Here is a 113,406-nt window from a genome sequence, read left to right as displayed (position 1 = left end):
ACCCGGAGCTGCTGCTGCTCGACGAGCCCGCCGCCGGGCTCGACCTGGGCGGTCGGGAGGACCTGGTGGCCCGGCTCGCCGAGCTGGCGTACGACCCGGACGCCCCGGCCATGGTGCTGGTCACCCACCACGTCGAGGAGATCCCGCCCGGTTTCACCCACGCGCTGCTGCTGCGCGAGGGCGGCGTGATGGCACAGGGCCTGCTCGCCGACGTGCTCACCGCCGACAACCTGTCCAAGACCTTCGGCCTGCCGCTGGTCGTCTCGCGGGCCGGCGACCGCTGGACCGCCCGGGCCGCCTGAGCCTGTCATGCCGCAGACCCGGATCGCCGTCGTCGGCAGCGCCAACATGGACCTGGTGGGCACCGCCGCCGCGCTGCCCCGGCCCGGCGAGACCGTGCTCGGCAGCGACTTCGTCATGCTGCCCGGCGGCAAGGGCGCCAACCAGGCGGTCGCCGCGGTCCGCGCCGGCGCGTCCTGCGTCTTCCTCGGCGCGATCGGCTCGGACGCGTTCGGCGTCACCCTCCGGGCCCGGATCACCGCGGCCGGCGTCGACACCGGTCACCTCCGGGTGACGTACGGCCCGTCCGGTGTCGCCCTGGTCATGGTGGGCGGCGCGGGCGAGAACGCCATCCTGGTCACCCCGGGCGCGAACGAGGCGTTCACCGGGCTCACCGCTGACGAGCTGGCCGCCGTACGCGAGGCGGACGTACTGGTCGCGCAGCTCGAGGTGCCGGTCGAGACGGTGACCGAGGCGGCGCTGGCGGCCCGGGCCGCCGGCACCCGGGTGGTGCTCAACGCGGCGCCGGCCCGGTCGCTGCCGGCCGAGCTGCTCGCCGCGACCGACCTGCTGGTGGTCAACGAGCCCGAGGCGCAGGCGTTGACCGGTCGGGGCCGGGACGAGCCGGCGGCGCTGCTCGACCTGGTGCCCCGCGCGGTGCTCACGCTCGGCGGCGACGGCGCCTGGTACGTCGACCGGGACCGCCCGGCGGTGCACGTGCCGGCCGTACCGGTGGACGTGGTCGACTCCACCGCCGCCGGTGACGCCTTCACCGCCGCGCTCGCGGTGGCCTGGGGCGAGGGCCGCGACCTGGCCGAGGCGGTGCGCTGGGCGGCGGCCGCCGGGGCGGCCTGCGTCCGCAAGCTCGGCGCCTCCGTGGCCCTGCCCCACCGCCCGGAGATCGACGCGCTGTTCGCGAGTTGTTAAGGAGGGGCCCCCGCTTAACGCCTCCGGTATAGGCGGGGCCCCTTCTTAACTCTCGGCGCGCTCGCCGCGCCGGCGGAGCATGGCGAGGCCGGGGATGCCGGCCACCGCGAGCTTCAGGTCCCGGGTGACGTCCAGCAGGTCGTGCAGGTCCGGGCCGACCCGGTCGAGGGTGGCCAGGATCGGCAGCACGTCCGAGGTCAGGTGCTCCTTCAACTTCGGCAGCTCGTCGACGAGCCGGATCGCGGCGGTCACCTCCTCCGGGCTGAGCTGCTCGACGAAGCGGGCCGCCATCGGCGCGGCCCGGCGCAGCGTCGCCTCGTACGCGGTCAGCAGCTCGGCCGCGGTGCCGGCGGCCTGCTCGGCGGTGGCCACCGTGCCGGCGGCCCGGGTCGCCACGGTGTCCGCCTCGGCCACCACGCCGGCCGCCGCCCGCGCCACCCGGTCCGCCTCGCCGACCACCGTGGCCGCGGCGGCGGAGACCCGTTCCGCCTCGCCGACCACCACGGCTGCTGCGGCGGCCACCTCGGTCGCGGTGTCGATCGCGGTGGTGGCGGCGGCGCTGATCACGGCCACCTCACGCACCGCCCCCTCGGCGTCGGTGAGCACCCGGTCGGTGCGGTCGAGCGTGCCCTCGATCCGGTCGACCACCCCGTTGATCCGTCGCACCAGCGCCTCCACCTCGTCGAGCACGGCGAAGGCACGGGCTGGCACGGCGGCGAACGCGGCGGCGGAACCGAGCGCCTGGTCCAGGGCGGAGCGGGTGAGGCCGACGACGGCGCCGGGCCGGGGAAGTGGGATCGCCATGCCGACAAGTGTGCGTCGCGCCGGCCAGCCGCGCCCGGTGGCGCCTGAGCCAGACGGTGAACCCTCGCCGCCGGTGCGGTTGCCGAAGAGGTGTCGAGCCTCACCAACCGCTGCCCACCACCCCCGGCGGACCTACTCTGCCGGGGGATTGACGTAGACGCCTCGGCCCGGCTGCCCGTACACGAGGTTCCGTGCCTTGAGCTGGATCATGACGAAGCGGATCACCGTCTCGCTGACCTCGTAGATGTCGCATAGCTGCCGCGTGCTGGGCAGGCGGTCACCTGGCTTCAGAACGCCGGACTCAATCTGCCGCGTGATGTCGTCGGCGATCTGTTGATACAGCGGCTCGGCCATCCGTCACCCTCCCTGCATTCAGGGAACACGCGGGGGGATCAAGGAGGCGACACGGGGTATTGCGGGTGTACCCAGCGTACCTAGTAACGTAGGTTGAAGTGGTGGCGACGGTGAGTTTCGACGAATACCTCCGGGCGGCAGCCCTGACCCTGGCGCGCAGGCACCGGCCCACCTGGGACTACCTGCTCAAACGGGTGACCTGTCGGTGCGGTCGGGATCTCCCCTGTCACGCGAAGCACCGCGTCCCGATCAACCGGGGGCACTGGCCGGAGGCGTCATGACGATCCCGGTTCGCCGCGATGTGCCTTTCCTGGTGCAGCTCGCCTGGTCATGCCTGGACCACCACCGCCACAAGCGCTGCCATCGGTGCTCGGAGGACGATCCCTGCCCGGCGGTTGGGGAGGCGCGTGCCCGGATCAAGGAGTGGCGTAAGGCATGCGTCCTGCTTGGGCGGTCCCGATGAGCGCAGCTCGCGCCGGGGACCTCATCCACGTCACCCGAGCGGCCAGCCCGCAGTTCGTCAACCCGATCATGTTCCGCGTCATCCGCCAGCTCGAATGGACGACCTACGACGGGTGGGTGTGGCTCGACGGCTACCAGCTTGACCAGCGTGGGGATGCGATCGCTCGACGGTCCCTCTTCGTGCGATCCGCTGGCCTGGTCACCCAACGACGGACCGCCCCCACTCCTGGCCGTGGGGGGCCATCCATCCCGCCATGAGCAGGCCGCGCGCGTTGATCCGGCTTGGCCGTCCCGGACGGAGCAACGCTGGCTCTCCCGCAGCGCGGACGGGCCGCGTAGGGTGCCGGCATGCCCGCCCCCGGCCCGGCCCCGCGGCGACTCCTCGTGCTCGGCGCGCTCGCCCTGCTCGCCGTCGTGCTCGGCACGCTGCTGCTGGTCCGCGCGGACGCCGGCCTGAGCACGCGGCGGGCCACCGTCGCCGGGGTGCCGCTCACCGAGGTACGCCAGTCCGGGGCGGGCGGCGACCGTCGACCGGGGGTGGTGATCGCCCACGGGTTCGCCGGCTCCGCCCGGCTGATGCGCCCGCTGGCCGACTCGGTGGCCCGGCACGGCGCGGTCGCGGTGCTTCTCGACTTCGCCGGGCACGGCGCCAACCCGGCCGGGCTGCCCGGTGCGGGGCGGGACGACGAGCGGGCCAGGGCGGTCCTGCGGCACGACCTGGACGTCGCGCTGGCCTGGCTGCGGAGCCGGCCGGACGTCGACCCGGACCGGATCGTCCTGGTCGGCCACTCGATGGGCGCCGGGGCGGTCACCCGCTACGCGGTCGCCCACCCGGAGATCACCCGGACCGTGGCGATCTCGCTGCCCGACGCGGACGACGTGCCGCCCGGCTGGGCGGGCCGCCTCACGGTGGTGGTGGGCGGGCTGGAGTTTCCTGACTTCCGCCGGGCGGCCGAGGCGGCGACGGCCGGCGGGCCACCGGGGGCTCGGGAGCGGGTGGTGGCACCCGGCACCGAGCACATCTCGGTGCTCTTCGCGCCGCGTACCCACGCCGCGACGCTGGCCGCGATCCCGGGTCGCCCCGGCGGTCCGCCGCCGGCCCCGCTGACCCGCCTGGCCGGCGGCGGGCTGCTCCTGCTCGGCTTGGGGCTCGGCTTCGTACCACTGGCCTCGCTGCTGCTGCGCGGCCCGCCGCCGCCCGCCGCGTCGGCCGGCGGACCACGCTCCTGGCCGGGTCGGTGGCTCGCGGTGGCGGTGCCGGCGGCCGGGCTCGGCGCGGTCCTCGCCGCGCCGTTGCCGACCGACCGGCTGCCGCTCGCGGTCGGCGGGCACGTGGCCGTGTTCCTGCTGCTCACCGGTGTGCTGCTGGTCGCGGCGCACCGGAGGTTCCGGCCCCGCCGAACGCCGGCCGGCCATTCCGGACGGCCAACGCGCGCCGCCGGGGTGGCGGCGGTGCTTCTCGGGTACGCGGTGCTCGCCGTCGCGTTGCCGCTGCACCTGGGGTTCACGTCGACGGCACCGGTCGGCGCCCGCTGGTGGCTGCTGCCCCTGGTGGCGCTCTGTTGCCTGGTCTTCCTGCTCGGCGCCGAGTTGGTCACCGAGGGCCGGGGCGGGGCCTACGCGGCGGTCGGCGGGCTCGCGGTGGTGGTCCTGGCCGGAGCGGCGGTGACCGGCCTGGCACCCGGGTTCGTGCTGCTGGTGGTGCCGCTCTTCGCGGCGCTGGTGGCCTGGCAGGCGGCGTGGGCCGGGGTGCTGCGCCGGCGCGACGCGCCGTGGTGGCTGCCGGCAGCGGTCGGTGCGGTGCTGCTCGCCTGGCCGATCGCCACCACGCTGCCGCTGGCCTGAGCCGGGGTGGGGATCAGCGGCTCGGCCGCGCCACCCGCAGCGCCCACCAGATCAGCGGCGCCTGCATCGGCACCCGGCCGTAGGCGACCGCCCGCTTCACCGGCCGTCGCCGTCGCCAGTCCCAGGCCATCTGCGCGTTCGCCGGCAGCACCGCGACGAACAACGCCGCCGCGGCGAGGCCACCCCGTCGTCGGGTCGCCGGATGCGCCACCGCCGCCGCCACGGCCAGCTCCGCGACCCCCGAGGCGTACGTCCAGAAGCGGGCTGGACCGGGCAGCGCGCGCGGCACGATCGGGTCGTAGAAGCCGGGGCGGGCGAAGTGGGTGACGCCTGCGGCGGCGAGTAGCCCGGCGAGCGCGACGGCCTCGCCGCGACGGTGGGTCATCGTCGGTCTCCCTGCTGTTCGACGGCGCGCTGCACGGCCCGGTAGATCTGCCCGAACCGTAGCGCGTCGGGCGTGCGGACCAGCATCGTCTCCCGCCCGTGGACCTGCACCCACAGCTCGTGCACCCGGTTGCCCCGTTCGTAGGAGCGGTCCAGCCAGCCCAGCGGCACCTCCAGGAACGGGGTGAGCGCGAGCCCGACCACCACGAACGCGGCCACGATGATCAGGGCGAGCTTCCAGTCGCCCCGGTCCTGGGCCGCCCAGGCCAGCGACAGCACGCAGACCAGCGCCGCCAGCGGTGGCAGCGACAGCAGCAGGACCAGCACGCCCCGGCCCAGGACCCGGCCCCGGACCGCCATCGTGGTCGTGCCCCGGGCATGCCAGACGTACGTGATGTCGGCGAGCCGGACGACGTGCCCGCCGGCGTGGATGGCCGTCGAGGTGACCTGTACCGCGTCGTCCCGGTAATAGAGGGTCATAAATCAGCGTAACCACCGGTGGGAGAACACGCCCCGCCTGCCCGCGTCGCCGGCGAGCCGGATCCTCGACGGGTCGCCGTGCCGGATCCGTTGCCCGGGGCCGATGCTCGGGGCGGCCCGGAGCCGGTGGTCGGGCGAGATGCCGTTTGCGCTGTGGCCCCTCGTCTTTCCCGCGAGGTCGTCGTCGCCTCGCCTGGTCACCGCCCGATTCGGTGACTAGGCGCTGCACTCCGTTCCCGATCGTGGCCGTTTCGGCAAGGTGGGGGTATCGACCGTCTTGATCAACGCCAGTTCGGAGAACTGGTGGGGTCAGAGCGCCTTCGTTAGCGCCACCTCGGCGAAGTGGAGTGGATCAAGGAAGAGGGCGGGGTGCCGAAGGTGGTGAGTCGTTCGTGACCTCAACGTGAAAGGCCGCGCGCGGGCATCCACGTCGCACAGCGCTCCGCCGGAGGGCCCTCCGAACAGCGCTCCGCTGAGCACGCCCCCGCCGGACGGCCCGGCTCAGATGAGCCCCCGCGTCGGACGGGCCGGCGTGGACCGGGCCGCTGGACCGGAAGACCGGCGCGGGCCGCCAGAGCGGGCCGGCGGACCGAAACACCGCGGGCCGGCGGGCCGGAAGACCGCGGGCCGGCGGGCCGGAAGACCGGCGCGGGCCGCTGGGTCGGAACCCCGGAGCGGGCGCGCGGAGAAGGGCGAGGATCGCTAGCGTGCCGGGCATGACGGATCGGATCGGGACAGGAGCAGTCGGGGCCGGACCGGACGGGGACGAGCGGGCGCGCAACGTCGAGGTGGTCCGGCGTTACCTGCGCACCTTCGTCACCAAGGACCTGGCCGAGCTGGCCGAGGTGGTGGACGAGGACGTGGAGATCTACGGTTCCGGCACGGCGGTACGCGGCCGGCGGTGGCCCGAGGCGGCCGTCTCCTCGCCCGGCCTGACCGTGCTCGACCAGGACATCCGGGAGATCTTCGCGGCCGAGGACCGGGTGGTGGTGTCGATGGCGCAGACCTACCGGCGGGACGCGACCGGGGCGACCACGGTGCAGAGCGCCTGCAAGATGTATCGGCTGGCCGGCGGCCGGATCGTCCAGTTCTGGGGCGAGCAGGACACCTACGGCCTGCTGCGCGGGCTGGGCCTGCTGCCGGACGACCCGATCACGTTCTGAGCGGGCACCCGTTCCATGGCCCGCTGCACCGCCCGGTAGATCTGGCCGAAGCGCAGCGCGTCGCCGGTGTGCAGCAGCCGCACCGGCTGGCCCCGCCAGGTGGCCCACATCTCCAGCTCCCGGCTGCCCCGCACGTACGAGCGGTCCAGGTGTTCGAAGAGCACGTCGGCGAGCGGCCCGACGGCGAGGCCGATCAGCACGGAGGCCCCGACGATGGCGATGGTGACGGTGAGCGAGCGGTGCAGCCAGACCGCCAGCGCGATGCCCAGCAGCGCGGCCACCAGCGGCCCGGCGAGCGCCGCGCCGATCGCGCCGCGCCCGGCCAGCACCCGCCAGGAGCGGCTGCCCCGGCGGTGCCACACCAGGGTCAGCTCGGCCAGCGGGTAGCTCTGGTCGTCGACCCGCAGCGCGGTGGCGGTGACCCGGACCGACCGGTCGTCGTAGTAGGTGGTCATGACCTCACTCCCGGTGTCCGGCGTCTACCGCACTGTCTACCCCAACGACGTGGGTCGTAAGGTTGGCACGCTACTTCGACGAGGAAGTGAGGGCGGCGTGGGCGAGTTCGTCAGGCTGGAAGTGAAGGACGGCATCGGGACCATCCGGCTGGAGCGGCCGCCGATGAACGCGCTCAACACGCAGGTCCAGGAGGAGTTGCGCGCCGCCGCCACGGCGGCCACCGCCGACCCCGAGGTCCGCGCCGTCATCGTGTACGGCGGCGAGAAGGTCTTCGCGGCCGGCGCGGACATCAAGGAGATGGCCGACATGTCCTACGTGGACATGGCGGAGCGGGCGGCCGACCTGTCCAGCGCGTTGGGCGCGATCGCGCGCATCCCCAAGCCGGTCGTCGCCGCGATCACCGGGTACGCGCTCGGCGGCGGCTGCGAGCTGGCGCTGGCCTGCGACTGGCGGATCGTGGCCGAGGACGCCAAGCTCGGCCAGCCGGAGATCAAGCTCGGCATCATCCCGGGCGCCGGTGGCACCCAGCGGCTGGCCCGGCTGGTCGGCCCGGCCCGCGCCAAGGATCTGATCATGACGGGCCGGATGGTCGACGCCGAGGAGGCGCTGCGCATCGGCCTGGCCGACCGGGTGGTGCCGGCCGCCGAGGTCTACGACGCCGCGGTCGCGTACGTGAAGCCGTTCCTGACCGGGCCGGTGCAGGCGCTGCGGGCGGCGAAGGCGGCTGTCGACGGCGGTCTGGACATGGATCTCACCTCCGGCCTGGCCTGGGAGAGTCAGCTCTTCGCGGCGCTGTTCGCCACCGACGACCGGCGCGAGGGCATGGCCGCGTTCGTGGAGAAGCGCAAGCCGGGCTTCACCGGCCGCTGACGCGAGGGTTGTTCACATCCGGTCTACCGGCCAGTAGCGTGTGACTCCGGTCGCGCGACGAAGGGGAGTGGCATGTCGGAACGGGTCGAGGGGCACGGCGGCGAGCTGGCGCTGGCGGCGCTGCGGGCGCACGGCGTACGGGAGATGTTCACGCTCTCCGGCGGGCACGTCTTCCCGCTCTACGACGCGGCGCACAAGTCCGGCTTCCCGCTCTACGACGTGCGGCACGAGCAGTCCGCCGTCTTCGCCGCCGAGGCGGTGGCCAAGCTCCAGCGCCGCCCCGGCCTGGCCGTGCTCACCGCCGGCCCCGGCGTCACCAACGGCGTCTCCGGCCTGACCAGCGCGTTCTTCAACGCCTCGCCGGTGCTGGTGATGGGCGGGCGGGCCCCGCAGTTCCGCTGGGGCTCCGGCAGCCTCCAGGAGATGGACCACCTCCCGCTGGTCGCGCCGGTGACCAAGCACGCCGAGACGGTGTTCAGCGCCGACGACATCCCGCGGGCCGTGTCCGCGGCGCTGACCACCGCGCTCACCCCGCACCGGGGCCCGGTCTTCCTGGACTTCCCGCTGGAGGCCGTCTTCTCGGTCGGCGACGCCGACCTGCCGGCGGTCACCCCGCCCGCGCCGATCGAGCCCGACCCGGACGAGGTGACGAAGGCGGCCGGCCTGATCGCCGGCGCGTCCCGGCCGGTGTTCATCGCCGGCTCCGACGTGTACGCCGGTGACGCGGTCGACGCGCTGCGCGCCGCCGCCGAGGCCCTCCAGGTGCCGGTGTTCACCAACGGGATGGGCCGGGGCGCGCTGCCGCCGACCCACCCGCTCGCGTTCGCCAAGGCCCGCCGGGTCGCGCTCAAGGGCGCCGACGTGGTCGTGGTCATCGGCACGCCGCTGGACTTCCGGCTCTCCTTCGGCGACTTCGGCGACGCCACTGTGGTGCACGTGGTGGACGCGCCCAGCCAGCGCGCCGGGCACGTGCAGCCGGCCGCCGCGCCCGCCGGTGACCTGCGGCTGATCCTCACCCGCTTCGCCGAGCACAGCGGCGACCGGGCCGACCACGCCGACTGGATCGCCGAGCTGCGCACCGCCGAGGACGCGGCGAAGGCCCGCGACGCCGAGGAGATGGGCGCCGAGACCGACCCGATCCGGCCGGCCCGGGTCTACGGCGAGCTGCGCAAGGTGCTCGCCCCGGACGCCATCACCATCGGCGACGGCGGCGACTTCGTCTCGTACGCCGGGAAGTACCTGGAACCCGCGCAGCCCGGCACCTGGCTCGACCCCGGCCCGTACGGCTGCCTCGGCACCGGCCTGGGCTACGCGATGGGCGCCCGGGTCAGCCACCCGGACCGGCAGATCTGCGTGCTGATGGGCGACGGCGCGGCCGGCTTCTCGCTGATGGACGTGGAGTCGCTCGCCCGGCAGAAGCTGCCGGTGGTGATCGTGGTCGGCAACAACGGCATCTGGGGGCTGGAGAAGCACCCGATGCGCGCCATGTACGGCTACGACGTCGCCGCCGACCTCCAGCCCGGGCTGCGCTACGACAGGGTGGTCGAGGCGCTCGGCGGCGCGGGCGAGACGGTGGAGAAGGCCGCCGACCTCGGCCCGGCGCTGGGTCGGGCGTTCGACGCCGGCGTGCCGTACCTGGTCAACGTGCTGACCGACCCGGCCGACGCGTACCCCCGCTCGTCGAACCTGGCCTGACCACGACCACGACCGCCGCCGCCGGGTGACCGGCGGCGGCGCGTGGCGTTTCAGACCTCCGGGCGGTCCCGGTCGTCGGGGCGGTCGCGCAGCTCCGCCTCGCGGCGACGCAGGTCCTCCTCCCAGCGGCGGAGGCGTTCCTGGTCCTCGTCGCGGGAGCGCTTGTCGAGCGAGGCGAGGAAGTCGGGGTCGTCGTCCGGGGCGAGCGGCCCGCGGGCCCGGGCGGCGGGTCCCGGAGATCCGGTGACGCCGGCCGGCCCGGTCGGGCGTTCGCGGCCGGCCACGAACCAGGCGATCGAGCCCACCACCGGGAAGAACAGGATGATCAGCACCCAGATCATCCGGGGCAGCGCCTTGACCTGCCCGTCCTCGGCGGAGAGGCAGCTGATCAGCGCGCACACGGCGAGCACGACCTGGACCAGGAAGAGCAGTACGTAGAGGCGGGCCATGCCCCATGATGGCGCACCCGGCGTGGTCAGTGCACCCTGCCGAGCACGTGCGCCACGCCGAGCAGGGCCAGCCCGGCCGCGCCGAGCGCGGTCAGCGGCATCGACAGGCGGCCGAGCCGGTGCGGGCCGGTGCCGGTGGCCCGCCGCCAGGCGGCGGCGAGCACGACCAGCCAGACCAGGATCGCCACCCCGGCCAGCACCGCGTCCACGACCCGGCCGGTGAACGCCGGCCGGAGTTGGAGCAGCAGCACCACGGTCAGCGTGAGCAGCGTCCGCCGCCAGGCCAGCCGGGTGCGTTCGGCGGGGAGGCCGGCGTCGGCGCTCACCGTGCGCCCCGCAGCAGTGCGGTCACCGGGCGCCCCGGAGCAGGACGGCGGCCACCAGCAGCAGCGCGCCGACCGCGACGATCAGGGCCAGCACGGCGGGGAAGCGGGACGCCGGCAGCTCCTCGCCCAGCCGGATCGCGCGTTCGGTGCGGGCCCAGTGGTCCACCGCGCGGATCGACACGGTGGCGCCGAGCAGCAGCAGCCCGACGGCGAGCGCCTCACGCAGGTGGGCCAGCGGGAGCGGCGGGAGGAACTGCGCGGCGGCCAGCCCGCCCGCGACCAGCGCCAGCCCGGTCCGCAGCCAGGCCAGGAACGTCCGTTCGTTGGCCAGCGAGAAGCGGTAGTCCGGTGTGCTGCCGACCGAACGCAGCTCCCGCGGGTCGAACCAGCGCTTGATCGACTCCCACACGGCACCGATTATCCGCTTTGCCAGCGGCCTAGCCTGAGGGGATGACCGATCTTGACGCGCGCGCCCTGCGCGACGCCTACGACACTCAGGTTCGTCCCGAGCTGCCGGACCCGGTGCCCGCCGGGGTGACCATCGAGCGGGACGGCCCGCTGTTCCGCGTGCTCGGCCTGGACCAGCGCGGCTTCCTCACCTACCGGACGCTGGACGGCCTGGCCGGCGCCGAGCTGGACGCGCTGATCGCCCGGCAGGTCGAGCTCTTCCGGGCCCGGGGGGAGGCGGTCGAGTGGAAGCTCGCCGGCCACGACGAGCCGGCCGACCTGGGCGACCGGTTGCGCGCCGCCGGCTTCGTCCCGGAGGACGAGGAGACCGTCGTGGTCGGCCCGGTGGCACCGCTGGCCGCCGCCGTCCCGGTCCTCCCCGAGGGGGTACGCCTACGCGAGGTCACCGGTCACGCCGACCTGGAGCGGATCGCCGCCATGGAGGAGGAGGTCTGGCACGACGACCGCGGTCACCTGGTGCACGGGCTGGCCCGGGAGATCGAGGCGGACCCGCAGTCGATCACGATCGTGGTGGCGGAGGCCGGGGAGACGATGGTGAGCGCCGGCTGGATCCGCTACCAGCGGGGCACCGGCTTCGCCAGTCTGTGGGGCGGCTCGACGCTGCCGCAGTGGCGGAAGAAGGGGATCTACCGGGCGCTGGTGGCCTACCGGGCGCGGCTGGCGCAGCAGCGTGGCCGGACGCTGGTGCAGGTGGACTGCTCGCCGGACAGCCGGCCCATCCTGGAGCGGCTCGGGCTCGTTGCGGTCACCACCACCACGCCGTACGTCTACACTCCGTGATCATGGACCGGTTGACGGCGGACGAGCAGCTCACCCTGAAGACCGGCGCGTTCGGGGCGGTGTTCCTGGTCTCCAACGCGGTGCCCGGGGTGCTGGCCATGGTGCGGGAGAGCATCGCCGCCTCCGGCGCGCTCGCCGACGCCGGTGGCGTGGTCAAGGAGGCGCTCACCACCGGTCCACTGCCGCAGCTGCCCCGCGACTCCGCGCTGGAGATCGAGTCGGTGGTGCTGCCCGCGCTGGGCCGGGCGGTGGAGATCCTGCGCGCCAAGTCGCCGGGGGACGTCGAGGCGTACCGGTCGGTGGTGCTGGCGGCGGCGGACCGGGTGGCGGCGGCGCACCGGGGCGTGGCGCCGGCCGAGGCGGCGACCATCGACAAGATCCGGGCGGCACTGACCGAAGCGGCGTGACGGCCACCGGCTACGGTGATTTGCGTCACTCCGGGCCTTCCGGGAGTCGATGCTACTTGCGGGTAACATTGCCCCGTGGGCAAGTGCACAGCAGCCTGTGGTTGACCGAGCGTTAAGTCACGCGGCAGGCTGCGCCCGTGACCGGGCGAGTGATCGCTACACCAAACAGGAGGGTCGTCGAAGCGCGATGAACATCGTCGTACTCGTCAAGCAGGTGCCCGATTCGGGCGCGGACCGCAACCTGCGTCCTGACGACAACACCGTCGACCGCGGCTCGGCGAACAACGTCATCAACGAGATGGACGAGTACGCCATCGAAGAGGCGTTGAAGATCAAGGAAGCGCACGGCGGTGAGGTCACCATCCTGACCATGGGTCCGGACCGGGCGACCGAGTCGATCCGCAAGGCGCTCTCCATGGGGCCGGACAAGGCCGTCCACGTCGTCGACGACGCGCTGCACGGCTCCTGTGCCGTGGCCACCTCGAAGGTGCTCGCCGCCGCCCTCGGTCAGCTCAACGCCGACCTGGTCATCTGCGGCGCCGAGTCCACCGACGGCCGGGTGCAGGTCATGCCGCACATGATCGCCGAGCGGCTGGGCGTGGCCGCCCTGACCGGCGCGCGCAAGCTCACCGTCGACGGCTCGACGCTGACCGCCGAGCGGCAGACCGAGGAGGGCTACGAGGTGGTCACCGCCTCGACGCCGGCCGTGGTCTCCGTCTGGGACACCATCAACGAGCCGCGCTACCCGTCCTTCAAGGGCATCATGGCCGCCAAGAAGAAGCCGGTGCAGACGCTCTCCCTGGGCGACCTGGGCGTGGCCCCGGCCGAGGTGGGCTTCGACGGCGCCACCAGCGCCGTGGTGGAGCACACCAAGCGTCCGCCGCGCTCCGGCGGCGAGAAGATCACCGACGAGGGCGAGGGCGGCGTCAAGCTGGTCGAGTTCCTCGCCACCGAGAAGTTCGTGTGAGAGGTCTGGACATGTCTGAGGTTCTCGTCGTCGTCGAAGCCACCAAGGAATTCGGCGTCAAGAAGGTCACCCTGGAGATGCTCACCCTCGCCCGCGAGCTGGGCACCCCGAGCGCGGTAGTGCTCGGCGGCGCCGGCGCCGCCGAGGCGCTGAGCGCCAAGCTGGGCGAGTACGGCGCGGAGAAGATCTACGCCGCCGAGGGCGAGGAGATCGACGGCTTCCTGGTCGCCCCGAAGGCCACCGTGATCGCCGAGCTGGTCAAGCGGGTGCAGCCGGCCGCCGTGCTGCTCGCCTCGTCGCAGGAGGGCAAGGAGATCGCCGCCCGCCTGGCGGTCAAGCTGGACAACGGCATCCTGACCGACGTGGTCGCCCTGGACGCCGACGGCACCGCCACCCAGGTCGCGTTCGCCGGTTCCACCATCGTCAAGTCCAAGGTCACCAGGGGCCTGCCGCTGGTCACCGTCCGGCCGAACTCGCTCAACCCGACAGCGGCCGCGGCCAGCCCGGCCGTCGAGCAGCTCACCGTGTCGGTCACCGACGCGGACAAGCTGGCCAAGGTCGTCGAGCGGGTCGCCGAGCAGAAGGGCTCCCGCCCCGAGCTGACCGAGGCGTCGATCGTCGTCTCCGGCGGTCGCGGCGTCGGCAACGCCGACAACTTCAAGCTGGTGGAGGAGCTGGCCGACCTGCTCGGCGGCGCGGTCGGCGCGTCCCGCGCGGCGGTCGACTCCGGGTTCTACCCGCACCAGTTCCAGGTCGGCCAGACCGGCAAGACGGTCTCCCCGCAGCTCTACGTCGCGCTGGGCATCTCCGGCGCGATCCAGCACCGGGCCGGCATGCAGACCTCGAAGACCATCGTCGCGGTGAACAAGGACGGCGAGGCGCCGATCTTCGAGCTGGCCGACTACGGCGTGGTCGGCGACCTGTTCAAGATCGTCCCGCAGGCCGCCGAGGAGATCCGCAAGCGCAAGTGACCCGGCGTTCCCCGGGGGCGCCTCGTGGCACCCCCGGGCTCGCAAGGCGCAGATACACGGAAAGAGTGGCCATCCTTCGCGGAATGGCCACTCTTTCCGTGTATCTGCGCGTCATTCGCTCGCTCGGGCGGAGCGTGCGTCGCGCCGCAGGGAGCTGATCGGCGGGCCGGGGAGCTGAGCCGGCCCGCCGATCAGCCCGTCAGGGTGCCCCTCAACAGGCTGTCGCCGGAGTGGCGGGTGTTGTTGTCGTACTGCTCGGCGCTGATGTCGACCACGGAGAAGGTGCTCAGGTCGACGTTGCGGGGGATCGGCAGCAACGCGTCTCCCGATCCGTTGCTCAACGTGCCCACCGAGAACATCTCCATCGTCTTGGGATCGATCAGCCAGACCTCGTAGTACCCCGGAACGTTCGGGAGATTCGCCACGTGCAGATGCAATTGGTTGTCCCCGAGCACCCGGGCGTCGCCCGAGGCGTCCTTCGGTGTCGAGCCGAACGCGGCCAGTGGCGCGCTGGCCAGCACCGTCGGCTGCGGCGTCGGCTCGTCCCCGCCGGTGCCGAGCACCGCGACGGTGCCCGCCACACCGATCACCGCGGCGGCGGTGGCGGTGACCGCGGTGCTCGCCCACCGGGGGAAGCGGCGGCCGCGGCGCGGCCGGGTCGCGACAGCCGGCCGGCCGGCCGGGTCACCGGTCGCCTCGCCGGTACGCGGTGGCCGGCGGCCGTTCAACGTGGGCAGTTCCTCGGCGGCCCGGATCTCGGCGACGATGCCCTGCCAGAGATGCTCCGGCGGATCGGGCAGGTCGGCCAGGCCCTGGGTGCCGGCGCCGAGCCCGGCGACGTGCTGGAGCGTCTCCAGCTCGCCCCGGCAGTGACCGCAGGAGCCGAGGTGGGTGGATTCCGCGTCGGCCGCCTCGCTCTCACCGAGCGCCAGAAAGACCAGCCGGTCGTGGTCCAGGTGCTGCACCGTCCACCTCCCATCTGCGTTTCAGGCTCTGCATGCCGCGCCGGATGTGACTCTTGACCGTGCCGAGCGGCACGCCTGTCACGGCCGAGATCTGCTGGTGTGTCAGGTCGTCGTAGAACGCCAGCTCCAGCATCCGTCGTTGCTCGTCGGGGAGCCGGGCCAGCTCGTCGGCGACCACCAGCCGGTCGACCACCGTGTCCGGGTCGGGGCCGGTGTCCACCGGCTCGGGTAGTTGCTTCACGGTCTCGACCACCCGGGTCTCCCGGGCCGCGGCCCGGATCCGGTCGATCGCCTTGCGCCGCCCGATGCCGAGCAGCCAGCCGATCAGTGATCCCTTCGCCGGGTCGAACGTCTCCCGGCCGAGCCAGGCGGCGACGAACGTCGCCTGGGTCACGTCCTCGGCGTCACTCCGGTTGGCCAGTGTCGTGGTGGCCAGGTGCAGCACCGCTCGGCCGTATCTGTCGTACGCCTCGCGCAGGGCAGCCTCGTCGCCGTCGCGGAACCGCGTCGCGAGGTCGTCCTCGCCCGGCGGCTCGGGGCCCTGCCTGGCCGCCGTCACCGGGCGGCTCGCCATCCGTGGGGCATGCCGAACTGTAACTCCCACCGCCCCCGCCCCACTCTCCCGGTGTGTCCGGCACGACGCCCGTCACCTCTTCCTTCGTCGCCGGGGACCCCGGCGGATGCGGTCGCGGCCGGAAAAAGAAAACGGATCCGGAGCGCATCCGAGGGCGGCGGGGCCGGCGTAACCCGTTCTGCAAGCCAGGCCTGACGAATCAGCACCAACCAGCAGGAGGCACACAAATGCAGCACGCCATGTTCCGTCGGGTCGCCGCGGGCGGCGCGGTGGCCGCCCTCACCTTCGCCGGCGTCGGCGCCGCCACCATGAGCCCGGCCTACGCCGCCTCGTCGAAGGTCTCCGTGGTCCACGGCATCCCGGACACCCCGGTCGACGTCTACGTCAACGGCAAGAAGACGCTGGACAACTTCAAGCCCGGCGACGTGGCCGGCCCGCTCACCCTGCCCGAGGGCGAGTACGACATCGCCCTGACCAAGCCCGGTGAGGCGGTCGACAAGGCCATCCTGAAGGTCGACGACGCCGAGGTGCCGGGCGGGGCGAACATCAGCCTCGCCGCCCACCTGAGCGCCGACGGCAAGCCGCAGATCACGCCGTTCGTCAACGACGTGTCCAAGGTGGGCGCCGGCAAGGCCCGGCTGATCGTCCGGCACACCGCGGCCGCGCCGGCCGTCGACGTGCGGGCCGGCGGCAAGCCGGTCTTCGAGGGGCTGACCAACCCGAAGGAGGCCAAGGCCGACGTGGCCGCCGGCACCGTGAAGGCGGACGTGGTGCTCGCCGGCACCGACACCGTCGCCATCGGCCCGGCCGACCTGAACCTCAAGGAGGGCACCGCCACCATCGTCTACGCCATCGGCTCGGCCGACGCCAAGAACCTGGACCTGGTGGCGCAGACCATCACCGGCCTGCACTCCGCGCCGGGCGGCGTGCCCAGCGGCACCGGCGGCCAGGCCGGCACCGGCGTGGACACCTGGTGGTACGTGCTGGCCGGCGCCGGCGTGCTGCTCCTGGTCGGCGGCGGCGCGCGGGTGGCCACCGCCCGGGCCGGTCGCCGGTGACGGTGCGCAACCGCGGGGCGCTGGCGGCGATGGCCGCCGGCGCCGCCGCGCTCACCGTCTCGGCCCTGGTGGCCTGCGGCTCGCAGCCCGCCGAGGACGTCGGCGCCGACGAGGCGGCGGCGCTGGCCAGCGCCACACCGGCCGCGACGCCGACGACGGCGGCGACCGGTGACCCGTCGGTGCCGGTGAACGCCGGCACCCTGCCGGCCGACGGCACGACCGTGCCACCGGTACGGCTGAGCATCCCCCCGATCAAGGTCACCGCCTCGGTCAACCCGGTCGGCATCAACAGCCGCACCGACGAGTTCGAGGTGCCGCCGAGCGTGGACCAGGTCGGCTGGTACCGCTACGGCCCGGGCCTGGAGGCCGACGCCGGCTCGGTGGTGATCGCCGGGCACGTGGACAGCGCCGAGCAGGGCAAGGGGGCGTTCTTCCGGCTCCGCGAGCTGGACCGGGGGGACACCCTGACCGCCACCGGCTCGGACGGCAAGGAGCGCCGCTACCGGGTGGTGGCCCGCGAGGAGTACACCAAGACGAAGATCCCGCTGGAGCGGTACTTCGCCCGGGACGGCAAGCCGCGCCTGACGCTGATCACCTGCGGCGGCCCGTTCGACCCGAAGACCCGGCACTACCGCGACAACATCGTGGTCACCGCGGTTCCCTCATGAAGCGCTGGACCGCCCGTCCCACCCCGGCGCGGGACGGGCGGTCCGGCCACCGGTGGCCCGCCCGCCGGCCGTTAGGCTGAACGGTGATGGCATACCTGGATCACGCGGCGACGACCCCGATGCTCGACGAGGCACTCGAGGCGTACGTCGCCACCGCCCGCGAGGTGGGCAACGCGTCGTCGCTGCACGCGGCCGGCCGCCGTGCCCGGCGACGGGTGGAGGAGTCCCGCGAGCGGGTGGCCGCCGCGCTGGGTGCCCGCCCCTCCGAGGTGATCTTCACCGGTGGTGGCACGGAGAGCGACAACCTCGCCGTGAAGGGCATCTTCTGGGCCCGTCGCGACGCCCGGCCGGAGCGGGTCCGGGTGGTCTCCAGCGCGGTCGAGCACCACGCCGTGCTGGACGCGGTGGACTGGCTCGTCGCGCACGAGGGCGCGGAGGCCGGCTGGCTGCCGGTCGACGCGACCGGTCGGCTCGACCCGGAGCGGCTCCGCGCCGAGCTGGCCGAGCACGGCGACCGGGTGGCGGTGGTCACGTCGATGTGGGCCAACAACGAGGTCGGCACCCTCCAGCCGGTGACCGGGCTGGCCGCGGTCGCCGCCGAGCACGGGGTGCCGTTCCACACCGACGCGATCCAGGCGGTCGGTCAGGTGCCCGTCGACTTCGCCGCGAGCGGGGTGTCCGCGCTCACCGTCACCGGGCACAAGCTCGGCGGCCCGGCCGGCGTCGGCGCGCTGCTGCTGGCCCGCGACGTCGCGGCCGTCCCGCTGCTGCACGGCGGCGGCCAAGAGCGCGACGTCCGCTCCGGGACGCTGGACACCGCCGGCATCGTCGCGTTCGCGGTCGCCGTCGAGGCCGCGGTGAAGGGCCAGCAGGAGTACGCGGCCCGCGTCGCCGCGCTCCGCGACGAGCTGGTCGGGCGGGTCCGGCGGGCGGTGCCCGAGGTGGTCTTCAACGGCGACCCGGCCGACCGTCTCCCCGGCAACGCGCACTTCTCCTTCCCCGGCTGCGAGGGGGACGCGCTGCTGCTGCTCCTCGACGCTCAGGGCATCGCCTGCTCGACCGGGTCGGCCTGCTCGGCGGGTGTGGCACAGCCCTCGCACGTGCTGCTGGCCATGGGCGCCGACGACGACCGGGCCCGCTCCTCGTTGCGCTTCACGCTCGGGCACACCAGCACCGGCGCGGACGTGGACGCGCTCATCGCCGCGTTGCCGGCCGCCGTCGAGCGGGCCCGCCGCGCGGCCGCCCTCCGTTCGCCCCGCTGACCCGGATACCCTCGGTGCGGACGAGGGGAGTGGGCCGGTGAGGGTTCTGGCGGCGATGTCGGGCGGGGTGGACTCCGCCGTGGCGGCGGCGCGGGCGGTCGAGGCGGGACACGACGTGACCGGCGTGCACCTGGCGCTGGCCCGCAACCCGCAGACCTATCGCACCGGCGCCCGGGGCTGCTGCACGCTGGAGGACTCCCGGGACGCCCGGCGTGCCGCCGACGTGCTCGGCATCCCGTTCTACGTGTGGGACATGGCGGACCGGTTCCACGACGACGTGGTCGACGACTTCGTCGCCGAGTACGCGGCCGGCCGTACCCCGAACCCGTGCCTGCGCTGCAACGAGAAGATCAAGTTCGCCGCGGTGCTGGACCGGGCCGTGGCCCTGGGCTTCGACGCCGTGGTGACCGGCCACCACGCCCGGCTCGGCCCGGACGGCCTGCTGCGGCGCAGCGTCGACGCGGCCAAGGACCAGTCGTACGTCCTCGCGGTGCTGACCCGCGCGCAGCTCGACCGGTCGATCTTCCCGCTCGGCGACTCGACCAAGGCCGAGGTGCGCGCGGAGGCCGCCCGGCGCGGCCTCGCCGTGGCCGACAAGCCGGACTCGCACGACATCTGCTTCATCGCCGACGGCGACACCCGCGGCTTCCTGGCCGAGCGGCTCGGCGAGGCCCCGGGCCAGGTGGTGGACGCGCTCACCGGCGCGGTCGTCGGCAACCACAGCGGCGCCTACCAGTACACCGTCGGGCAGCGACGCGGCCTGCACCTGGACCGCCCCGCGCCGGACGGCCGGCCCCGCTACGTGCTCTCCATCACGCCGACTACCAACACGGTGACGGTCGGCCCGGCCGAGGCGCTGGAGGTCTCCTCGGTGCACGCCACCCGCCCGGTCTGGACCGGCGGGCCGCGCCCGGACGGGGAGTTCGAGTGCGAGGTGCAGCTACGGGCGCACGGCGACGTGGTGCCGGCCGCCGTCTCGGTCGACGCCGACGGCCTGCACGCCACGCTGCGCCGTCCGCTCCGCGGTGTCGCCGCCGGCCAGGCGATCGTGGCCTACCGGCCGGATCCGGCCGGTGACGTGGTCCTCGGCTCCGCCACCATCGCCGGCTGACGGCTCAGGGCGTGCCGGGCCCGCCGGGCGTGCCGGGCCCGCCGGGCGTGCCGGGCCTGCTGGGGTCACCCCCCGCGGTGGCTCCGCCGGGCTGCCGTGGCGCATCCGGCTCGCGCCGTTACCGGGTTCTGGCCGGGCCAGGTGCCTCGGGTAGTTCTCTGCGGTGCCCCTTTCGAGCTGAGAGCACGAACGACTCACCGACCGGCACCCCGCTGCCGCGCCGGGGCGACCCCGTCGGCGCGACCCGTGCGGGCGGGGGACGGGAGGGTAAACGCGGAGCAGCGGTCTCCGGAACGGGCCCGATTGCACCCGGCCTGGGGCATGCCCGGCCTGGGGCATGCGCGGCCTGGGGCATGCGCGGCCTGGGGCATGCGCGGCCTGGGGCATGCGCGGCCTGGGGCATGCTCGGCCTGAGGCACGCTCAGCGCAGGGCATGCCCGGCCAAGCAGGGTGCCGGTCGGGGTCGGCGGCGGGCGGGTGAGTCGTTCCTGCTCTCAGCTCGAAAGGGCCGCTGAAGCGCTCTGGTCCGCCGGCCCACGTCCCGCCCGCCCCCGGCGGGCAGCGGCTAGGCTTCGGCGGTGACTGATCAGCAGTGGCCCTGGCCGGCCGGGGCGGCGACCGGAATCGGTTCGCTGCCCGGCACCGACATCGCCGAGGCGCAGCGGATCGTGCTCGGTGAGCTGCCCGCCCTGCCGCACCTGCCGGAGCTGCCCGGCCGGGGTCCGGGCGCGGATCTCGTGGGCCGCACCGCCGGGCTGCTCGTCGAGCTGCCGGTCGAGCTGTACGCGGCCCGCTGGCGGATCGCCCCGCGCCCCGGCCGGGACCTGCGCCGCGCCCGTGACCTGATGGAACGCGACCTCGACCAGCTCGCCGAGCAGGCCGAGGAGTACACCGGCCCGGTCAAGGTCCAGGCCGCCGGCCCGTTCACCCTGGCCGCCGCGCTGGAGCTGCCGATCGGTGGCCGGCTGCTGCGCGACCCCGGCGCGGTACGCGACCTCGCCGGCTCGCTCGCCGAGGGGCTGCGCGGGCACGTGGCGGCGGTGGCCCGACGGCTGCCCCACGCCTCGGTGCTGCTCCAGCTCGACGAGCCGTCCCTGCCGGCGGTGCTGGCCGGCCGGGTGCCCACCGAGAGCGGCTTCGGCACCCATCGGCCGGTGGAGCCGGAGGTGGCCCGGGCGCTGCTGCACGGCGTGCTCGACGCGGCCGGCGTACCCACGCTGGTGCACTGCTGCGCGCCGGACGTGCCGCTGGAGCTGCTCCGCTCCGCCGGCGCGGTCGGCGTCGCCCTCGACCTGTCCCTGGTCACCGCCCTGGACCCGCTCGGCGAGGCGCTCGACGCCGGGTTCGGGCTGTTGGCCGGCGCCGCGCCGACGCTGCCGCCGTCGTCCGGCCGTCCGCCGACGTCCGCCGAGGTCGCCGCCCGGGTCCGCCGGGTCTGGGACCAGCTCGGCTTCCCCCGCCGGCGGCTGGCCGAACAGGTGGTGGTGACGCCCGCGTGCGGCCTGGCCGGTGCCACCCCGGCGTACGCCCGGGCGGTGCTGACCGCCTGTCGCGACGCCGGCCGGCGACTGGCCGAGGAGTGACGTTTTCCTGTCGTACCCCGGGGGCAGCATGGCCGGCATGATCGGACGACTGCGTTCCACCGTGATCGACTGCCCCGACCCGCGTGCGCTGGCCGGCTTCTACGCGGAGCTGCTCGGTCTCCCGCTGATCGAGGACAATTCCGACGGCGACGACTGGGTGGTCCTCGGCGGTCCGCCCGGGCACCAGCCGCGTCTTGCGTTCCAGAAGGCGCTCGACCTGCGTGCCCCCGACTGGCCCGACCCGGAGCGGCCGCAGCAGTTCCACCTCGACGTGACGGTGGACGACATCGAGGCGGCCGAGAAGGCGGCGCTGGCCCTGGGCGCGCGGCGGCTGCCCGGTGAGGGGGAGGGCTTCCGGGTCTACGCCGACCCGGCCGGCCACCCGTTCTGCCTCTGCTGGGACTGACCCCGCCGGCCTTGCACGGCCGGTGCATGATCACCACCGTGACCGCCTCCACCGTCCGACGCGCCGCCGGCTCGCTCTTCGGCCTGGCCTACGGCGACGCCCTGGGCAAGCCGACCGAGTTCCTCACCGTCACCGAGATCGTCCGGCGCTACGGCCCGGCCGGTCCCCGCGAGCTGGTCGGTGACCCCGCGCTGGTCACCGACGACACCCAGATGGCGCTGGCCGTGGCGTGGGCGTTGCACGACGCGCCCGCATACACGGCGGCGGCGGTGGAGCCGCTGCTGCGCCAGCGCTTCCTCGACTGGGCGGCCAGCCCGGAGAACAACCGCGCGCCGGGCATGACCTGCCTGCGGGCGTGCGCCGAGCTGAGCCGGGGCACCCGGTGGCAGGCGGCCACCGTCGCCGGCTCGAAGGGCTGCGGCGCGAACATGCGGGTCACCCCGGTCGGGCTGCTCGACGTCGACCTCGACACGCTGGCCGGGCTGGCGCAGCTCCAGGCCGGCCTCACCCACGGTCACCCGACCGGGCTGGCGGCCAGCGAGCTGACCGCGTACGCGGTGCGGCTGTTGCGCGACGGCGCGGCGCTCCCGGCGCTGCCCGCCCTGCTCACCGAGCGGGCCCGCGAGCAGCGCACGGTCTACCGGGGCGAGTGGCTCGGCGACCTGTGGCAGCGTCCGGGCGTCAGTGATCCGACCGAGTTCATCGCCCGGGGTTGGGACGACTGCCTGCGGGTGCTCGGCCGGCTGGAGGCGGCGTTGGCCCGCCCCGACGACGGCGGCGACCCGTGCCGGCTCACCGGCGAGGGGTGGATCGCGGAGGAGGCGCTCGCGACCGCGCTGCTCTGCGCGCTGCGGCACCCGGACGAACCGGTCGCCGCGCTGGCCCGGGGCGCCACCACCGCCGGCGACTCCGACTCGATCGCCGCGCTGGCCGGGGCGTTCCTCGGGGCCGCGCACGGCATGGCCGCCTGGCCGGCCGGCTGGTCCGCCCGCATCGAGTACGCCGAGCAGCTCACCGCCCTGGCCGACGCGCTGGACTGAGCGGCGTCCGCGGCTACGCGGTGAGGTGGGGCAGGCGGCGCACGCCCCGCCACACCTCGGGGTCGCAGTCGCCGGCTCGGTCCGCGAACGCGTCGAGCGGCACCGGGATCGGCTCGCTGACGTCGAGGAAACTGTCGTGGTCCGCGTCCGGGTCCCAGGTGCGGGTCGGGATGCGCACGTGGTCGTCCCGGTCCGACTTGTCCTGGCTGGTGATCTTCAGTACCTCGGCCGCCCGGCCGTCGACGCGCAGCACCAGGCAGGGGCGCACCTTCGAACCGGTGCCGTCGGCGTACGGCACGTCGGCCCACCAGATCTCCCCGGGCCGTGGCCGGTCCCCGGCCGGCCGGTCGGCGCCGCGCGGCCTCGGCGGGGCGGCGACCCGCCCGCCACCAGGCCGGCCGCCCCGGCCGCTGTCCGGCCGGCTGCCCCGTCCGCCGCCCGGCCGCCGGTTCCCGGCCCGCCCGCGTACCCCCGGACGGGTGGACCGGTCGGCGGCCCGGCGGCGCCACTCTCCCCACAGCCAGCCCGCCGCCACGCAGGCCACGATCACCAGTGCCCAGATCAGCCCGTCGCGCATCCGTACCCCGCCTTCCGTCCGCTTCGGCCCAGCGATCGTCGCACGGTCGCGGCCCGTCCGCTCTGCGGCGCGGCACGCGTCGCCGGGGCGACGGGTCGCCCTGCTCAGCGCGGGTGGGCGGACGGTTGTCACAGCCGACCGTTACGGTTCGGGGGTAGCACGAGCACGGGAGGTCGACAGCGGTGTCAGATGGTGGCGGCGTGTCCGAAGAAGCGGTTCCCCCGACGCCCGACGCCGCCCAGCAGGCGGCGGCCGGCGCCGAGCCCACCCCGGCGGCCCGGGAGCGGCACGCCACGCTGAGCCAGGAGCTCACCGAGCATCAATACCGCTACTACGTGCTGGACGCGCCGACGATCACCGACGCGGAGTTCGACCGGCAACTGCGCGAGCTTGAAGCACTGGAGGCGCAATATCCGGCGTTGCGCACGCCCGACTCGCCCACCCAGCGGGTCGGTGGCACGTTCTCCACCGACTTCACGCCGGTCACGCACGCCGAGCGGATGATGTCGCTCGACAACGCGTTCGCCGACGAGGAGCTGGCCGCCTGGGCCGAGCGGGTCGAGCGCGACGCCGGCGGCCCGGTGCCCTACCTCTGCGAGCTGAAGGTCGACGGCCTGGCCATCAACCTGACCTACGAGAAGGGCCGGCTGGTGCGGGCGGCCACCCGCGGCGACGGCCGCACCGGTGAGGACGTCACCGCCAACGTCCGCAGCATCCGGGGCGTGCCGGCCCGGCTGACCCCGGCCGACGACTTCCCCGACGTGCCCGAGCTGATCGAGGTGCGCGGCGAGATCTACTTCCCGGTGGCCGGGTTCGCCGACCTCAACGCGAGCCTGGTCGAGCAGGGCAAGGCGCCGTTCGCCAACCCGCGCAACGCCGCCGCCGGCAGCCTCCGGCAGAAGGACCCGCGGGTCACCGCCTCCCGGCCGCTGCGCCTGGTCGTGCACGGCATCGGCGCCCGCAAGGGCTACCGGCCGGCCGCGCAGTCCGAGTCGTACGCCGCGCTCAAGGCGTGGGGGCTGCCCACCAGCGACCGCTGGAAGGTGGTGGACGACCTGGCCGGCGTGGCGGAATACATCGCCTGGTACGGCAAGCACCGGCACGACGTCGAGCACGAGATCGACGGCGTGGTGGTCAAGGTCGACCCGGTCTCCATCCAGGGCCGACTCGGCTCGACCAGCCGTGCGCCGCGCTGGGCGATCGCCTTCAAATATCCGCCGGAGGAGGTCAACACCACGCTGCTCGACATCGACGTCAACGTCGGGCGCACCGGCCGGGTCACCCCGTTCGCCGTGCTCCAGCCGGTGCTGGTGGCCGGCTCCACGGTCGCGCTGGCCACCCTGCACAACGCCCGCGAGGTCGAGCGCAAGGGCGTGCTCATCGGCGACACGGTGGTGCTGCGCAAGGCCGGCGACGTCATCCCCGAGATCCTCGGCCCGGTGGTCGAGCTGCGGCCGGCCGACGCCCGCCCGTTCGTCATGCCGACCACCTGCCCGGCCTGCGGCACGCCGCTCGCGCCGGCCAAGGAGAGCGACGTCGACATCCGCTGCCCCAACGGCCGGGCCTGTCCGGGGCAGATCCGCGAGCGCGTCTTCTACCTGGCCAGCCGCAAGGTGCTCGACATCGAGGTGCTCGGCGAGAAGGGCGCGGCGGCCCTGCTGGACGCGCAGATCATCACCAACGAGGGCGACCTGTTCCAGCTCGACGCCGAGCAGCTCGCCCGCTCGCCGTTCTTCGTCAACAAGGACGGCAGCCTCGGCAGCAACGCCACCAAGCTGCTGGAGAACCTGGCCGAGGCCAAGGAGCGCGACCTGTGGCGCGTGCTGGTGGCGTTCTCCATCCGGCATGTCGGCCCGACCGCGGCCCAGGCGCTCGCCCGGCACTTCCGCTCGGTCGCCGCGGTCGAGGCGGCGTCCGAGGAGGAGCTGTCCTCGGTGGACGGCGTCGGCCCGACCATCGCCGCGAGTCTCAAGGAGTGGTTCGCCGTCGACTGGCACCGCGACGTGGTGCGCAAGTGGGCCGAGGCCGGCGTACGCATGGTGGAGGAGTCCGGTGACGAGGGGCCGCGCCCGCTCGACGGGGTCACCGTGGTGGTCACCGGCACGCTGGCCGGGTTCAGCCGCGACGAGGCCGCCGAGGCGATCCAGAGCCGGGGCGGGAAGGTGACCGGCTCGGTCTCCAAGAAGACCGGCTTCGTGGTGGTCGGCGACAACCCGGGCAGCAAGGCCGACAAGGCGGCCACGCTGAAGCTGCCGATCCTCGACGAGGACGGGTTCCGCGTGCTGCTGGAGTCCGGCCCGGAGGCGGCCCGGGCGGTGGCCCGGGTGGAGGGCTGACCGGGGAGGCACTGCCGGGCCTGCGGCGTATACCAACTTAATTACGACTACTACCGATTCGTGACTGTCGTGTCGGGAAAATCGGCCCGGAGGGCGTTTCATTGGCGTACGGCGCGTGACGGCGCGCGCCAGGACCGTGCCCGGGAGGTGCGATGGCGACCGGCGACCCGCGCAACTCCGTCCCGCCGGGGCGGACCGGGCCGTTCTTCGGCTTCGTCGGTGCGGTCGGCGTGGTCGCCCTGCTCGTCTCGGTCGGGCCGCTGGCCGCGCTCCCCGAGCGGCTGACCGAGCTGCCGGTCGCGTTCTGGACCATGGCGGCGCTCGCCGTCGCCTGCGACGCCCGCCCGTTCGTCCCGCCCGGCCGGCGGCAGACCTCGGCGGTCTTCCCGTCGACCTGTTTCACGTTCGCCATCCTGCTCGGCTGGGGGCTCGGCCCGGCCGTGGCGGTGCAGGCGGTGGCGGTGGCCGTCTCCGGCTGGCGTCTCGGGTACGCCGCCTGGCGCACCGGCTTCAACGCGGCCCAGTACGCCTGCGCGCTGGCCGCCGCGTACGCGATCACCCGGCTCGGTCCGGGCGAGCTGTTCGACGGCGGCCGGCTGCACTGGACCGACGTGGCGGCGGTGGGCGGCGCCACGGTGGCCTGGTTCGTGGTCAACTACGGCCTGGTCAACTCCGCCATCCGGCTGCGCTTCGGGGACCGGTGGTGGCCCAGTGTCCGGCTCGGGCTGGCCTACGAGCTGCTCTCCACCGGGTCGCTGCTGCTGCTCGCGCCGGTGCTGGTGGCCGCCGCGCGGGCCAGCGCGGCGCTGATCCCGCTGGTGCTGGTGCCGCTCTTCGCGGTCTACCGGATGGCCCGGCTCTCCGCCGAGCGGGAACAGCTCGCCGACGTCGACCCGCTGACCGGGCTGCCCAACCGCAAGGCGTTGCTCACCGAGGTGGCCGAGCAGGTGCACCTGCACGCCGAGCGGGCCGCCCGGGGCGAGCCGGGCACCCACCTGGCCCTGCTGCTGCTCGACCTCGACCGGTTCAAGCACGTCAACGACGCGCTCGGGCACGCGGTGGGCGACCGGCTGCTGGTCGAGGTGAGTGCCCGGCTGATCGACGTGGTCGGCGCGGACGAGATGGTGGCCCGGCTCGGCGGCGACGAGTTCGCCATCGTCGTGCCGGGGCTGGCCGGCGTCGAGGAGGCCCGGGAGCGGGCCGACCGGGTGGTCGCCGCGCTCGCCGAGCCGGTGCCGCTGGACGGGCTGCCGCTCGACGTGGGGGGCTCGATCGGCGTCGCGCTCTTCCCCGAGCACGGCGAGGACTTCGCCACCCTGATGCGGCACGCCGACGTGGCCATGTACGACGCCAAGCACCGCACCGACACGGTAGCGGTCTACGCGCCCGAGTCCGACCACAACTCGGCCGAGCGGCTGAGCCTCCTGGCGGACCTGCGCCGGGTGTTGGAGGCCCCGCCGCACCCGCCGTCGCCGTCCGGTGAGCCGGTGGGCGTGCGCGGCGGGGACGGAGCGGCGCTGACGCCGGATCCGTCCGTCGCCGGGCCGGCGCACCAGGCCCGACCGGTCTCCGAGGGGGACCCGGTCCATGACGCGCGGTCGGTCCACGACGCGCGGCCGGTCCACGACGACGGCCGGGACGCGGACCGGGCCGGTGCCGCGCCGGCCCGTCGGCGGCTCCGCTGGCGGCGGGAACGCGTCGAGGCGCGCTCCGACGACGACCTGATCGAGCGGATCCTCACCGGTGCCGACCCGATCCGCCGCCGGGCCGGCCGGGTCCCCGATCCGGTCCGCTCCGGCAGTGGTGACACGCCGCGGACCGCGCCGGCGGCGCCGGCTGCGACGACCGCGCCGGCTGCGACGACCGCGCCGGCCCTGGAGGTCGTAGCCGCGGGGGAGGGCGTACCCCCGGTGGAGGCCGCGCCCGCCGCGGGGTTGGCGTCGGGCGCGGAGGCCGGCGAGATCACCATGTACTACCAACCGCAGATCGCCATCGCCACCGGTGAGGTGGTCGGCGTCGAGGCGTTGCTGCGCTGGCGGCACCCGCGCCGGGGCATGGTCGACCCGGGGGAGCTGATCCAGGTCGCCGAGCAGAGCGCGGTCATGCGGCTGCTCACCCGCCGGGTGGTGGACGACGTGGTGGAGCAGCTCGCCAAGTGGCTCGCGGCCGGGCTCACGTTGCGGGCCGCGCTCAACGTCAGCGTGCGGGACCTGCACACCGGCGAGATCGCCGAGCAGATCGCCGACCGGCTGACCCGGTACGGCGTCCCGCCCGAGCGGCTCCAGGTGGAGATCACCGAGGGCGCGCTGATGGCCGACCCCCGGCGGGTGCTGGCCAGCATCACCCAACTGCACCGGATCGGCGTCGGCATCGCGCTCGACGACTTCGGCACCGGCTACTCCTCCCTCCAGCACCTGCGCCGGCTGCCGCTGTCCGAGGTGAAGGTGGACCGGTCGTTCGTGCTGGGGATGGCGGACGACCCGGACGACGCGGCGATCGTCCGCTCGATGATCGAGCTGGCCGGCGCGCTCGGGCTGCGGGTGGTCGCCGAGGGCGTGGAGGACGAGCGCACCTGGCGGCTGCTGCACGCCGCCGGCTGCGACGTGGCGCAGGGCTGGTTCCACGCCCGGCCGATGCCGGCCGAGGAGCTGATCACCTGGCTGTCGCGCTACCGCCCGGTCCGCCCGACCGCGGCGGACGGCGACGGGCGGGGCGGGCCGGCGGCGGAGGGGGAGTCGAAGGCGTCGTCGTGACAGCGGGACAATAGACTCGCTGCGGTCACCGCGCGTCATCGTTCTCCGTCGTACGCGCGGCCGGCACCGCAGACGTCTCAGGACAGCCACGAAGGGGGCACCCGATGGCCGCCATCTCCCGCGAGGAGGTCGCGCACCTCGCGCGACTGTCGCGGCTCGCCGTCACCGAGGAGGAGCTGGACACGTTCGCCGGCCAGCTGGACGTGATCCTCCAGTCGGTCGCGCAGGTCGGTGAGGTCGCCGCGGCGGACATCCCGCCGACCTCCCACTCGGTGCCGCTGACCAACGTGCTCCGCGAGGACGTGGTGACGCCGAGCCTGACCCCGCAGGAGGCGCTGTCGGGTGCGCCCGACGCCGAGGAGCAGCGGTTCCGCGTCCCGCGGATCCTGGACGAGGATGTGGCTTCATGACCGACCTGACCAAGCTCAGCGCCGTCGAGATCGCCGGTCTCGTCGCCAACGGTGACGCCTCCGCGGTCGAGGTCACCCGGGCCCACCTGGACCGCATCGGCGCCGTCGACGACCGGGTGCACGCGTTCCTGCACGTCGACACCGAGGGTGCGCTGGCCGCCGCCCGGTCCGTGGACGAGCGCCGCGCCGCCGGCGAGGAGCTGGGCCCGCTGGCCGGTGTGCCGGTCGCGGTCAAGGACGTGCTCACCACCAAGGGCGTGCCGACCACAGTCGGTTCGAAGATCCTGGAGGGCTGGCGCCCGCCGTACGACTCGACGATCGTCGAGCGGTTGCGCGCCGCCGGCACGGTGATGCTCGGCAAGACGAACATGGACGAGTTCGCCATGGGCTCGTCCACCGAATACTCGGCGTACGGGCCGACCCGCAACCCGTGGGACACCGACCGGATCCCGGGCGGCTCCGGCGGCGGCAGCGCGGCGGCGCTGGCCGCGTACGAGGCGCCGCTGGCGATCGGCTCGGACACCGGCGGCTCGATCCGCCAGCCGGGCGCGGTCACCGGCACCGTCGGCGCGAAGCCCACCTACGGCGGCACCTCCCGGTACGGCCTGGTGGCGTTCTCCTCGTCGCTGGACACGCCCGGCCCGTGCGCGCGTACCGTGCTCGACGCCGCGCTGCTGCACCAGGTGATCGGCGGTCACGACCCGCGCGACTCCACCTCGATCCCGGCCCCGGTGCCGGACGTGGTGGGCGCGGCGAAGCGCGGCGCGAGCGGTGACCTGACCGGCGTGAAGCTCGGCGTGGTCACCGAGTTCACCGGCGAGGGCGCCGAGCCGGGCGTGGTGGCGGCGTTCCGCGAGTCGGCCGAGGCGCTGGCCAAGCTGGGCGCCGAGATCGTCGAGGTGTCCTGCCCGCACTTCTCGTACGCGCTGCCGGCCTACTACCTGATCGCGCCGAGCGAGTGCTCCTCCAACCTGGCCCGGTTCGACGGCGTCCGGTTCGGCCTGCGGGTCGGCGACGACGGCAACCGGTCGCTGGAGGAGGTCATGTCGCTGACCCGCGAGGCCGGCTTCGGGCCCGAGGTGAAGCGCCGCATCATGCTCGGCACGTACGCGCTCTCGTCGGGCTACTACGACGCCTACTACGGTCAGGCGCAGAAGGTCCGTACGCTGATCACCCGGGACTTCACCGCCGCGTTCGAGCAGGTGGACGCGCTGATCTCGCCGACCACCCCGTTCGTGGCGTTCCCGATCGGCGCGCGCACCTCGGACCCCTACCAGATGTACCTGGCGGACCTGTTCACCATCCCGACGAACCTGTACGGCGGCCCGGCCATCTCGGTGCCGTGCGGGCTGTCCGACGGGCTGCCGGTCGGCCTCCAGATCATGGCGCCGACGATGGCCGACGACCGGATGTACCGGGTGGCCGCCGCGCTGGAGTCCTCGGTCGGCACGTTCACTCCGCCGGCTCTCTGACGTCACCACCGATCGGCGTCGACGGACCTCCGTCGGCGCCGATCGGCGTTTCGGGGCGGTCCGCCGGCGTGCCGAGGTAGCGGCGGGCCTCCCGGATGCCGCGCCACCGCGACCACGCCATGCCCGACCAGAGCACGACGAGCGCGGCGGCGACCAGCCGACTGGACCACCGGGTGGCGCCGGCGAGCACCAACGCCTGGAACGCCGCCAGCACCACGCAGAACCACATGTACCAGCGCTGGCCGAGCCGGCGGCGGGCCTCCCGGCGGGCGGCGGCGTCGACGGCCGGATCGGTGGCCCGGCCCGCGCGCAGCGCGTCCCGCGCCGCGGCGGTCGGGCTCCCGGCGGGGGTACGCATCCGCGGCACCAGCCGCCGGCCGAGCAGCAGCGCCGCACCGGCGCCGACGCCGGCGGCCACGAACACGATCGCGACCAGGCCCACCACGTCCTGGAAGTCGTGCTCTCCGTCGGTCGCCCAGATCCCGGTCAGCAGCGCGGGCAGACCGAGCGCCACCGCCCCGGCGACCAGCAGCACGCCGGGCTGCACCGGACCGTCTCTCACCGGGGCCACCCCACCCGGTCCGTCCCGGTCACCGCCGCTGCCGGCGGCGGGTGAGACGGTCCAGCACCAGGACGATGGCGATCGCCACCAGCCCGGGGATCACGGTGCCGGCCACCATCGCGGCCGGGCTTTCGGGATTGCCGTCGTCGCTGGCCAGCCACAGCGCCCAACTGGTCAGGGCGGCCACCAACCAGGCCGCCGTGACCGCCAGCAACAGCACCTTGGTCCGTGAGCGCCGTGTCGTCGCGTCGTTCCCCGTATTCGTCATGGTCGACCCGTACCCCGGTGTCGGTTTTCCCATGCCGGCGCGGCGGGCCCCCGCGCGGCGATCTCGAAGCCCGGCAGCGGGGTGGCCGGGGCACCCGATTAGGCTGGAACGGTTCTGTCCGGATCGCGCCTGGAGCTCAGATGACGACGACACTGCCCGCGTACGACGAGGTCGTCGCGCGCTACGAACCGGTGATCGGCCTGGAGACCCACGTCGAGCTGGGCACGAACACCAAGATGTGGTGCGGGTGCCCGACCGACTTCGGCGGCGAGCCGAACACCCGGGTCTGCCCGGTCTGCCTGGGCCTGCCCGGTTCGCTGCCGGTGGCCAACAAGGCGGCGATCGAGGCGACGATCCGGATCGGGCTGGCGCTGAACTGCTCCATCGCCGAGTGGTGCCGGTTCGCCCGGAAGAACTACTTCTACCCGGACATGCCGAAGAACTTCCAGATCAGCCAGTACGACGAGCCGCTCTGCTTCGACGGGCACCTGGACGTCGAGGTCAACGGCGAGCTGGTGCGCATCGGCATCGAGCGGGTGCACCTGGAGGAGGACACCGGCAAGACGCTGCACGTCGGCGGCGCCACCGGTCGCATCCACGGCGCCACCGAGTCGCTCGTCGACTACAACCGGGCCGGCATCCCGCTGGTCGAGATCGTCACCAAGCCGATCCCCGGCACCGGCGCGCTCGCCCCGGAGATCGCCCGCGCGTACGTCGCCGAGCTGCGTGACGTGATCCGTTCGCTGGGCGTCTCCGACGTCCGGATGGAGGAGGGCTCGCTGCGTTGTGACGTCAACACCTCGCTGAACCTGCCGGGCGAGGAGTGGGGCACGCGGACCGAGACCAAGAACGTCAACTCGCTGCGCTCGGTCGAGCGGGCGGTGCGCTCGGAGATGCTGCGTCAGGCGTCGGTGCTGGACGCGGGCGGCCGGATCGTCCAGGAGACGCGGCACTTCCACGAGGACACCGGCGACACCACGTCGGGCCGGTCCAAGGAGACCGCCACCGACTACCGCTACTTCCCGGAGCCGGACCTGGTGCCGCTCGCGCCGGACACCGCCTGGGTGGCCGAGCTGAAGGCCGCCCTGCCGGAGCTGCCTCGGCTGCGCCGCAAGCGGATCCAGCAGGACTGGGGCCTGTCCGACCTGGACATGGAGTCGGTGGTCAACGCCGGCGCGGTCGAGCTGATCGAGGCCACGGTGGCCGCCGGCGCCACGCCGGCCGCGGCCCGCAAGTGGTGGCTGGGTGAGCTGTCCCGCCGGGCCAACGAGACCGGCGTGGAACTGGCCGACGTGGGCGCCACCCCGACGCAGGTCGCCGAGCTTCAGGGCCTGGTGGACGCCGGCAAGCTCAACGACAAGCTGGCCCGCGCCGTGCTGGAGGGCGTGGTGGCCGGCGAGGGCTCGCCGACCGAGATCATGACCAACCGCAACCTGGAGGTGGTCTCCGACACCGGCGCGCTCACCGCCGCCGTGGACGAGGCGATCGCCGCCAACCCCGCCATCGCCGAGAAGATCCGCAGCGGCAAGGTCGCGGCGGCCGGCGCGCTGGTCGGCGCCGTCATGAAGACCACCCGGGGCCAGGCGGACGCGAAGACCGTCCGCGAGCTGATCCTGGAGCGTCTCGGCGCCGCCTGACACGTGTTAAGAGGGGCCCCCGCCTATGCAGAATGCGTTAAGCGGGGGCCCCGCCTTACCCCCACCCCGCAGAGGGCGTCAACGGCGACGCCCGGATGGAGTCACCTATGAACGATGACGTCCTCGACGAGATCCAGCGCCGGGTGCTCTGGCTCGCCACCCGCATCGTCGACGCGGCCAACCACGATCGGGACACCGGCGACGGCGTGAAGGTCGGTGGCCACCAGGCGTCGAGCGCGTCGCTGGTGACCGCGATGACCGCGCTCTGGTTCCAGCACCTCGACGCCGAGGACCGGGTCGCGGTGAAGCCGCACGCCTCCCCGGTGTTCCACGCCATCCAGTACCTGCTCGGCAATCTCGACAAGTCCTACCTGCCGAAGCTGCGCGCCCGGGGCGGGCTCCAGTCGTACCCGTCGCGGACCAAGGACCCGGACGAGGTCGACTTCTCCACCGGCTCGGTCGGCCTGGGCGCCGCCGCGCCGCTGTTCGCCGCCGTCACCCGCCGCTACGTCGACGCGCACTTCGGCGCGCGCCCGCACTCCCGCTTCATCGCGCTGATCGGCGACGCGGAGCTGGACGAGGGGAACATCTGGGAGGCGGTCGCCGACCCGGCCACCACCGGCCTGGGTAACGTGATGTGGCTGGTCGACTTCAACCGGCAGTCGCTGGACCGGGTCGTCCCCGGCATCCGGATCAACCAGTGGCGTGGTCAGTTCGAGGCCGCCGGCTGGCACGTCGTCGAGGTCAAGTACGGCCGCAAGCTCGCCGAGGCGTACGCCCGGCCGGGCGGGGCGGCGCTGCGTGACTGGATCGACCTGATGCCGAACGAGCAGTACCAGTCGCTGTTCGGGCTGGCCGGGCCGGCCCTGCGCAAGCAGTTCCTGGACGGTGCGCCGGCCGAGGTGGCCGCGTTCGTCGCCGACATCGCCGACGCCGAGCTGGGCCCGCTCGTCACCGACCTGGGTGGGCACGACGCGCAGGCGATGCTCGACGCGTACGCCCAGTGCGACGCGGTCACCGACCGGCCCAGCGTGGTGTTCGCGTACACGGTGAAGGGCTGGGGGCTGCCGATCGCCGGCAACCCGCGCAACCACTCGGCGCTGCTCAGCACCGAGCAGGTGGACGCGCTGCGGGCCGCGCAGGGCCTGACCGCGGAGACCGAGTGGGACCGCCTCGACCCGTCGTCCCCGGCCGGCATCCGGGCCGGCGAGCGCCGGGAGGCGCTGTCCCGCGCGCCACGCGAGCGGGCGCTCGGCGTCACCGTGCCGGAAACCACCCGGGTACGCGCGAACAAGCCGGTCTCCACCCAGGAGGTCTTCGGTCGGGTGCTGGTCGACCTGGCCCGTGACCCGCAGGTGGCGCCCTACCTGGTGACCACCGCGCCGGACGTGGCCACCTCGACGAACCTGGCCGGGTTCATCAACAAGACCGGCGTGTTCGCCCCGACCGAGCAGCGTTCCTGGACCGAGGACCGGATGCTGCGCTGGACGGAGAGCCCCGCCGGGCAGCACATCGAGCTGGGCATCTCCGAGATGAACCTGTTCCTGCTGCTGGGCCAGCTCGGCCTGTCGTGGGACCTGTCCGGCCAGCCGCTGCTGCCGGTCGGCACGGTCTACGACCCGTTCGTGCTGCGCGGGTTGGACGCGTTCCTCTACGGCACCTACTCGGGTTCCCGGTTCGTGGTGGCCGGCACCCCGTCCGGCATCACGCTGGCGCCCGAGGGTGGCGCGCACCAGTCCACCATCACCGCCTCGGTCGGCCTGGAGCTGCCCGGGGTGACGTTCCTGGAGCCCGCGTACGCCGGCAGCCTCGACTGGCTGCTCTGCGACGCGCTCGGGCAGATCGCCGGTGGCGCCGTGCCGGCCGCGACCGCCGCGCCGGCCGAGGACGGGGCGTACTACTTCCGGCTCAGCACCCGGCCGGTCGACCAGGCGCCGTTCGAGGCGGCCCGGGCCCGGCTCGGCGACGCGGTGCTGCGCCGGCAGGTGGTGGCCGGCGCGTACCGGCTGGTCGACGCGCACCAGGCGTACCCGGAGCTGGCGGACGCCCCGGTCGTGCAGCTCGCCGCGTCCGGCGCGGTGTTGCCCGAGGTCCTGGCCGCCGCCGCGGAGCTGGCGGAGGAGGGCGTCGCGGCGCACGTGGTGGACGTGACCAGCCTGGACCGGCTCTACCGTGCGTGGCAGCGGACGCTGCGCCAGGGCGTGCGGACCGCCACCGTGCCGAGCGTGCCCGGCGCGCTGCGGTCGGCGTTCGCGGACCGGGTGCCGGTGGTGACCGTGCACGACGCGGCCTCGCACGCGATGGCCTGGCTCGGCTCGGCGGTGGGTGCCCCGGCGGTGCCGCTCGGGGTGGACGAGTTCGGTCAGTCCGGCAGCGTCCGGGAGCTGTACGAGCTGCACGACCTGCTGCCGGGCAGCATCGTCAACGCCGCGCTGGCGGCGCTCGCGCTGCGCTGACCCGGCGCCCGACGACGCCTCGGCGGCCGGGCGGTCCGGTGGCCGGGCAGTCCGGTGGCCGGGCGGTCCGGTGGCCGGTGGCGTCACGGACCGTGACACACCGCCGGTCGCTCCGAGTGACGATGCACCGAGGGTGGGGGGATGCCCGCCCGCCGCCTTTGCTCTGCAGCCATCTCCGCACCACCGCTACGACCTGGGATTGGACGGAAGTCCGCCGCGCGGGCTGCCGAGCCGGATGGTGACTCTCGGTGCCTGCTGCGGTGGTGGCTGCAGAGCAAAGGCAGCGACCGCCCATCGGCCGCCTGACCCTGGTCGTCGCGCTCCGTGACCGGCGGGCGACGCCGGTCGGCCGGCGTCGGGACGGCCGGTGGCGCGGCCGGGTGGCGCGGCGCCGGCCGCTGGGAGGACCGGTCAGCCGGTGGTGGTCGGGCTCGGCGAGGTGGCGCTCGAGGACGGCGCGGGGGACTCCGACGGGCCACGGGTGGGCGTCGGGGTGACCGGCACCTCGTCGCCCTTGGCCGGGTCCCGGATCACGTGCCGCTCCAGGTTGACCTGCGACTGACCGGTGCCGCCCACGGTGATCTCGTCGTACGCCTGGAGCAGCTTCTGCTGGTCGAAGTAGAGCACCGTCATGGTCAGCGGGGTGGGCTTCTCGCCCTCCAGGCCGCGCAGCCCGGCCCCGCCGGTGGAGCCCTCCACCATCAACGTGGTCGGCTGCTCGCCCGGCGCCTGCGGCAGCTTCGACACCTGGCGGGCGTGGGTGTGCCCGGCGAGCACCAGCGGGCAGGTGCCGGAGAGCGGCCCGGCCGACGCCGGGTCGTGCACCAGCGCGATGTCCACCTTCCGGGGCGACTTCTCGACCGTGGTGGCGAGCTGCTCGCCGGCGCCGATCACCTGGTTGGCCACCGCCGACGTGAGCCCGCTGCCGGCCGGCGAGGTCTCCTTGTCCGGGGTGAACCGGGGATCTCCGATGCCGGCGATGGTCAGCCCGGCGACCGTCGTGGTCGAGTTGTTCAACACGACGGCGTTCGGCTGCTGGTCCACCACCGCGGCGGTCCGCGGCGAGTCGTGGTTGCCCCGGATGTAGACGTACGGCTTCTTGAGCAGGCCGATCGAGCCGACGTAGGACGCCTCCGGCTCGCTGCCCCAGTCGGTGAGGTCGCCGGTGTCGATCACCACGTCGATGCCGAACTGCTCGACCACCGTGCGGATCAACTGCCATCCGGTCGGGTTGAGGTGCATGTCCGAGACGTGCAGCACCCGGGTGGTGCCCGGGGACGGCTGCACCACCGGCAGCGCGGAGACCGTCGTGTAGAGCTTGCTGACGTTGCCGACCAGCCGTTGGAGCTGCTCGGCGTACTTGGTGTAGTCGTTGGCGATCCGCCGCGCGTCACCCACGATCGCGGGCGCGTTGACCAGCAGGCCTTCGTACCGCGGTTCCTCGATCGCCTGTGGGCGCACGGTGGCCGCGCCGAGGCCGAGGCTGCCGGCGGTGACGACCAGCGCCAGGCCGCCGGCCCAGGCGGTACGGCGCACGTCGCGGAAGACCAGCCCGGCCAGGAGCAGGGTGGCCAGCACCGCCGAGGCGAGGGTCCGCAGGCCGAGCCGCATCACGCCGTCACGGACGTCCTGCACCGCCGACTGGCTGGCCCGGCTGATGCTCGCCGGGTCGTCGATCAGCGCCTCGGTGCGCCGCTGGTCCAGGGAGCCCACCTCGACGGTCAGGTAGGCCGGCCCGTCGTGACTGTCCAGCAGCAGTGCGCCCAGCGGCGGGATGTCGACAGTGGTGCCGCCGCTCACCGACGGGCTGAGCTTGAGCTCCGCCCGGAACGGGCCGATGTCGGTGCCGACGTGGCCGCCGGCGTACGTGCCGACCACGATGCCGCCGAGCGTGACCGCGAACAGCGCCAGCACCACGCCCACCCGGCGCAGCCGGTGCCCCGGTCGCCAGGCCGCCCAGCGGCGGGCGCGCCCGGTCACCGGGGACGTCCCGTCCCCGGCGCGCTGCTCTTCGTTCTGCTGGCCGTCCATGCTGAGATTCTGACCTGCCCAGTGAGTGATCTTGGCAAACCCGCCGGAAGCCGCTCAGCTCCGGCCGGCGCCGCCGTCCGCGAAGACCAGCCGCAGGATCCGGTCGTCCTCGGCGGCCGGCTTGCCCCGGCCGTCCCGGTTCGACGTGCTCACCCAGATCGAGCCGTCCGGCGCCACGGCGGCGGCGCGCAACCGACCGTACCGGCCGGTGAGCAGCTCGCGCGGCTGGCCCAGGACCGTACCGTTGCCGGCCAGCTCGACCAGCCACAGCCGCTGCCCACGCAGGCAGGCGGCGACCAGCAGCCGCTCCACCGCCGCGAGCCCCGAGCAGGACGCGTCGGCGGTGCGCCACTGCACGATCGGGTTCACGTAGCGCGTGTCGTCGCCGCGCCCCTCGACCTGCGGCCAGCCGTAGTTGCCGCCCTGGTTGATCTGGTTGATCTCGTCCCAGGTGTTCTGGCCGAACTCCGAGGCGTACATCCGCTTGTCCGGCATCCAGGCGAAGCCCTGCACGTTGCGGTGCCCCGACGACCACACCGGCGAACCGGTGGTCGGGTTGCCCGGTGCCGGCTTGCCGTCCGGCGTGATCCGGAGGATCTTGCCGCCGAGGCTCTTCGGGTCCTGGGCGTTCGCGGTGCGCCCGGCGTCCCCGGTGCTCACGTAGAGGAAGCCGTCCGGGCCGAAACCCAACCCGCCGCCGTCGTGGTTGCCGGCCTTCGGGATGCCGGTGAGGATCGGCGTCGGCGTCTGACCCAGCCGCAGCTTCGCGACCCGGTTGTCGGCCTCGGCCGTGTAGAAGACGAAGATCATCCGGTCCTGCGCGTACGTCGGGGAGACGGCGATGCCGAGCAGGCCGCCCTCACCGCCGGACGCCACGCCCGGCACCGTCTGCACCGGCCGGACGGTCAGCCCGTCCGGCCCGGACTCCGGACCGACCTGGAGGATCCGCCCGCTGTCCCGCTCGGTGACCAGCGCCGCGCCATCGGGCAGGAACGCGATGGCCCACGGCACCGCCAGCCCCTTCGCCAGCACCGTGGCCACCACCTGCTGCCCGGCCCCGCCGGGACTGGCCGTGCTCGACGGCGTCGGCAGGTTGGGCGGCTCGCCGGCCGGGTCCGGCTCGGGCTCGCCGAGCGCGCAGCCGGCGGTGCCCAGCAGCAGCGCCGCGCAGGACGCCGCCAGCACCGTCCGGAGGCGGCGGGCGCGGGGGTACGGGAGTCGCGGGCTCACCCGGCCCAGCCTAGCCGGACCCGGCGGCGAACCGGCCCGGTCGAGCGCTGCCGGTGACCGCGCCGCCCGGGTGCCGGTCGGTCAGCCGGCGCGCAGGGCGAGCACGGCGACGTCGTCCTCGCGGCGGTGCGCGGCGGCGAGCAGCCGGTCGCAGAGCACGGCCAGCGGCACCGCCGGACCGTCGGCGGCGAGCTGTTCGAGCAGCTCCGCCTGCCCCTCGTCGATCGGCTGGTCCCGGCGCTCGATCAGGCCGTCGGTGTGCAGCAGCAGCGTGTCGCCCGGGGCGAGGGTCAGCGTCCGGCCGGTGCGCCGGGGCGGGCGGGTCAGACCGAGCAGCGGGCCGCGTCCCTCCGCCACCGACACCGTGCCGTCGGCGCGGATCAGCAGCGGCGGCGGGTGCCCGGCGTTGCACCAGCAGACCCGGAGCCCACCGTCGGCCGGCCGGACCCGCGCCAGCACGGCGGTGGCGACCGTCGGCACCCGCAACCCGCCGATGGCCCGGTCGAGGTTGGCCACCAGCTCCTCCACCGGGTCGTCCCGCCCGTAGGCGTTGCCCCGGACCAGGTTCCGCAGCTGGCCCATGGTGGCCGCCGCCTCGATGTCGTGCCCGGCGACGTCGCCGATCGCGGCGATCAGCTCGCCGTCGGGCTGGACGAACGCGTCGTACCAGTCACCGCCCACCTCGACCCGGTCCGCCGCCGGCAGGTAGCGGGCGGCCAGCTCCATCCCGGACACGGTCGGCAGCACCGGCAGCATGCTGTGCTGGAGCACCTCCGCCACGTGCCGCTGCTCGCCGTACAGCCGGCTGTTGCCGACCGCCTGGCCGGCCCGTACCCCGATGTCCTGCGCGGTCCGCAGGTCGCTCGCGTCGAACCCGCGCCGGCCCGGGCGGTTGACGAGCGTGACGGCGCCGATCACCCGGTCCCCGACGGCGGTGATGGGCACTGTCACGTGCGAGCCGACGCCGAGCCGCTCGGCCAGCGGCACCAGCTCCGGACGGGTGGTGCCGCGCGCCACGTCCTCGATGCCGGCGCTGCCGCGCATCACCGGCCGGCCGGACCGCAGCACCGAGCGGATCAGCGACTCCTGGCCCAGCCCGGTGGTCAGCAGCGTGGCGAAACGGGCCAGATCGCCGCGGCGTTCCCCGTCCCGGTGCACGCCGGAGATGCTGCGCGGCCGGCCCGCCGGGTCGACCAGCGTGATCAGGCACCAGTCGGCCAGCAACGGCACCATGGCGTGCGCCAGGCGGTCGACAGCGGTGGTCACGTCGAGCGTGCCGCCGAGCATCTCGCTCATCCCGGCCAGCATGGCCAGCCGGTCGTGGGCCTCCTCCGCGCGGCGGCGGGCCTGCTCGGCGCTGCGGACCGCGATCCGCAGCCGCAACTCCGACGAGCAGGCGGCGGCCAGGTCGGCGAGCGTACGCAGCTGCTCCTTGGTCCAGGCCCGGGGCTTGCTGTCAATGGCGCAGAGCGAGCCGAGCACCCGCCCCTCCAGGTCGGTCAGCGGCATGCCGGCGTACGCCACCACGCCGAGGTCCTCGATGGCGAGGTTCAGCCGCACCCGCGGGTAGAGCCGGGCGTCGGGCAGCACCATCGGCACCTCGATGTCGACGACGTGCTGGCAGAACGAGTGGCTGAGCGGGGTCTCCCGGCGGGCCGCCCAGGGTTGCGGCAGCCCGGTCGCGCCGGGGAAGAACTGGCGGTCCGCGTCCACCAGGGAGACCAGCGCGACCGGCACGTCGAGCAGGTCGCCGACCAGCCGCGCGAACCGGTCGAACGCCTCGTCCGGCACCGCGTCGAGGCGGGTCTCGTCGAGGGACCGCAGCCGGTCGGGATCGGTCAGCGCCGGAATCGGCGTCGCCTTCCGCTCCGGGTCGTCCTCGCTCATCGCCCCCCTGTCCTGCGTCACGCGACACCGGCCGGCGTCCCGCCCTCGATTAAACCCTGTCGCACGTGTGTCCGACCGTCGGCGGGGCGTTCGTCACGGTCGCCGCGGCGTCGACCTGCGGCTACGGATATCGTCGACGGTCGTGAAGGCATGGATTCCGCACCCCGACGGTCGTCGACTGCTCGGCGAACTGCCGCCCGACGTCACCGTGGAGGTGCTGGCGGATCCGACCCGGCTCCCGTCGTCCCCGGCCGGGGTGCGGTTCTGGGTGCCGCCGTTCCTGGCCGGCCCGGACGCCGGCACGCTCCTGGCCGACCTGCCGGACGTCGAGGTGGTGCAGCTGCTCTCCGCCGGCGCGGACGCGTGGGCGGGACGGATGCCGGACGGCGTGACGCTCTGTGACGCCCGCGGTGTGCACGACTCCGCCACCGCGGAGTGGGTGGTGGCGGCGATCCTGTCCGCGCTGCGCGGGTTCGCGCCGCTGGCCCGCGCCCAGGCCCGCCGGGAATGGGCGTACGACGAGGTCGCCCCGACCGACGAGCTGGCCGGCAAGCGGGTGCTGATCGTCGGCGCCGGCTCGATCGGCGCGGCGGTGCGCGCCCGGCTCGCCCCGTTCGAGGTGAGCTTCACGCTGGTCGCCCGCACCGCCCGCCCGGACGAGGACGTGCACGGCGTGGCCGAGCTGCCCACCCTGCTGCCCGCCGCGGACGTGGTGGTGCTGCTGGTGCCGCTGACCGAGCAGACCCGGGGCCTGGTCGACGAGCGGTTCCTCGCCGCGATGCCCGACGGCGCGTTGCTGGTGAACGCCGCGCGGGGGCCGGTGGCCCGCACGCCGGCGCTGGTCGCCGAGCTGACGTCGGGACGGCTACGGGCCGCGCTGGACGTCACCGACCCGGAGCCGCTGCCCGCCGACCACCCGCTGTGGCAACTGCCGAACGTGCTGCTCACCCCGCATGTCGCCGGCTCGGTACGCGGTCTGCTGCCGCGCGCGTACCGGCTGGTGGGGGCGCAGTTGCGCCGCTTCGTGGCCGGGGAGGAGCTGACGAACCGGGTGGTGGACGGCTACTGACCGGCGTCGTCGTCGGGCTGCTCCCGACCGGTGCCGTCGTCGGGCCGTCCCCGACCGGTGTCGTCGTCGGGCCGTCCCCGACCGGTGTCGTCGTCGGGCCGTCCCCGACCGGTGTCGTCGTCGGGAAGGCGCTGGCCGGTGGCGGCGATCAGCCGGGGCAGGTCGGAGGCGCGTACCGCGGGCAGCGTCAGCACCTGACCGTCGTCGAGCCGGACGACCGCCCGGCCGCGGGCGTCGCCGGCCAACTCGGCGACCCGGCCCCAGGACACCCGTCGCTGCCCGACGAGCGCGCGCAGCCGTAGCTCCCGGGCGTCCGCCTCGGTGCCGGACCGCCACGCCCACAGCCCGATCCCGAGCGGCACCAGCAGCACCCAGAGCAGCCACCACCGCGCGGTGGCCAGTGGCAGCGCGCCGATGAAGGCGACGATCGCGGCCACCAGGATGGCCTGGTTGGGACGAAAACGGACGGTGTCGGCGCGGCTCACGCTCCCGATGATCGCATCCGACCAGCTCACACCCCCGCCCCGCCCCTGCCCCCCTGCCCCCTGCCCCCTGCCCCCTGCCCCGCCCCTCCCTGCCCCGCCCTCCTGCCCCCGCCTCCGTGATCATGAAGTTGGCGGCACCCTCCGTCCGGTTTGTCGCCGTCAACTTCATGATCACCCGAGCTGGCTGCCCACCGTCCCGTCGGCTGGGCGGCGGCGTCCGTAGGGCGGAACGTTGCGGGATCTTGGTAGGAAAAGGCCCCCAGAGGGGCCTTTTCCTACCAAGATCTGGTGGGCTGCGGTGGATGTGACGCGCGTCACTAAGAACGTGCCGTCACCGGCCGCTTCCGGGATCGTTCTTAGGCATGGCCGCAGCGGTCCCCGCCGATGCGACCGCCCGCCCGACCCCGCACGCCGCACCGCAACAGCACCGCCCCGTGCCCCCTCACGAAGGCGACCGCCGTGCCCGTCATCCCCTCCGCCGGACCCCACCGGCGGCCACCGCTGCCCGACCTCGCCGTGTCGCTCATCGGCATGGCCTTCCTGCTGGCGGGCGTCGCCGGGCTCGTGCCCGGTCCGGCCGCCGCGGCGCTCGCCGTTGCCGGCGCCTCCGCCCTCGCCTGCGTCCGGCTCGCCTGGCTGGCGGGCGTCCCACCCACGCCGACGCCGACTCGTCACGCCGTCCCGGCGCGCAGCCCGCTGCCCTCGGCCCGGACGCGTCGCGGTGCCGAGGGCGCCGACCCCGTGCCGCCGGCGCAGCACGCCCTCCCGCGCGTCGACGGTCCAGCATCGGGGCAGCACGCCGTTCCGCGCGTCGACGGTCCGGCGTCGGGACAACACGCCCTCCCGCGCGTTGACGGCCCGGCGTCGGGGCAGCACGCCGTCCCGGGCTCCGCCGATCCGGCGGCGGCGCAGTACGCCGTTCCGCAGGTGGCCGATCCGGCGTCGGCCTGGCTGATCCGTGGGGTGTCGGGCGCCAACCCGTTGGCGCCGGCACCGCACGCCGTGGCGGGCACCGGCCATCCGGCGTCGGACGCCGTTCCGGGCCGGCCGGCGACCCGCCTGGGCGTCCCGGGTCCGGGCGGCTCCGGGCCGGCGGAACGGGCCGCTGCCGCGGGCCGGACCGAGGTGGCCGGCCGGGTGGACGGATCCACGCCGGGTGCGACGACCGGGCGGCAGGCCCGCCGGGTGGCGCTGTCCCGTCGGGTCGCCGCGATCCTCGACGCGGCCGTCCTGGTCGCCGGGCTCACCGTCGCGGTGCTGCCGCTGAGCGATCCGGCGCACCGGCTGCCGGTAGCGCTGGTCGGGCTCGGCCTCACCGCGCCGCTCCACGCCGCCGCGTTGCTCCGCCTGCCGGGCCGGTCCCGGCTCCCCGGGCGGGAACGTCTGCGCCGCACCGTCGACGTGCTCGCGCTCGGGGTCAGCCTGGTCTTCGCCGGCTGGATGCTGCTGCCCGCCGGCCCGGTGCCACCGGCCGCGTGGGTGGCCAGCGTGGGCGGGGCGGTGGCGCTGGCGGTGCTGGCGATGGCGGCGGTCTCCGAGCGCCGGCGTCGGCCGGGCGCCGCGCTGTGCCACGCCGGTGCCGGTCTCTCGCTGGGCGGGCTGGCGCTGCTCGTGGTGCTGCTCGCGTACGACGCCCCGGACCGGGCCCTGTCGGCCGTCGCGCCGCCGATGCTGGCCGGTGCGTTGCTCACCGCTGCCGGCGCCCGGCGTACGTCGGCGGGGGAGCGACCGCACCGCGGCGCCGCGCCGGCCGCGTGGCCGCGGCTCACCGCGCCGGCCGGCATCGCCGCGCTGGCCGCCGGCGTGCACCTGGGCACGGCGGGGGAGTTCACCCCGGCGGCGATGGCCCTGGGGCTGTCGGTCATCCCCCCGATCATGGTGGGTGAGCTGCTCGCCGCCGCCGACCAGCGCCGCCGGGTGGAGCGGCTCGCGGCCAGCGAGGCGTGGCTGCGCCGGCTGGTCGGCGCGGACGCCGGCGGGGAGCCGGCGCCGTTGACCCGGGCCGACCTGGTGCGGGCGCTGCCCCTGCGCAGCGGCGGCGCGCTGCTCCTGGTGGACCTGCACGGCGACGAGGCGGCGCCGCCGGACGGGCCGGTGCTGGCCGAGGTCGGGCGCCGGCTGCGCGCCGGCTGCGGTCCGCACGACCTGGTCGCCCGCGTGGGCGACACCGGGTTCGCCGTGCTCACCGACCTCGGGCCGGTGCCCGCGTACGCGCTGGGCACGCGGCTGCTGACGGCGCTCGCCGAGCCGTATCCCCGGCCGGAGGGCGTCACCCGGGTCCGGTTCAGCATCGGGCTTGCCGAGACCACCGGCGGTGACCCGGAGGACGTGCTGCGTCAGGCCGACCTGGCCCGGCGGCGGGCGGCGCAGCTCGGCCGGGACCGGATCGAGTGGTACGACGCCTACCTGGAGGAGCAACTGGTCCGCCGGCTCGACCTGGAGCGGGAGCTGCCCGGCGCGGTGGCCCGGGGCGAGCTGGACCTGGTCTACCAGCCGGTGGTGGCGCTGGCCGACCGGATGCCGGTCGGCACCGAGGCGTTGCTGCGCTGGCGCAGCCCGGCGTTGGGCACGGTGCTGCCGGCGGAGCTGCTGCCGGTGGCGGCCGACCTGGACCTGCTCGGCGAGGTCGGGTGGTGGGTGGTGGACCGGGCGTGCCGGCAGCTCGCCGCCTGGTCGGAGGGGGGCCGCGAGCTGTGGATGGCGGTCAACGTCACGCCGCGGGAGTTGGCCGCGACGGACTTCGTGGCGCGTACCGCGACCGCGTTGGCGGCGTACGACGTGCCGCCGGAGCGGTTGGTGGTGGAGGTGGCCGAGCCGGCGGTGGGGGCGGAGTTGTCCACCGTGACGGCGCGGCTGGCCGGCCTGCGGTCGCTCGGGGTCCGCACCGCGCTCGACGACTTCCGCGCCGAGCACGCCTCGCTGGCCCAACTCCGCCGGTTGCCGATCGACCTGCTCAAGGTCGGCCCGCACCTGGTGGCGCCGGGCGGGGACGGGCAGCGTCCGCTGATCGACGTGGTGGCGAACCTGGGCGACCGGCTCGGCGTGGAGGTGGTGGTGGAGGGGTTGGAGTCGGACGGTCAGGTGGCCGGCGCCCGGCGGGCCGGCTGCCGGTACGGCCAGGGCTTCGCGTTGGCCCGGCCGGCGACCGCGGAGCGGGTCGAGGCGTGGTTCGAGGAGTTCCCGTCGGCGTCCCGGTGAGGAGCTGACTTAACCGGTTCAGCGATGGCGCGGCGGGGCGGTGCTGCCGCGCGGGGTCAGGTGGGCGGTCTCGTCCTGCAACTCGGTCACCGGCTCGCCGGCGATCACGGCGAGGAGCTGCCGGGCGGCGTGCGACCCGTACGCCGGGATGTCCCGGCCCAGCGCGGTCAGCGGCGGGTGCACGAGCTGGCAGAGCGGCGAGTCGTCCCAGGCGACGATGGAGAGGTCGCCGGGGACGGCCAGCCCCATCTCCTGCGCCACGGACAGCCCGGCGATGGCCATCACGTCGTTGTCGTAGATCACCGCGGTCGGGCGGTTGGCGGAACTGAGCAGCCGGCGGGTGGCCCGCGCGCCCTCCTCGCCGGTGTAGTCGGACCAGACCGTGCTCGCCTCGTCCAGCCCGAGCCGCCGACACACGTCGGTGAACGCGTCGGTGCGGATCTCGGTGTGCAGCAGCGAGGGGAGGCCGCCGACCCGGGCGATCCGCCGGTGCCCGAGCGCGACCAGGTATTCGACGGTCTCGACCAGGGCCGCCGCGTCGTCGGACCAGACGCTGGCCAGGCTGCCGGTGTGCCCGGGGCCGCCGATGATCACGGCGGGCAGTTGCAGCTCCTCCAGCGCGGGCACGCGCCGGTCGTCGGTGCGCAGGTCGCAGACGAAGACGCCGTCGACCCGGCGCTCGGCCCACCACCGGCGGTAGACCGCGATCTCCGCCTCCTGGTCGGTGACCACCTGGAGCGTGAGCGCGTACGAGCGGGCGGAGAGTTCCGCCTCGACGCCGCTGATCAGCTCCATGAAGAACGGTTCGATGCCCAGTATCCGGGCGGGCCGGCACAGCGCCAGCCCGACCGCCTTGGCGGTGGCGCCGGAGAGCGCCCGGGCGGCGCTGCTCGGACTGAACCCGATCTCGGCGGCGATGGCCAGGATGCGCTGGCGGGTCGCCTCGGAGACGCCGGGCTGCCCGTTCAGCGCGTACGACACCGCGCCCTTGGAGACCCCGGCGCGCCGGGCGACGTCGGCGATGGTCGGCCGCTTCACCGAAGCGTTCCTCCACTGTGTCCGGCCCTCGCGGGCGCTTCCGGCCGCCGGGTGGCGACGGGGAGTGACGCTACTGCACCGGGCCCGTCGTCCGGTCGGCGCGGCGGCACGCCGGCGACTGAACCGCACAGTTCGGCACTTGTGCGGTTCAGCGTACGGGCATCCGGCCCCGTGTCCACCATCCCGGCGTTGCCGAAACTGCTCCGGAAAGCGCTCCACCACGCATGGTCGCGCTCCCAGAGGGCCCCGAAGGTTACGGGACGGCCTCGCTGTTAACCGGCCGTTGACAGTGCAAAGAGCGAACCGTACGGTGGCCTCACTTATCCGGTTCAGTCAACGTCTCTCGATCTCGGGAGCGTTCCCATTCAGCGCGGAGGATGACATGAAACGGTCCTGGACGCACTGGGCGCGCACGGCCGCCGTCGGTGCCGTCAGCCTGGTCATGGTCGCCGCCTGCAGCGGCAAGAGCACCACCGGCGGCTCGGACGCGGCCGACGGTCAGGTCACGTTGAAGATCAATTTCTGGGGCGACTTCGGCCTTCAGGACCTCAAGACCAAGTACGAGGCCGACCACCCGAACGTCAAGATCCAGCTCAACTCGGGCGAGTACAACGCCCAGCACGAGGACCTGCAGAAGAAGCTCGTCGCCGGCAACGGCGCGCCGGACATCGCGGCGATCGACGAGGGCTTCATGGTCCAGTTCCGCAGCCAGTCCGACAAGTTCGTCAACCTGCTGGACAAGGGCGCCGGGTCGTACGAGAGCAAGTACCTGCCCTGGAAGTGGAAGCAGTCGCTGTCCGCCGACGGCAAGACGCAGATCGGTCTCGGCACCGACGTCGGCGGCCTGGCCATGTGCTACCGCACCGACCTGTTCAAGGCCGCCGGCCTGCCCACCGACCGCGACCAGGTCTCCGCGCTGTGGCCCACCTGGGACAAGTTCCTCGAGGTCGGCCAGCAGTACACCGGCAAGACCAAGAAGAAGTTCATCGACGCCGGCACCAACCTGTTCAACCCGATCCTCGGGCAGCAGCAGGTCGGCTTCTACAACGACCAGGACCAGCTCCAGATGGAGCAGGGCCCGAAGGTCGCGTTCGACTACACGGTCAAGGCCGTCGACAAGGGGCTCTCCGCCAACCTGGTCAGCTTCCAGGCCGACTGGGACAAGGGCTTCACCAGCGGCGCGTTCGCGGTGCTCGCCTGCCCGGCGTGGATGCTCGGCCACATCAAGGACACCGCGCCCGGCACCCAGGGCAAGTGGGACATCGCCGCGGTGCCCGGCGGTGGCGGCAACTGGGGCGGCTCGTTCCTGACCATCCCCAAGCAGGGCAAGCACGTCGACGAGGCGTACAAGCTGCTGGAGTGGCTGGTCGCGCCGGAGCAGCAGATCGAGATCTTCAAGAAGGTCGGCAACCTGCCGTCGCAGCCGGCGCTCTACGCCGACCCGGCCATCGCCGACTTCAAGAACCCGTTCTTCAACAACGCCCCGGTCGGCCAGATCTTCCCGAAGATGGCGCAGGGCCTCACCCCGCAGTACCTGGGCAAGAAGAACGGTCCGACCCGGGTCGCCGTGGAGAACGTCATCCGGCGGGTGGAGAACAAGTCGCTGAAGCCTGATGCCGCCTGGAACGAGGCGGTCAAGGAGGCCGACAAGGCCGCCAAGTCCTGACGCACCACCGGTGCCGGAGCGGAACCGACCCGCTCCGGCACCGCCGTACCCCGTCCACCCTCCTCGGCTCTGGAGTGATCCGATGTCCAGCACCCGTGCCGCGCCCGCGCCGCCGCGCCACCGACCCGCGCCGGAGCGCGGCCGTCGCGGGGCCGACGACCGGCGGCTGACCTGGCGCAACCGGCTGTACCGCTTCGACATGCGCTACATGCCGTACCTGATGATCGCGCCGTTCTTCCTGCTCTTCATCGTGTTCGGGCTGTTCCCGCTGCTGTTCAACGCGGTGGTCTCGCTGCGCAACTACCGCCTGGACGACCCGACGCTGCCCTACTGGGCCGGCGTCGAGAACTTCAGCCGGCTGGTCGCCGACGAGGACTTCTGGAACGCGCTCTACAACACGTTCGGCATCTTCCTGCTCTCCACCGTGCCGCAGCTACTGCTCGCGCTGCTGGTCGCCTCGCTGCTCAACCGGCAACTGCGGGCGCAGACCTGGTGGCGGGTCGGCGTGCTGCTGCCGTACGTGACGCCGATCGTGGCCTCGACCATGGTGTTCAGCGTCTTCTTCTCCCGCGACTTCGGCATGGCCAACTGGGTCCTCGGCCTGCTCGGCATCGGCGGCGGCGACGACCCGATCGACTGGCGGGCCGACAAGCTGCACGCCTGGATCGCCATCGCCACCATGGTCAACTGGAAGTGGATCGGCTACAACGCGCTGCTCTACCTGGCCGCCATGCAGTCCATCCCGCGTGACGTCTACGAGGCCGCCGCGATCGACGGCGCCGGCCAGTGGAAGCAGCTCTGGCGCATCACCGTGCCGATGATCCAGCCGGTGGTCGTGTTCACCGTCATCCTGTCCACCATCGGCGGGCTCCAGCTCTTCACCGAGCCGATGCTGTTCGACCCGAACGCCCAGGCCGCCACCGGCGGACCGAACGGCGAGTGGCAGACGATCGCCCAGCTCATCTACAAGGTCGGCTGGAAGGACCTCAACCTCGGCTACGCCGCGGCCATGTCCTGGGCCCTGTTCCTGATCATCCTGGTCGTCGCCGGGTTGAACTACGTGCTGACGAACCGACTCTCCGGAGGGCGCAAATGACCGCCGTCGCCTCCCCGCCCAGCGCTCCGCCGGCCGCGCGCAAGCGACGCGCCATGGCCCGGGCCCCGCAGGAGACCCCGGCCGGCCTCTGGACCTACCTGTTGCTCGCGGTCAGCATGCTGTTCGCCGCGTTCCCGCTCTACTGGATGTTCGTCATCGCCACCAGCAACGACGAGGCGCTGGCGAAGCTGCCACCGGCGATCATCCCCGGCGACCGGTTCCTGACCAACGTCGACGAGGTCTTCTCCCTCCAGGACGTCTACTTCGCCGCCTCGCTCGTCAACAGCGTCATCGTGTCGACAGTGGTGACCGCCTCGGTGCTGTTCTTCTGCTCGCTGGCCGGGTTCGCGTTCGCCAAGCTGCGCTTCAAGGGCAGCAACGCGCTGATGCTGTTCGTGGTGCTGACGCTGACCGTGCCGAACCAGCTCGGCATCGTCGCGCTCTACATCGTGATGGGCAAGCTCGGCTGGAACGGCACGCTGCTCGCGGTCATCGCGCCCGGCCTGGTCACCGCGTTCGGCGTGTTCTACATGCGGCAGTTCATCGTGAACACCGTCCCGGACGAGCTGGTCGAGTCGGCCCGGGTCGACGGCGCCACGACCATGCGGGTGTACGCGACCATCGTGCTCCCCGCGATCCGCCCGGCCCTCGCCGTGCTCGGCCTGCTCACGTTCGTGGCCACCTGGAACGACTTCCAGTGGCCGCTGATCACGTTGAGCGGCACCGACTTCCCGACCTCGATGGTGGCGGTCTCCGACCTGGCCAGCGGCAACTACGTGATCTACCGGCGGGTGCTGGCCGGCGCGTTCATCGCCACCATCCCCCTGCTGCTGATGCTGTTCATCGGTGGACGCCAGATCGTCCGCGGAATCATGGAAGGCGCGGTGAAGTCGTGAGCCGTTCCACGCTGCTGCACGAGGGTTGGACGCTGCGGGCCGAGCCCGGCCCGCAGGTGCCGCCGCAGATCGCCGGGACCGAGGTGCCGGCCACCGTGCCCGGATGTGTGCACACCGACCTGCTGGCCGCCGGCCTCATCCCCGACCCGTACCTGGACGACAACGAGAACCGGCTCACCTGGATCGGGCGCACCGACTGGGTCTACCAGACCACCTTCGCGTGGCAGCCGGGCGAGGACGACCGGGTCGACCTGGCCTGCGCCGGCCTGGACACGGTAGCCACCGTGACGTTGAACGGCGTCGAGGTGGGCCGCACCGAGAACCAGCACCGGTCCTACCGGTTCGACGTCCGCGCGCTGCTGCGTCCCGGCGACAACACCCTCGCCGTACGCTTCGAGTCGCCCTACCGCTACGCGGAGGCGCACCGGGACCGGCTCGGCGACCGGCCCAACGCGTACCCGGAGCCGTTCCACTTCATCCGCAAGATCGCCTGCAACTTCGGCTGGGACTGGGGACCGACAGTGGTCACCGCCGGCATCTGGCAGGAGATCGGCCTGCACGCCTGGTCCACCGCCCGGCTGGCCGGCGTCCGGCCGCTGGTCACGGTCGTCGACGGCGACGGCCGGGTGGAGCTGCACGTCGACCTGGAGCGGGCCGGCGACGAGCCGCTGACCGTCCGTGCCACCGTCGCCGGGGTCGCCGCCGACGTCACCGTGCCGGCGGGGGAGCGGGCCGCCGTGCTCACCCTCATCGTCCCCGACCCGGCGCTGTGGTGGCCGGTCGGCCACGGCGAGCAGCCGCTGCACGACCTCGACGTCACGCTGCACGCCGCCGACGGCCGGGAGTTGGACGCCGCGTCCCGCCGGATCGGCTTCCGCTCGGTCCGCCTCGACACCACGCCGGACGCCCACGGCACCCCGTTCACGCTGCACGTCAACGACGTGCCGATCTTCGTCAAGGGCGTCAACTGGATCCCCGACGACGCGTTCCCCAACCGGGTCACCCGGGCCCGGCTGACGCAGCGGTTCGGCCAGGCGGTCGACGCGAACGTCAACCTGCTGCGCATCTGGGGCGGCGGCCGGTACGAGTCGGACGACTTCTACGAGCTGGCTGACGAGCTGGGGCTCCTGGTGCAGCAGGACTTCCTGTTCGCCTGCGCGGCGTACCCGGAGGAGGAGCCGTTCCGCACCGAGGTCGAGGCGGAGGCGCGGGAACAGGTGGCCCGACTCGCCGGCCACCCGTCGCTGGTGCTCTGGACCGGCAACAACGAGAACATCTGGGGCTGGCACGACTGGGACTGGCAGGAGCCGCTCGCCGGCCGCACCTGGGGCCGCGGCTACTACCTGGAGCTGCTGCCCACCGTCGTCGGCGAGCTGGACCCGACCGTCCCGTACTGGCCGGGCAGCCCCTGGTCCGGCACCGAGGACCGGCACCCCAACGACCCGGCGCACGGCACCATGCACATCTGGGACGTGTGGAACGACGACGACTACACCAAATATCGCGAGTACGTGCCGCGGTTCGTCGCCGAGTTCGGCTACCAGGCGCCCCCCGCGTACGCGACGCTGCGCCGGTCCCTCTCCGACGAGCCACTCGCGCACGACTCACCGGGCATGACCCACCACCAGAAGGCCATCGACGGGGACCGGAAACTCCAACGTGGGCTGGACGCCCACCTGCCCGCGCCGGCCGACTTCGACGAGTGGCACTACTACACCCAGCTCAACCAGGCCCGCGCCATCCAACTCGGCGTCGAGCACTTCCGCTCGCACCGGCCGGTCTGCATGGGCACCATCGTCTGGCAGCTCAACGACTGCTGGCCGGTCACCTCCTGGGCCGCCGTCGACGGCGACGGCCGACGCAAACCCCTGTGGTACGCGCTGCGCCGCGCGTACGCCGCCCGGCTGCTCACCGTGCAGCCGCGCGACGGCGGGCTGGCGTTGGTCGCGGTGAACGAGACCGGGCAGGCGTGGACCGGGCCGACCACTGTCACCCGGCTCACCGTCACCGGGGAGCCGAGGGCGAAGACCTCGGTCGACCTCGACGTCCCGGCGTACTCCTCGGTGGTGCTGGCGCTGCCGGCGGAGCTGGCGCGGCCGGACGAGGCCCGCCGTGAGCTGCTGGTCGCGGACGCCGGCGACACCGCGGAGCGCGCGCTGTGGTTCTTCGCCGAGGACCGCGACGTCGACTGGCCGGCGGCGGAGTGGGACGCGACTGTCGAGCCGGCGGACGGCGGCCAGCGGGTCCGGGTGACCGCCCGGACCGTGCTGCGCGACCTGACGCTCTTCCCGGACCGGCTGGACCCGTCCGCGCAGGTCGACGCGGCGTTGGTGACGCTGCTGCCGGGCGAGACGGCCGTCTTCACGGTGCACGCCGCGCGCCCGCTCGACGCGGCGGCGCTGACGCGCCGCCCGGTGCTGCGCTGCGTGAACAGGTAAGGAGGGGCCCCCGCTTAACGCATTCTGCATAGGCGGGGGCCCCTATTAACAGCTGGTGCCGCCGTGAACCGAACGCGGGCGCGACCGCGATAGTTCTTGTGTGCAGCGGAAGAGCCAAGGCGGGGACGGGCCCGTCACGGAACGCAGCAGCGACGTCGAGCTGCTGCGCGCGGTGGCCCGGTCGCAGGTCGACGCGCTGCAACTCCTGCACCGGCGGCACGCCCCGTGGCTGCGCGCCCGGCTGACCCGGCGCTGCGCCGACCCCGACGTCGTCGACGCCGCTGTCCAGGACACGTTCGTGGCGGTGTGGCGCGACGCCCACCGGTACGCGGACACCGGCGCGGACGCCGCCGGGTGGATCTGGACCATCGCCATCCGACGTCTGATCTCCACCATGCGCGGGCCGGCCCATCGATGGCTGGGCGGCTCCGGGGAGAGCCTGCCCGACGGGGCCGCGACGACGCCGTCCGCCGAGGAACTGGTGCTGCTCGGCGTCGAGCACGGCGACCTGGGCACCGCGCTGTCCCGCCTCCCGCCCGAGCTGAGGGCGGTCATCCAGAGCACCGCGATCGACGGGCTGACGGTGCGCGAGGCGGCCCGACTGCTCGGCGTTCCGGAGGGCACCGCCAAGACCCGCCTGATGCGGGCCCGGGCACGACTGCGGGAGTTGCTGGCATGAACGCGGAGGAGGGACGGATGAGCTGGCACGTGCACCCGGAGCTGATCGACGAATATCAGCGGGGTGGGCTCGACACGCCCCGGGTGATGGCGGTGGAGGCCCACCTGACCGGCTGCCCGCCCTGCCGGAGCACCGTCACGGTCGATGTCCGCTGGCTCGACGACAACTTCCAGGCCGTGCTCGACGTGGTGCAGGCGCCGCGCCGCAGTCTCGCCGAACGGGCGCTGTGCCGGCTGGGCGTGCCCGAGCACCGGGCGCTCGTCCTGGCGGCCACCCCGGCGTTGCGCCGCTCCTGGCTGGCGGCCACGGCGGTGGTGCTCGCCTTTGCCGTCTCGGCCGCCTACCTGGGCCGGGAGGGGCAGCCCACCCTGCTGTGGTTCCTCGTGGCGGCGCCGGTGCTGCCGGTGCTCGCCGTGGCGACCGCGTACGGCGCGGTGGTCGACCGCCTGCACGAGATCACCTCGACGACGCCGACGGCCGGCCCGGGTCTGGTGCTGTGGCGGGCCCTGGCCGTGGTGGGCGTGTCGATGAGCATGGGCGTCGTGGCCGCCATGCTGCTGCCCGACCGCGGTTGGTACGCGGTGGCCTGGCTGCTGCCGGCGTTCCTGCTCTGCCTCGGCTCCCTGGCCCTGGCCACGGTGATGCCGCTGCCGCTGGCCGCCGGCCTGCTCGGCGGCGGCTGGCTGACCACGGTGACCGTGTTGACGAACGTCCTGGCCACCCCCGGCGTCCCGGTCGACGCGGCGGTGCGGCGGCAGCTCTTCGGGCCGGCGGCGCAGGCGGCATATCTGGTCGCCGGGCTGGTGGCCGCCCTGATCCTGATCATGCGGCGACGCCGCCTCGAACCGGGAGGGTCCCGTTGACCACCGTTCGCATCGCCGGGCTCGGCAAGCGGTTCGGCTCCACCGTCGCCCTGGACGACGTCGACCTGGAGATCGGGACCGGGCTGACCGGTTTCCTCGGCCCCAACGGCGCGGGCAAGACGACCCTGTTGCGCTGCCTGGCCACGGCGCTGGCCCCCGACCGCGGCCGGCTCGAGATCCTCGGGCGCGACCCGACCGTGGTCGAGCAGCGGACCGACCTGCGCCGCCGCCTCGGCTACCTGCCGCAGAATCCGGGGCTCTACCCGAACTTCACCGCCTTCGCCCTGCTCGACTACGTCGCCGTGCTCAAGGAACTGACCGACCGGCGCGAACGGCACCGCGAGGTGCGCCGGGTGCTGGCGGAGGTCCAGCTCAGCGACCGGGCCGGGACGAAGGTCCGCAAGCTGTCCGGCGGGATGCGGCAGCGGGTGGCGCTGGCCCAGGCCCTGTTGGGCAACCCGGAGCTGGTGATCCTCGACGAGCCGACCGTGGGGCTCGATCCCGAACAGCGGATGAGCTTCCGCGCCCTGATCTCCCGCCTCGGCGAGAGCCGGACCGTGCTGCTGTCCACCCACCAGACGGAGGACGTGGGCGCGCTGTGCGAACGGGTCGTCGTCATGCGGGACGGACGTACCGTCTTCGACGGCACGCCGCCCGCCCTCGCCGGCCTGGCCGGTGACCGGGTCTGGCTGTCCGCGCAGCCGCCGGGCGGCTCGCGCACCTACTGGCGTACGGCGGACGGCCGGTACCGGACGCTGGGTGAGCGACCGGACGGTGGAGAGCCGACCGCGCCCTCGCTCGAGGACGGCTACCTGACGTTGCTCGGCCCCGCCGCTGTCGGGACGCCGCGATGAGCGTCAGCACCGTGGGGCCGTCCGCCGTCCGGCCGGTACCCCCACCTCGGGTGGCCACCCGGGCCCTCGCGCGCGCCGAGACGCGGATCCTCCTGCGGAGCGTGACGCTCTGGGCCGGCGCGGCGGTGACCGTGGCGTTGGGCACCGTGTGGGGCTGGACCCGGATGCCGACCTGGGACAGCATCGCCGACGACGCCGGCATGGCCGCGGTGGTGCTGGCCGGCGTCCTGCTCGCGCTCGGACACCTCGCCGCGTCCCGCGACCAGCGGTACGCAGCGACCGAGGCGACCACCAGCCTGCCGGCCGGGCCGGCCCGGCGGACGATCGCGTTGCTCGTGCTGATCCCGGTCGCCGGGCTGCTGGCCGTGCTCGTCCTGGGCGCCCAACTGGTGTTGCTGCTGCCGGACGTGCCGGCCGGCACCTTCGACGGGTGGAACCTGGCACCCGTCGTGCTGGTCCCGCCGATCGGCGTCGCCCTCGGGATCACGGTGGGCCGGTGGCTGCCGGCGACCGCGGCCGGCCCCCTCGCGGTGGTGGCCGGCGCGATGACGGTTCTCCTGCTGCCCGCCGTCGGCGGCGACAACGTCGGCCGGTGGCTGTCACCGGTGCTGCTGACGCCGAACTGGGCGCCGGGTGCTCCGGAGCCGACCGGTTGGCACGCGGCCTACCTGCTGGCGCTGCTGGCCGTGGTGGTGGCGGGCGCCCTGGCGCGGCACCGCACGGTGGTGTCGGCGGTGGTCGCGGTGCTCGCCGTGGCGCTGGGCGCGGTGGCGGTGTCGCAGCAGGCGCGGGACCGGCCGGGCAGCGTCGACATGCCGGTGACCGAGGCGATGATGGACGGGTACGTCGGGCCCACCGTCCTGCGGTGCGAGGAGCACGACGCGGTGCGGTACTGCGCGCTGCCGGGCTACCGGCGGTGGATTCCGCTGTGGCGGGACGCCGTCGCTCCGGTGGTGCGGGCCGTGCCGGCGGGCGTGGCCGGTGCCCTGCCGGGCGTACGGCAGCACGTCGGCGTCCGATTGTTGCCGCCGGTCTCGGTGGCGCCGCCGACCGTGGACGTCGACCTCGTCTGGGGCCGACACGGCACCTGGGCGGCGCAGTCCCGGGTCGGCCTGGTCCAGCGGTACGTGCGGGCCGTGACCGCCCTGCCGCAGCCGACCGCTGACGATCCGTTCGGCGAACGGACGTGTTCGGGCGCGGGCCAGCTCCGCACCGTCGTGGCGCTGTGGCTGATCGCGCAGGCGCTGCCCGACGGCCGGGCGATGCTGGACGGCAACCAGGTGCGACTCGGCCGGCTGACGGCAGGCCGGGCGGAGACCGCCGCCGCCGTCGCGCTGCTCGGCCAGCCGCGTGCCCGGGTGACGGCGGTCCTGGCGGCGCACTGGGACGCCGTCGTCTCGGCCGCGCCGGTCGGCGACCTCCTCCATCCGCTCGGCGTCGGACGCCTCGCCCCCGTGGGGACCGACCAGGCCACGTCGTGCCGGTGAGCGTGCGCCGGCGGCAGGCTCTCCTCCTGGTACGACCGCTGCTCCGCGCGGTGCCGTGGGGACCGCCCGCGGTGGCCGCGTCGATGGCGGTCCTCGCCGTGCTGCCCGCCCTGCTCGACGACCCCGCACCGGGGGCGGCGCTGTGGGGGCTGCGGGTGGCGGCGGTGCTGTTCGGGGCGGCGGCGAGCTTCGCGATGGTGGACCCGATGGCCCCGATGACTGTCGGGCCCACGCCACGCTGGCTGCGCCAGTGGCTGCGGCTGCTGGTGGTCTCGGCACCGGCGGCGATCGGCTGGCTGGCGCTGTACGCCATGGTGCGCGGCGCCGCGGGCACCTCCGCCGTCGGACCTGCCGGGGACGTCTTCGTCGAGGCCGCCGTGTGCGGGCTGACCGGCCTCGCCGGGGCCGCCGTCGTCGCCCGCTACCGGCACTCGTCGACGGCGGCGCTGGCCGGGCCCGGCACCCAGGCGGTCCTCGTGGCGGCGAGCCTCTTCCTCAGCGAGGCGTACTCGCCGTGGCCGATGCCGGGCGAGCCGAGTTGGTCGCTCGTGCACCGGTACTGGCTGGCCGCCCTGCCGGTCGTCGTGGCGGTGCTACTCCTCGCGAACCGGGACACCGTAAGGAGGGGCCCCCTATTAACGCATTCTGCATAGGCGGGGGCCCCGCTTAACACCTGACGCTGGGTGTCGCGTCAGCGTCCGGCCCGCTTCCACGCCCGATAGAACTCCTTGTAGAGGAACCGCTGCACCGGCGTGCCGGTGGCAGCCATCTGCTTGCCGATCACCCGGGCTCCGATCCACATTCCCGAGACCTTCGGAATACCCGGCACCGACTCGGCCACGGACGCCACACCATTGACGAGTTCCTGCTCCACCGTCGACAACGCGATCTTGCGAAACCCGAGGCGTTCGAGCAGTTGTTTCTTCGCCTCGTCGATGTCCCGTGCGAGGCGAAGGTAGTCCTCGTCGGTGACGCACCTGGCGACGGCCGCTCGCAGGTCGGCTGCCTTCTGCCGATACTCGCCGATGCGGCTGACCACCAGGTCGACCCATGCGTTGTCGCCCAGCCTGCCGGTCTCCGAGGCCTGCCAGAGTCGGCCGCCGAGGAGTGGTAGCTCCAGCTCGAGCAGCCGTACCTGATGGGTGTCGCTCTCGCTCGCCGCGGTGGCGAGCGACTGGTGGATACCGCGAATGGCCTTGATGACGTCGAGTACGACTCCCTCGGCCGCGCCTTCGCGGGACAGGTCGAAGGTGAGGAGGAAGTCTCTGCGTATGGGGTGTGCCTGGTAGGAGAGCCCTGTGGCATCCGCTCTCGACCGGTACTTGAGCCCTCGGGCCAGGGTGGCCGCGACGTACACCTCCTCACCCGGCGGGGCCATCGACTGCAGTGGCCCCCGTAGGACGATCGAGGCCGCCCTCGCCCACTCGCCGAAGGGGTCGTCCTCCACACCGTCGGAGGTCGCGATCCGGTCCGCGTGATGACCGGCGACGCGGACATGTGCGGCCTGGAACGTGGACCAGCCATGGATACGCCTCGACAGCGAGTTACGGGTGCCGGGCATGGCGTCGTCGCAGGCGAGCGCCTGCTCGATGAACTGCCCGAGCGCCCGGCTTCCCCGCCAGCTCTGCAGATCCTGAAGAGCGGACTCCTCGGCGGTCCGAGCGGCCTGACTCTCATCGGCGTCCAGGTGCAGCGGATGGAGCAGCTTGGCCTCTGCCAACGCCCGGAGCAGGAGAGGCTTGGTGCCGAAGTCCGCAGCGGTAGGTCGTGCGAGCACCGGGTGGGCGACCCACACCCGGTTCATGAAGATCAATGACTGGATCAGCTCGACGAACGCTTGGCGCGCGAACGGATCGCCAGGTTGCGCGCGGCGGTTCTGGGCGGTGACGAAATCATCGGCACCGATGATCGACGTGACGTCTACGAGGACTTCGGTGTTTCGGTGCGGGAGTTCCGCGCTACCTCCACGAACCACTTGACTGCCTCCGGGCGACCCATCACGGTGCTGGCGAAAGTCGGTTCTGGCTGAGCGAGCGTCTCGATGGACACGGGTAGACGCCTGTTTCCATCGATGTCCGTAGACATTAGACCGACGATCTCACCCAGGCACAAGCCCGCCAAGCCGTCCCAGACCTTCTGTCGCCGGCGATGGAAGAGGTCGAAGCGCGGTGCGCCCTCGACAAGGTCGGTGAGGTCCAGCGCGGTGCGGAGCATGTCGAGCGTCTGTGACGTGGTGCGGGTCTTCAACCGGTATCCAGCCCTGACCATGGCCGACTCGTGAGGCGGTGCCTCGGACGTCGCACTGCGTGTCAGAGATGCGACAAGTGCGGGCGCCGGCCCGTTGTTGAGCGTAGCGGGCAGTCCGTTGACAAGGATCGTGCTGTCGGCTCGGGACGCGTGCACGACCACCGGCGCACGGCCGGTGCCGAGTTCCGGGGCGACGATGAGTGCCGCCACCGGCTCCCGCCGTTCCAACAGGCAGACGACGGAGCAGAACTCGGTGCTCTGCGGTCGGACGAACTCTGCCGTGCCGTCGATCGGATCGATGATCCAGATCCGTTCGGGCTCCTCGTCGACGTCGGGCCGCCAACTCCCGCTACCCGATTCCTCTGCCAGCACCCGGGCCGCCGGATCCACGGCGCGGAGCCTGTCGATGATCATCTTCTCTACTGCGAGGTCGGCCTCCGTGAGCAAGGTCTGGTCGGCCTTCTCCTGTACGTCGATCTCTGACAACCGGGACCGATAGGCGGCAAGGGTGCTGAGAATCTCCGTCGCCAGCTCGGACCACAGCCGCTCAAGGTTCATCGACACTCCTACACGCCTGTGTGGGACAAGCCTGCCAGTGGTGGAGCCCCATCCTCCCACCACTTCTCCTCGCCCGTACCCTCAGGCACGAGAAGCCAGCTCAGCACCAGGGTTCGTCAGCGGGTGCGCTTGGTCCGGCCGATGAGAGTGTCGGTGGCGCGGTCAGCAAAGCGTCAGCACCAACCGCTACGCCTGATCGAAGTCGTTGTCGTGGCGGGCTGCGCGGCGCGCCGGACCGCGTCATCACCTCGAAACCGCTTTGTCATCCAGTCTTTCTGCTGCCCGGATGCGACATCGATTACGGTCATCGAATCAACATTTTCTACGAAGGGGAGAGCCCTGTTGAAGATCGGACGAATGTTCCGCTCAGGTGCCGCAGCCGCCGCGGCGGCCGGCCTCGCCGTCGCGCTGGTGTTCGCCGGCTCGACGCCGGCATCGGCCATCTGGGGCGGCACCACCAGCGGGGTGCTCCGTGGCCAGGTCAACGTCTGGGCCGACTCCGGAGCGAAATACCTGTGCACGGGGACGCTGATCGGTCAGCGTTGGGTGCTCACCGCCAAGCACTGCCTCGAAGACGAGGACGCCGGAAAGCTCAAGATCTGGACCGGAGACCGCAGGCCGAAGTACGGCGAGGGAGTCCCGGTCAGCGGCTGGGTGCCCAACAACAAGTACGACGTCGCGGTGATGCAGCTGCAGTGGTCCGTGCGCAACGTGGACCTCATCGCGAAGTACAACGCCAACTCGATCCTGAAGTCGGGCGTCACCGTCGCCGTGCGGGGCTGGGGCCGTGATCAGCCATCCGTCCCCTCGTCGGCGCCGACCTCGTCGCTCCGGGTCTGCTCCATGTCCGTGGAGGGGTCCGCCGTGGACGAGATGCTGCTGACTCCCATCAACGGGATTCCGTTGAAGGGAGATTCGGGCGCGGGCGTCTGGCAGGGCGACCGCGTCTATGGGGTCTTCTACGCAGACTCGGTGGACCTTACCCGCGGTTATGCCACCCAGACGTCGGTGGTCGCCTCCTGGATCGAAGAATGGACGAACATCCCCGGAGTGAGCTGACCACGCAGCCTCACCCGTTCCTCGTCGCTCCTTCGTCGCCCGCCGCCGACGGGGCGTCGAGGTCGGGGCTGTCCTGCGAGGAGATGGCGGTGGAGACGAGACTCGCGGCGACCGGCTGCACGGGCGTGACGTCGTCCGGTGTACGCAGGCGTGGCGGCGCGGGCAGCCACGGCTTCAGGTTCTGGATGATCTGTTCGTAGAAGTCGTCGACCGCGTGCAGCACGGAGTCGATGAACGCGCCCCGCCCGCTGCCCCGCTTGGTGCCCGCCGCCGTGCTCTGCGCGACCCGGAACGACCGCAGCTCACGGGCGGGGTCGGTGATCAGCGTGGTGGGCTCGGCGCGGACCTGCCGCAGGAGATCCGTCGCGCCACCGCCCCGGGCGTGCAGGGCGAACGCCTCGATCCGTACCGTCTCCGGCGCGTCCTTCAGTTGGCGGACCAGCCAGTTCACCCTCGTGGTCGGTCGGCCGGTGCGGGGGGCGTCCACGTCGACGTGGCAGACGATCTGCCCGGCCCGCAGGTCGGCGGTGACGTGGAGGTGGCCGACCGCGCCCGGAATCCGGATGCTGCCGGTCAGGGTGCCGGTGGTGACGAGCTGGTTGACAAGTGACTGGGTGCGTGCGGCCGGGTCGGCCAGGTCGCGCCGGCTGAGCGCGGGCGTGACGTCGGTGCCCAACTGCCGGCCGAGACGCAGGCAGGCGTACCGGATCAGGGCGTCGAAGCGGCCGGCCACCTCGGCCGCGCCGCCGTCGCCGGCCCGCAGCGTTCCGGCCGACACCCCATCGCGTACGGGGACCCAGGCCGGCCCCATGTCGCTGAACTCCAGCGCGCCCGAGCGCGGGTGTTCGAGGTACCTGATCAGCTCGCCCAGGACCCATGCCTGGTCCGGGTCGGCGACCCCGCGGTACTCCTTCTGGATCACCGCCTGGGTCAGGATCTCCGTCCAGGGCAGGTGGTAGAGCGCGACCTTGCGCAGCTTCCGGCGGTCGATGGTGGTCGGATGCTGGCCGGGAACGGGGGCGATCTCGTTGGAGATCGTGATGAGAGCGTCGAAGCCCTGCTCCCGGGCGATGTCCAGGTACGCCTCCACCTGCTCGGACCGCAGCGCGTTGCTGCCGGTCTTCACCTCCACCAGCGCGGTCCACTGCCGCTGCCCGCGCGTGACGCGGATGAGGCCGTCCGGGAAGAGTTGCTGGGTGCCGAGCTTGAACGGGACCTCGATGAACGTCTGCACCGTGCCGGCCGGTGCGCCGAGGGACTGGGTCAGCACCCGCCCGAACTCCCGTACCGCGCTCATCACCGCCAACAGGGCGGACGTCGCCCGGCGTTCCTGCTCCTCCGCGCCGTTGATGCCGGAGGTGGGGATCAGGCGGGCGGCGAGCCAGGTCTCCTCGGACATGCGATGACTCCTCGTGAAGGCGGTGGTACGAGAAGTTACCTGCGGGCCGGCCCGGAAAGCGGCGTGATCGTTGGCGCGTACGCACGAAAAGAGTTGACCGGTCGGGTGCCGGGCGACCCGCCCGGCCGGATCGGACTGCCGGACGGCGACGCCCGCGTCAACGGTTCGGCCCTTACCGGCTCTTCCGTCCGTTAGCTGACTGCACGTCCCGTGTCGCGAGTGACACCCACACGGTTCCACTCGCCGCGCCCAGGCCGGGTGAGTGGAACGCCATGGGTGTCAAACAGGGCCGGAGACACCCATGGCGTTCCACCGACCGGCCGGGCGTCAGCGGTTGTGCCTGGTGTGGGCGGTGAAGGTGGTCCAGGCAGCCGGGGTGAAGGTGAGGACGGGGCCTGCCGGGTCCTTGCTGTCGCGTACGGCGACCAGGCCGGGCAGGTTGTCGGCCACCTCGACGCACTCACCCCCATTGCCAGCGCTGCGGGTGCTCTTACGCCATCGGGCGTTGGTCAGGCGCGCCATGGTGAACCTCCCCAAGGATCTTGTTGATCAGATGCCGTGATTGTCCTCCATCAAGCGCCAGTCGATCGAGGTTCATCCAAACCTTCTCGTAGGCCGCGAACTCTGACGGGCGGTCAAGGTAGAGCCCGCCCGTCAGCGACTCGCTGTAGATGACGGCGGGCTCCGGGGTGCTTCGATTGCCCGGTGGGAACTCCAGCATCACGAACTCACCGGCAACGTTTCCGCCATGCGGCCCGGCTGCCAGGGGGACGATGCGGACGGAGATGTTCGGCAGGTCGGTCAGCTCCAGCAGGTGTCGGAGCTGTTCGGCCATCACCGGTGGATCGCCGACCGGGCGGAGCAGCACCGACTCGCAGAGCGTCACCTGCACCCGTGGCGCGCGAGGCAGTCGACGGGTCAGCAGGGATTGTCGTTGCAGCCGCAGTTCGACCGCCAACTCCCGGTCTTCCTGGCTCATCTCCGGCTGATCGACCTGGTAGATGCCGAGGGCATACCGTCTGGTCTGGAGTAGTCCCGGCACCAACGTGTTCTTGAAGAAGCGAAGGCGACCGGCTGCCTGTTCCAGGCCGACGTACAGCTCGAACCAGTCCGGGATGGCGTCTCCGTAGGCGTGCCACCAACCCTTCGCCTTCGTCTCGCTCGCCAGCGCGGCCAACGCGCCGGTCAACTCCGCGTTCGCGTCGTAGAGCTGGCACATCGCCCGCACGTCCACGCCGCGCGCCGACCCGAGGCCGCTCTCGATCCGCCACACCTTCTGCCGGCTGCACTCCAACGCCTCGGCCGCCGCGTCGAGCGTCACCCCGGCCTCGGTGCGCAACTGCCGCAACGCGCGCCCGAGTTGCCGTCGCGGCACCGTCGAACCCATGTCTTCCGCCAACGACCACGCCTCCGTCCCATTCTGCAACACTCGAAATACCCTCTCCGGAATGCCTAACCGTTGGGCAGAAATAAGTCAAGAATCGGGGCCGGAGAGCGTCGCGCCAATGCCGATACCGCTCCACGATGACCAGCGCACAAGCTCTGTTCTAGCGGTTATCGGAAATGGGAGTGGTGTTCTCGTGTACGCATTCTGGGAATCCCATGGGTGAGCGTTTCGTGGCGCATCTGCCGTTCACCGCGGCCGACCTGTCCGCCGCCCGTCACTTCGCCGGCACGCTGGCCCGCTCGGTGAGCTTTCTGTCCGAGGTGGACGCCGGCGAGGTCACCGTCAGCTTCGAGGACGAGCAGGTCGTACGCCATCGGGTCTTCTGCGACCTGCCGCTGCCCGACCGCCGCCGGTGCGCGCGCCGGGTCGACCACGACGGGCCCTGCGCGCCGAGGCCGCCGCGATGAGCGACGTGACCGCCTGCCCGGGGTGCGGCGGCACCGGCTGCCCGCGCTGCCGGTGGCGGGGCCGCCGCCGCGCGCAGCTCCTGCTCACCGTCGCCAACTCGGAGACCGGCGCGGTCGCCTCCCACCGGGTGACGCCCGCCGACCTCGACCCCCGACCGGAAGCGGCGGGTGGCGCGGTGGCCGACCTGACTCCTCGGGTACGCGACCTCGCGTCCACCGTCGCCGTCGCGCTCGACCCCGACCCGCTGCGGGTACGCCTTCCGCCGACCTGGCGTCCCGGGCTGCCCGTCGCGCAGCGGCACGCCCTCGCGGCGCAGGCCCTCGCGGACGCGGCCCGCCGGCCCTGGCGGCTCTGGGTGGGCGGCTCGACCGCACCTGCCCCGGTGGACCCGGATGCCCGACTCGCTCAGCTCTGCCGCCTGGCCGACCTGCTCCTGCTCGACCTCGTCGTGACGGCCCGCCGGTGCGACAGTCGTCATCCGGGGACGGTCCGCCGACGCACCGACTGTCTGCTGTGGACGGTCCGCTTCGAGGTGCCCGGCTCACCCGTCCCCGGCGGTCCGGCCGAGGGCAGCACCGACCTGGCGACCGCGCTGACGCGCACCGACGCGCGGGCGGCCCTGACCGGCCTCACCGAGCGAGGGCTGACCGCGCCGGCCCGGCTGCTCGATCCCGGCTTCCGGCGCTGCGGCCGGCCGAGGGTGCCGGCGATCCCGGCGCCACCCGGGCCGGTCGGCCGGATCGAGCGACGTGTCGTCGCCGAGCTGGCCGGCGGCACCGGGCGACCGGGCGCGCAGGCGGTGTGGCGGGACGGCGGCTGGTGGCACACCGCCCCGCGCTCCGCCGGGTCACCCGGCCGGTCGGCGGTTCGGGGCCGGGCGTCCCTGCGCCGGGTCGCCGAGCCACCCGAACCATCCGGGCCCGACGCCTCGGCTCCCGGTCCGGAGCGCCCGGCGGTGCTGGTCACCGTCACCGACCTGCGGCACCGGGTGGTGCACCTGACCTGGCGCAGCGGCTCCCCGGAGGTCACCCGCACGGTGGCCACCACGCCGGACGGCCGGCCGGTGGTGCAGCTCCCCGACCGCTACCGGCTCGGCGCGTGGGCGCGCGTCTTCGGCGTACGCCCGGAGGACCTAGCGGAGGCGGACGGCGGCCACATGATCGCCCGCGACCTGCGCGACGGATACGTCAGCCTGCCCTGGGTGGGGGCCGACCCGGTGGGGGAGTACGTGCGTCGGGCCGGGGTGGGCCGGCTCCTCGTCACCGCCGCCCGTCCGGAGGTGCCGCCGCTGCCCGAGCTGGTCCGGCTCGTGCTCGGGCTGGACCTGGCGCTACACGTCGGCGTGCTCGACATGCGGCAGCACGCCGGGCATCCGCTGCGGCCGGACGGCCGGTGGTGGTCGGTGGCGGTCCGGCCGCGCGACGCCCCGGTGCACCCGGACGACCTGCCCACCCGACCCAGCCTGGCGGCGGCGCTCGACGACTGCCGCACCCACCTGGCCGACGACGTGGCCGGACTGGTCCCCACCGACCCGGACGAGCCGCTTCCGGTGCCCGACTCACCGGCCCGCGAGCTGGTTGCCGACCCGGTGCCCGCGCTGGTCCGGCTCGCCGCGCAGCACACCGGCCGGGCGGTGACCCTGCGCGTAACCCGCGACGACCACACCGTCCACCGCCATGACGACGACGGCGTACGCCTGGTTGGTAAGGAGGGGGCCCCGCTTAACGCATTCGGTATAGGAGGGGGCCCCGCTTAACTCAGTTGGGCAGGGCGGCGAGACCGGCGAGCAACTCCCACCGCTCGGGCTCGGTGAGCACCGCGTACGCCGGTTCGTCGCGCCGGTCGGTGTCGGCCTCGACCGCGGCGCGGTCCGGCCCGTCCGGCAGCGCGCGGATCCCGTCGGCGGTCAGCCCGGCGGCCCGCCACGCGGCCCGGTGCGCGTCCGCCCGGTGGTGCCGCAGCGAGCCCAGCCGGGTCACCAGCAGCAGCGCCGGCGACGCGCCCTCCGGCTCGTACGGCGGGGACATGGCCCGGAACGCCGGCCCGCCGGTGGCCTGCGCGTGCGCCAGCACCCGGCCGACCAGGTCCGCCAGCCGGGGCACGATGCTCAGGCCGGGCAGCACCCCGGGCAGCATCGCCCACAGCTCCTCGGCGGCCTCGCCGGTGGCCCGCTGCGCAAACAGCGCCAACTCCCGGCCCCGCTCGGTCAGGTGCCAGGCGCCCTCGTCGTCGGTGACGACGATGCCCTGCGCCAGCTCCGCGTCCATGCTTCCGGACGTGTAGACCAGGCCGTCGGCGAGCGCCTCGGCCGGCATCGGCCGGGCCAGCACGCCGGAGAAGAAACTGTTCTCCGCGCCGAGGTCGCAGCCGCGTTCTGCGTAGAACGCCTCCATGCGGGGGCGTGCCTTCCAGCGGGCGCCCACATAGACCCGGTCGATCGCCGGTCGGACCAGTCGCGCGTAGCTCACCGTCGTCTCCACGCCGCCGGACCCTACCTGGGGCGGGTGTCGAGCGGGGCCCCGTCCGGATCTCGGACACCGAGCGGCTCTCCTGGCGGTAGAGCTACGCGACCTGACGCCCGTCCACGACCGGCTGGGGAGAGCATCGCGGGTCAATCCTGTACCCGCAGTTCGACGTGACTGAAGTGGCAGATCACATCCTCGGGCTCCCCATGACCGGGAGGGTCGCCGGCCTCGACCCCGAGGGTCGTCGCTCCCACTGCTACCCGCTGCGGCGGACTGTCGTCGATCCGCCGATGGAACACCTGTCGGTCGTTGACGAAAAAGTGGTATTCCGTGCCGTCGAAGTAGATCGCCAGTTTGACCTCACTGCCCTCCCACTGCCGGATGATGTTCCAGTGCCATACATAGGGCAGATCATCCGCCTGGTCCAGAGTTGCCGCCCGGAACCCCCACTTCTGCTCGGTGATGGGAAGGATTCGATACGCGGCCGCCTGATGCGAGTGATCGGCTTGACGTTCGAGACGGAAGGTGTAGTAACTGCGAATGCTCTCGATTCCGAACAGCAGTGGGCAGCTTGATGTGAGGCGTCCGTCCCACCCGGTCAGGCGAGCACTGAACAGGTACGGTCGGCCCGGGTTGCCGGCGGCGAGATTGAATCCCTGCTGAGTTGTGCCTCTCTCGGACCTGAGCCGGAGCGTGACAGCGGAGCCCGACCACTCAAGGTAGGCGCGGCCATTCTCGTTCGGCTCGTTCTCGCGGCGGCCCGACTCTGTCGTGGTGGCCCGAACTTCACGCCATGCCTTCGCCTGTGAGGTAATCCCGCGGCCGTCGGCGGTGGTCGCGATGAAGTAGGTCATCTGCGCGGCGCCCAGGAGCAGGAGGACCAGCGCTATGCCGAGCGCATACCGGTACCGCCAAGCAGCGAAGGCAAGTAGTGCGGCGGCGGCCACCACCTCGGCCACCGGCTGTCGCAACAGGTCGACGGCAGCTTCGAGTTGATCATTGACGATGGGCGGCAGCATCAGGAGGAGCGCTGCCATGATCAGGACTAACAAGGCGCTGAAGAGTTTCAGCGCCAAGTCCTGTCGGAGTTCGTCCGTGCGATGCGGAGATTGCTCAGTGGGGCGTTGCCGGACCGACATTTGCGAAGCCTCCGAGGGATGACCTGCTTGACGTACCCCAGCACGGTCTGGGTTACTGTCGGGTATCGCAACAAGTGTTCTGTCGAACCACCTGTCGGACGACGGATTCGAGCCTGGTGGGCGGTCACCGCGCAGGGCCTTCGTTGCTCAATGTCGGATAGTCGACTTGTGAGCGTTCCCAAGCCGGTACCGCGCACGGGATTCCCACAGCCGGATGTATCTCGACAGTCCGCTGATCCTGACCAACCCGCAAGGCGAACGGCTGCGCAGCGTCATTCGCACATACGCGCCGTCGGGCGCCAGCATCCGTCCACGCCGCGGTCTTCCTGCACGCCCTCAGCATGCGTTGCGAGCTGGACGACATCGGGCGTCAGCATGTCCACGGGTGGACGGCGACAGCCAACTGCCCAGCCTCGAGCAGATGCTGCTGGCCCCGCAGGCGGACCAGGTGCGTCCGGGTGGTACCTGCGTCGTGCGTTCCGACGGTGACCTGCGCTGGTGGACCTGGGCCGGGCTCCGGGGAAACGTGACCCTCGCCGCACGCCTCGCCGACCTTCCGGCCGCGGCCACCGTGCTGACGGAGCCGGTCCGCTTCGTCGTCGGGTGTTAAGCGGGGCCCCCGCCTATGCAGAAAGCGTTAAGCGGGGGCCCCGCCTTACACCTACTCCGGGACGCGGCGGTAGGCGCCGTCGCTGGCCGAGGTCGCCATCGAGGCGTACGCGCGCAGCGCGGCCGAGACCGGGCGCTGCCGGTCGATGGGGGTGTAGGGGCGGTCGCGCTTCTCCTCGGCCACCCGGCGCGCGGCCAGTTCGTCGGCGGGCACGTTCAGCTCGATGGAGCGGCCCGGGATGTCGATGACGACCTCGTCGCCGTCGCGCACCAGCGCGATCAGCCCGCCGGAGGCCGCCTCCGGGGAGACGTGCCCGATGGACAGGCCGGAGGTGCCGCCGGAGAACCGCCCGTCGGTGAGCAACGCGCACGAACGGCCCAGCCCGCGCCCCTTGAGGAACGAGGTGGGGTAGAGCATCTCCTGCATGCCGGGGCCGCCCTTCGGGCCCTCGTAGCGGATCACCACCACGTCGCCGGCGACGATCTCCTTGGCCAGGATGGCGGTCACCGCGTCGTCCTGCGACTCGTAGACCTTGGCCGGCCCGCGGAACGTCAGGCACTCCTCGGGCACCCCGGCGGTCTTCACCACGCAGCCGTCCGGGGCCAGGTTGCCGTGCAGGATGGCCAGCCCGCCGTCGGCGCTGTAGGCGTGCGCGAGGTCGCGGATGCAGCCGCCGGCCGCGTCGGTGTCCAGCGACGACCAGCGGTTGGTGGTGGAGAACGGCTCGGTGGTGCGCACGCCGCCGGGCGCGGCGTGGAACAGCTCGACCGCCTCGGGCGTGGCCGAGCCGCCGCGCACGTCCCAGTCGGCGAGCCACTGCGCCAGGCTGGGGGAGTGCACCGCGCGCACGTCGCGGTGCAGCAGGCCGGCGCGGTCCAGCTCGCCGAGGATGGCCGGGATGCCGCCGGCCCGGTGCACGTCCTCCATGTGGTAGTTCGGTGAGTTCGGGGCGACCTTGGCCAGGCACGGCACCCGCCGGGAGATGGCGTCGATGTCGGCCACCTCGAAGTCCAGTTCCGCCTCGCGGGCGGCGGCCAGCAGGTGCAGGATCGTGTTGGTCGAGCCGCCCATGGCGACGTCGAGGGCGACCGCGTTCTCGAACGCGGCCCGGCCGGCGATCGCCCGGGGCAGCACCGAGGCGTCGTCCTCGTCGTACCAGCGCTTGGCGATCTCCACGGCGGTGCGGCCGGCCTCGACGAAGAGCGACCGGCGCGCGGCGTGGGTGGCCAGCGTCGAGCCGTTGCCGGGCAGCGCCAGGCCGATCGCCTCGGTGAGGCAGTTCATCGAGTTGGCGGTGAACATGCCGGAGCAGGAGCCGCAGGTCGGGCACGCGGAGCGTTCGATCTCGCCGAGCTGGTCGTCGGTGACCGCCTCGTTCGACGAGGCGATCATGGCGTCGATCAGGTCGATCTTGGAGTGGACGACGCCCTCGATCGCCACCGTCTTGCCGGCCTCCATCGGGCCGCCGGAGACGAAGACGGTCGGGATGTTCAGCCGCAGCGCGGCGAGCAGCATGCCCGGGGTGATCTTGTCGCAGTTGGAGATGCAGACCAGGGCATCCGCGCAGTGCGCGTTGACCATGTATTCCACCGCGTCGGCGATCAGCTCGCGGCTGGGCAGCGAGTAGAGCATGCCGCCGTGGCCCATGGCGATGCCGTCGTCGACGGCGATCGTGTTGAACTCCCGACCCACGCCGCCGGCCTCAGCCACCGCGTCGGCGACCAGGCCGCCGAGGTCCTTGAGATGGACATGACCGGGTACGAACTGGGTGAAACTGTTGGCGATGGCGACGATCGGCTTGCCGAAGTCGTCGTCGGTCATCCCGGTGGCCCGCCAGAGGGCCCGGGCGCCGGCCATCGTCCGACCGTGGGTGGATGTCCTCGACCGCAGCTCAGGCATGTCCACCAGTCTGACACCGCCGGCCCGGCGACCTCCGGCCGTACACCCTGTGTCCCAACAGTTGCACACCCGGTGCCCCACGGAGGGCGCGGATCCGGCAGAGTTGGACGCGTGCAGTCGTCCCCGGGGATGGTCACCGTCGCGGCCCTGAGCGGGTTCGCCGCAGCCGGCGCCGTCGCGCTGCTCGCCGCGTCGGCCCGCCGCCGCACCAGTCCCCGCCGACAGGCCCACCTGCTGCTGGCCGTGGCCGGCGGGGTCGCGCTGCTCAGCCTGCTCCTCGGCCTGGGTGGCCTGCTGCTCGCCGGCGACCACTGGGCGCACCGGCCGGGCCAGCGCACCGGCTGGGCCACGCTCGTCGCGGCGTCCACCACGGTCGCCGGGCTGGGTCTCGGCGCGGCGCTGCTGCGGCTGCCCGGCGCCGCCGCGACCCGGGCCGCCACCGCCCGGCTGCTGCTCGACGGCGTGATCATGGCGACCGCGTTGTGGTTCGTCGGCTGGGTGGCGTTCAGCGCGCCGACCCGGCTGCTCGGCGACGCCACCCCGGTCGCCTGCCTGCCGATCCTGCTGGCCACCGTCAGCGCGGCGCTCACCACGGGGTTGACGCTGATCCTGGTGTTGCGGGCCGCCCCGCCGCGCGGCTGGCTGGCGCTGCTCGGCGCCGGGGCGATCGCGGTGACCGCCGGCGGGCTGGGCGTGGCGGCCGGGCTCTGCCAGGGCGGCCCGGGCATGCTGCTGGCCGGCGCCGTGGTGTCCGTGGCCGGCCTGGTGGCCACCGCCGTCGCCGGCCGCCGGGCCGACGCGACGCGGTTCGACGTCGACCTCATCCGCCGCGACGGCGAGTACGCGTTCGTGCCGATGTTCGCCATGGCCGCCTCCGCGATGTACCACCTCACCCAGGGCGGCCGGTTCGACGGGTACGGCATCGTGACCGGCAGCGTCGAGGGGTTCGCGCTCGTCGCCCGGCAATATCTCGCCCTCAACGACGTCCGCGGCTACGCCGTCCGGCTGGCCGAGCGGGAGGCGCACTTCCGCGAGCTGGCGCACACCGATCCGCTCACCGACCTGGCCAACCGGCGCGGCCTGCTGCGGGCCCTGCACCGGTGTGCCGAGACGGGCGTGCCCTGCGTGCTGCTCGGGCTCGACCTGGACGGCTTCAAGAACGTCAACGACATGCGCGGGCACGACGTCGGCGACGCGGTGCTGGCCGAGGTGGGCCGGCGGCTGCGCGGCAACCTGCGGCCGGGCGACCTGGCGGCCCGGCTCGGCGGCGACGAGTTCGCGGTGCTGATGCACGGCTCGGCCGAGCCGGGGCCGGTGGCCGAGCGGCTGCTCGGGGTGCTCGGCCGCCCGTACGAGGAGGCGGACGGGCCGGTCTTCCTCTCGGTCAGCATCGGGGTGGCCGGCAGCCCCGGCGACCACGACGTCGAGCTGCTGCTGCGCAACGCCGACCTGGCGCTGCGCTACGCCAAGCAGCGCGGCAAGAACCGGATCGAGCGCTACGACGCCACGTACGACCAGTTGCTGAGCCGGCGCACCCGGCTGGAGCACGAGCTGCGCGGCGCGATCGAGCGCGACGAGCTGCGGCTGGTCTTCCAGCCGGTGGCCTCGCTGCCCTCGGTCCGGCCGGTCGGCGCCGAGGCGCTGCTCCGCTGGCGTCACCCGGAGCTGGGCAACGTCCGGCCGGACGAGTTCATCCCGCTGGCCGAGGAGTGCGGGATGATCTCCAAGCTCGGCGCCTGGGTGCTGCACCAGGCGTGTTACCAGCTCTCCCGCTGGCTGGCCGACGGGCACGACGTCTGGGTGTCGGTGAACGTCTCGCCGCGCGAGCTGCACGCCCCGGAATACGTCGTGCAGGTGGCCGACGCGCTGCGCGCGCACCACGTGCCGCCGCAGCGGCTGGTGCTGGAGGTGACCGAGCACGCCGTCGCCACCGACCTGGACGAGCTGATCCGGCGGCTGACCGCGTTGCGCCTGACCGGTGTCCGGATCGCGCTTGACGACTTCGGCGCCGGCTACTCCTCGCTCGGGCAGCTACGGCGGCTGCCGATCGACATCCTCAAGATCGACCACAGTCTGGTCGCCGAGCACGAACCGGTCCGCCCGGTGGGCCGGGAGGGGCCGGCGTTCGCCCCGATGGTCGACATCGTCATGCGCCTCGGCCACCAGCTCGGGCTGGAGGTGATCGCCGAGGGGGTCACCAACCCCACCGAGCTGGCCGCCGTGGTGGCCGCCGGTTGCCGGTTCGGTCAGGGCGCGCTCTTCGGCTGGGGGGTGCCGGCCGAGCACCTGGAGGCGATGCTGGAGGCCGCCACCGCGCCGGGCAACCGTCCCGCCTCGATCCCGCCCGCGCCGCCGTCCCCGCCGGCGCGTACCCCGTCGCCGTTGCTGCCCCGGCTGCGCAACAACCCGCCCGCCCCGCGCCCCGCAATGGAGGCGTCGCCGCAGGTGGCGGCCGGCGCGGACCGGGTGTCGGCGACCGACACGCCCACGTCCGTGAACCAGAATGTGGGATCAGTTGACTCATCGCGTGAGATGCGTCAGGCTTGACCACATGTCGTCGAACCGGTCGCTGCGAGTACTTACCTGAGCGCACTCTCCTCCCGAGAGTGCGCTGGCCCCGTGCATCCTGCACGTGGGCTTTTTTGTTGCCGTCGGACCATCGCCGGGACGCCCGCGTCCCATCCTGACAACCGCGTCACCCACTCACAGCCGAAGGCCTGAACCGCCATGACGAGACCCACGCCAGAGACCCTCGCCCACTCCGCCCGACGAGCCCGCCCGGGCGCCGGTGCGGCCGGCGACGCCGACCACGCCCCCGCCGCCCGGGCCGGCGCCGCCCCCGCCGGGAGCCGGGCCGTCCCGGCCGGCCCGGACCCGGCCGGCGCACCGGTACGGCAGCCCACCACCGCGCACGTCTCCGGCGCCGGTTCGCTGGTGCGGTCGCTGGAGGCGCTCGGCGTCGACGTGGTCTTCGGCATCCCGGGTGGCGCGATCCTGCCCGCGTACGACCCGCTCTACGACTCCACGGTCAGGCACATCCTGGTCCGCCACGAGCAGGGCGCCGGGCACGCGGCCACCGGCTACGCGCAGGCCACCGGCCGGGTCGGCGTCTGCATCGCCACCTCGGGCCCGGGCGCGACCAACCTGGTCACCCCGATCGCCGACGCCTACATGGACTCGGTGCCGATCGTGGCGATCACCGGCCAGGTGGCCCGGCCGTCGATCGGCACGGACGCCTTCCAGGAGGCCGACATCCAGGGCATCACGCTGCCGATCACCAAGCACAACTTCCTGGTGCAGACCGCCGACGAGATCCCCCAGGTGCTCGCCGAGGCGTTCCACCTGGCCTCGACCGGCCGGCCCGGCCCGGTGCTGGTCGACATCCCGAAGGACGTGCTCCAGGCGCCGGCCACCTTCGCCTGGCCGCCCACGCTGGACCTGCCCGGCTACCGGCCGACGCTGCACCCGCACGGCAAGCAGATCCGTGAGGCGGCCCGGCTGATGACCGCGGCCCGCCGTCCGGTGCTCTACGTCGGCGGCGGCGTGCTCAAGGCCGGCGCCACCGAGGGGCTGCGCCGGCTGGCCGAGCTGACCGGGATCCCGGTGGTCACCACGCTGATGGCGCTCGGCGCGTTCCCCGACTCGCACCGGCAGCACCTGGGCATGCCCGGCATGCACGGCACCGTCGCCGCGGTCTACGGCCTGCAGAAGGCCGACCTGATCGTGGCGCTCGGCGCCCGCTTCGACGACCGGGTGACCGGCAAGCTGGACTCGTTCGCGCCGGACGCCACGGTGGTGCACGCCGACGTCGACCCGGCCGAGATCGGCAAGAACCGGCACGCCGACGTCCCGATCGTGGGCGACGCGCGGCACGTGATCGACGAGCTGATCGCGGCGGTCACCGCCGAGCAGGCCACCCACCCGGCCACCGACCTGGCCGACTGGTGGACCCAGCTCGACGACCTGCGCGAGCGGTACCCGCTCGGTTTCGAGGAGCCGGCCGACGGCACGCTCTCCCCGCAGTACGTGATCAAGCGGTTGGGCGAGATCGTCGGCCCGGACGCGATCTACGTGGCCGGCGTCGGCCAGCACCAGATGTGGGCCAGCCAGTTCATCTCGTACGAGAAGCCGAACACCTGGCTCAACTCCGGCGGGCTGGGCACCATGGGCTACGCCGTGCCGGCCGCGATGGGCGCCAAGGTGGGCCGGCCGGACACCACGGTCTGGGCGGTGGACGGCGACGGCTGCTTCCAGATGACCAACCAGGAGCTGGCGACCTGCGCGCTGGAGGGCATCCCGGTCAAGATCGCCGTGATCAACAACGGCAACCTCGGCATGGTCCGGCAGTGGCAGACGCTGTTCTACGGGGAGCGCTACTCCAACACCGAGCTGGGCACGCACAAGCACCGCATCCCGGATTTCGTCAAGCTCGCCGAGGCGCTCGGCTGCGTCGGGCTGCGCTGCGAGAACGCCGCCGACGTGGACAGGACCATCGAGGCGGCCATGGCGATCACCGACGCGCCGGTGGTCATCGACTTCGTGGTCGGCAAGGACGCGATGGTCTGGCCGATGGTGGCCGCCGGCACCAGCAACGACGAGATCATGTTCGCCCGGGGCGTCCGCCCCGCGTTCGACGAGGACGACATCTGACAATGACACTTCACACGCTGTCCGTGCTGGTGGAGAACAAGCCCGGTGTCCTGGCCCGGGTCTCCGGGCTGTTCTCCCGGCGCGGGTTCAACATCGACAGTCTCGCCGTGGGCGAGACCGAGAACCCGGACGTCTCCCGGATCACCATCGTGGTCAACGCCGAGTCCTCGCCGCTGGAGCAGGTGACCAAGCAGCTCAACAAGCTGGTCAACGTCCTCAAGATCGTGGAGCTGGATCCGCAGGTCTCGGTGGCCCGGGAGCTGCTGCTGGTCAAGGTCCGCGCGGACCGCAGCGCCCGGGCCCAGGTGCTGGAGACGGTCGGCCTGTTCCGCGCCCGGGTGGTCGACGTCGCGCCGGACACGCTGACCATCGAGGCCACCGGCACGCCGGACAAGCTCGACGCGCTGCTGCGTGACCTGGAGCCGTTCGGCATCAAGGAGATGGTCCAGTCCGGCACGGTGGCCATCGGGCGTGGCTCCCGCGCCATCACCGCCGGCCCGGCGCTGCGCGCCGCCTGATCCGTACCCACCAGTTTTTCGACGGGCCGACGGGCACCGCCGTACGAAAGGGAAGTCAATGAGCGTTGAGGTTTTCTACGACGACGACGCCGACCTGGGCCTGATCCAGGGTCGCAAGGTCGCCGTGATCGGGTACGGCAGCCAGGGGCACGCGCACGCGTTGTCGCTGCGTGACTCCGGCGTCGACGTGGTGATCGGCCTGCCCGCCGGCTCGAAGAGCCGGCCCAAGGCCGAGGAGCAGGGCCTGCGGGTGCTGAGCCCGGCCGAGGCGGCGGCCGAGGCCGACGTGATCATGATCCTGGCGCCGGACACCGCCCAGCGTGGCCTCTACGCCGACGCCATCGCGCCGAACCTGGCCGCCGGCAAGGCCCTCTTCTTCGGCCACGGCTTCAACATCCGGTACGGCCTGATCACGCCGCCGGCCGACGTGGACGTGGCGATGGTCGCCCCGAAGGGCCCCGGTCACCTGGTCCGCCGCCAGTACGTCGACGGCAAGGGCGTGCCCTGCCTGGTCGCCGTCGAGCAGGACCCCAGCGGCAACGCGTTCGGCCTCGCGCTGGCGTACGCCAAGGCGATCGGCGGCACCCGGGCCGGCGCGATCCGGACCACGTTCACCGAGGAGACCGAGACCGACCTCTTCGGCGAGCAGGCGGTGCTCTGCGGCGGCGCGGCGGCGCTGGTGCAGACCGGCTTCGAGGTGCTCACCGAGGCCGGCTACGCGCCCGAGGTGGCCTACTTCGAGTGCCTGCACGAGCTGAAGCTGATCGTCGACCTGATGTACGAGGGCGGCATCGCCCGGATGCGCTACAGCATCTCCGACACCGCCGAGTACGGCGACCTGTCCCGCGGCCCCCGGGTCGTGGACTCCCGGGTCAAGGACGAGATGCGCAAGATCCTCGGCGAGATCCAGTCCGGCGAGTTCGCCCGCGAGTGGGTGGCCGAGGACGAGGCCGGCCGGCCGAACTTCGCGAAGTGGCGGGCCGAGGGCGCGGCGCACCCGATCGAGGAGACCGGGCAGAAGCTGCGCGCCATGATGAGCTGGGTCGACCGCCCGATCACCGAGACCGCCTGACCTCGGGCGTGTCGCGCCGCACAAGATAGGACGATGACGAGCGGTATACCTCACAGGCATAAATATGCCTGTGAGGTATACCGCTTGAAAGTCGGCCCTGTTCCGGGTGCGTGAACCGTGGATGACCGGTGTGTGACAACCCTGTGTGAGGGCCCTCACCCCACACTCCGAGGTACGACGACCGGCGAGCCACCTACGATCCCTGGTAGGTGCGCAGCCGGCACCTGACGGCCATGGACACGGATCAGCGCAGGGCGCAGCGCGGCGTCCCGACGCCCCGGACCAACCGCATACGACGTCTACGAGGACCGATGAATCCTGTCGTACTGATCGCCGAAGAACTCGCCCCCGCCGCCATCGAGGTGCTCGCGCACGACTTCGACGTGCGCCACGTGGACGGCACCGACCGTCCGGCCCTGCTCTCCGCGCTCTCCGAGGCCGACGCGGTGATCGTACGCAGCGCCACCCAGATCGACGCCGAGGCGGTCGCGGCGGCGCCCCGGCTGAAGGTGGTCGCCCGCGCCGGCGTCGGCCTGGACAACGTCGAGGTGCCCGCCGCCACCGCGCGCGGCGTCATGGTGGTGAACGCTCCCACCTCCAACATCGTCTCCGCCGCCGAGCAGGCCGTCGCGCTGCTGCTCGCGGTGGCCCGCAACACCGCCAGCGCCAGCGCCGCGCTCAAGGCCGGCGAGTGGAAGCGGTCGAAGTACACCGGCGTGGAGATCCAGGGCAAGACCGTGGGCGTGGTCGGCCTGGGCCGCATCGGCGTGCTGTTCGCGTCTCGCATCGCCGCGTTCGGCACCCGGCTCATCGCGTACGACCCGTACATCCAGCCGGCCCGCGCCGCGCAGCTCGGGGTGCGCCTGGTCGGGCTGGAGGAGCTGCTGCGGGAGAGCGACTTCATCTCGATCCACCTGCCGAAGACGCCGGAGACCGTGGGCCTGATCGGCGAGAAGGAGCTGGCGGTCGTCAAGCCGGGCGTCCGGATCGTCAACGCCGCCCGGGGTGGGCTGGTCGACGAGCAGGCGCTCGCGGACGCGATCGCCGAGGGCCGGGTCGCCGGCGCCGGCGTCGACGTGTACGCCAAGGAGCCCTGCACCTCGTCGCCGCTGTTCGCGTTCGACAACGTGGTGGCCACCCCGCACCTGGGCGCGTCCACCAACGAGGCGCAGGACAAGGCCGGCCTGGCGGTGGCGAAGAGCGTCAAGCTCGCGCTCCAGGGCGAGTTCGTGCCGGACGCGGTGAACGTGCAGGCCGGCGGCGTGGTCGCCGAGGACGTCCGGCCGCTGCTGCCGCTGGCCGAGAAGCTGGGCCGGGCCTTCACCGCGCTGGCCGGTGGCGTGGCCGCCAGCGTCACCGTCGAGGTGCGCGGCGAGATCGCCACCCACGACGTGTCGGTGCTCAAGCTCGCCGCCACCAAGGGGCTGTTCAGCTCCGTGGTGGAGGAGCAGGTCACCTACGTCAACGCGCCGCACCTGGCGGCCGAGCGGGGCGTGGAGGTCACGCTGGCCACGCCGGCCGAGACCGTGGACCACCCCAACCTGGTGACGGTGCGCGGCGCGCTGCCGGACGGGCGGACCGTCCGGGTCTCCGGCACGGCGGTGCACACCGGCGCCCGGGACGTGCTCAAGCTGACCGAGGTGGACGGCTTCGACGTGGAGATCGGCGCGGAGGGCATCCTGGTCTTCCTGCGCTACGTCGACCGGCCCGGCGTGGTCGGCACGGTCGGCACGCTGCTCGGCGAGGCCGGCATCAACATCGCCGCCATGCAGGTGGCCCGGCGGGAGGCCGGCGGCGAGACGCTGATGACGCTCACCGTCGACCAGGCGCTCGGCGCCGACCTGCTCACCTCCGCGGCCGACTCGATCGGTGCGGTCGCGGCCAGCGCGGCCGACCTGCGCGACGAGTAGTCCGGAACCGACGGATCGGGGCCCGGCCGCTTCGGCCGGGCCCTTCGTCGTGCCGCTGGGTGGCGGACGCCGGTCGCGTCGGTCAGGACCGGACGCCGGTCGCGTCGGTCAGGACCGGACGCGGGCCGGCGGTGGGTAGACCGAGCCGTCCTGCGCGTCGAAGAGCATCAGGTCGTGCTCGCCGGCCAGCCGCTCGATGTCCAGCAGGACCTGGTCCGGGCAGGTGGGATGCAGGTTCATCTCGACGTGGTCGGCCGCCGCGTGCAGCGGTGCGACCTCCCACGGCGTGCCGGGTCGGGCCGGCCGGTCGGGATAGCTCGCCGTGATCGCCCGGTAGAAGCCGACCACGCGCGGGTCGGGGTGCTGCTCGCCGTGCCATCCCTCGCGGCACTGCCGCACGGCGGCTCGCACCTGCTCCGGTGTCGCCCCGTTCGGCAGGGCCCACACGCTCAGATCGAAACTCACGGCGGACAGCGTGCCATCTGAGGCGGCCCACGTCACTTCTGCCCCACCGCGCGGGTTCACCTGCCGATTGTCGACAGCCGCGCGGCGGAGTCCGCTGTGGAGACTCTTGCGTCGAGTTGCGTCGATTCGCTAGCGTACCGGTGCGGTTTCCGGCTGAGTCGATTTCCCGACCCGTCTTCGGGTGGCGTGGTCGGGCGTCCGGCCCGCCGGCCCGCACCCCTCGATTGCGCGAGCCACGCGCACTCGTCGCTGACCGGCCCCCACGGTCGTTGCCGAGACCGCGGGGGCCGATCGCGGTCCCACGCCCCGGATGCGAGCGGGGCGCGACCGCGCGTCAGCGGCGGTGGTGCGCGAAGAGCGCGCGATAGTCCGAGCCGTCGCGGAACCAGGCCAGGCCGGCCGGGCCGGCGGCGTACAGGGCGGTGGCGTAGGCGTCGGCGATCGCCAGGTCCGGGCCCACCACTGTGGCGGCGACGAGCCGTTCGGTCGGCTCACCGGTGTGCGGGTCGACGACGTGCCCCCGCCGACCGGTGACCCCGGAGGTGCCGACCGCGCCCGCGGTCATCTCCAGCACCAGCGGCGGCCGGCGGGCCTCGGTCGGGTGGTGCACCGCGACCCGCCACGGGCCGCCGTGCGCGGCGTGGCCGCGTACCGTCAGGTCGGCACCGCTGAGCACGGCGTAGTCGTGGATGCCGGCGGCGCGCAACCGCGCCGCGGCCCGCTCCACCGCCCAGCCGCCGAGCAGGCCGCCCGGGTCGAAGCCGCCCGGCACCGCCCAGGCGTCGAACCACCCGTCGGTCGCCGCCCGCATGGCGGCGCAGCGGTCCACCAGGTCGGCCAGCGGGGGGTACGAGTCGGGGCTGATCTCGTCGCGCCGCAGCCGTGACACCAGGCTGTCCGGCTGGTTCGGGCCGTAGGTGAGGTCGACGGCGCGCAGTTCGGCGACGGCGTCCCGGAGCGCCTCGCCGACGCCCCGGTGGCCGAACCAGTCGGGCGCGTTGAGCAGCAGCGTGTACTCCGCGGTGGAGGTGCTGACGGTGTGCCGGACGCTGATCCGGTCGTAGGGGGCGCCGCCGTCCCGTTCCACCCGGTGACTGCGGGCGCCGAGGCGCAGGTCGGGACGGGGCTGGCGGAACGCGGACTGGTCGACCCAGCGGGTCCGGGGTTGTTCGTCCGCCCAGTGTGCCCGCCGCTGGTCGATCCGCATGACACCCGCCCCCTCGCTGGCCGCCGCCGCGCCGCGGCGATGCCGTCCCGGGCGCCCGTCGACCCGGTCGACCCGACCCTAAGCAGTGGAGATGACGGCACCATGAATGCCGGCTGGGAGCCTCCTGTGCATCGGGTTTCCCGAATGATGGAAGACTCGTACCGGGAGGCGGGACGGCGACGTACCGTTGCGCAGAACGACGAGGTGAGGAGCGCCAGGTGGCACGCATCGCGGTGGTGGCCGGCGACGGCATCGGTCCCGAGGTGGTCGGGCAGGCCCGCAAGGTCCTCGACGCCGTGCTGCCCGGCATCGAGGCCACCGAGTACGACCTGGGCGCCGCGCGCTGGCACCGCACCGGCGAGGTGCTCCCCGACAGCGTCCTCGACGAGCTGGCCGGCCACGACGCCATCCTGCTCGGGGCCGTCGGCGACCCGACCGTGCCGCCCGGCGTGCTGGAGCGCGGCCTGCTGCTCAAGCTCCGCTTCGCCTTCGACCAGTACGTGAACCTCCGCCCGTCCCGGCTCTGGCCCGGCGTGACCGGCCCGCTGGCCGCCGTCAAGCCCGGCGAGGTGGACCTCGTGGTGGTCCGCGAGGGCACCGAGGGGCTGTACGCGGGCGCCGGCGGCAGCCTGCACCGGGGCACCCCGGCCGAGGTGGCCACCGAGGAGAGCCTGAACACCCGGCACGGTGTCGAGCGGGTGATCCGGGACGCGTTCGCCCGGGCCGGTCGGCGGGAGCGGCGCAAGGTCACGCTGATGCACAAGACCAACGTGCTCACCCATGCCGGCTCGCTGTGGTCGCGGGCCTTCGCCGAGGTGGCCGCCGAGCACCCCGACGTGGCCACGGAATACCAGCACGTCGACGCCGCCGCGATGTTCCTGGTGACGAACCCGTCCCGGTACGACGTGGTGGTGACCGACAACCTCTTCGGTGACATCCTCACCGACATCGCCGCGGCGGTGACCGGCGGCATCGGGCTGGCCGCCAGCGGCTGCATCAACCCGGAGGGGCGTTACCCGTCGATGTTCGAGCCGGTGCACGGCTCCGCGCCGGACATCGCCGGCAAGGGCGTCGCCGACCCGGTGGCCGCCGTGCTCTCCGCCGCGCTGCTGCTCGACCAGCTCGGCCACGCCGACGCCGCCGCCCGGGTGACCGCCGCGGTCGGCACCGAGCTGGCCGGGCGTACGCCCGGGGCTCCGCTGCGCACCGACGAGGTCGGCGACCGGCTCGCCGGGCACGCGGTAGCCTGACCGGGCCGATCCTCCTGGCGGCCCGGAACCGGGCCGCCAGACCCGTTTCCGGGCCGGCTCCCCCCAATTGGCATCGTCGATGTGCCGGGGCGGAGCTATCCGCTGAACGACCGTTCGGGGTAAGTTTCTGGCACCAGTGACGTCGGTGTGCGACCCCGCACGCCGTGGACCCGCAGGGAGGTCAGCGCGATGAGCGGTGGTGACATGCTCGATTTCGAGATCCGTCCGAATCCCGCGCCGGTATCCGCCGCCGACCGGGCCGCCCTGCTGGCGAACCCGGGCTTCGGCCGGGTGTTCACCGACCACATGGTCACCATCCGCTACGCCGAGGGCAAGGGCTGGTACGACGCCCGGGTCGAGGCCCGCGCCCCGATCCCGATGGACCCGGCCGCCGCGGTGCTGCACTACGCGCAGGAGATCTTCGAGGGCCTGAAGGCCTACCGCGGCGGCGACGGGTCGGTGACCATGTTCCGGCCGGAGGCCAACGCGGCCCGGTTCGTGGCGTCCGCCCGGCGGCTGGCCATGCCGGAGCTGCCGCCGGAGACGTTCGTGGAGTCGCTGCGCCGGCTGGTCGAGATCGACCAGGAGTGGATCCCGGAGCACGAGGACGGCAGCCTCTACCTGCGGCCGTTCATGTTCGCCAGCGAGGTCTTCCTCGGGGTGCGCCCGGCCAACGAATACCTCTACTGCGTCATCGCGTCGCCGGCCGGCGCCTACTTCGCCGGCGGGGTGAAGCCGGTGACGGTCTGGGTCTCGCCGGACTACACCCGGGCCGCGCCCGGCGGCACCGGCGCGGCCAAGTGCGGCGGCAACTACGCCACCTCGCTGGCGGCCCAGGCCGAGGCGATCGAGGCCGGCTGCGACCAGGTGGTCTTCCTGGACGCGGTCGAGCGGCGGTTCGTCGACGAGCTGGGCGGCATGAACGTCTTCTTCGTCTACGACGACGGCACGGTGGTCACCCCGCCGCTGAGCGGCACGATCCTGCCGGGCATCACCCGCGACGCGGTGCTGACGCTGGCCGCCGAGGCCGGGCACACGGTCCGGGAGAGCCCGGTCAGCTTCGCCGACTGGCAGGCGGACGCGGCCAGCGGACGGCTGCGCGAGGTCTTCGCCTGCGGCACCGCCGCCGTGATCACCCCGATCGGCGGCGTGCGCTTCCCGGACGGTGAGTTCCTCATCGGTGGCGGCGAGCCGGGCCGCACCTCCATGGCGTTGCGGCAGAAGCTGGTCGACATCCAGCGTGGCCGCGCCGCCGACCCCCACGGTTGGGTCACCCGCGTCCTCTGACGTCCGTCGTCGTGCGGCGCGGCGTCGGCCGGCCGGGCACCGGCCCGGCCGGCCGAGCCCATGCCGTCAGCTCAGTAGGTGGGCGCGGAGGGCTTCCAGCTGGGCCTCGGTGACGCCGGCGTGGGTCAGGTAGCCCTCGACCGAGCCGTGGCCGGCCCGCAGCTCGGCGAGGAACAGCTCCATCGCCTCGGCGGGGGAGCCCAGGAACGGCGGTGGCGGCTCCTCCGCGTCCGGCAGGGTGGCCCGCACCCAGGCGCTGAACCGTTCGGACGCGGCGGTGCTGAGCGCGTAGTCAGCGACGATGTCGTCGTCCGCCACGCCGAGCACGGCCAGCGTGAGCGCGCAGACGATGCCGGTGCGGTCCTTGCCGGCGACGCAGTGCACGACCACCGGTGCGTTGGCGCTGTCGGCGATCAGGCCGACCGCCTCGGCCAGCCCCGCGGTGCCGGTGCGGGCCAGGTCGGCGTACCGGTCGGCGAGGTAGCGGGCCAGGCTGACGCCGGAGGACTCGAACTGCTGGGCGGCCCAGTCCTCGTGCTCGGGGTGGATGTGCCGGTATGCCAGCCCGTCGTAGGCGGGCACCCGGCCGTCGCGTTCCACCTCGCTGGGGCGGCGCAGGTCGATCACCGTGCGGATGCCGAGCGCGGTGAACGCGGCCCGGTCGGTCTCGTCGATGCGGTGCAGCGAGTCGGAGCGGTAGAGCCGGCCACGCCGGACGGTGCGCCCGTCGCGGGCGGGGTGGCCGCCGACGTCGCGGAAGTTGAACAACACGGGAAAGGGAGTCTCCGGGGCGTCCATCCCTGACACGGTAACGGCCGGCGGCGGGCTCCGGTGCCCCCCCGCCGGCCGTCGGTAGCGGTCAGCTCCGGGGCGGCACGTCCGGCGGCAGCGCCGAGTGGTTCTCGCCGTAGTAGCCGCCGAGCCGGTCCCGGTACGCCGGCTCGGCGTGGCTGGCCTCGTCGTACTCGGGGGCGGCCTTGATCTGGTCCTTCTCCCGGTCGACGTGGACCGTGCGCGCGTCGTGGTCGACGTGGTTGACGGTCCCGGCCGGGAGCATCACCTTCTTGCCGAAGATCCACGGACCGGTGTCGACCACCAGGTAGCTGTCGTCGACCACGTGGCTCGCGCGGTCGATCTTCCCGATGCCGCCGTCGGTGGCCTCGACGTGGTAACCGGTCAGGTCGGCGCTGGCCACGCCGGCCTCGTCGCGGTAACGCCACGGGTCGAACGCGCCGGCCGGGGCGCCACCGGCGACCGTGCCGGCGCCGTCGTCGACGACCGGTTCGATGCCGCCGTGCGTGGCGTGCGGATCGAGTCTCTCCATCTGCCCACTCCCGTCCCGACGGCGGTGGCCGTCGCAGCGACGCTGTCCCCGCCGGAGTTACCCACCCGGTCGGGGTGCCAACCCGGCGACGCGGTGTCCCGGAATGTGGATTACGCCTCCCAGAAGGCGGCGGAGGTGGCAGAGTACCGGTCGTGACCAGCTCCGTCCTGATCATTAGCAGCTAGCGCGCCGGCTTCCCCCTCGCCGAGCGCGCCGACCTCCCGCATTCGCGGGGGGTCTTTTTGTTGCTCTCCCCAGGCACGAGAAGAGGACTCCGATGACCTTCCAGGTGTACGACACGACGCTGCGCGACGGCGCCCAGCGTGAAGGGCTCAGCTACTCGGTGGTCGACAAGCTGGCGGTGGCCCGCCTGCTCGACGACCTCGGGGTCGGCTTCATCGAGGGCGGCTGGCCGGGCGCGGTGCCGAAGGACACCGAGTTCTTCCGCCGGGCCCGCACGGAGCTGGAGCTGCGGCACGCCGTCCTGGTCGCGTTCGGCGCCACCCGCAAGGCCGGCCTGGCGGTCGAGGACGACCCGCAGGTGCGCGCGCTACTCGACGCCGAGACCCCGGCCGTGGCGCTGGTCGCCAAGGCGGACCTGCGGCACGTCGAGCGGGCGTTGCGCACCACCGCCGAGGAGAACCTGGCGATGATCCGGGACACCGTCACGTACCTGGTGGGGCAGGGCCGGCGGGTGTTCGTCGACGGGGAGCACACGTTCGACGGCCACCGCCACGACCCGGGCTACACCGCCGCCGTGGTCGAGGCCGCAACGGCCGCCGGCGCCGAGCGGTTCGTGCTCTGCGACACCAACGGCGGCATGCTGCCCTCCCAGGTCACCGCCGCGATCGAGGACCTGGTCGCGCGGACCGGCGTGGCGCCGGAGCGGATGGGCATGCACGCCCAGAACGACACCGCCTGCGCGGTGGCGAACACGATCGCCGCGGTCGAGGCCGGCGTCCGGCACGTGCAGGGCACCGCCAACGGGTACGGCGAGCGCCCCGGCAACGCGGACCTGTTCGCGATCGTCGCCAACCTCCAGCTCAAGCTCGGCATGCCCGTCCTACCGGACGGCTGCCTGGAACAGATGGTGCGGGTCTCGCACGCCATCGCCGAGATCGCCAACATCGCCCCCGACACCCACCAGGCCTACGTCGGGGCCGCCGCCTTCGCCCACAAGGCGGGGCTGCACGCGAGCGCGATCAAGGTCGACCCGTTGCTCTACAACCACGTGGACCCCGCAGTGGTGGGCAACGACATGCGGATCCTGGTGACCGAGATGGCCGGCCGGGCCAGCATCGAGCTCAAGAGTCGGGAGCTGGGTCTGGACCTGGCCGGCCATCCGGACGCGCTCTCCCGGGTCACCGGCCGGGTCAAGGAGCTGGAGGCCGGCGGCTGGTCGTTCGAGGCCGCCGACGCCTCGTTCGAGCTGCTGGTCCGCTCCGAGCTGCCGGACGCCGCGCCGGCCCGGCCGTTCGCGTTGGAGTCGTACCGGGTGCTGGTCGAGCACCGCGAGGACGGCGCGGTGGTCTCCGAGGCGACCGTCAAGATCCGGGTACGCGGTGAGCGGGTGATCGCCACCGCCGAGGGCAACGGCCCGGTCAACGCGCTCGACGAGGCGCTGCGGGTCGGGCTGGCCCGGCACTACCCGGAGCTGCGGGAGTTCGAGCTGGCCGACTACAAGGTGCGGATCCTGGAGGGCAGCCACGGCACCGGCGCGGTGACCCGGGTGCTGGTGGAGACCGCCGGCGCGGGCCGGGACTGGACCACCGTCGGCGTGCACCCCAACGTGGTGGAGGCGAGCTGGCACGCGCTTGTCGACGCGCTCACCTACGGTCTCGACAAGGCGGGGGCCCGGCTGAACGCCTGAGGTGGCGTACCCGGTCCGCGTTCACGCCGCCGGCAGGCGCAGCTCGGCCAGCACCGCCCGGTGGTCGCTGCCCGGCACCGGCCAGACGTCGACGGCGCGGACCGCGATGCGCCGGTCGACAAGCACGTGGTCGATGGTGACCGGCGGGATCGGGTCCCCGTCGTACGGGCCCCACGTGCCGGCGAGCCCGGCCCCTACCGCGTCGGCGGCGTCGGTGTAGCCGGTCGCGATCAGGCGGCGCACGGTGGCGTGGTCCAGGGTGGCGTTGAAGTCCCCGGCCAGCACGCTCAGGCCGCCGGTCGGGGTGGCCGGCGGCTGGGCCCGCTGGTCGGTCCACCATTGCGGCACCGCGTCGAGGATGTACGGCGCGCCCGGGTGCGCCGACTCCACCCGCAGCGGCGGCGCGCCCGGCACCGTCAGCGTGGCGTACGCCTGGGTGAGGAAATATCGCCGATGACGTCGGTGGCCGGGGTCGTGCAGCGGATGGCGGCTGTAGAGGCCGGAGCCGGTGGAGCCCACCTCGGGGCTCAGCGACCGGTACGGCAGCAGCGTGGCCAGGCCGAGCCGGTCCAGGTCGGCGGCGAGCTGCGGGGTGAGCTCCTGCACGGTGAGCACGTCCACCCGGTGTGCGCGGACCAGGGCCACCAGCGCCGCCGGGTCGGCCGAGCCCAGCCGCAGGTTCGCGGTGAGCAGCCGCAGCGCGGGGCCGTCGGCCGGCGGCTGGTCGTCGGCGACCGCCCGGGGTGCCACGGCGCCGACCAGCGCCAGCGTGGCGAGCGCCGCGACCACCGCGGGCGCGCGGCGCCGCAGCGCGAGCGCCAGCACCGCGACGGCCGGCGCCACCGCGGCGACGTACGGCGTGAAGGCCGTGGTCAGCACCAGCGGGCCGCGTTCCAGCCCGGCCAGCCGCAGCGCCGCCCAGGCGGCCACCGGCGCGACCGCCAGCCAGCACACCGCCGTCGCCCACCGGCCGCGTCGGGTGCCGCCGCGCGGGGGAGCGTCCATCGTGATCACCCGGTGAGGCTACCGGTGGCCGGGGTGGAACGGTGTCCCGTGAAGCAATTTCGTGAATGGTCGAGCGCTGCCTTCTCACAATTTGCTGCCGGTTTTCGGCGGGTGTCGGACACGCGATTAACGCTATTGACCGCCCCATTTCCCGGTGTTAGGTTCCACCTGGTCGAGACATCCAAAGCTCCGTGTAAGGCCAGCTCAGCGGCCGTGCTCTCCGATGCGGGAACCCGATGGCCCGCAATTGCTCGCGCCGTTTCATCACCACGGTCAAAAAGGGAGATCAGTCATGGCTACATTCTTCAAGCGAAAGGCGACGGTGGTGGCGCTCGCCGCGCTCGCCCTCACCGTGGCCGGTGGCGGGATCGCGGTCGCCGCCCAGCCGGAGTCGAAGGCCGGCCAGCCCACCCAGTCCGCCGGGCAGCAGCCGGTGGTCAGCCCGGCCGAGCAGCAGGCCGCCCGCTCCGCCATGCGGGCCACGCTGGCCCCACCGGCTCCCGGGCAGGTCGCCTGGGCCGTGGTGTCGTCCACGGGGGTGCTGCTCCAGCACTCCGGCAACGTGGTGTCCGCGTTCCGGTTCCCGCCCGGGCCGGGCGTGCTGCCGGGGCAGTTCCAGGTGCTGCTCGACTACGACGTGAGCCAGAAGGCGTACGTGGCGACCGTCGGCACCAACGACTCGGCCAACGTCCCGCCGGCCGGTGAGGTGTCCGTCGCGCCGCGGCTGCTCACGCCGAACGCGGTCTTCGTGCAGACCCGCAACTCCCTCGGCGTCTACTCGCCCCGGCCGTTCCACCTCGTGGTCGCGAACTGACCCGCCCCGCCGGACACCGGCCCCCGCCACGGCGGGGGCCGGTGTCGTGTTCCGTCCCGGTCCGGCGCTCCGGACGCCGGTTCGCGCCGTTGCCGCCCGATCGGGGAGGTCCTCCCGGTCCGGCCCGGCACGGGCCGGCCTGGGCACGATAATCCGACGTTTGTGGCGCGCCCGGCCCGGGAAGCAAGCACCGTGACGGACATCTCGGACACCCTGGCCAGCGTGCCCAGCCCGGTCGATGCGGACGCGAGCGGCGTCGAGCTGGACCAGACCCTCTTCGAGGTCAAACGCGTGATCGTCGGGCAGGATCGGCTCGTCGACCGCCTGCTCACCGCGCTCATCGCCAACGGCCACTGCCTGCTGGAGGGCGTGCCGGGGGTGGCCAAGACGCTGGCCGCGCAGACACTCGCCACAGTGGTCGGCGGCACGTTCTCCCGGATCCAGTTCACGCCCGACCTGGTCCCGTCGGACATCGTCGGCACCCGGATCTACCGGGCCTCCACCGAGGCGTTCGACGTGGAGCTGGGGCCCATCATGGCGAACCTGGTGCTCGCCGACGAGATCAACCGCGCCCCGGCCAAGGTGCAGTCCGCGCTGCTCGAGGCGATGGCCGAGCGGCAGGTCTCCATCGCCGGGCGGAGCTGGCCGGTGCCCGACCCGTTCCTGGTGCTGGCCACCCAGAACCCGATCGAGTCGGAGGGTGTCTACCAACTGCCCGAGGCGCAGCGCGACCGGTTCCTCATGAAGGTCGTGGTCGACTACCCGAGCGACGCCGACGAGCTGGCCATCCTCTACCGGATGAGCACCGAGCGGCCCACCGCGCGCCCGGTGCTGGACCCGGTCCGGCTGCGCGAACTCCAACGCCGCGCCGCCGACATCTTCGTCCACCACGCGCTCGCCGAGTACGTGGTCCGGCTCATCCTCGCCACCCGGGACCCCTGCCGCTTCGGCCTGCCGGACGTCGCGCCGCTGCTGGCGTACGGGGCCAGCCCCCGGGCCACGCTCGGCCTGGTCGCCGCCGCCCGCGCGCACGCGCTGATCCACGGCCGGGACTACGTGCTCCCCGAGGACATCCGGGACCTGGCGGTGGACGTGCTGGCGCACCGGCTGGTGCTCTCCTTCGACGCGGTGGCCGACGGGGTCACCGGCGAGGAACTGGTGCGCCGGCTGGTCGAGGCGGTGCCCCCGCCCCGACTCGTGACCGGTCCCGCGCCGGCGCTGCCGGACCTGGCGGCGGCGTGACCCGCCGGCCCGCTCCCGCGCCGGCCGGTCCCGGCCTCGCCGACCTCGCTCCGGACCAGCGGCTGCGCCGGTTGGAGCTGACCGTGACCCGGCGGCTCGACGGCCTGCTGCACGGCCGGTACCGGGGCCTGCTGCCCGGGCCCGGCAGCGAGGCGGCCGGCAGTCGCGAGTACCGCCCCGGCGAGGACGAGGTCCGCCGGATGGACTGGGCGGTCACCGCCCGGACCACCGTCCCGCACGTACGCGAGGTCGACGCCGACCGGGAGCTGACCACCTGGCTGCTGGTCGACGCCAGCCCCAGCATGGAGTACGGCACCTCCACCCTGGACAAACGCGAACTGGCGGTGGCGGCGGTGGCCTGCGTCGGCTTCCTCACCGCCGGCGTGGGCAACCGGCTCGGCGCCCAGGTGCTCGCCCCGGACGGGCTGCGCCGGTTCCCGGCCCGCAGCGGGCGTACCCACCTGCTCGGGCTGCTCCGCGCGTTGCTCGGCGCCCCGCGTACCGGTGAACGGCCGGACGCGCGCGCGGCCAGCCGGGCCGACGGCGGTCCCGACGCCGCGGCGCCGGGCCTGGCCGACGGCCTGGCCGGGGTGCAGCGCGTCGCCACCTCGCGCGGGTTGGTGGTGGTGGTCTCCGACTTCCTCGACGACCTGCCGGACGACCCGGACGCGCCCCCGCCCTGGGCGACCGCGCTGCGCCGGCTGGCGGTCCGGCACCAGGTGCTCGCCGTGGAGGTGACCGACCCGCGCGAGCTGGAGCTGCCCGACGTCGGGCTGGTCACCCTGGTCGACCCGGAGAGCGGCCGGCACCGCGAGGTGTGGACCGGCGACCCGGCGCTGCGCGAGCGGTACGCGCACGCCGCCGCCGCCCAGCGCGACCAGGTACGCCGGGCGCTGCGTCGGGCCGGCGCCACCCACCTGGCGCTGCGCACCGACCGCGACTGGTGCGCGGACGTGGTCCGGCACGTGCACGAGCAGCGCCGGCTGGCCACCGCGCCGGCCGCCGCCCGGGGAGGTGCGGCATGAGCTGGCAGTCGCCCGCCCGTCTCTGGCTGCTGCTCGCGGTCGCCGCGCTGGTCGCCGGCTACCTGGTCCTCCAGCGCCGGCAGAGCCGGTACGCGGTCCGTTTCACCAACCTGCGCCTGCTGGACCGGGTCGCGCCGCGCCGGCCCGCCTGGCGTCGGCACGTCCCGGCGGGGCTCTTCCTCGCCATGCTGGCGTTGCTGGTGGTCGGGTTCGCCCGGCCCGAGGCGGAGGTGCGGGTGCCGCGGGAGCGGGCCACCGTGATGGTCGCGGTGGACGTCTCCACCTCGATGCTCGCCGGTGACGTGGACCCGGACCGGCTGACCGCGGCCAAGGAGGCCGGCCGGAAGTTCGTCGACGGGCTGCCGGACGAGTTCAACGTCGGTCTGGTCGCGTTCGCCGGCAGCGCGGCGGTGCTGGTGCCGCCGAGCACCGACCGGGAGGCGCTGCACGAGGGGATCCAGCGGCTCGCCGAGGGGATCACCGGGGTGCAGGGCACCGCCATCGGCGAGGCGATCAGCACCTCGCTCGGCGCGGTGAAGAGCCTGGACTCCACCGCCGCGAAGAACCCGCCGCCGGCCCGGATCATCATCCTCTCCGACGGTGCGAACACCTCCGGGATGGATCCGATGGAAGCCGCGGATCAGGCGGTGGCCGCCAAGGTGCCGGTGCACACCATCTCGTTCGGCACGCCCGGCGGGTCGGTCGACCGGGGTGGCCGGGCGATCCAGGTGCCGGTGGACGGGCAGACGCTCAAGGCGGTCGCCGAGGAGACCGGCGGCGGCTTCCACGAGGCGTCGACCAGCCGCGAGCTGAAGGACGTCTACGAGGACATCGGCACCTCGGTCGGCTACCGCACGGAACGGCAGGACGTCTCGGCCCGCTTCATCGGGTTCGGGCTGGTCCTGGCCATGGGCGCCGCCGCCGGCTCGCTGCGGTGGTTCTCCCGGCTGCCCTGACCCGCACACCCGGACCGGACGACGCACGACACGTGAGGAGCCAGGCATGGCAGTGCAGACCGGACTCGGCGAGCCACGCGGCCCGTGGTTCGTCTCGCCGGAGCTGGACCCGGACGGGCGCGGCCACGACGGCGTACCCGGATCGGAGTGGCCGGCGGGACGACGGAGCTGGCAGCGCCGGCTGCTGAGCGCGGCGGTGGTGGTGGCGTTGTCCACCGTCTCCGGCGCGGCGGCCGGCACCTGGGCGGCCGACCGGGGCGCGCCCGGCCCGTCCGCCGCCTCCGCCGCGCCGGTGCCGGCCGAGCTGGTCACCGCCGCCGGCAAGACGGTGCCCGGGGTGGTGTCGGTGATGGTGGCGGGGAGGTCCGGCGCGGGGGCGTCCGGCTCCGGCTTCGCCATCGACAACGAGCAGCACATCGTCACCAACGACCACATCCTGGCGCGCGGCGGCGCCGGCCCGGTGACGGTGGAGACGTCGGACGGGCGTCGGTTCGCCGCCGAGGTGGTGGGCCGGGCGCCGGACAGCGACCTGGCGGTGCTCAAGGTGCCCGCGTCGGCCGGGCTGCCGCCGCTGCCGCTGGCGAAGCCGAACGGGACCCGGGTGGGTGAGCCGGTGCTCGCGGTGGGGTCGCCGCTCGGGCTCTCCGGCACGGTCACCGCCGGTATCGTCAGCGCGCTCAACCGGCAGGTCCGGATCGGCAACGGCCGGCACACCGCGGTGCAGACCGACGCCTCCATCAACCCGGGCAACTCCGGCGGGCCGCTGGTGAACGCGCGCGGTGAGGTGGTCGGCGTGAACACCGCCATCGCCACCATCGACGGGAACGGCTCGATCGGCATCGGGTTCGCCATCCCGATCGACCAGGTGCAGCAGACCGCCGACACGATCATCGGCCGGGGCGGCTGACCGGGCCGGGCGCGCGGCGCAACCGGAACCCCGACGCCGAGTCACCGCCCGGGGCGCTAGCCTCGGGGCGTGGACGACGGACTGCGGGTGACCGACCGGCTCGTGGTGCCCGCCGCCGAGCTGCGGGAGCGGTTCTCCCGGTCGTCCGGGCCGGGCGGGCAGGGCGTCAACACCACCGACTCCCGGGTCGAGCTGAGCTTCGACCTGGCCGGCTCGCCCAGCGTGCCGCCCGCGCTGCGGGAACGGGCCCTGGGTCGGCTCGCCGGCCGGCTGGTCGACGGCGTGCTGACGGTGACGGCCAGCGAGCACCGCGCCCAACTCGCCAACCGGGAGGCGGCCCGGGAGCGGATGGCCGCGCTGCTGCGCGAGGCGGTCGCCCCGCCGCCCAAGCCGCGCCGGCCGACCCGCCCGTCCCGGGGCGCGAAGGAGCGCCGGCTGGCCGAGAAGAAGCGGCAGTCCCAGCGCAAGCGCGACCGCCGGGTGGACGGCGACTGAGCGCCGTCCGGGGGTTGAGTCTCGGGCTTCGAAGCGCTTCAATGCGTACGGGAGCGTCAGGGCCGTCACCGACCATCGTCACGTGACAGGAGTCCCGTACGCATGTCCCGAACCCGCCTGCGCGCCGTGCTGACCGCGGTCGCCGCGCTGTTGCCCGTCCTCGTCCTCGGCCTCACCCTCGTCTCCGTCACCCCGCCGGCCGTCGCCGCGGCCGCCGCCCCGATCCGGGTCATGCCGCTCGGCGACTCCATCACCGGATCGCCCGGATGCTGGCGGGCCGTGCTCTGGAACCGCCTCCAGTCCACCGGCTACACCGACGTCGACTTCGTCGGCACGCTCGGCCCGCAGGGCTGCGGCGTGTCCTACGACGGCGACAACGAGGGGCACGGCGGCTACCTGGCGACGAACATCGCGAACCAGAACCTGCTGCCCGGCTGGCTGGCCGCCACCCACCCGGACGTGGTGCTCATGCACCTCGGCACCAACGACGTGTGGAGCAATATCGCGCCGGCCACCATCCTGGCCGCGTACTCGAAGCTGGTGGACCAGATGCGGGCCGCCAACCCGGCCACCACCGTGCTGGTCGCGAAGATCATCCCGATGAACCCGGCGAGCTGCCCGGAGTGCGGGCAGCGGACCGTCGCGCTCAACGCCGCCATCGACGGCTGGGCGGCGGGGAAGACCACCGCCGCGTCGCCGATCGTGGTGGTGGACCAGTGGACCGGCTTCAGCACCACCACCGACACGTACGACGGGGTGCACCCCAACGCCGCCGGTGACCAGAAGATGTCCGACCGGTGGTACCCGGCGCTGACCGCCGCGCTGCGCCGGAGCACCCCGACGCCCACCGCGTCGCCGACCCCGACCCCGACGCCCACCGGCCCCACGCACCCGACCGACAGCCCGTCGCCGACGCCGACGGTCGGCAACTGCACGGCCACCTGGCGCATCGCCGGTCAGTGGCCGGGCGGCTTCCAGGCCGAGGTGACGGTCCGCAACACCGGCGCCGTGCCGATCCCCTACTGGGTGGTCCGCTTCTCGCTCGCCGGCGGCCAGCGGATCACCCAGACCTGGAACGCCCAGTTGGCGCAGGGCGGGACCGCGGTGACCGCCCGGAGCGTGACCTGGAACGGCGCGCTGGCCCCGGGCACCGAGGCCACGTTCGGCCTGCTGGCCGACGGCGCCGTCCCGAACCCGCCGCCGCTGCCGGTCTGCACCCTCGGCTGAGGGGCGTGGTTCGCCTCGCTGATCACGTGGCGTGACGGCGAGGGGAAGGGCATCGCGTTGCGTCCGTATACCTCTCGGTCATAAATATGACCGAGAGGTATACGGGCTCCCAGCGGTGCTGCCCCCAGCGCGCGACACGCCGATCGCGCGACACGCCCGGCGCGTGGCCGGCGCCGCCCCGGCACCTGAGGGTGCGTCGCGACCGCCGGACGAGCGGATCTCAGGCCGGCTCGGCCGGGACGGCACGGTCCAGCGCGGCCAGCAGCCGGGCCCGCAGGCCGGCGGCGCGTTCGGCGAACCCGCGCTGGGCGGCGGCGTACTCGGCCCGGCCCTCCGGCGTCTCCACCCGCACCGGCGGGTGGCCCAGGTCGGCCAGGTCGTACGGGCTGGCCCGCATGTCCAGCGTCCGGATCTCCCGCGCCAACGCGAAGCAGTCGGCCACGAGTTCCGAGGGCACCAGCGGGGAGAGCTTGTAGGACCACTTGTAGAGATCCATGTTGGCGTGCAGGCAGCCCGGCTGCTCCAGCGCGTGCTGGCGCTCCCGGGTCGGCTGGAGCACGTTGAGCGGCCGGGCCGGCGCGGTGAAGAAGCGGAACGCGTCGAAGTGGCTGCACCGCACGCCGCGCTCCTCGACCACCGCCGCGGTCGCCTCCGGGCTGAGCCGCAGCGGCCAGGCGTTGTGCCGCACCTGCTCCTGGGTCTGCCGGTAGACCATCGCCCACTCGTGCATGCCGAAGCAGCCGAGGTGCGCCGGGCGGGCGGCGGTCGCCGCCAGCAGCGTCCGGATCCAGGCGATCGAGTCGGCGCGCCGGGCGCGTACCCGGACGGTGTCGAGGGTGAGCCCGGCGGCGCCGGCGGTGTAGTCCGGGCCGAACCCGGCCGGGTCGGCGTCGCGCAGCGCCACGCCCGCGCCCGGGTGCCAGCGGCGCAGCTGGGCCGGCCGGTGCGAGTAGTAGGTGAAGAGGAAGTCCTCGACCGGGTGCCGCACGCCGGTGCGGCGGCGGGCCAGGTGCGGCGCCAGCCAGGCGTCGACCCGGTCCTCGTGGTCGCGCCGGCGGGCCCGCCAGTCGGCCGCGTCGAGCACGGCGGCGGGGGCGAGGGCGGCGGTCACGCACCCAGGGTACGCACCGCCGCCCGACCCCCGATCAGTCCACGTTCACCCGCACGCCGGCGGAGAACACGCCGCTGCGCAGCTCCAACTGCCGCGGTGGCTCGGCCCCGTGCACGGTGAACACCAGCGGCAGCAGCACCCGCCGCCCGGCGGCCACCGGTTCGGCGAACACATCCCGGCCCAGGTTCGCCACCCGGGTCGCGTCCTCGTCCGCGGCCACCCAGTTGCCGCTCGGCAGGTACGCGCGCTGCAACTGCCCGTGCCAGGTCTGCTGCTCCGACGTGACGTTGCGCACGCCGATCGTGGCCAGGCAGGGCCGCCCGCCGCCCGGCGCTGCCGGCACCACACCCGCGCCGCAGCTCATCCGGTAGACGGTGAACTCGAACGCGGTCTCCCGCAGCGGCACGCCCAGCCCTCCGCTGACCGTGCTGCCCACCCAGGCGCCGCTGGTCGGCTGCTTGGTGGTGTCCATCGCGGCGACCCGCTGCGTGGCGGTCCACGCCGCCGCGCCGACCACGCCGGCCAGCACCGCCGCCGCCACGCCGACCGTCAGCCAGACCGGTGGCCGGCGACGCCGCGAGGCGGGCGCGGGCAGCGCCGGGCGCGGGTAGACCGTGCCCCGGTCCGCCGGGCCGCCCACTCCGGGGCCGCCCGCCGTCCCGCCGCCGGGTCCGGCGGTGGACAGCGGGGCGGTCGGGCCCGCGCCGGACCGGGCGACGCCCGTCGGCGCCGGAGCGCCCCGCCGTCGGCGCCGCGCCGCCCACCAGAGCGCCCCGCCGGTCACCACCAGCAACGCGGCGAGCACGGCCAGCAGCACCGGCGGGCGGCGCCAGGCCGGAGTGGCCGCCACCTGCGCCGTCGGAGCCGTGGCGGCACCCACCCAGGTCGCCGTGGCGCAGTCGTACGGGCGGGTGCCGTCGGTGCCGTAGACGCAGGTGGGCGCCGACACCGCCCGGTCGGGACCGCTCACCGCGAGCGCGGTGTGCAGTGTGGTGGTGCTCCGCGCCGGCAGCCACAGCCGCCAGGTCACCTCGCCGGCGGTCGCCCCGATCGGGCCGGTACGTTGCCCGCCGCCGGTGACCGCGGTGGCCCGGGAGCCGCTCGGCAACTCCTGCCGGACCATCGTCTCCACCGGTGCCGTACCGGCGTTGCGGACCTCGATCCGGTAGCCCGGCGCCGGGGTGCCGGCCGCACCGACGGCCACGCTGACCGGCGGCATCGACGGCCGCACCGGCGCCGGGCCGGTGGTCGGCACCGCCGGGGGCACCGCCGGCACCCCGGTCGGGATCGGGGTGGCGGCCGCTACCGGGCGGGCGGGCACGGCGGCCACGACCGGTGGTGGGGCCGGCTGGGCCGGCGCGGCGGCCGCCCGGGGCGCCGCCGGGGGCAGCGCCGGCACGGCGGCGAGCACGCCGAGGCAGTTCACCAGCACGGCCAGGGTCCTGTGGTGTCGTCTCGATGCAGGCATACCAACGAACCTCCGGACCCGAAGCTATGGGGCGGGGCCCGCCGGGCGGGTACGAAGCCGGCATTCCCACCCTGTCCGGCCGGAGTCGGCGTACCCTGGCGCACCCGCCGAGGCCGGGATCACCTGCCGGTGTGCGGCGGCCGGCCGGTCGGAGCGGGATAGATTGGCCCGGTGCGTATCGCTCGTTTCGCTCATGCCAAGGGAATGTCGTTCGGGGTCGTCGAAGGCGAGCCGGAGGCCGGGCCGCAGGGCCTGACCATCGCCGAGATCGAGGGCCACCCGTTCGGGCAGATCCAGTTCTCCGGCGCCCGCTGGGCGCTCTCCGACGTCCGGCTGCTGTCGCCGATCCTGCCGAGCAAGGTGGTCTGCGTCGGTCGCAACTACGCCGAGCACGCCGCCGAGCACGGCAGCGAGGTGCCGAAGGAGCCGCTGCTCTTCCTCAAGCCGTCCACCTCGGTGATCGGCCCGCGGGACGCCATCCGGCTGCCGATCTTCGCCAAGCAGGTGGAGCACGAGGCGGAACTCGCCGTGGTGATCGGCGCCCCCGGCGCGCGGCGGGCCGACCGGGCCGCCGCCGAGCGGGCCATCTTCGGCTACACCTGCGCCAACGACGTCACCGCGCGGGACCTCCAGCGGTCCGACGGCCAGTGGACCCGGGCCAAGGGCTTCGACTCGTTCTGCCCGATCGGGCCGTGGATCACCACCGGACTGGACGTCCGCGACCTGGAGATCCGCTGCGAGGTGGGACGCGATCCGGAGGAGATGGAGGTGCGCCAGCTCGGCCGCACCAAGGACATGGTGTTCGACGTGCCGGGTCTGGTGTCGTACATCTCGCACGTGATGACGCTGCTGCCCGGCGACGTGGTGCTCACCGGCACCCCGGCGGGGGTTAGCCCGCTCACCGAGGGGGATACGGTCACCGTGCGGATCGAGGGGATCGGGGAACTCAGCAACCCGGTGGTCCCGGTCGCCTGAGCCGTCCGATGCCTCGTTTCCGCAGGTCAGGTGCGGTTCGGGGGGTTGGATTTGGCCTGCCGGCAGCGGGAGGGTAAAGTTCATTCCCGGCGCCGCAAGGGGCCAATGGGGTATGGGGTAATTGGCAGCCCGACTGATTCTGGTTCAGTTAGTCTAGGTTCGAGTCCTGGTACCCCAGCGCAACCGTGGGTTCGTGAGAATCCCCGGTCGCTGGATTTCGGCAGGTGCCACTGCCGGAGTGCACGAAGGTTCTGGCCCCGTCGTCTAGCGGCCCAGGACGCCGCCCTCTCAAGGCGGTAGCGCCGGTTCGAATCCGGTCGGGGCTACAGCACCGTCAGCCCGTCCCGTTTTCCGGGGCGGGCTGTTCTGCTGTTCGGGCCTCGTGTCGGGGGGTGACCCCCCGCAGCGGTGCCGGATGCGGTGCCGCTAGACTACTCCCGCACCGCCCGCGAGGGTGGTGAAGCAGGAAAAGTGCCTGGCCCCGTCGTCTAGCGGCCCAGGACGCCGCCCTCTCAAGGCGGTAGCGCCGGTTCGAATCCGGTCGGGGCTACGTTCGCCGAACGGCCCGTCTCGCTCCCGCGAGACGGGCCGTTCGCCATTCCACCACCCTCCCCGCCTCCTCGCGGCGGAGGTCGGGGGGTGGGTGGGTCAGAGGCCGGAGAGGCGTTGGCCGGCTCGGACGACGGCCATGGCGTGGCGTTCGCCGGGGCGGCGGCCGAGGCGCTCGATCGGGCCGGAGATGCTGATCGCGGCGATCACCCGGCCGGTGCGGTCGCGGATCGGCGCGGAGACGCTCGCCACACCCGCCTCCCGCTCGGCCACGCTCTGGGCCCAGCCGCGCCGGCGCACCTCGGCGAGCGTGCGGCCGGTGAACTTGGAGCGGGGGAGCAGCGGCATCACCGCCTCCGGCGGCTCCCAGGCGAGCAGGATCTGCGCCGCCGAGCCGGCGACCATCGGCAGCACCGAGCCGACCGGGACGGTGTCCCGAAGGCCGCTGGCGCGTTCGGCGGCGGCCACGCAGATCCGCTCGTCGGCGCGGCGCAGGTAGAGCTGGGCGCTCTCGCCGGTGGCGTCGCGCAGCGCGGCGAGCAGCGGCTCGGCGGCGGTGAGCAGCACGTCCGGCGCCGCGTTCGCCAGCTCGCCCAGGCGTGGCCCGGGCCGCCATCGGCCCTGGGTGTCCCGGACCAGCATCCGGTGGATCTCCAGCGCCTGTGCCAGCCGGTGCGCGGTGGCCCGGGGCAGCTTGGTGCGTTCAACGAGTTCGGCCAGGCTGGCGCCGTCGACACAGGCGGCCAGGATGACCACCGCCTTGTCGAGAACGCCGACACCGCTCATACTGTGTCCCACAAGCCGAAATTTACCTCCCAGAATTTAGGATGTCCAGATGGTGGGAGTCACTCAACCGAGGACCCTGGCCGAGAAGGTCTGGGACGCACACGTGGTCCGCTCCGCCGCCGGCGAGCCGGACCTGCTCTTCATCGACCTGCACCTGCTGCACGAGGTGACCAGCCCGCAGGCGTTCGACGGCCTGCGCCTGGCCGGTCGCGGTGTCCGCCGGACCGATCTGACCATCGCGACCGAGGATCACAACACCCCTACCGGGTACGACGACCCGGCGTTCCGGGCCCGGCGCGGCGACCTGCTCACGATCGCGGACCCCACCTCCCGCACCCAGATCGAGACGCTGCGCCGCAACTGCGCCGAGTTCGGCGTGCGACTGCACCCGCTGGGCGACGAGAACCAGGGCATCGTGCACGTCATCGGCCCGCAGCTCGGTCTCACCCAGCCGGGCATGACGATCGTCTGCGGTGACTCGCACACCGCCACCCACGGCGCGTTCGGCGCGCTCGCGTTCGGCATCGGCACCAGCGAGGTCGAGCACGTGCTGGCCACCCAGACGCTGCCCCAGGCCCGGCCGAGGACGATGGCGGTCGACGTCGTCGGCGAACTGGCCCCCGGCGTCACCGCCAAGGACCTGGTGCTCGCGCTGATCGCCCAGGTGGGCACCGGCGGCGGTCGCGGCCACATCGTGGAGTACCGGGGCGAGGTGATCCGGGACCTCTCCATGGAGGCGCGGATGACCATCGCGAACATGTCCATCGAGTGGGGTGCCAAGGCCGGCATGATCGCGCCGGACGAGACCACGTTCGCGTACCTGAAGGGGCGTCCCCACGCGCCCCAGGGCGCCGACTGGGACGCGGCGCTCGAGTACTGGCGGACGCTGCCCACCGACGAGGGCGCGACGTTCGACACCGAGGTGACGCTGGACGCCGGCCGGATCACCCCGTTCGTCACCTGGGGCACCAACCCGGGTCAGGGCGTGCCGCTGGGCGCGACCGTGCCGGACCCGGAGGAGTTCGTCACCGAACCGGAGCGGGTGGCCGCCCGCCGGGCGCTGGAGTACATGGACCTCACCCCGGGCACGCCGCTGCGCGACCTCGCGGTGGACGTGGTCTTCGTCGGCTCCTGCACCAACGGCCGGCTGGAGGACCTGCGGGCCGCCGCCGAGGTGTTGCGGGGGCGCCGGGTCGCCGACGGCGTCCGCATGCTCGTGGTTCCCGGCTCCGCCGCGGTCCGCGAGGCGGCCGAGATCGAGGGGCTGGACCAGGTCTTCACCGACGCCGGCGCCGAGTGGCGGTTCGCCGGCTGCTCCATGTGCCTCGGCATGAACCCCGACACGCTGAAGCCGGGCGAGCGCTCCGCCTCGACCTCCAACCGCAACTTCGAGGGCCGCCAGGGCCGGGGCGGGCGTACCCATTTGGTGTCCCCGCCGGTCGCCGCCGCCACCGCCGTGGTCGGCCGGCTGGCCGCCCCCGCCGACCTGTAGAAGGGCAGCCGAGAGATGGACAAGTTCACCGCACACACCGGTACCGCGTTGCCGCTGCGGCGGTCCAACGTGGACACCGACCAGATCATCCCCGCCGTGTACCTCAAGCGGGTGACCCGGACGGGTTTCGCCGACGGGCTCTTCAGCGCGTGGCGGGAGGACCCGTCATTCGTGCTCAACAACCCCGCCTACGCGGGCGCGTCGATTCTTGTCGCCGGCCCCGAGTTCGGCACCGGCTCGTCCCGCGAGCACGCCGTCTGGGCGCTCCGGGACTGGGGCTTCCGGGCGGTGATCTCGCCCCGCTTCGGTGACATCTTCCGGGGCAACGCGCTCAAGGAAGGTCTCCTTCCGGTGGAGTTGGAATTGAAGGCCGTCGAGGAACTGTGGGATCTGGTGGAATCCGAGCCCACCACTGCCATCACTGTCGACCTCGCCGCCCGTGAGGTCCACGCCGGGCACGCCACCTGGGCCTTCCCGCTGGACGACCACAGCCGGTGGCGGCTGATGGAGGGCTTGGACGACATTGGACTCACCCTCCGCCACGAGGCCGAGATCGGGGCGTACGAGGCCGCCCGGCCGGCGTTCCTGCCCTCGATCGCCTGACCCCGGACCCCTTTTCGCCCCCACCGGCCCGGCCGGTGGGGGCGAATCCGTTACGACACAAGGGCTTTTTTCCACCGAATGTTTGTGTCCAGGCAGCGCAGGGCATACGGTGCGCGCAGAATGGCTCGCGTCGAGTCAGTTGCACAATCGGGAGGAAGTCGTGAACAAGGCCGAGCTCATCGAGGCGCTCGCCGTTCGCCTGGGGGACCGGAAGACGGCGACGGCCGCGCTCGACGCGGTTCTCGCTGAGGTCCAGGCGGCGGTCACCAAGGGCGAGAAGGTGGCGATCACCGGTTTCGGAGCGTTCGAGAAGCGCGTCCGTGGGGCCCGAACAGCGCGCAACCCGCGGACCGGCGAGGCGGTGAAGGTCAAGAAGACCTCCGTCCCGACCTTCCGGGCGGGTGCGGGCTTCAAGGAGATGGTCGCCAGCGGCAAGGTTCCGAAGGACACCAGCGCCGCGAAGAAGACCACCGCCGCCACCAAGACCACGGCGGCGGCGAAGAAGACCACGGCGGCGAAGACCACCACCGGGGCCGCGAAGAAGACCACGGCGGCGAAGGCCACCAAGACGGCCGCCGCGACCAAGAAGGCCGCGCCGGCGAAGAAGGCCGCCGCGACCAAGACGGCCACGGCGGCCAAGAAGACGACCGCGGCGAAGTCCGCCACGGCGAAGAAGGCACCCGCCGCCAAGAAGACGACCGCGGCGAAGTCCGCCACGGCCAAGAAGACCACGGCGGCGAAGAAGGCGCCCGCGAAGAAGGCACCGGCCAAGAAGGCCGCCACCCGGCGCTGACCGGACGGCCCGACCGAGGGCGCCCACCGTTCGCGGTGGGCGCCCTCGTTCGTGGGTACGCGTTGACCGCCCGCCGCACCGGCCCGCAGAATCGCCGTGCCGAAACCCCCTCGGTCACGAGAAGAGGCGCCCGTGCGGCACCGTCACCTCCCCACCCTCGCGCTCGCCCTGGGCGTCGCGGTCTTCCTGGACGTCCTGCGGGTCTGGCTCCCGTCGGTCATCACGCTGTTCGGCCGCGCCGCCGAGACACCGGCGGAACTGCTCGGCGCGTTCGCGCTCGGCTGGTTCCTGCTCGCGTTGGCCGCGCCCACCCTGGTCCGCCGGCTCGGCGCCCGCCCGGTCGGCCTCGCCGCGGCCGGTGTGCTCGCCGCCGTCCGGCTGGCGCTCACCGCCGCACCCGGTGGCAGCGCCCAGCTCTGGCTCGCCTGCGCCGGCCTGCTCGCCGGCCTCACCTGGCTCGCCGCCACCGCCGCCCGGGTCGACCGGCCGGTGCCCGGGCTGGCGCTCGGCCTGGCCGGCGCCGCCGTCGGGCACGCGCTGCTCGGCACCGAGGACCTCGTCTGGCGCGGCGGCGCGCTCGGCTGGACCCTGAGCGTCCTGCTGGTGCTGGCGTTCCTGGCCGCCGAGGTCTGGGCGGGGAGACAGGGGAGTCCGCCGGCGTCGGCGGGCGGGCGCCGGGCATGGCTGCTCTGCGGCCCGGCACTGCTGCTGGCCAACCAGATCGCGCTCGCCCCGGCGGTGTGGGCGGCCTCCTCGGGCGCCGGCGCGGCCGGCTTCCCCGGCCTGTTCCGCGCGTCCGGCGGCGTCGCACCGTGGGGCGCGTCGGCGGTCGCGCTGTTCCTGCTGGCCGCGCTGTTCCGGCCCCCGACCCGGGCGGCCCGGGTGCTCTGGCCGGTCGCGCTGCTCGCCGGGGCGGTGCTGTTCGCGGCCGGGTGGCTCGTGCCGGCGTACCTGCTCACCGCCGCCGGGCTCGGCGGCTGCCTGGCCCGTACCGACACGGCCCCGCCGGACGGCGACGTCCCGGACGGGCGGGCGGCGGCCCGGCGCGGCCGGGCGGCGGTCGTCGGGATGGTGGTCTTCGCGGCGGCCACGGTCGCCTACTACGCCGCCTACGACCTGGGGTACCCCAACGGATGGGTGCCGGTCGGCACGGCGGTCCTGGTCGCTCTGGTGGCGCTTGCCGGGCCGTCCTGGTCCCCGTCGGAGCTGCCCGGACGGGTCCGACGGTGGAGCGTGCTGGTGCTGGTGCTGTCGACCGCGCTCGGGCCCGCGTTCCACCGCACACCGCCGTCCACCTCGCGACCCGGCGTCGCGCCCGCGACGGTACGGGTGGCCGCCTACAACATCCGGATGGGCTTCGGGCTGGACGGCCGGCTCGACCTCGACGCGGCCGCCCGGGCGTTGCGCGGGGCGGACGTGGTGCTGCTCAGCGAGGTCGACCGGGGCTGGTGGCTCAACGGCGGCCACGACACGTTGGCGCTGCTGGCGGCGCGGCTGCGGATGCCGTACGTCTTCGCGCCCGCCGCCGACCCGGTCTGGGGCGACGCGGTGCTCAGCCGGTTCCCGGCGCGCTCCGGCCGGACCCGGCCGCTGGCCGCGCACGGCGCGCCGACCGGCGCGCAGGCCCTCGGCGTCACGCTCGACCTCGGCGGCCGGGACCTGGCCGTGGTCGTCACCCACCTGCAACCGCCACCCGGCCGGGACCCGGTGGAGCAGGCCCGCGAGGCGGCCGCGTTCGCCCGCGGGTACGCGGCCGGCCGCCCGCTGGTGCTCGGCGGCGACCTGAACACCGAGCCGGACGACCCGGCGTTCGCCGAGTTCCTCCGCGCCGGGCTGGTGGACGCGCTGGCCGCGGCCCGGCCGCTGCGGACCAGCCCGGCCGACGATCCGCGCACCGAGATCGACCACGTCTTCGTCTCGCCGGGCCTGACCGCCGCCGAGGCGCGCGCCCCGCGTACCGAGGCCAGCGACCACCTCCCGGTACGCGTCACCGTCGCGCTGCCCTGAGCCGCCGCCCACCGGTTAGGCGGGGGCCCCGCTTAACACCGCGGTGTTAAGCGGGGCCCCCGCCTCTACCGAAAGCGTTAAGCGGGGCCCCCGCCTTACAACCGGTCGGGGGGCAGGAGGCGGTCGCCGGCGAAGGGGAGCAGCCAGCCGCCGCCCTTGGCGGTGGTGAAGTCGTCGGCGTGGCCGGTGAGACGTTCCAGCGCGCCCGGGATCACCTTGCCCTGGCTGCACACCGCGACCGGCTCGCCGACGGCGGCCAGCGCGCCCAGCCGCGCGGCGGCGGCCAGCGCGCACTCCTCGGGCTGCTGGGCCGGCTTCGGCTCGTCCAGGTCGCCGCAGACCTCGATCGGCAGGTCCAGCCGGGCCGCTGCCGGATCCAGCGTCTGCACGCACCGGCGGGCCGAGGCGGAGAGCAGGCGGGCCGGCCGGACCAGCGCCACCAGGGGGACCAGCGCCCGCGCCTGGGCCCGGCCCTCGGCGTCCAGCGGCCGGCCGGTGTCCGGGCCGGACCAGGTGCCCCGCTTGCCGGCGTGCGCGTGCCGGACCAGCAGCACGGTCGCGGTGACCGGCGGCAGCGCCGCGAACGCGGCGATCACCTCCGCGTCGTGCGGGTAGCTGACCCGGCGGGCCGCCGCGTCGACCGGGAACCAGGCCACGTCGTCCACCTCGGTGCCCGGCTGGAAACCGCCGCTGCCGACGGCCCGCATCGACCACCAGTCGACCGCCTTGGCGCGACCCTCGCTGCGGTAGCGGACCGTGGGCAGGCGCACCTGCGGCACCGCCCGCACGTCGGTCTCCTCGGCCACCTCCCGGACGGCGGCCACCAACGGGTGCTCACCGGCGTCCAGCTTGCCCTTCGGCAGCGACCAGTCGCCGTACCGGGGGCGGTGCACCAGGCAGATCTCCACGCCGGCCGGCCCCGGCCGCCAGACGACCCCGCCGGCCGCCCGGATCCGTACCGGCTCGTCGTCGTTCATCCGCCCACCGTATGCCCGCCCGCCGCGTGCCACGGCCCGCTCAGTCCGCCCGCCCGCCGACCCGACGCAACAACAGGTCCTGGAGATGGGTCGGCGGCGTGTCGCCGTCGCCGGTACGCCGGTGCCAGGTGCCGTCCGCGGCCAGCTCGAACGCGTCCACCTCGGGATCGAACGCGGCGGCCAGCACGTGGTCCAGCTCGGCCCGGGCGACCGGGTCGCTCACCTGCACCAGCGCCTCCACCCGGCGGTCCAGGTTGCGGTGCATCAGGTCGGCCGAGCCCATCCAGAACTCCGCGTCGCCGTTGTTGCCGAACCGGAAGATGCGCGAGTGCTCCAGGAACCGGCCGAGGATCGACCGGACCCGGATGTTCTCCGACAGCCCCGGCACGCCCGGCCGCAGCGTGCACATGCCCCGGATCAGCAGGTCCACGTGCACGCCGGCGCGGGAGGCCCGGTAGAGCGCGTCGGTGATCTCCTCGTCGACGAGCGCGTTCACCTTGAACTGCACCAGCCCCGGCATGCCCAGCCGGACGTGCTCGATCTCCCGCTCGATCCGTTCGACCAGGCCGCTGCGGATGCCCTGCGGCGCCACCAGCAGCCGCCGGAACGCCGTCTGCCGGCTGTAGCCGGTGAGCACGTTGAACAGGTCGGTCAGGTCGGCGCCGATCTCCGGGTCGGCGGTGAGCATGCCGAAGTCCTCGTAGAGCCGGGCCGTCTTCGGGTGGTAGTTGCCGGTGCCGATGTGGCAGTAGCGCCGGATCTGGTTGCCCTCCTGCCGCACCACCAGCGCGGTCTTGCAGTGCGTCTTCAGCCCGACCAGGCCGTAGACCACGTGGCAGCCGGCCCGTTCCAACGTGCGGGCCCAGCCGATGTTGGCCACCTCGTCGAAGCGCGCCTTCACCTCGACCAGCACCACCACCTGCTTGCCGGCGGCGGCGGCGTCGACCAGCGCGTCGACGATCGGGGAGTCGCCGCTGGTGCGGTACAGCGTCTGCTTGATGGCGAGCACGTTCGGATCGGCCGCGGCCTGCTCGACGAAGCGCTGCACGCTGGTCGCGAACGAGTGGTAGGGGTGGTGCACCAGCACGTCGCCGTCGCGCAACGTCGCGAAGACGCTACGCGGCACCTCGCCCTCGGCCAGCCGGGGATGGGTGGCCGGCACGAACGGCTTGTCCTTGAGGTCGGGGCGGTCGGACTCGCCGTACACCTGCCAGAGCGCGGAGAGGTCGACCAGGCCGCGGACCCGCAGCACGTCGTGGTCGTCCATGTCCAGCTCGCGGACGAGCAGCTCCAGCATGTGGTCGGAGATGGAGGCGGCCACCTCCAGCCGTACCGGCGGGCCGAACCGGCGCCGGGCCAGCTCCCGCTCCAACGCCTGGAGCAGGTCCTCGTCGCGGTCCTCGTCGACCTCCACCTCGGCGTTGCGGGTCACCCGGAACAGGTGGCACTCGACCACCTGCATGCCGGAGAAGAGCTGGCCCAGGTGGACGGCGATGAGGTCCTCCACCGGCAGGAAGCGGACGCCGGGCCGGTCCCGGGCGACCCGGACGAACCGGGGCACGTTGTTCGGCACCTTGACCCGGGCGAACAACTCGGAGCCGCCGTCCGGGTCGCGCACCGAGACGGCCAGGTTCAGCGACCGGCCGGAGATGTAGGGGAACGGGTGCGCCGGGTCGACCGCCAGCGGGGTGAGCACCGGGAAGATGTGCTCCCGGAACCAGGTGCGCAGCCGCTCCCGCTCGGCGTCGTCCAGCTCGCTCCAGCGCAGGATGCGGATGTCGGACTCGGCGAGCCGGGGGAGCACGTCGTTGACGAAGCAGGCGGCGTGCCGGGCGACCAGGTCGGCGGCCTTCTCCGTGATCAGGTCGAGCTGGGTGCGCAGCGGCAGCCGGTCGCCGCCGCGTACCGGCAGGCCGGCGGAGAGCCGGCGCTTCAGCCCGGCCACCCGCACCATGTAGAACTCATCGAGGTTGCCGGCGAAGATGGCCAGGAACTTCGCCCGCTCCAGCAGCGGCGTCCGGGGGTCCTCGGCGAGCGCGAGCACCCGGGCGTTGAAGTCGAGCCAGGACAACTCGCGGTTGAGGAAGCGGTCCTCCGGCAGCGGCTCCGCGGTCGGTGGCGCGTCCTCCGGGTCGGCCCCGGCGACCGGGCCGGGCCCCTCGACCGGGTCGAGCGGCTCGTCCAGCCCGGTCGCGGCGGCCGCGTCCGGGTCGGCCCCGAGGCGCTCCTCGGGCGGCCGGGTCGGCCGGAACCGCCCGTCCGCGCCGCGCGTCGGGCGGCCGTTGCGGGGCGTGCCGGGCTCGATGAGGGGCGGCGGACCGTCGGGTTGCTCGCGAGGGGTGCTCACCACCCCATGATTCCCTGACGAGGGTGAACGGAAAATGAACTCGACCAGGTTGTTCAGGCCATCGTCGGCAACGTCACCCGGGTGACCTCGCCGGCCGCGTCCCGCTCGACGCGCACCCGCTGCCCGAGCCGCAGCAGCCGCAGCCCGGAGGCGTCGAAGGCGCGGGCCGGGAACGCCAGCTCGCTGCCGTCGTCGAGCAGCAGCACGCCGCTGCGCGTCGACGCGTCGTAGGTGGCCACCGTGCCCTGCATGCCAGCACCGTACCGGACCGGGTCGCCGGCGCGGTCCAGCAGCGCCTCGGTGCGCGGCCCCACGCCCAGCCCGGCGGCGGTGGCCAGGTCGAGCGCGGTGTCCACGTCGCGCCGCAGGCCGGGCCAGTCGCCGGCCAGCGGCAGCGCGCCGCTCGCCGCGTGCGCGCCGGCCGAACCGGGCCCGAACTCCGGCGCCAGCGGCACCCCGGGCGGCGTGGCCAGCAGCACCGTGCCGGCGCCCGGGGCGTCGGCGACGAACCCGCGTACCCCCTCGGCCGCGCGCAGCGCCGCGGCCAGCTCGGCCGGGCGCAGCGCCGGCAGGTCCGCGGTGAGGGCGGCCACCGCGGCGCCCGGCCCGGCCACCGCCGCGCCGTGCCGGAAGGCGGCGTTGAGGCCACCGGCGGGGTCGGCCGCGACCCGGGCGCCCGCCGCGGTCACGGTCGCGGTCACCCGCGGGTCGTCGGTGACCACCAGCACCCGCCCGACCGCCGGGCACGCCAGCGCCGCGCGCACCGTGTCGGCCGCCAGGGCCAGCGCCAGCTCCTCATGGGGTACGCCGGGCAGCGCGCCCCGCAGGCGGCTCTTCGCCACCCCGAGGCGCTTCACCGGCGTCACCACGGTCCAGCGGGGCTCAGACACACCGACCATCCTGCCAGCGACCCCGGCGGTACCCTCACTGGCCGGACCGGGGGCGAGCAGGCATGATTCTTCCCCGGGGCGCGTGGGGCGGAACGAGGAGGCACTGTGGCACCGCGGAGGCTGGGATTCTGGCGACGGTTCGCCGTGGTGCTGGTGAAGCCGGTGTTGACCGTCTGGACCCGGCGCACCTGGCGGGGCATGGAGCACCTGCGGGGCGACGGCGGCATCATCATCGTGCCCAACCACATCTCGCACGCCGACCCGCTGGTCTCCGCGCACTTCATCTACGACGCCGGGCGCTGGCCGCAGTTCCTCGGCAAGGCCAGCGTGTTCCGGGTGCCGGTGATCGGCTGGATCCTGCACCGCTGCAAGCAGATCCCGGTCGAGCGGGGCAGCATCGAGGCGGTCAAGTCGCTGGACAAGCTGATCGCCGCGCTGGACGAGGGAGGCGCCGTGGTGATCTACCCGGAGGGGACCACCACCCGGGAGCCGGAGCTGTGGCCGATGCGGGGCAAGACCGGCGCGGCCCGGCTGGCGCTGGCCACCGGCGCCCCGGTGATCCCGGTGGCGATGGTCGGCCCGGAGCGGATGTTCGACCCGCGTACGGCCCGGTTCGGGCTGCGCCCGCGGATCCCGGTGACGGTGGTCGCCGGGCCGCCGGTCGACCTGGGCCGGTGGGCGGGCGCCACGCCGACCCGGCCGATCCTGGAGGAGATGACGGACACCATCATGCTGCGGATCCGGGACCTGGTCGCCGAGATCCGCGGCGGCACGCCGCCGCCGCTGTGGGAGCGGCCGGCCCGCACCGGCACGTCGGAGGTCTCCGAATGAGCGGGCACGTCGCGGTGCTGGGCGCCGGCTCCTGGGGGACCGCGTTCGCCAAGATCCTCGCCGACGCCGGGCGGGACGTGACGGTGCTGGCCCGCCGGCGCGCGGTGGCCGAGGCGATCCGCGACGGGCGGCACAACCCGGAGTACCTGCCGGACGTGCGCCTGCCCGAGCGGGTCACCGCCACCGGCGACGCCGCCGAGGCGATCGAGGGGGCCGAGGTGGTGGTGCTCTCGGTGCCGTCGCAGACGCTGCGCGGCAACCTCGCCGAGTGGACGCCGCACCTGGCCCCCGACGCCACGCTGGTGTCCCTGATGAAGGGCATCGAGCTGGGCACCACCAAGCGGATGAGTCAAGTGATCATGGAGACGGTCGGGGTGCCGGCCGACCGGGTGGTCGTCGTCTCCGGGCCCAACCTGGCCCCCGAGATCGCCGCCGAGCAGCCCGCCGCCACCGTGGTCGCCGGCACCGACAGCCGGCGTACGGCGCTGGTCCAGGCGTCGATCCGGACGCCCTACTTCCGCCCCTACACCAACGACGACGTGATCGGCTGCGAGCTGGGCGGGGCGGTGAAGAACGTGATCGCGCTGTCGTACGGCATCGCCACCGCGATGGGCTTCGGCGACAACACCCGCGCCATGCTGATGACCCGTGGCCTGGCCGAGACCGCCCGCCTCGGGGTGGCGCTCGGCGCCGACCCGATCACCTTCGCCGGGCTGGCCGGCATGGGCGACCTGGTCGCCTCCTGCTCGTCGCCGCTGGCCCGCAACCGCACGTTCGGCGAGCACCTGGGCCGGGGCGAGACGCTGGAGCAGGCCCAGGCGGCCACCCGGCAGACCGCCGAGGGCGTGAAGAGCTGCCTGGCCATCCGCGACCTGGCCCGGGCACATGGGGTGGAGATGCCGATCACCGAGCAGATCGAGCGGATCTGCCACGAGGGGATGGACCCCCGCCTGGCCGTGGACGCGTTGATGAGCCGCACCGCCAAGCCGGAGTCGTACGAGTGAGCGGTGACTGGGGGGACGGCACCCGCAGCGTGCGCGCCGGGCTGCCGGACGCCGTACCCGGCCAGCCGTTCCTGCCCGGCCCGGTGTTCGCCGCGCCGTACCACCTGGACCCGTGGCGCGGGCCGGCGGCGGCGGCCGACGGGTACGGGCGGCCGGACAATCCCACCCGCCGGCTCCTGGAGGCGGCGATCGGCGAGCTGGAGGGCGGTGACTGCCGGGCCTTCGCCAGCGGCCAGGCGGCCATCACCGGGCTGCTGCTGGCCGTGCTGCGCCCCGGCGACACGGTGCTGCTCCCCGCCGACGGCTACTTCCCGGTGCGCGCGTTCGCCACCGAGACGCTGGACCGGATCGGGGTCCGCGTCGTCCTCGTGCCGACCGCCGGGCCGTACCCGTCGTTCGAGGGCGTGCGGCTGGTGCTGCTGGAGACGCCGGCGAACCCCGGCCTCGACGTGGCCGACGTGTCGGCGCTGGCCGCGGCGGCGCACGCCGCGGGCGCGCTGCTGGCGGTGGACAACACCACCGCGACGCCGCTCGGGCAGCGCCCGCTGGACCTCGGCGCGGACGTGGTGGTCGCCTCCGGCACCAAGGCACTCACCGGCCACTCGGACCTGCTGCTCGGCTACGTGGCGACGCGCGACGCCGCGCTGCGCGACGCGGTGACCGGCTGGCGCACCACCACCGGCGGGGTGCCCGGCGCGTTCGACTGCTGGCTGGCGCACCGCTCGCTGGCCACCGTCGACCTGCGGCTGGCCCGGCAGACCGCCAACGCCGGGGCGCTGGCCGAGCTGCTCGCCGGCCGCCCGGACGTGACCGGCCTGCGCTGGCCCGGCCGGCCGGCGGACCCGGCGTACCGGGTGGCGTCGACGCAGATGCGGCGCATCCCGGGCGTGCTCTCCTTCGACCTGGGCGACGCCGACCGGGTCGCCCGGTTCCTCGACGCGTCCCGCCTGGTGGCCGCCGCCACCTCGTTCGGCGGGCTGCACACCACCGCCGACCGGCGGGCCCAGTGGGGTGACGACACCGCGCCCGGCTTCGTCCGGCTCTCCTGCGGCATTGAGGACGCCGCCGACCTGGCCGCCGACGTGGCAGCGGCGCTGGACGCGGCCGCGCGCTGAGGCGCCGGGCGCCGCGGCGGGCTGACGGCGGGTCGGCCGCTGGGCTATCGTGACGGCAGCCACGGCCCGTGCGGCCCCGACACCGAGGAGGTGAGTCCGATCCACCAGCAGAGGACCGGCGCTCCCTCCGAGTCCGTGTCGCCCCGGGGCTGAGGCGACGCCGGGGGCGCCGACGAGCGTTCCCCGAAAGGCTTGCCATGGCATCCACCGTGTTCACCCCCGACCGTCCCGCCCTCGTCCGCCGGCTGCGCGCCGCCGGTTGCGTCTTCGCCGAGGACGAGGCGGATCTCCTGATCGCCGCCGCCGACTCGGCCGAGGCGCTGACCCGCCTGGCCGACCGCCGCGTCGCCGGCCTGCCGCTGGAGCATCTGCTCGGCTGGGCCGAGTTCTGCGGCCGGCGGGTCGCCGTCCACCCCGGCGTGTTCGTGCCCCGTGGGCGTACCGCGCTGCTCGTCGACGCCGCCGTGGCGGTGGCCGGGCCGGCGCCGGCGGTGCTCGACCTGTGCTGCGGCTCCGGCGCCGCCGCCGTGGTGCTGCACGACCGGCTGGCGCCGCGCTGGCTGGGCGCCGCCGACGTCGACCCGGTGGCGGTGGCCTGCGCCCGGCGCAACCTCGACCCGCTGGGCGTGCCGGTCTACGCCGGTGACCTGTTCGAGCCGGTGCCGGCGCGCTGGCGCGGCCGGCTGGACCTGGTGGTGGCGAACGCGCCGTACGTGCCGACCGGCGCGGTGGCGATGCTGCCGGCCGAGGCGCGGTTGCACGAGGCGCCGGTGGCGCTGGACGGCGGCGCGGACGGGTTGGCGGTGCTGCGCCGGGTGGCCACCGGCGCGGCCGAGTGGCTGGCCCCGGGCGGGCACCTCGCGGTCGAGGTGAGCGAGGAGCAGGCGCCGGCGCTCTGCGCCGTGTTCACCGCCGCCGGGCTGGACCCGACAGTGGTGCGCAACGAGGAGTGGGAGGCCACCGCCGTGACCGGCCGGCGTCCCGGCTGACGTCGGCATGGCGGGTGGGCTCGGCGGGAACTAACCTCGGCTCAGGCTCGACGGGGAGGCGGTGGCGGTGGGCAGCGCAGGGGTGCCGGTGGTGGTGGGGCTGGACAACGGTGGCACGAGCAACAACGCCACCGTGCTGACCGTCGACGGCCGGTTCCTGGTCGACGGGCTGCGGGAGATCCCGAGCGAGGTGGGCGACGGCCCGGAGGCGGCCATCGAGGCGCTCGCGCGGGCGTTCGACGGCGTGCTCGCGTACACCGGGGTGCCCCGCGAGCTGGTGCGTGCGGTCGGGCTGGACACGCCCGGTCCGGCCAGCGCGACCGGGGTGATCTCCTCGCGCGGGTCGACCAACTTCGCCCAGCCCGCCTGGCGTGGCTACGACGTGCGGGGCGCGCTGGAGCGGCGGCTCGACCTGCCGGTGGTGTACGCCAACGACGGCAACGCCGCCGCCCTCTACGCGCACCACGTGCACTTCGGCGCGGACGCGATGGCCCGCTCGTCGGTGTCCGCTATCGTCGGCACCGGCCTCGGCGGGGGCGTGGTCGAGAGCGGCCGGGTGGTCGGCGGCGCGGCCGGCATGGCCGGCGAGTTCGGCCACGTGCACATCCCGCTGGACGGGCTGCTCGAACCGGGCCAGCCGGTGCCGGTCTGCGCCTGCGGCTTCGCCGGGGACGCGGAGAGCGTCGCCTCGCTCACCGCCATCGGGCGCAACCTGTTGCCGTACTGGCTGGCCCGGCACCCGGAGCACCCGCTGGCGGCGGAGGAGCCCGGCCGGGCGGCGAAGCTGCTGCGCGACCACGGCGAGCGGGGCGACCCGTTGGCCCGGCAGGTGTTCGGCCAGCAGGCCCGGGCGCTGGGGCGGCTGTTCACCATCGCGGCCAACTTCACCGATCCGCACGCGTACTTCGTCGGTGGTGGTGTGGTGGAGGCCGCGCCGGAGTTCCGCGACTGGTTCCTCGCCACGGTCGCCGAGCACACGGTGCTCCGCGACGAGCAGCGCGCGGTGGCGACCTTCGCGCTGGTCCCGGACCGCGACATGGCCGGCGCGCGAGGCGTCGCCATCGCCGCCTTGGAGGCGGTGCAAGGCGGGGCCCCCGCTTAACGCCTTTGGTAGAGGCGGGGGCCCCGCTTAACACCTCGCGGCGCGACGTGTCAGGCGCGTGGCGGTGCGGCGGTGAAGGCGGCCCAGGCGGCCGGCGGGAAGACCAGCACCGGGCCGGTCGGGTCCTTGGAGTCGCGGACCGCGACCGTCGCCGACAGCGGCGCCATCTCCACGCAGGCGCCCTCGTCGCCGCTGTGGCTGCTCTTGCGCCACCGCGGCGGCGTCGGGTGGCTGTGGTTCGTGCCGTTCATGCGGTCACCTCTCGTTCAGCAGGCGGAGCAACTGGTCCCGACTGGCCGCGGGGCTCAGCGCCACGGTCCGCAGGTGCTCCATGATCTTGGTGCAGGTACGCAGGTCGCCCGGCCGGTCCAGGATCATCTGCCCGGCGACGGTCTCCACCGACGCGATGATCGGGTCCTCGGGGTCGGCGAACTCCAGGATGTGCAGGGAACCCCGGGTGCCCCGGTGGTAACCGGCGGAGAGCGGGATCACCTGCACCGTGATGTTCGGCAGCTCGGTCATCTTGAGCAGGTGGTGGAGCTGGCTGGCCGTCACCGCCGGGCCACCGACCGGACGCAGCAGCGCGCCCTCGTCGATGATGGCGTCGAGGATCGGCGGTTCCGCGCCGGTGATCCGCTGCTGGCGGTCCAGCCGTAGGTGGACGCGTTGCTCCACCTGCTCGTCGCTGAGCGTGTGCGGACCGCCGCGCATCACCGCGCGGATGTAGTCGGCGGTCTGGAGCAGGCCCGGCACCACCGACGGTTCGAAGTTCGCGATGCCGGTGGCCTCGGCCTCCAGCGCGATGAAGTCGATGGTGCGCCGGTCCAGCAGGTACGAGTAGGACACCCACCAGCCGGGCTTGCGGGCGTCCTTGGCCAGTTCGACCGCTGCGGCGATCTCGTCGGGTCCCACGCCGTAGCTGATGAGCAGCGCGCGCACGGTGGCCGGGCTGATCAGCGTCTGGGCGTTCTCGTAGCGGGACAGCGTGCTGCGGGTGCTGTTGATCTCGTCGGCCGCGGTCTCCAGCGTGAGGCCGGCGGCCTCCCGGTGGGTTCGCAGGGCGATGCCGAGCCGTCGGGCTCGGGCGGTCTTCGGCGCCATGCATCGATGGTCGCACATCCGGTGGGAAGATGGGCATGAGAGAAAGCCGATGAGAGTTGCATTCACGCCTGTCCACCTGTCAATCTGTGATGGCGTCCTCACCGCCGGTTGTCGTGGCGACGGTGGTGGTGAGCGACCGGAGGGGATGGGGCGCGCGGCGATCGGGTTTTACTCCCCCACAACCCGATCGCCGCGTGCCCGTGCCCGGTCCGCCAGACGGGGAGGGGTTCGCGATGACGGTGACGGCCTGTCGCCCGGTGGACGGGGGTGGCCGGGAATGACCCGGTTCCTCGTGGTCCTCACCGACGTGCGCCCGGCCGACGGCCCCTGGCGCGACGAACGGACCAGCCCCGAACGACGCCGGCAGGTCGTCGGCGCCAGCAGCCGGGAGGCGGCCGACCGGATCGCCGGCGCGTTCATGGCGCTGGGCATGGTGCGGGCCGGCCGGCAACGGGTCAAGGTCATCGCGGTCGGGCGCCGCCTCCGGCACCCGGCCGCCTGAGCCACACCGGGCCCGACCCCGTGGACGCGGCGACGGGGGTCGGGGAGTCGGGGGGGGGGGGGGGGGGGGGGGGGCGGGGGGGGCGGCGGGGGCGGGGGGGGCGCCCCGGGGCGGGGGGGGGGGGGGGGGGGGGGGGGGGGGGGGGGGGGGGGGGGGGGGGGGGCCGT

At 73.8% G+C, this 113,406-nt stretch carries 103 protein-coding genes, 3 tRNA genes and 2 pseudogenes (1 of these 108 only partly in view); 68 read left to right on the top strand and 40 right to left on the bottom strand.

Annotated features, from left to right (window positions below; all coding sequences use genetic code 11):
• A protein-coding gene (locus ACH495_RS17500) for an ABC transporter ATP-binding protein (RefSeq protein WP_396859000.1) crosses the window boundary here: on the top strand, nt 1-302 show its 3' end. 595 nt of this gene lie to the left of the window's left edge; 302 of the gene's 897 nt are visible here — the last part of the coding sequence; the start codon falls outside the window, past its left edge; it ends in the stop codon at nt 300-302.
• Nucleotides 303-309: 7 nt separating this feature from the next.
• Nucleotides 310-1,206, top strand: a complete 897-nt coding sequence (locus ACH495_RS17495; RefSeq protein WP_396858756.1) for a ribokinase — start codon at nt 310-312, stop codon at nt 1,204-1,206.
• A 45-nt stretch (nt 1,207-1,251) separates the two neighbouring features.
• On the opposite strand, the gene ACH495_RS17490 is transcribed toward ACH495_RS17495, so the two are convergent.
• Both ACH495_RS17490 and ACH495_RS17485 read right to left on the bottom strand, forming a co-directional pair.
• On the bottom strand, nt 1,252-2,010 hold the full coding sequence (locus tag ACH495_RS17490; RefSeq protein WP_396858755.1) for a hypothetical protein: 759 nt from the start codon (nt 2,008-2,010) through the stop codon (nt 1,252-1,254).
• A gap of 132 nt (nt 2,011-2,142) precedes the next feature.
• Entirely contained in the window at nt 2,143-2,364 is a 222-nt protein-coding gene (locus ACH495_RS17485) for a winged helix-turn-helix domain-containing protein (RefSeq protein ID WP_396858754.1), read from the bottom strand.
• A 459-nt stretch (nt 2,365-2,823) separates the two neighbouring features.
• Here ACH495_RS17485 and ACH495_RS17480 point away from each other — a divergent pair, with 459 nt between their 5' ends.
• Both ACH495_RS17480 and ACH495_RS17475 read left to right on the top strand, forming a co-directional pair.
• The gene (locus ACH495_RS17480; RefSeq protein WP_396858753.1) at nt 2,824-3,084 is read left to right on the top strand and encodes a hypothetical protein; all 261 of its coding nucleotides are present in this window, start codon (nt 2,824-2,826) and stop codon (nt 3,082-3,084) included.
• Nucleotides 3,085-3,174: 90 nt separating this feature from the next.
• Complete coding sequence (locus tag ACH495_RS17475) at nt 3,175-4,671, top strand: dienelactone hydrolase family protein (protein ID WP_396858752.1); 1,497 nt, start codon at nt 3,175-3,177, stop codon at nt 4,669-4,671.
• A gap of 13 nt (nt 4,672-4,684) precedes the next feature.
• On the opposite strand, the gene ACH495_RS17470 is transcribed toward ACH495_RS17475, so the two are convergent.
• Together ACH495_RS17470 and ACH495_RS17465 are read right to left on the bottom strand one after the other, a co-directional pair.
• Nucleotides 4,685-5,056 carry a hypothetical protein gene (locus ACH495_RS17470; RefSeq protein WP_396858751.1) on the bottom strand — a complete coding sequence of 124 codons (372 nt, stop codon included), beginning with the start codon at nt 5,054-5,056 and terminating at the stop codon, nt 4,685-4,687.
• Nucleotides 5,053-5,535: a DUF6232 family protein gene (locus tag ACH495_RS17465; RefSeq protein ID WP_396858750.1), complete on the bottom strand. Its 483-nt coding sequence runs from the start codon at nt 5,533-5,535 to the stop codon at nt 5,053-5,055. The genes ACH495_RS17470 and ACH495_RS17465 overlap by 4 nt, the downstream gene beginning before the upstream one ends.
• Before the next feature lie 716 nt (nt 5,536-6,251).
• Between ACH495_RS17465 and ACH495_RS17460 the strand changes: the two genes are divergently transcribed.
• Nucleotides 6,252-6,698, top strand: coding sequence for a nuclear transport factor 2 family protein (locus ACH495_RS17460; protein WP_396858749.1), 447 nt, complete (start codon nt 6,252-6,254; stop codon nt 6,696-6,698).
• On the opposite strand, the gene ACH495_RS17455 is transcribed toward ACH495_RS17460, so the two are convergent.
• Nucleotides 6,644-7,153 carry a DUF6232 family protein gene (locus tag ACH495_RS17455; RefSeq protein ID WP_396858748.1) on the bottom strand — a complete coding sequence of 170 codons (510 nt, stop codon included), beginning with the start codon at nt 7,151-7,153 and terminating at the stop codon, nt 6,644-6,646. The genes ACH495_RS17460 and ACH495_RS17455 overlap by 55 nt on opposite strands.
• Nucleotides 7,154-7,250: 97 nt before the next feature.
• Between ACH495_RS17455 and ACH495_RS17450 the strand changes: the two genes are divergently transcribed.
• The gene (locus ACH495_RS17450; protein WP_396858747.1) at nt 7,251-8,024 is read left to right on the top strand and encodes an enoyl-CoA hydratase/isomerase family protein; all 774 of its coding nucleotides are present in this window, start codon (nt 7,251-7,253) and stop codon (nt 8,022-8,024) included.
• Between the two features lie 72 nt (nt 8,025-8,096).
• Nucleotides 8,097-9,719, top strand: a complete 1,623-nt coding sequence (locus ACH495_RS17445; RefSeq protein WP_396858746.1) for an acetolactate synthase — start codon at nt 8,097-8,099, stop codon at nt 9,717-9,719.
• Nucleotides 9,720-9,769: 50 nt separating this feature from the next.
• Here the strand turns inward: ACH495_RS17445 and ACH495_RS17440 are convergent, their stop codons facing one another.
• The 3 genes from ACH495_RS17440 to ACH495_RS17430 are packed head-to-tail and all read right to left on the bottom strand — an operon-like array spanning nt 9,770 to nt 10,903.
• A complete protein-coding gene (locus tag ACH495_RS17440) occupies nt 9,770-10,168 on the bottom strand; it encodes a PLD nuclease N-terminal domain-containing protein (protein ID WP_396858745.1) in 399 nt (132 codons plus the stop codon).
• A 26-nt stretch (nt 10,169-10,194) separates the two neighbouring features.
• Nucleotides 10,195-10,494 (bottom strand): DUF202 domain-containing protein, encoded by a 300-nt coding sequence (locus tag ACH495_RS17435; RefSeq protein ID WP_396858744.1) that lies wholly within the window; start codon nt 10,492-10,494, stop codon nt 10,195-10,197.
• A gap of 22 nt (nt 10,495-10,516) precedes the next feature.
• Nucleotides 10,517-10,903: a YidH family protein gene (locus ACH495_RS17430; protein WP_396858743.1), complete on the bottom strand. Its 387-nt coding sequence runs from the start codon at nt 10,901-10,903 to the stop codon at nt 10,517-10,519.
• 41 nt (nt 10,904-10,944) lie between these two features.
• Between ACH495_RS17430 and ACH495_RS17425 the strand changes: the two genes are divergently transcribed.
• The 4 genes from ACH495_RS17425 (at nt 10,945) to ACH495_RS17410 (ending at nt 14,087) form a co-directional block, all read left to right on the top strand.
• Nucleotides 10,945-11,742 carry a GNAT family N-acetyltransferase gene (locus tag ACH495_RS17425; RefSeq protein WP_396858742.1) on the top strand — a complete coding sequence of 266 codons (798 nt, stop codon included), beginning with the start codon at nt 10,945-10,947 and terminating at the stop codon, nt 11,740-11,742.
• Nucleotides 11,743-11,744: 2 nt separating this feature from the next.
• Nucleotides 11,745-12,149: a hypothetical protein gene (locus ACH495_RS17420; protein WP_396858741.1), complete on the top strand. Its 405-nt coding sequence runs from the start codon at nt 11,745-11,747 to the stop codon at nt 12,147-12,149.
• Between the two features lie 187 nt (nt 12,150-12,336).
• Nucleotides 12,337-13,116 carry an electron transfer flavoprotein subunit beta/FixA family protein gene (locus ACH495_RS17415; protein ID WP_343443130.1) on the top strand — a complete coding sequence of 260 codons (780 nt, stop codon included), beginning with the start codon at nt 12,337-12,339 and terminating at the stop codon, nt 13,114-13,116.
• An 11-nt stretch (nt 13,117-13,127) separates the two neighbouring features.
• Nucleotides 13,128-14,087 (top strand): electron transfer flavoprotein subunit alpha/FixB family protein, encoded by a 960-nt coding sequence (locus tag ACH495_RS17410; RefSeq protein ID WP_396858740.1) that lies wholly within the window; start codon nt 13,128-13,130, stop codon nt 14,085-14,087.
• A gap of 191 nt (nt 14,088-14,278) precedes the next feature.
• Here the strand turns inward: ACH495_RS17410 and ACH495_RS17405 are convergent, their stop codons facing one another.
• Nucleotides 14,279-15,052: an anti-sigma factor gene (locus tag ACH495_RS17405; RefSeq protein ID WP_396858739.1), complete on the bottom strand. Its 774-nt coding sequence runs from the start codon at nt 15,050-15,052 to the stop codon at nt 14,279-14,281.
• Nucleotides 15,006-15,626, bottom strand: a complete 621-nt coding sequence (locus ACH495_RS17400; RefSeq protein WP_396858738.1) for an RNA polymerase sigma factor — start codon at nt 15,624-15,626, stop codon at nt 15,006-15,008. The genes ACH495_RS17405 and ACH495_RS17400 overlap by 47 nt, the downstream gene beginning before the upstream one ends.
• 227 nt (nt 15,627-15,853) lie before the next feature.
• On the opposite strand from ACH495_RS17400, the gene ACH495_RS17395 reads away from it, so the two are divergent.
• The 7 genes from ACH495_RS17395 to ACH495_RS17365 all read left to right on the top strand — a co-directional run bounded on the left by ACH495_RS17395 (nt 15,854) and on the right by ACH495_RS17365 (nt 22,754).
• On the top strand, nt 15,854-16,684 hold the full coding sequence (locus ACH495_RS17395) for a DUF4397 domain-containing protein (protein ID WP_396858737.1): 831 nt from the start codon (nt 15,854-15,856) through the stop codon (nt 16,682-16,684).
• Nucleotides 16,681-17,352 carry a class F sortase gene (locus tag ACH495_RS17390; RefSeq protein ID WP_396858736.1) on the top strand — a complete coding sequence of 224 codons (672 nt, stop codon included), beginning with the start codon at nt 16,681-16,683 and terminating at the stop codon, nt 17,350-17,352. Before ACH495_RS17395 ends, ACH495_RS17390 begins: the two co-directional genes overlap by 4 nt.
• A gap of 86 nt (nt 17,353-17,438) precedes the next feature.
• Nucleotides 17,439-18,614 carry a cysteine desulfurase family protein gene (locus tag ACH495_RS17385; protein WP_396858735.1) on the top strand — a complete coding sequence of 392 codons (1,176 nt, stop codon included), beginning with the start codon at nt 17,439-17,441 and terminating at the stop codon, nt 18,612-18,614.
• 37 nt (nt 18,615-18,651) lie between these two features.
• The gene (gene mnmA, locus ACH495_RS17380; protein ID WP_396858734.1) at nt 18,652-19,725 is read left to right on the top strand and encodes a tRNA 2-thiouridine(34) synthase MnmA; all 1,074 of its coding nucleotides are present in this window, start codon (nt 18,652-18,654) and stop codon (nt 19,723-19,725) included.
• 578 nt (nt 19,726-20,303) lie between these two features.
• Nucleotides 20,304-21,308 carry a methionine synthase gene (locus tag ACH495_RS17375; RefSeq protein WP_396858733.1) on the top strand — a complete coding sequence of 335 codons (1,005 nt, stop codon included), beginning with the start codon at nt 20,304-20,306 and terminating at the stop codon, nt 21,306-21,308.
• Between the two features lie 37 nt (nt 21,309-21,345).
• Complete coding sequence (locus tag ACH495_RS17370; protein ID WP_396858732.1) at nt 21,346-21,714, top strand: VOC family protein; 369 nt, start codon at nt 21,346-21,348, stop codon at nt 21,712-21,714.
• Between the two features lie 26 nt (nt 21,715-21,740).
• The gene (locus ACH495_RS17365) at nt 21,741-22,754 is read left to right on the top strand and encodes an ADP-ribosylglycohydrolase family protein (protein WP_396858731.1); all 1,014 of its coding nucleotides are present in this window, start codon (nt 21,741-21,743) and stop codon (nt 22,752-22,754) included.
• A 13-nt stretch (nt 22,755-22,767) separates the two neighbouring features.
• Here ACH495_RS17365 and ACH495_RS17360 read toward each other — a convergent pair whose 3' ends face one another.
• Complete coding sequence (locus ACH495_RS17360) at nt 22,768-23,331, bottom strand: type II toxin-antitoxin system PemK/MazF family toxin (protein WP_396858730.1); 564 nt, start codon at nt 23,329-23,331, stop codon at nt 22,768-22,770.
• A gap of 182 nt (nt 23,332-23,513) precedes the next feature.
• On the opposite strand from ACH495_RS17360, the gene ligA reads away from it, so the two are divergent.
• The 4 genes from ligA (at nt 23,514) to gatA (ending at nt 30,302) form a co-directional block, all read left to right on the top strand.
• Entirely contained in the window at nt 23,514-25,667 is a 2,154-nt protein-coding gene (gene ligA, locus ACH495_RS17355; RefSeq protein WP_396858729.1) for an NAD-dependent DNA ligase LigA, read from the top strand.
• A gap of 152 nt (nt 25,668-25,819) precedes the next feature.
• Complete coding sequence (locus tag ACH495_RS17350; RefSeq protein ID WP_396858728.1) at nt 25,820-28,420, top strand: putative bifunctional diguanylate cyclase/phosphodiesterase; 2,601 nt, start codon at nt 25,820-25,822, stop codon at nt 28,418-28,420.
• Between the two features lie 104 nt (nt 28,421-28,524).
• Nucleotides 28,525-28,830 (top strand): Asp-tRNA(Asn)/Glu-tRNA(Gln) amidotransferase subunit GatC, encoded by a 306-nt coding sequence (gatC, locus tag ACH495_RS17345; RefSeq protein WP_091063838.1) that lies wholly within the window; start codon nt 28,525-28,527, stop codon nt 28,828-28,830.
• Nucleotides 28,827-30,302, top strand: a complete 1,476-nt coding sequence (gene gatA, locus ACH495_RS17340; RefSeq protein WP_396858727.1) for an Asp-tRNA(Asn)/Glu-tRNA(Gln) amidotransferase subunit GatA — start codon at nt 28,827-28,829, stop codon at nt 30,300-30,302. The genes gatC and gatA overlap by 4 nt, the downstream gene beginning before the upstream one ends.
• On the opposite strand, the gene ACH495_RS17335 is transcribed toward gatA, so the two are convergent.
• Entirely contained in the window at nt 30,283-30,864 is a 582-nt protein-coding gene (locus tag ACH495_RS17335) for a hypothetical protein (protein WP_396858726.1), read from the bottom strand. The genes gatA and ACH495_RS17335 overlap by 20 nt on opposite strands.
• A gap of 28 nt (nt 30,865-30,892) precedes the next feature.
• Nucleotides 30,893-31,132, bottom strand: a complete 240-nt coding sequence (locus ACH495_RS17330; RefSeq protein ID WP_396858725.1) for a hypothetical protein — start codon at nt 31,130-31,132, stop codon at nt 30,893-30,895.
• 140 nt (nt 31,133-31,272) lie between these two features.
• Here ACH495_RS17330 and gatB point away from each other — a divergent pair, with 140 nt between their 5' ends.
• Complete coding sequence (gatB, locus tag ACH495_RS17325) at nt 31,273-32,769, top strand: Asp-tRNA(Asn)/Glu-tRNA(Gln) amidotransferase subunit GatB (protein ID WP_396858724.1); 1,497 nt, start codon at nt 31,273-31,275, stop codon at nt 32,767-32,769.
• A 95-nt stretch (nt 32,770-32,864) separates the two neighbouring features.
• Nucleotides 32,865-35,225, top strand: a complete 2,361-nt coding sequence (locus tag ACH495_RS17320; RefSeq protein ID WP_396858723.1) for a transketolase-like TK C-terminal-containing protein — start codon at nt 32,865-32,867, stop codon at nt 35,223-35,225.
• A gap of 411 nt (nt 35,226-35,636) precedes the next feature.
• Here the strand turns inward: ACH495_RS17320 and ACH495_RS17315 are convergent, their stop codons facing one another.
• From ACH495_RS17315 to ACH495_RS17305, 3 genes are all read right to left on the bottom strand, one after another.
• Complete coding sequence (locus tag ACH495_RS17315) at nt 35,637-37,256, bottom strand: metallophosphoesterase (RefSeq protein WP_396858722.1); 1,620 nt, start codon at nt 37,254-37,256, stop codon at nt 35,637-35,639.
• 54 nt (nt 37,257-37,310) lie between these two features.
• Complete coding sequence (locus ACH495_RS17310) at nt 37,311-38,486, bottom strand: PQQ-dependent sugar dehydrogenase (RefSeq protein ID WP_396858721.1); 1,176 nt, start codon at nt 38,484-38,486, stop codon at nt 37,311-37,313.
• 81 nt (nt 38,487-38,567) lie between these two features.
• Nucleotides 38,568-40,373, bottom strand: a complete 1,806-nt coding sequence (locus ACH495_RS17305) for a SpoIIE family protein phosphatase (protein WP_396858720.1) — start codon at nt 40,371-40,373, stop codon at nt 38,568-38,570.
• 142 nt (nt 40,374-40,515) lie between these two features.
• Here ACH495_RS17305 and ACH495_RS17300 point away from each other — a divergent pair, with 142 nt between their 5' ends.
• Nucleotides 40,516-41,442, top strand: coding sequence for a 2-hydroxyacid dehydrogenase (locus ACH495_RS17300; protein ID WP_396858719.1), 927 nt, complete (start codon nt 40,516-40,518; stop codon nt 41,440-41,442).
• A 122-nt stretch (nt 41,443-41,564) separates the two neighbouring features.
• Here the strand turns inward: ACH495_RS17300 and ACH495_RS17295 are convergent.
• Nucleotides 41,565-41,927: pseudogene (locus ACH495_RS17295) on the bottom strand (PH domain-containing protein); the annotation flags it as partial.
• A gap of 459 nt (nt 41,928-42,386) precedes the next feature.
• Here ACH495_RS17295 and ACH495_RS17290 point away from each other — a divergent pair.
• Nucleotides 42,387-45,125 carry an EAL domain-containing protein gene (locus ACH495_RS17290; protein WP_396858718.1) on the top strand — a complete coding sequence of 913 codons (2,739 nt, stop codon included), beginning with the start codon at nt 42,387-42,389 and terminating at the stop codon, nt 45,123-45,125.
• Nucleotides 45,126-45,143: 18 nt separating this feature from the next.
• On the opposite strand, the gene ACH495_RS17285 is transcribed toward ACH495_RS17290, so the two are convergent.
• Nucleotides 45,144-46,163 (bottom strand): LacI family DNA-binding transcriptional regulator, encoded by a 1,020-nt coding sequence (locus tag ACH495_RS17285; RefSeq protein ID WP_396858717.1) that lies wholly within the window; start codon nt 46,161-46,163, stop codon nt 45,144-45,146.
• A 382-nt stretch (nt 46,164-46,545) separates the two neighbouring features.
• On the opposite strand from ACH495_RS17285, the gene ACH495_RS17280 reads away from it, so the two are divergent.
• The 9 genes from ACH495_RS17280 (at nt 46,546) to ACH495_RS17240 (ending at nt 56,795) form a co-directional block, all read left to right on the top strand.
• Nucleotides 46,546-47,829, top strand: a complete 1,284-nt coding sequence (locus ACH495_RS17280) for an ABC transporter substrate-binding protein (RefSeq protein WP_396858716.1) — start codon at nt 46,546-46,548, stop codon at nt 47,827-47,829.
• Nucleotides 47,830-47,911: 82 nt separating this feature from the next.
• Entirely contained in the window at nt 47,912-48,925 is a 1,014-nt protein-coding gene (locus ACH495_RS17275) for a carbohydrate ABC transporter permease (protein WP_396858715.1), read from the top strand.
• A gap of 53 nt (nt 48,926-48,978) precedes the next feature.
• A complete protein-coding gene (locus tag ACH495_RS17270; RefSeq protein ID WP_396858999.1) occupies nt 48,979-49,821 on the top strand; it encodes a carbohydrate ABC transporter permease in 843 nt (280 codons plus the stop codon).
• Nucleotides 49,818-52,259, top strand: a complete 2,442-nt coding sequence (locus ACH495_RS17265) for a glycoside hydrolase family 2 protein (protein WP_396858714.1) — start codon at nt 49,818-49,820, stop codon at nt 52,257-52,259. The genes ACH495_RS17270 and ACH495_RS17265 overlap by 4 nt, the downstream gene beginning before the upstream one ends.
• 100 nt (nt 52,260-52,359) lie before the next feature.
• Nucleotides 52,360-52,938 carry an RNA polymerase sigma factor gene (locus tag ACH495_RS17260; protein WP_396858713.1) on the top strand — a complete coding sequence of 193 codons (579 nt, stop codon included), beginning with the start codon at nt 52,360-52,362 and terminating at the stop codon, nt 52,936-52,938.
• Nucleotides 52,939-52,955: 17 nt separating this feature from the next.
• Nucleotides 52,956-53,801 (top strand): zf-HC2 domain-containing protein, encoded by an 846-nt coding sequence (locus ACH495_RS17255; RefSeq protein ID WP_396858712.1) that lies wholly within the window; start codon nt 52,956-52,958, stop codon nt 53,799-53,801.
• The gene (locus tag ACH495_RS17250; protein WP_396858711.1) at nt 53,798-54,655 is read left to right on the top strand and encodes an ATP-binding cassette domain-containing protein; all 858 of its coding nucleotides are present in this window, start codon (nt 53,798-53,800) and stop codon (nt 54,653-54,655) included. The genes ACH495_RS17255 and ACH495_RS17250 overlap by 4 nt, the downstream gene beginning before the upstream one ends.
• Nucleotides 54,652-56,142, top strand: coding sequence for a hypothetical protein (locus ACH495_RS17245; protein ID WP_396858710.1), 1,491 nt, complete (start codon nt 54,652-54,654; stop codon nt 56,140-56,142). Before ACH495_RS17250 ends, ACH495_RS17245 begins: the two co-directional genes overlap by 4 nt.
• A complete protein-coding gene (locus tag ACH495_RS17240) occupies nt 56,139-56,795 on the top strand; it encodes a hypothetical protein (RefSeq protein WP_396858709.1) in 657 nt (218 codons plus the stop codon). Before ACH495_RS17245 ends, ACH495_RS17240 begins: the two co-directional genes overlap by 4 nt.
• Nucleotides 56,796-56,833: 38 nt before the next feature.
• Here ACH495_RS17240 and ACH495_RS17235 read toward each other — a convergent pair whose 3' ends face one another.
• Nucleotides 56,834-58,117: a hypothetical protein gene (locus ACH495_RS17235; RefSeq protein ID WP_396858708.1), complete on the bottom strand. Its 1,284-nt coding sequence runs from the start codon at nt 58,115-58,117 to the stop codon at nt 56,834-56,836.
• Nucleotides 58,063-58,947 (bottom strand): inositol monophosphatase family protein, encoded by an 885-nt coding sequence (locus tag ACH495_RS17230; RefSeq protein WP_396858707.1) that lies wholly within the window; start codon nt 58,945-58,947, stop codon nt 58,063-58,065. The genes ACH495_RS17235 and ACH495_RS17230 overlap by 55 nt, the downstream gene beginning before the upstream one ends.
• Before the next feature lie 342 nt (nt 58,948-59,289).
• Between ACH495_RS17230 and ACH495_RS17225 the strand changes: the two genes are divergently transcribed.
• Nucleotides 59,290-60,006: a trypsin-like serine protease gene (locus tag ACH495_RS17225; RefSeq protein ID WP_396858706.1), complete on the top strand. Its 717-nt coding sequence runs from the start codon at nt 59,290-59,292 to the stop codon at nt 60,004-60,006.
• Nucleotides 60,007-60,016: 10 nt separating this feature from the next.
• On the opposite strand, the gene ACH495_RS17220 is transcribed toward ACH495_RS17225, so the two are convergent.
• From ACH495_RS17220 to ACH495_RS17210, 3 genes are all read right to left on the bottom strand, one after another.
• On the bottom strand, nt 60,017-61,405 hold the full coding sequence (locus ACH495_RS17220) for a stress response protein (protein WP_396858705.1): 1,389 nt from the start codon (nt 61,403-61,405) through the stop codon (nt 60,017-60,019).
• Between the two features lie 327 nt (nt 61,406-61,732).
• The gene (locus ACH495_RS17215; RefSeq protein ID WP_396858704.1) at nt 61,733-61,927 is read right to left on the bottom strand and encodes a DUF397 domain-containing protein; all 195 of its coding nucleotides are present in this window, start codon (nt 61,925-61,927) and stop codon (nt 61,733-61,735) included.
• Nucleotides 61,896-62,804 (bottom strand): helix-turn-helix domain-containing protein, encoded by a 909-nt coding sequence (locus ACH495_RS17210; RefSeq protein WP_396858703.1) that lies wholly within the window; start codon nt 62,802-62,804, stop codon nt 61,896-61,898. The genes ACH495_RS17215 and ACH495_RS17210 overlap by 32 nt, the downstream gene beginning before the upstream one ends.
• A gap of 203 nt (nt 62,805-63,007) precedes the next feature.
• Here ACH495_RS17210 and ACH495_RS17205 point away from each other — a divergent pair, with 203 nt between their 5' ends.
• Complete coding sequence (locus ACH495_RS17205; protein ID WP_396858702.1) at nt 63,008-63,259, top strand: hypothetical protein; 252 nt, start codon at nt 63,008-63,010, stop codon at nt 63,257-63,259.
• Nucleotides 63,256-65,016: a hypothetical protein gene (locus ACH495_RS17200; RefSeq protein WP_396858701.1), complete on the top strand. Its 1,761-nt coding sequence runs from the start codon at nt 63,256-63,258 to the stop codon at nt 65,014-65,016. The genes ACH495_RS17205 and ACH495_RS17200 overlap by 4 nt, the downstream gene beginning before the upstream one ends.
• 1 nt (nt 65,017) lies before the next feature.
• Here the strand turns inward: ACH495_RS17200 and ACH495_RS17195 are convergent, their stop codons facing one another.
• Together ACH495_RS17195 and ACH495_RS17190 are read right to left on the bottom strand one after the other, a co-directional pair.
• Nucleotides 65,018-65,740 carry a hypothetical protein gene (locus tag ACH495_RS17195; RefSeq protein ID WP_396858700.1) on the bottom strand — a complete coding sequence of 241 codons (723 nt, stop codon included), beginning with the start codon at nt 65,738-65,740 and terminating at the stop codon, nt 65,018-65,020.
• Nucleotides 65,741-65,871: 131 nt separating this feature from the next.
• The gene (locus ACH495_RS17190; RefSeq protein WP_396858699.1) at nt 65,872-66,864 is read right to left on the bottom strand and encodes a hypothetical protein; all 993 of its coding nucleotides are present in this window, start codon (nt 66,862-66,864) and stop codon (nt 65,872-65,874) included.
• Between the two features lie 385 nt (nt 66,865-67,249).
• Here ACH495_RS17190 and ACH495_RS17185 point away from each other — a divergent pair, with 385 nt between their 5' ends.
• Nucleotides 67,250-67,474, top strand: coding sequence for a hypothetical protein (locus tag ACH495_RS17185; RefSeq protein ID WP_396858698.1), 225 nt, complete (start codon nt 67,250-67,252; stop codon nt 67,472-67,474).
• Nucleotides 67,475-67,525: 51 nt separating this feature from the next.
• Here ACH495_RS17185 and ilvD read toward each other — a convergent pair whose 3' ends face one another.
• Entirely contained in the window at nt 67,526-69,373 is a 1,848-nt protein-coding gene (ilvD, locus tag ACH495_RS17180) for a dihydroxy-acid dehydratase (RefSeq protein ID WP_396858697.1), read from the bottom strand.
• Nucleotides 69,374-69,502: 129 nt separating this feature from the next.
• Between ilvD and ACH495_RS17175 the strand changes: the two genes are divergently transcribed.
• The 5 genes from ACH495_RS17175 to serA all read left to right on the top strand — a co-directional run bounded on the left by ACH495_RS17175 (nt 69,503) and on the right by serA (nt 77,523).
• Entirely contained in the window at nt 69,503-71,920 is a 2,418-nt protein-coding gene (locus tag ACH495_RS17175; protein ID WP_396858998.1) for a putative bifunctional diguanylate cyclase/phosphodiesterase, read from the top strand.
• Between the two features lie 180 nt (nt 71,921-72,100).
• The gene (locus ACH495_RS17170; RefSeq protein ID WP_396858696.1) at nt 72,101-74,023 is read left to right on the top strand and encodes an acetolactate synthase large subunit; all 1,923 of its coding nucleotides are present in this window, start codon (nt 72,101-72,103) and stop codon (nt 74,021-74,023) included.
• Nucleotides 74,024-74,025: 2 nt separating this feature from the next.
• The gene (ilvN, locus tag ACH495_RS17165) at nt 74,026-74,541 is read left to right on the top strand and encodes an acetolactate synthase small subunit (protein ID WP_091063901.1); all 516 of its coding nucleotides are present in this window, start codon (nt 74,026-74,028) and stop codon (nt 74,539-74,541) included.
• Between the two features lie 58 nt (nt 74,542-74,599).
• Nucleotides 74,600-75,613, top strand: a complete 1,014-nt coding sequence (gene ilvC / locus ACH495_RS17160) for a ketol-acid reductoisomerase (RefSeq protein WP_396858695.1) — start codon at nt 74,600-74,602, stop codon at nt 75,611-75,613.
• Between the two features lie 311 nt (nt 75,614-75,924).
• On the top strand, nt 75,925-77,523 hold the full coding sequence (serA, locus tag ACH495_RS17155; RefSeq protein WP_396858694.1) for a phosphoglycerate dehydrogenase: 1,599 nt from the start codon (nt 75,925-75,927) through the stop codon (nt 77,521-77,523).
• Between the two features lie 108 nt (nt 77,524-77,631).
• Here the strand turns inward: serA and ACH495_RS17150 are convergent, their stop codons facing one another.
• A complete protein-coding gene (locus ACH495_RS17150; RefSeq protein WP_396858693.1) occupies nt 77,632-77,988 on the bottom strand; it encodes a hypothetical protein in 357 nt (118 codons plus the stop codon).
• Between the two features lie 334 nt (nt 77,989-78,322).
• On the bottom strand, nt 78,323-79,195 hold the full coding sequence (locus ACH495_RS17145) for an FAD:protein FMN transferase (RefSeq protein ID WP_396858692.1): 873 nt from the start codon (nt 79,193-79,195) through the stop codon (nt 78,323-78,325).
• Between the two features lie 218 nt (nt 79,196-79,413).
• Here ACH495_RS17145 and ACH495_RS17140 point away from each other — a divergent pair, with 218 nt between their 5' ends.
• Nucleotides 79,414-80,445 (top strand): 3-isopropylmalate dehydrogenase, encoded by a 1,032-nt coding sequence (locus ACH495_RS17140; protein WP_396858691.1) that lies wholly within the window; start codon nt 79,414-79,416, stop codon nt 80,443-80,445.
• A 189-nt stretch (nt 80,446-80,634) separates the two neighbouring features.
• The gene (locus ACH495_RS17135) at nt 80,635-81,732 is read left to right on the top strand and encodes a branched-chain amino acid aminotransferase (protein WP_396858690.1); all 1,098 of its coding nucleotides are present in this window, start codon (nt 80,635-80,637) and stop codon (nt 81,730-81,732) included.
• Nucleotides 81,733-81,798: 66 nt separating this feature from the next.
• On the opposite strand, the gene ACH495_RS17130 is transcribed toward ACH495_RS17135, so the two are convergent.
• Both ACH495_RS17130 and ACH495_RS17125 read right to left on the bottom strand, forming a co-directional pair.
• Entirely contained in the window at nt 81,799-82,530 is a 732-nt protein-coding gene (locus ACH495_RS17130) for a tyrosine-protein phosphatase (protein WP_396858689.1), read from the bottom strand.
• Between the two features lie 61 nt (nt 82,531-82,591).
• Nucleotides 82,592-83,056: a PRC-barrel domain containing protein gene (locus ACH495_RS17125; RefSeq protein ID WP_396858688.1), complete on the bottom strand. Its 465-nt coding sequence runs from the start codon at nt 83,054-83,056 to the stop codon at nt 82,592-82,594.
• A gap of 277 nt (nt 83,057-83,333) precedes the next feature.
• Here ACH495_RS17125 and cimA point away from each other — a divergent pair, with 277 nt between their 5' ends.
• Nucleotides 83,334-84,926 carry a citramalate synthase gene (gene cimA, locus ACH495_RS17120; protein ID WP_396858687.1) on the top strand — a complete coding sequence of 531 codons (1,593 nt, stop codon included), beginning with the start codon at nt 83,334-83,336 and terminating at the stop codon, nt 84,924-84,926.
• A 21-nt stretch (nt 84,927-84,947) separates the two neighbouring features.
• Here cimA and ACH495_RS17115 read toward each other — a convergent pair whose 3' ends face one another.
• Complete coding sequence (locus ACH495_RS17115) at nt 84,948-85,931, bottom strand: endonuclease/exonuclease/phosphatase family protein (protein WP_396858997.1); 984 nt, start codon at nt 85,929-85,931, stop codon at nt 84,948-84,950.
• 292 nt (nt 85,932-86,223) lie between these two features.
• On the opposite strand from ACH495_RS17115, the gene ACH495_RS17110 reads away from it, so the two are divergent.
• From ACH495_RS17110 to ACH495_RS17080, 7 genes are all read left to right on the top strand, one after another.
• Nucleotides 86,224-86,745 (top strand): hypothetical protein, encoded by a 522-nt coding sequence (locus ACH495_RS17110; RefSeq protein ID WP_396858686.1) that lies wholly within the window; start codon nt 86,224-86,226, stop codon nt 86,743-86,745.
• A 192-nt stretch (nt 86,746-86,937) separates the two neighbouring features.
• Nucleotides 86,938-87,987 (top strand): AAA family ATPase, encoded by a 1,050-nt coding sequence (locus ACH495_RS17105; protein ID WP_396858685.1) that lies wholly within the window; start codon nt 86,938-86,940, stop codon nt 87,985-87,987.
• Nucleotides 87,984-89,012 carry a DUF58 domain-containing protein gene (locus tag ACH495_RS17100; protein WP_396858684.1) on the top strand — a complete coding sequence of 343 codons (1,029 nt, stop codon included), beginning with the start codon at nt 87,984-87,986 and terminating at the stop codon, nt 89,010-89,012. The genes ACH495_RS17105 and ACH495_RS17100 overlap by 4 nt, the downstream gene beginning before the upstream one ends.
• A complete protein-coding gene (locus ACH495_RS17095; protein WP_396858683.1) occupies nt 89,009-89,968 on the top strand; it encodes a VWA domain-containing protein in 960 nt (319 codons plus the stop codon). The genes ACH495_RS17100 and ACH495_RS17095 overlap by 4 nt, the downstream gene beginning before the upstream one ends.
• 46 nt (nt 89,969-90,014) lie before the next feature.
• Nucleotides 90,015-90,875 (top strand): S1C family serine protease, encoded by an 861-nt coding sequence (locus tag ACH495_RS17090; protein WP_396858682.1) that lies wholly within the window; start codon nt 90,015-90,017, stop codon nt 90,873-90,875.
• Between the two features lie 69 nt (nt 90,876-90,944).
• Entirely contained in the window at nt 90,945-91,370 is a 426-nt protein-coding gene (arfB, locus tag ACH495_RS17085; RefSeq protein ID WP_396858681.1) for an alternative ribosome rescue aminoacyl-tRNA hydrolase ArfB, read from the top strand.
• Between the two features lie 102 nt (nt 91,371-91,472).
• Complete coding sequence (locus tag ACH495_RS17080; RefSeq protein WP_396858680.1) at nt 91,473-92,597, top strand: cellulose binding domain-containing protein; 1,125 nt, start codon at nt 91,473-91,475, stop codon at nt 92,595-92,597.
• Nucleotides 92,598-92,817: 220 nt separating this feature from the next.
• Here ACH495_RS17080 and ACH495_RS17075 read toward each other — a convergent pair whose 3' ends face one another.
• Complete coding sequence (locus ACH495_RS17075; protein ID WP_396858679.1) at nt 92,818-93,708, bottom strand: 3-methyladenine DNA glycosylase; 891 nt, start codon at nt 93,706-93,708, stop codon at nt 92,818-92,820.
• A 34-nt stretch (nt 93,709-93,742) separates the two neighbouring features.
• Nucleotides 93,743-95,176 (bottom strand): hypothetical protein, encoded by a 1,434-nt coding sequence (locus ACH495_RS17070; RefSeq protein ID WP_396858678.1) that lies wholly within the window; start codon nt 95,174-95,176, stop codon nt 93,743-93,745.
• A 171-nt stretch (nt 95,177-95,347) separates the two neighbouring features.
• Here ACH495_RS17070 and ACH495_RS17065 point away from each other — a divergent pair, with 171 nt between their 5' ends.
• The 4 genes from ACH495_RS17065 (at nt 95,348) to ACH495_RS17050 (ending at nt 96,701) form a co-directional block, all read left to right on the top strand.
• On the top strand, nt 95,348-96,151 hold the full coding sequence (locus ACH495_RS17065; protein ID WP_396858677.1) for a fumarylacetoacetate hydrolase family protein: 804 nt from the start codon (nt 95,348-95,350) through the stop codon (nt 96,149-96,151).
• Nucleotides 96,152-96,257: 106 nt separating this feature from the next.
• Nucleotides 96,258-96,329: transfer RNA gene (locus tag ACH495_RS17060), tRNA-Gln, on the top strand.
• A 75-nt stretch (nt 96,330-96,404) separates the two neighbouring features.
• Nucleotides 96,405-96,477: transfer RNA gene (locus ACH495_RS17055), tRNA-Glu, on the top strand.
• 151 nt (nt 96,478-96,628) lie between these two features.
• A tRNA-Glu gene (locus ACH495_RS17050) sits at nt 96,629-96,701 on the top strand.
• 98 nt (nt 96,702-96,799) lie between these two features.
• Here the strand turns inward: ACH495_RS17050 and ACH495_RS17045 are convergent.
• Nucleotides 96,800-97,486: an IclR family transcriptional regulator gene (locus tag ACH495_RS17045; protein ID WP_091084913.1), complete on the bottom strand. Its 687-nt coding sequence runs from the start codon at nt 97,484-97,486 to the stop codon at nt 96,800-96,802.
• A 49-nt stretch (nt 97,487-97,535) separates the two neighbouring features.
• Between ACH495_RS17045 and leuC the strand changes: the two genes are divergently transcribed.
• The 4 genes from leuC (at nt 97,536) to ACH495_RS17025 (ending at nt 102,381) form a co-directional block, all read left to right on the top strand.
• Nucleotides 97,536-98,978: a 3-isopropylmalate dehydratase large subunit gene (gene leuC, locus ACH495_RS17040; RefSeq protein ID WP_396858676.1), complete on the top strand. Its 1,443-nt coding sequence runs from the start codon at nt 97,536-97,538 to the stop codon at nt 98,976-98,978.
• A 15-nt stretch (nt 98,979-98,993) separates the two neighbouring features.
• Nucleotides 98,994-99,581: a 3-isopropylmalate dehydratase small subunit gene (gene leuD / locus ACH495_RS17035; RefSeq protein ID WP_396858675.1), complete on the top strand. Its 588-nt coding sequence runs from the start codon at nt 98,994-98,996 to the stop codon at nt 99,579-99,581.
• A 160-nt stretch (nt 99,582-99,741) separates the two neighbouring features.
• A complete protein-coding gene (locus tag ACH495_RS17030) occupies nt 99,742-100,374 on the top strand; it encodes an HU family DNA-binding protein (protein ID WP_396858674.1) in 633 nt (210 codons plus the stop codon).
• A 132-nt stretch (nt 100,375-100,506) separates the two neighbouring features.
• On the top strand, nt 100,507-102,381 hold the full coding sequence (locus tag ACH495_RS17025; protein WP_396858673.1) for an endonuclease/exonuclease/phosphatase family protein: 1,875 nt from the start codon (nt 100,507-100,509) through the stop codon (nt 102,379-102,381).
• Between the two features lie 95 nt (nt 102,382-102,476).
• Here the strand turns inward: ACH495_RS17025 and ACH495_RS17020 are convergent, their stop codons facing one another.
• From ACH495_RS17020 to cofC, 4 genes and pseudogenes are all read right to left on the bottom strand, one after another.
• Nucleotides 102,477-103,358 carry an NUDIX domain-containing protein gene (locus tag ACH495_RS17020; protein WP_396858672.1) on the bottom strand — a complete coding sequence of 294 codons (882 nt, stop codon included), beginning with the start codon at nt 103,356-103,358 and terminating at the stop codon, nt 102,477-102,479.
• Nucleotides 103,359-103,398: 40 nt separating this feature from the next.
• On the bottom strand, nt 103,399-105,705 hold the full coding sequence (locus ACH495_RS17015; protein ID WP_396858671.1) for an RNA degradosome polyphosphate kinase: 2,307 nt from the start codon (nt 105,703-105,705) through the stop codon (nt 103,399-103,401).
• A gap of 53 nt (nt 105,706-105,758) precedes the next feature.
• Nucleotides 105,759-105,956 carry a cold-shock protein gene (locus ACH495_RS17010; protein ID WP_396858996.1) on the bottom strand — a complete coding sequence of 66 codons (198 nt, stop codon included), beginning with the start codon at nt 105,954-105,956 and terminating at the stop codon, nt 105,759-105,761.
• Nucleotides 105,957-105,983: 27 nt separating this feature from the next.
• A pseudogene (cofC, locus tag ACH495_RS17005) lies at nt 105,984-106,604 on the bottom strand (2-phospho-L-lactate guanylyltransferase); the annotation flags it as partial.
• Nucleotides 106,605-106,700: 96 nt separating this feature from the next.
• On the opposite strand from cofC, the gene ACH495_RS17000 reads away from it, so the two are divergent.
• The 5 genes from ACH495_RS17000 (at nt 106,701) to ACH495_RS16980 (ending at nt 111,636) form a co-directional block, all read left to right on the top strand.
• On the top strand, nt 106,701-107,426 hold the full coding sequence (locus tag ACH495_RS17000) for a lysophospholipid acyltransferase family protein (protein ID WP_396858670.1): 726 nt from the start codon (nt 106,701-106,703) through the stop codon (nt 107,424-107,426).
• Nucleotides 107,423-108,430 carry an NAD(P)H-dependent glycerol-3-phosphate dehydrogenase gene (locus ACH495_RS16995; RefSeq protein ID WP_396858669.1) on the top strand — a complete coding sequence of 336 codons (1,008 nt, stop codon included), beginning with the start codon at nt 107,423-107,425 and terminating at the stop codon, nt 108,428-108,430. The genes ACH495_RS17000 and ACH495_RS16995 overlap by 4 nt, the downstream gene beginning before the upstream one ends.
• A complete protein-coding gene (locus ACH495_RS16990; protein ID WP_396858668.1) occupies nt 108,427-109,545 on the top strand; it encodes a cystathionine gamma-lyase in 1,119 nt (372 codons plus the stop codon). The genes ACH495_RS16995 and ACH495_RS16990 overlap by 4 nt, the downstream gene beginning before the upstream one ends.
• 197 nt (nt 109,546-109,742) lie before the next feature.
• Entirely contained in the window at nt 109,743-110,534 is a 792-nt protein-coding gene (locus ACH495_RS16985; RefSeq protein WP_396858667.1) for a putative protein N(5)-glutamine methyltransferase, read from the top strand.
• A gap of 67 nt (nt 110,535-110,601) precedes the next feature.
• The gene (locus ACH495_RS16980) at nt 110,602-111,636 is read left to right on the top strand and encodes an ROK family protein (RefSeq protein ID WP_396858666.1); all 1,035 of its coding nucleotides are present in this window, start codon (nt 110,602-110,604) and stop codon (nt 111,634-111,636) included.
• 50 nt (nt 111,637-111,686) lie between these two features.
• Here ACH495_RS16980 and ACH495_RS16975 read toward each other — a convergent pair whose 3' ends face one another.
• Nucleotides 111,687-111,887: a DUF397 domain-containing protein gene (locus ACH495_RS16975; RefSeq protein ID WP_396858665.1), complete on the bottom strand. Its 201-nt coding sequence runs from the start codon at nt 111,885-111,887 to the stop codon at nt 111,687-111,689.
• 4 nt (nt 111,888-111,891) lie between these two features.
• Nucleotides 111,892-112,737, bottom strand: a complete 846-nt coding sequence (locus tag ACH495_RS16970; RefSeq protein WP_396858664.1) for a helix-turn-helix domain-containing protein — start codon at nt 112,735-112,737, stop codon at nt 111,892-111,894.
• Nucleotides 112,738-113,014: 277 nt separating this feature from the next.
• On the opposite strand from ACH495_RS16970, the gene ACH495_RS16965 reads away from it, so the two are divergent.
• Nucleotides 113,015-113,239 carry a hypothetical protein gene (locus tag ACH495_RS16965; protein ID WP_396858663.1) on the top strand — a complete coding sequence of 75 codons (225 nt, stop codon included), beginning with the start codon at nt 113,015-113,017 and terminating at the stop codon, nt 113,237-113,239.
• Nucleotides 113,240-113,406 lie beyond the last annotated feature (167 nt).

The organism is Micromonospora sp. NPDC018662 (assembly GCF_044391475.1).
In the GTDB taxonomy this organism is placed as follows: domain Bacteria; phylum Actinomycetota; class Actinomycetes; order Mycobacteriales; family Micromonosporaceae; genus Micromonospora.
This window is presented reverse-complemented; position numbering and strand designations above follow the sequence as displayed.

Coding starts and splice junctions, on each gene's coding strand:
- ACH495_RS17415 (WP_343443130.1), top strand. CDS start 12,337: ATGAACATCGTCGTACTCGTCAAGCAGGTGCCCGATTCGGGCGCGGAC.
- ACH495_RS17455 (WP_396858748.1), bottom strand. CDS start 7,153: ATGACCACCTACTACGACGACCGGTCGGTCCGGGTCACCGCCACCGCG.
- ACH495_RS17115 (WP_396858997.1), bottom strand. CDS start 85,931: ATGGACGCTCCCCCGCGCGGCGGCACCCGACGCGGCCGGTGGGCGACG.
- gatB (WP_396858724.1), top strand. CDS start 31,273: ATGACGACGACACTGCCCGCGTACGACGAGGTCGTCGCGCGCTACGAA.
- ACH495_RS17230 (WP_396858707.1), bottom strand. CDS start 58,947: ATGAACCTTGAGCGGCTGTGGTCCGAGCTGGCGACGGAGATTCTCAGC.
- ACH495_RS17255 (WP_396858712.1), top strand. CDS start 52,956: ATGAGCTGGCACGTGCACCCGGAGCTGATCGACGAATATCAGCGGGGT.
- ACH495_RS16970 (WP_396858664.1), bottom strand. CDS start 112,737: ATGGCGCCGAAGACCGCCCGAGCCCGACGGCTCGGCATCGCCCTGCGA.
- ACH495_RS17480 (WP_396858753.1), top strand. CDS start 2,824: ATGAGCGCAGCTCGCGCCGGGGACCTCATCCACGTCACCCGAGCGGCC.
- ACH495_RS17220 (WP_396858705.1), bottom strand. CDS start 61,405: ATGTCCGAGGAGACCTGGCTCGCCGCCCGCCTGATCCCCACCTCCGGC.
- ilvN (WP_091063901.1), top strand. CDS start 74,026: ATGACACTTCACACGCTGTCCGTGCTGGTGGAGAACAAGCCCGGTGTC.
- ACH495_RS17070 (WP_396858678.1), bottom strand. CDS start 95,176: ATGCCTGCATCGAGACGACACCACAGGACCCTGGCCGTGCTGGTGAAC.
- ACH495_RS17125 (WP_396858688.1), bottom strand. CDS start 83,056: ATGGAGAGACTCGATCCGCACGCCACGCACGGCGGCATCGAACCGGTC.
- ACH495_RS17370 (WP_396858732.1), top strand. CDS start 21,346: ATGATCGGACGACTGCGTTCCACCGTGATCGACTGCCCCGACCCGCGT.
- ACH495_RS17045 (WP_091084913.1), bottom strand. CDS start 97,486: ATGAGCGGTGTCGGCGTTCTCGACAAGGCGGTGGTCATCCTGGCCGCC.
- ACH495_RS17475 (WP_396858752.1), top strand. CDS start 3,175: ATGCCCGCCCCCGGCCCGGCCCCGCGGCGACTCCTCGTGCTCGGCGCG.
- ACH495_RS17440 (WP_396858745.1), bottom strand. CDS start 10,168: ATGGCCCGCCTCTACGTACTGCTCTTCCTGGTCCAGGTCGTGCTCGCC.
- ACH495_RS17280 (WP_396858716.1), top strand. CDS start 46,546: ATGAAACGGTCCTGGACGCACTGGGCGCGCACGGCCGCCGTCGGTGCC.
- ACH495_RS17080 (WP_396858680.1), top strand. CDS start 91,473: ATGTCCCGAACCCGCCTGCGCGCCGTGCTGACCGCGGTCGCCGCGCTG.
- ACH495_RS17465 (WP_396858750.1), bottom strand. CDS start 5,535: ATGACCCTCTATTACCGGGACGACGCGGTACAGGTCACCTCGACGGCC.
- ACH495_RS17190 (WP_396858699.1), bottom strand. CDS start 66,864: ATGTCGGTCCGGCAACGCCCCACTGAGCAATCTCCGCATCGCACGGAC.
- ACH495_RS17350 (WP_396858728.1), top strand. CDS start 25,820: ATGGCGACCGGCGACCCGCGCAACTCCGTCCCGCCGGGGCGGACCGGG.
- ACH495_RS17420 (WP_396858741.1), top strand. CDS start 11,745: ATGGACCGGTTGACGGCGGACGAGCAGCTCACCCTGAAGACCGGCGCG.
- ACH495_RS16975 (WP_396858665.1), bottom strand. CDS start 111,887: ATGAACGGCACGAACCACAGCCACCCGACGCCGCCGCGGTGGCGCAAG.
- ACH495_RS16965 (WP_396858663.1), top strand. CDS start 113,015: ATGACCCGGTTCCTCGTGGTCCTCACCGACGTGCGCCCGGCCGACGGC.
- ACH495_RS17315 (WP_396858722.1), bottom strand. CDS start 37,256: ATGGACGGCCAGCAGAACGAAGAGCAGCGCGCCGGGGACGGGACGTCC.
- ACH495_RS17330 (WP_396858725.1), bottom strand. CDS start 31,132: ATGACGAATACGGGGAACGACGCGACGACACGGCGCTCACGGACCAAG.
- ACH495_RS17385 (WP_396858735.1), top strand. CDS start 17,439: ATGGCATACCTGGATCACGCGGCGACGACCCCGATGCTCGACGAGGCA.
- ACH495_RS17145 (WP_396858692.1), bottom strand. CDS start 79,195: ATGCGGATCGACCAGCGGCGGGCACACTGGGCGGACGAACAACCCCGG.
- ACH495_RS17170 (WP_396858696.1), top strand. CDS start 72,101: ATGACGAGACCCACGCCAGAGACCCTCGCCCACTCCGCCCGACGAGCC.
- ACH495_RS17245 (WP_396858710.1), top strand. CDS start 54,652: ATGAGCGTCAGCACCGTGGGGCCGTCCGCCGTCCGGCCGGTACCCCCA.
- gatC (WP_091063838.1), top strand. CDS start 28,525: ATGGCCGCCATCTCCCGCGAGGAGGTCGCGCACCTCGCGCGACTGTCG.
- serA (WP_396858694.1), top strand. CDS start 75,925: ATGAATCCTGTCGTACTGATCGCCGAAGAACTCGCCCCCGCCGCCATC.
- ACH495_RS17130 (WP_396858689.1), bottom strand. CDS start 82,530: ATGGACGCCCCGGAGACTCCCTTTCCCGTGTTGTTCAACTTCCGCGAC.
- ACH495_RS17495 (WP_396858756.1), top strand. CDS start 310: ATGCCGCAGACCCGGATCGCCGTCGTCGGCAGCGCCAACATGGACCTG.
- ACH495_RS17395 (WP_396858737.1), top strand. CDS start 15,854: ATGCAGCACGCCATGTTCCGTCGGGTCGCCGCGGGCGGCGCGGTGGCC.
- ACH495_RS17215 (WP_396858704.1), bottom strand. CDS start 61,927: ATGGCGCGCCTGACCAACGCCCGATGGCGTAAGAGCACCCGCAGCGCT.
- ACH495_RS17410 (WP_396858740.1), top strand. CDS start 13,128: ATGTCTGAGGTTCTCGTCGTCGTCGAAGCCACCAAGGAATTCGGCGTC.
- ACH495_RS17485 (WP_396858754.1), bottom strand. CDS start 2,364: ATGGCCGAGCCGCTGTATCAACAGATCGCCGACGACATCACGCGGCAG.
- ACH495_RS17200 (WP_396858701.1), top strand. CDS start 63,256: ATGAGCGACGTGACCGCCTGCCCGGGGTGCGGCGGCACCGGCTGCCCG.
- ACH495_RS17135 (WP_396858690.1), top strand. CDS start 80,635: ATGAGCGGTGGTGACATGCTCGATTTCGAGATCCGTCCGAATCCCGCG.
- leuC (WP_396858676.1), top strand. CDS start 97,536: ATGGTGGGAGTCACTCAACCGAGGACCCTGGCCGAGAAGGTCTGGGAC.
- ACH495_RS17175 (WP_396858998.1), top strand. CDS start 69,503: ATGGTCACCGTCGCGGCCCTGAGCGGGTTCGCCGCAGCCGGCGCCGTC.
- ACH495_RS17305 (WP_396858720.1), bottom strand. CDS start 40,373: ATGAGCGAGGACGACCCGGAGCGGAAGGCGACGCCGATTCCGGCGCTG.
- ACH495_RS17270 (WP_396858999.1), top strand. CDS start 48,979: ATGGCCCGGGCCCCGCAGGAGACCCCGGCCGGCCTCTGGACCTACCTG.
- ACH495_RS17095 (WP_396858683.1), top strand. CDS start 89,009: ATGAGCTGGCAGTCGCCCGCCCGTCTCTGGCTGCTGCTCGCGGTCGCC.
- ACH495_RS17365 (WP_396858731.1), top strand. CDS start 21,741: ATGATCACCACCGTGACCGCCTCCACCGTCCGACGCGCCGCCGGCTCG.
- ACH495_RS17110 (WP_396858686.1), top strand. CDS start 86,224: ATGGCTACATTCTTCAAGCGAAAGGCGACGGTGGTGGCGCTCGCCGCG.
- ilvC (WP_396858695.1), top strand. CDS start 74,600: ATGAGCGTTGAGGTTTTCTACGACGACGACGCCGACCTGGGCCTGATC.
- ACH495_RS16985 (WP_396858667.1), top strand. CDS start 109,743: ATGGCATCCACCGTGTTCACCCCCGACCGTCCCGCCCTCGTCCGCCGG.
- gatA (WP_396858727.1), top strand. CDS start 28,827: ATGACCGACCTGACCAAGCTCAGCGCCGTCGAGATCGCCGGTCTCGTC.
- ACH495_RS17490 (WP_396858755.1), bottom strand. CDS start 2,010: ATGGCGATCCCACTTCCCCGGCCCGGCGCCGTCGTCGGCCTCACCCGC.
- ilvD (WP_396858697.1), bottom strand. CDS start 69,373: ATGCCTGAGCTGCGGTCGAGGACATCCACCCACGGTCGGACGATGGCC.
- ACH495_RS17320 (WP_396858723.1), top strand. CDS start 32,865: ATGGAGTCACCTATGAACGATGACGTCCTCGACGAGATCCAGCGCCGG.
- ACH495_RS17460 (WP_396858749.1), top strand. CDS start 6,252: ATGACGGATCGGATCGGGACAGGAGCAGTCGGGGCCGGACCGGACGGG.
- ACH495_RS17205 (WP_396858702.1), top strand. CDS start 63,008: ATGGGTGAGCGTTTCGTGGCGCATCTGCCGTTCACCGCGGCCGACCTG.
- cimA (WP_396858687.1), top strand. CDS start 83,334: ATGACCTTCCAGGTGTACGACACGACGCTGCGCGACGGCGCCCAGCGT.
- ACH495_RS17010 (WP_396858996.1), bottom strand. CDS start 105,956: ATGCAGGGCACGGTGGCCACCTACGACGCGTCGACGCGCAGCGGCGTG.
- ACH495_RS17360 (WP_396858730.1), bottom strand. CDS start 23,331: ATGCGCGACGGGCTGATCTGGGCACTGGTGATCGTGGCCTGCGTGGCG.
- ACH495_RS17275 (WP_396858715.1), top strand. CDS start 47,912: ATGTCCAGCACCCGTGCCGCGCCCGCGCCGCCGCGCCACCGACCCGCG.
- ACH495_RS17470 (WP_396858751.1), bottom strand. CDS start 5,056: ATGACCCACCGTCGCGGCGAGGCCGTCGCGCTCGCCGGGCTACTCGCC.
- ACH495_RS17400 (WP_396858738.1), bottom strand. CDS start 15,626: ATGGCGAGCCGCCCGGTGACGGCGGCCAGGCAGGGCCCCGAGCCGCCG.
- ACH495_RS17425 (WP_396858742.1), top strand. CDS start 10,945: ATGACCGATCTTGACGCGCGCGCCCTGCGCGACGCCTACGACACTCAG.
- ACH495_RS17445 (WP_396858746.1), top strand. CDS start 8,097: ATGTCGGAACGGGTCGAGGGGCACGGCGGCGAGCTGGCGCTGGCGGCG.
- ACH495_RS17020 (WP_396858672.1), bottom strand. CDS start 103,358: ATGAACGACGACGAGCCGGTACGGATCCGGGCGGCCGGCGGGGTCGTC.
- ACH495_RS17090 (WP_396858682.1), top strand. CDS start 90,015: ATGGCAGTGCAGACCGGACTCGGCGAGCCACGCGGCCCGTGGTTCGTC.
- leuD (WP_396858675.1), top strand. CDS start 98,994: ATGGACAAGTTCACCGCACACACCGGTACCGCGTTGCCGCTGCGGCGG.
- ACH495_RS16995 (WP_396858669.1), top strand. CDS start 107,423: ATGAGCGGGCACGTCGCGGTGCTGGGCGCCGGCTCCTGGGGGACCGCG.